The organism is Allobosea sp. P2_A10 (genome assembly GCF_056405115.1).
Window position 1 is genome coordinate 112,072 of record NZ_JBFUCS010000006.1, and the last position, 114,381, is coordinate 226,452.

101 protein-coding genes and 1 riboswitch (2 of these 102 cut by a window edge) are annotated in these 114,381 nt (G+C 66.7%); of the genes, 64 read left to right on the plus strand and 37 right to left on the minus strand.

The genetic code is table 11. The features are described 5' to 3' along the window. From AC1DZY_RS10920 to AC1DZY_RS10940, 5 genes are all read right to left on the minus strand, one after another. Positions 1-125, minus strand: partial view of an ABC transporter permease gene (locus tag AC1DZY_RS10920; RefSeq protein ID WP_476820137.1) — the beginning only. The gene continues 2,092 nt to the left of window position 1, outside the view; only the first 125 of its 2,217 coding nucleotides appear in the window; its start codon is at positions 123-125; its stop codon lies beyond the left edge, outside the window. A 49-nt stretch (positions 126-174) separates the two neighbouring features. Beyond that, positions 175-1,215, minus strand: coding sequence for an ABC transporter substrate-binding protein (locus AC1DZY_RS10925; RefSeq protein WP_476820138.1), 1,041 nt, complete (start codon positions 1,213-1,215; stop codon positions 175-177). A gap of 88 nt (positions 1,216-1,303) precedes the next feature. After that, on the minus strand, positions 1,304-2,086 hold the full coding sequence (locus tag AC1DZY_RS10930) for an inositol monophosphatase family protein (protein WP_476820139.1): 783 nt from the start codon (positions 2,084-2,086) through the stop codon (positions 1,304-1,306). A 2-nt stretch (positions 2,087-2,088) separates the two neighbouring features. Continuing rightward, on the minus strand, positions 2,089-3,096 hold the full coding sequence (iolG, locus tag AC1DZY_RS10935) for an inositol 2-dehydrogenase (RefSeq protein ID WP_476820140.1): 1,008 nt from the start codon (positions 3,094-3,096) through the stop codon (positions 2,089-2,091). A 22-nt stretch (positions 3,097-3,118) separates the two neighbouring features. After that, complete coding sequence (locus AC1DZY_RS10940; protein WP_476820141.1) at positions 3,119-3,919, minus strand: SDR family oxidoreductase; 801 nt, start codon at positions 3,917-3,919, stop codon at positions 3,119-3,121. A 118-nt stretch (positions 3,920-4,037) separates the two neighbouring features. On the opposite strand from AC1DZY_RS10940, the gene AC1DZY_RS10945 reads away from it, so the two are divergent. From AC1DZY_RS10945 to AC1DZY_RS10970, 6 genes are all read left to right on the plus strand, one after another. Continuing rightward, on the plus strand, positions 4,038-4,910 hold the full coding sequence (locus tag AC1DZY_RS10945) for a MurR/RpiR family transcriptional regulator (protein WP_476820142.1): 873 nt from the start codon (positions 4,038-4,040) through the stop codon (positions 4,908-4,910). A 15-nt stretch (positions 4,911-4,925) separates the two neighbouring features. Continuing rightward, positions 4,926-6,836, plus strand: coding sequence for a bifunctional 5-dehydro-2-deoxygluconokinase/5-dehydro-2-deoxyphosphogluconate aldolase (locus tag AC1DZY_RS10950; RefSeq protein ID WP_476820143.1), 1,911 nt, complete (start codon positions 4,926-4,928; stop codon positions 6,834-6,836). Between the two features lie 11 nt (positions 6,837-6,847). Beyond that, positions 6,848-8,701, plus strand: coding sequence for a 3D-(3,5/4)-trihydroxycyclohexane-1,2-dione acylhydrolase (decyclizing) (iolD, locus tag AC1DZY_RS10955; protein ID WP_476820144.1), 1,854 nt, complete (start codon positions 6,848-6,850; stop codon positions 8,699-8,701). Positions 8,702-8,875: 174 nt separating this feature from the next. Next, complete coding sequence (gene iolE, locus AC1DZY_RS10960; protein WP_476820145.1) at positions 8,876-9,775, plus strand: myo-inosose-2 dehydratase; 900 nt, start codon at positions 8,876-8,878, stop codon at positions 9,773-9,775. A 15-nt stretch (positions 9,776-9,790) separates the two neighbouring features. Continuing rightward, complete coding sequence (gene iolB, locus AC1DZY_RS10965) at positions 9,791-10,591, plus strand: 5-deoxy-glucuronate isomerase (protein ID WP_476820146.1); 801 nt, start codon at positions 9,791-9,793, stop codon at positions 10,589-10,591. Between the two features lie 104 nt (positions 10,592-10,695). Then, positions 10,696-12,045, plus strand: coding sequence for an amidase (locus AC1DZY_RS10970; RefSeq protein ID WP_476820147.1), 1,350 nt, complete (start codon positions 10,696-10,698; stop codon positions 12,043-12,045). 24 nt (positions 12,046-12,069) lie between these two features. Here the strand turns inward: AC1DZY_RS10970 and AC1DZY_RS10975 are convergent, their stop codons facing one another. Beyond that, positions 12,070-12,954, minus strand: a complete 885-nt coding sequence (locus AC1DZY_RS10975) for a GNAT family N-acetyltransferase (RefSeq protein WP_476820148.1) — start codon at positions 12,952-12,954, stop codon at positions 12,070-12,072. A 207-nt stretch (positions 12,955-13,161) separates the two neighbouring features. On the opposite strand from AC1DZY_RS10975, the gene AC1DZY_RS10980 reads away from it, so the two are divergent. Continuing rightward, positions 13,162-14,439 (plus strand): NAD(P)/FAD-dependent oxidoreductase, encoded by a 1,278-nt coding sequence (locus tag AC1DZY_RS10980; RefSeq protein ID WP_476820149.1) that lies wholly within the window; start codon positions 13,162-13,164, stop codon positions 14,437-14,439. 86 nt (positions 14,440-14,525) lie between these two features. On the opposite strand, the gene AC1DZY_RS10985 is transcribed toward AC1DZY_RS10980, so the two are convergent. The 3 genes from AC1DZY_RS10985 to AC1DZY_RS10995 all read right to left on the minus strand — a co-directional run bounded on the left by AC1DZY_RS10985 (position 14,526) and on the right by AC1DZY_RS10995 (position 18,187). After that, positions 14,526-16,004 (minus strand): aldehyde dehydrogenase family protein, encoded by a 1,479-nt coding sequence (locus AC1DZY_RS10985; RefSeq protein ID WP_476820150.1) that lies wholly within the window; start codon positions 16,002-16,004, stop codon positions 14,526-14,528. Between the two features lie 2 nt (positions 16,005-16,006). Further along, a complete protein-coding gene (locus AC1DZY_RS10990) occupies positions 16,007-16,675 on the minus strand; it encodes a haloacid dehalogenase type II (protein WP_476820151.1) in 669 nt (222 codons plus the stop codon). A gap of 186 nt (positions 16,676-16,861) precedes the next feature. After that, a complete protein-coding gene (locus tag AC1DZY_RS10995; protein WP_476820152.1) occupies positions 16,862-18,187 on the minus strand; it encodes an NAD(P)/FAD-dependent oxidoreductase in 1,326 nt (441 codons plus the stop codon). 275 nt (positions 18,188-18,462) lie between these two features. On the opposite strand from AC1DZY_RS10995, the gene AC1DZY_RS11000 reads away from it, so the two are divergent. The 9 genes from AC1DZY_RS11000 to AC1DZY_RS11040 all read left to right on the plus strand — a co-directional run bounded on the left by AC1DZY_RS11000 (position 18,463) and on the right by AC1DZY_RS11040 (position 28,069). Next, complete coding sequence (locus tag AC1DZY_RS11000) at positions 18,463-20,145, plus strand: peptide ABC transporter substrate-binding protein (protein WP_476820153.1); 1,683 nt, start codon at positions 18,463-18,465, stop codon at positions 20,143-20,145. Positions 20,146-20,178: 33 nt separating this feature from the next. Continuing rightward, positions 20,179-21,132: an ABC transporter permease gene (locus AC1DZY_RS11005; RefSeq protein WP_476820154.1), complete on the plus strand. Its 954-nt coding sequence runs from the start codon at positions 20,179-20,181 to the stop codon at positions 21,130-21,132. After that, positions 21,132-22,031 (plus strand): ABC transporter permease, encoded by a 900-nt coding sequence (locus tag AC1DZY_RS11010; protein WP_476820155.1) that lies wholly within the window; start codon positions 21,132-21,134, stop codon positions 22,029-22,031. Before AC1DZY_RS11005 ends, AC1DZY_RS11010 begins: the two co-directional genes overlap by 1 nt. Continuing rightward, a complete protein-coding gene (locus AC1DZY_RS11015) occupies positions 22,028-22,750 on the plus strand; it encodes an MOSC domain-containing protein (RefSeq protein WP_476820156.1) in 723 nt (240 codons plus the stop codon). Before AC1DZY_RS11010 ends, AC1DZY_RS11015 begins: the two co-directional genes overlap by 4 nt. Before the next feature lie 13 nt (positions 22,751-22,763). Then, positions 22,764-23,867: an NAD(P)/FAD-dependent oxidoreductase gene (locus AC1DZY_RS11020; RefSeq protein WP_476820157.1), complete on the plus strand. Its 1,104-nt coding sequence runs from the start codon at positions 22,764-22,766 to the stop codon at positions 23,865-23,867. 207 nt (positions 23,868-24,074) lie between these two features. Next, positions 24,075-25,610, plus strand: coding sequence for an ABC transporter substrate-binding protein (locus AC1DZY_RS11025; protein ID WP_476820158.1), 1,536 nt, complete (start codon positions 24,075-24,077; stop codon positions 25,608-25,610). A 214-nt stretch (positions 25,611-25,824) separates the two neighbouring features. Next, on the plus strand, positions 25,825-26,769 hold the full coding sequence (locus AC1DZY_RS11030; protein WP_476820159.1) for an ABC transporter permease: 945 nt from the start codon (positions 25,825-25,827) through the stop codon (positions 26,767-26,769). A 35-nt stretch (positions 26,770-26,804) separates the two neighbouring features. After that, positions 26,805-27,614, plus strand: coding sequence for an ABC transporter permease (locus AC1DZY_RS11035; protein ID WP_476820160.1), 810 nt, complete (start codon positions 26,805-26,807; stop codon positions 27,612-27,614). Further along, positions 27,611-28,069: an N-acetyltransferase family protein gene (locus tag AC1DZY_RS11040; RefSeq protein ID WP_476820161.1), complete on the plus strand. Its 459-nt coding sequence runs from the start codon at positions 27,611-27,613 to the stop codon at positions 28,067-28,069. The genes AC1DZY_RS11035 and AC1DZY_RS11040 overlap by 4 nt, the downstream gene beginning before the upstream one ends. On the opposite strand, the gene AC1DZY_RS11045 is transcribed toward AC1DZY_RS11040, so the two are convergent. Both AC1DZY_RS11045 and AC1DZY_RS11050 read right to left on the minus strand, forming a co-directional pair. Next, entirely contained in the window at positions 28,030-28,770 is a 741-nt protein-coding gene (locus tag AC1DZY_RS11045) for a GntR family transcriptional regulator (RefSeq protein WP_476820162.1), read from the minus strand. The genes AC1DZY_RS11040 and AC1DZY_RS11045 overlap by 40 nt on opposite strands. Next, positions 28,770-29,663, minus strand: coding sequence for an N-acetylmuramic acid 6-phosphate etherase (locus tag AC1DZY_RS11050; protein ID WP_476820163.1), 894 nt, complete (start codon positions 29,661-29,663; stop codon positions 28,770-28,772). The genes AC1DZY_RS11045 and AC1DZY_RS11050 overlap by 1 nt, the downstream gene beginning before the upstream one ends. Before the next feature lie 128 nt (positions 29,664-29,791). On the opposite strand from AC1DZY_RS11050, the gene AC1DZY_RS11055 reads away from it, so the two are divergent. Beyond that, entirely contained in the window at positions 29,792-30,697 is a 906-nt protein-coding gene (locus AC1DZY_RS11055) for a DMT family transporter (protein ID WP_476820164.1), read from the plus strand. Here AC1DZY_RS11055 and AC1DZY_RS11060 read toward each other — a convergent pair. Both AC1DZY_RS11060 and murA read right to left on the minus strand, forming a co-directional pair. After that, positions 30,669-31,544 (minus strand): glucosamine kinase nucleotide-binding domain-containing protein, encoded by an 876-nt coding sequence (locus AC1DZY_RS11060; protein WP_476820165.1) that lies wholly within the window; start codon positions 31,542-31,544, stop codon positions 30,669-30,671. The two genes, AC1DZY_RS11055 and AC1DZY_RS11060, sit on opposite strands and share 29 nt — an antisense overlap. A 4-nt stretch (positions 31,545-31,548) precedes the next feature. Continuing rightward, positions 31,549-32,808, minus strand: coding sequence for a UDP-N-acetylglucosamine 1-carboxyvinyltransferase (murA, locus tag AC1DZY_RS11065; RefSeq protein ID WP_476820166.1), 1,260 nt, complete (start codon positions 32,806-32,808; stop codon positions 31,549-31,551). A 135-nt stretch (positions 32,809-32,943) separates the two neighbouring features. Between murA and nagA the strand changes: the two genes are divergently transcribed. Further along, positions 32,944-34,125, plus strand: coding sequence for an N-acetylglucosamine-6-phosphate deacetylase (nagA, locus tag AC1DZY_RS11070; RefSeq protein ID WP_476820167.1), 1,182 nt, complete (start codon positions 32,944-32,946; stop codon positions 34,123-34,125). Between the two features lie 63 nt (positions 34,126-34,188). On the opposite strand, the gene AC1DZY_RS11075 is transcribed toward nagA, so the two are convergent. Then, positions 34,189-35,133, minus strand: a complete 945-nt coding sequence (locus tag AC1DZY_RS11075) for a LysR substrate-binding domain-containing protein (RefSeq protein WP_476820168.1) — start codon at positions 35,131-35,133, stop codon at positions 34,189-34,191. A gap of 188 nt (positions 35,134-35,321) precedes the next feature. Between AC1DZY_RS11075 and AC1DZY_RS11080 the strand changes: the two genes are divergently transcribed. The 3 genes from AC1DZY_RS11080 to AC1DZY_RS11090 are packed head-to-tail and all read left to right on the plus strand — an operon-like array spanning position 35,322 to position 37,343. Further along, positions 35,322-35,798: a phosphonopyruvate decarboxylase gene (locus AC1DZY_RS11080; protein WP_476820296.1), complete on the plus strand. Its 477-nt coding sequence runs from the start codon at positions 35,322-35,324 to the stop codon at positions 35,796-35,798. Beyond that, positions 35,798-36,409, plus strand: coding sequence for a thiamine pyrophosphate-dependent enzyme (locus tag AC1DZY_RS11085; protein WP_476820169.1), 612 nt, complete (start codon positions 35,798-35,800; stop codon positions 36,407-36,409). The genes AC1DZY_RS11080 and AC1DZY_RS11085 overlap by 1 nt, the downstream gene beginning before the upstream one ends. Further along, positions 36,354-37,343, plus strand: a complete 990-nt coding sequence (locus AC1DZY_RS11090) for an NAD(P)-dependent oxidoreductase (protein ID WP_476820170.1) — start codon at positions 36,354-36,356, stop codon at positions 37,341-37,343. The genes AC1DZY_RS11085 and AC1DZY_RS11090 overlap by 56 nt, the downstream gene beginning before the upstream one ends. Positions 37,344-37,360: 17 nt before the next feature. Here AC1DZY_RS11090 and AC1DZY_RS11095 read toward each other — a convergent pair whose 3' ends face one another. The 4 genes from AC1DZY_RS11095 to AC1DZY_RS11110 are packed head-to-tail and all read right to left on the minus strand — an operon-like array spanning position 37,361 to position 41,984. Beyond that, positions 37,361-38,236, minus strand: a complete 876-nt coding sequence (locus tag AC1DZY_RS11095) for an ABC transporter permease (protein WP_476820171.1) — start codon at positions 38,234-38,236, stop codon at positions 37,361-37,363. A gap of 31 nt (positions 38,237-38,267) precedes the next feature. Then, positions 38,268-39,185, minus strand: coding sequence for an ABC transporter permease (locus AC1DZY_RS11100; protein ID WP_476820172.1), 918 nt, complete (start codon positions 39,183-39,185; stop codon positions 38,268-38,270). 43 nt (positions 39,186-39,228) lie between these two features. Next, on the minus strand, positions 39,229-40,872 hold the full coding sequence (locus AC1DZY_RS11105; protein WP_476820173.1) for an ABC transporter substrate-binding protein: 1,644 nt from the start codon (positions 40,870-40,872) through the stop codon (positions 39,229-39,231). Positions 40,873-40,931: 59 nt separating this feature from the next. After that, positions 40,932-41,984 carry a D-2-hydroxyacid dehydrogenase gene (locus tag AC1DZY_RS11110; RefSeq protein ID WP_476820174.1) on the minus strand — a complete coding sequence of 351 codons (1,053 nt, stop codon included), beginning with the start codon at positions 41,982-41,984 and terminating at the stop codon, positions 40,932-40,934. Positions 41,985-42,163: 179 nt separating this feature from the next. Here AC1DZY_RS11110 and AC1DZY_RS11115 point away from each other — a divergent pair, with 179 nt between their 5' ends. After that, positions 42,164-42,922, plus strand: a complete 759-nt coding sequence (locus AC1DZY_RS11115) for an SDR family NAD(P)-dependent oxidoreductase (RefSeq protein WP_476820175.1) — start codon at positions 42,164-42,166, stop codon at positions 42,920-42,922. Between the two features lie 14 nt (positions 42,923-42,936). Further along, positions 42,937-43,725, plus strand: a complete 789-nt coding sequence (locus tag AC1DZY_RS11120) for an N-acyl homoserine lactonase family protein (protein ID WP_476820176.1) — start codon at positions 42,937-42,939, stop codon at positions 43,723-43,725. A gap of 203 nt (positions 43,726-43,928) precedes the next feature. On the opposite strand, the gene AC1DZY_RS11125 is transcribed toward AC1DZY_RS11120, so the two are convergent. Together AC1DZY_RS11125 and AC1DZY_RS11130 are read right to left on the minus strand one after the other, a co-directional pair. Then, on the minus strand, positions 43,929-45,533 hold the full coding sequence (locus AC1DZY_RS11125) for an ABC transporter substrate-binding protein (protein ID WP_476820177.1): 1,605 nt from the start codon (positions 45,531-45,533) through the stop codon (positions 43,929-43,931). A 175-nt stretch (positions 45,534-45,708) separates the two neighbouring features. Next, positions 45,709-46,935, minus strand: a complete 1,227-nt coding sequence (locus AC1DZY_RS11130) for an MFS transporter (protein ID WP_476820178.1) — start codon at positions 46,933-46,935, stop codon at positions 45,709-45,711. A 649-nt stretch (positions 46,936-47,584) separates the two neighbouring features. On the opposite strand from AC1DZY_RS11130, the gene AC1DZY_RS11135 reads away from it, so the two are divergent. Next, positions 47,585-48,358: a ferredoxin--NADP reductase gene (locus tag AC1DZY_RS11135; protein WP_476820179.1), complete on the plus strand. Its 774-nt coding sequence runs from the start codon at positions 47,585-47,587 to the stop codon at positions 48,356-48,358. A gap of 9 nt (positions 48,359-48,367) precedes the next feature. Here the strand turns inward: AC1DZY_RS11135 and AC1DZY_RS11140 are convergent, their stop codons facing one another. From AC1DZY_RS11140 to AC1DZY_RS11175, 8 genes are all read right to left on the minus strand, one after another. After that, complete coding sequence (locus AC1DZY_RS11140) at positions 48,368-48,634, minus strand: hypothetical protein (RefSeq protein ID WP_476820180.1); 267 nt, start codon at positions 48,632-48,634, stop codon at positions 48,368-48,370. Positions 48,635-48,758: 124 nt separating this feature from the next. Next, positions 48,759-48,992: a hypothetical protein gene (locus tag AC1DZY_RS11145; RefSeq protein ID WP_476820181.1), complete on the minus strand. Its 234-nt coding sequence runs from the start codon at positions 48,990-48,992 to the stop codon at positions 48,759-48,761. Between the two features lie 134 nt (positions 48,993-49,126). Then, entirely contained in the window at positions 49,127-49,336 is a 210-nt protein-coding gene (locus tag AC1DZY_RS11150) for a cold-shock protein (protein WP_476820182.1), read from the minus strand. Between the two features lie 337 nt (positions 49,337-49,673). After that, entirely contained in the window at positions 49,674-51,257 is a 1,584-nt protein-coding gene (locus AC1DZY_RS11155; RefSeq protein ID WP_476820183.1) for a gamma-glutamyltransferase family protein, read from the minus strand. A 94-nt stretch (positions 51,258-51,351) separates the two neighbouring features. Next, positions 51,352-52,965 (minus strand): hydantoinase B/oxoprolinase family protein, encoded by a 1,614-nt coding sequence (locus tag AC1DZY_RS11160; protein WP_476820184.1) that lies wholly within the window; start codon positions 52,963-52,965, stop codon positions 51,352-51,354. After that, positions 52,965-55,016 (minus strand): hydantoinase/oxoprolinase family protein, encoded by a 2,052-nt coding sequence (locus AC1DZY_RS11165; protein WP_476820185.1) that lies wholly within the window; start codon positions 55,014-55,016, stop codon positions 52,965-52,967. Before AC1DZY_RS11165 ends, AC1DZY_RS11160 begins: the two co-directional genes overlap by 1 nt. A gap of 28 nt (positions 55,017-55,044) precedes the next feature. Continuing rightward, complete coding sequence (locus tag AC1DZY_RS11170) at positions 55,045-55,872, minus strand: PfkB family carbohydrate kinase (protein ID WP_476820186.1); 828 nt, start codon at positions 55,870-55,872, stop codon at positions 55,045-55,047. A 25-nt stretch (positions 55,873-55,897) separates the two neighbouring features. After that, positions 55,898-56,911, minus strand: a complete 1,014-nt coding sequence (locus tag AC1DZY_RS11175; protein ID WP_476820187.1) for an SIS domain-containing protein — start codon at positions 56,909-56,911, stop codon at positions 55,898-55,900. A gap of 244 nt (positions 56,912-57,155) precedes the next feature. On the opposite strand from AC1DZY_RS11175, the gene AC1DZY_RS11180 reads away from it, so the two are divergent. Beyond that, entirely contained in the window at positions 57,156-57,902 is a 747-nt protein-coding gene (locus tag AC1DZY_RS11180; RefSeq protein ID WP_476820188.1) for a GntR family transcriptional regulator, read from the plus strand. 169 nt (positions 57,903-58,071) lie between these two features. Next, positions 58,072-59,394, plus strand: a complete 1,323-nt coding sequence (locus AC1DZY_RS11185) for an NAD(P)/FAD-dependent oxidoreductase (RefSeq protein ID WP_476820189.1) — start codon at positions 58,072-58,074, stop codon at positions 59,392-59,394. A 101-nt stretch (positions 59,395-59,495) separates the two neighbouring features. Here the strand turns inward: AC1DZY_RS11185 and AC1DZY_RS11190 are convergent, their stop codons facing one another. After that, positions 59,496-61,019, minus strand: a complete 1,524-nt coding sequence (locus AC1DZY_RS11190; protein ID WP_476820190.1) for an ABC transporter substrate-binding protein — start codon at positions 61,017-61,019, stop codon at positions 59,496-59,498. A 319-nt stretch (positions 61,020-61,338) separates the two neighbouring features. On the opposite strand from AC1DZY_RS11190, the gene AC1DZY_RS11195 reads away from it, so the two are divergent. From AC1DZY_RS11195 to AC1DZY_RS11230, 8 genes are all read left to right on the plus strand, one after another. Beyond that, on the plus strand, positions 61,339-61,767 hold the full coding sequence (locus AC1DZY_RS11195; RefSeq protein ID WP_476820191.1) for a RidA family protein: 429 nt from the start codon (positions 61,339-61,341) through the stop codon (positions 61,765-61,767). 10 nt (positions 61,768-61,777) lie between these two features. Further along, positions 61,778-62,935: an NAD(P)/FAD-dependent oxidoreductase gene (locus AC1DZY_RS11200; protein ID WP_476820192.1), complete on the plus strand. Its 1,158-nt coding sequence runs from the start codon at positions 61,778-61,780 to the stop codon at positions 62,933-62,935. 11 nt (positions 62,936-62,946) lie between these two features. Next, complete coding sequence (locus tag AC1DZY_RS11205; protein WP_476820193.1) at positions 62,947-63,660, plus strand: SDR family NAD(P)-dependent oxidoreductase; 714 nt, start codon at positions 62,947-62,949, stop codon at positions 63,658-63,660. An 81-nt stretch (positions 63,661-63,741) separates the two neighbouring features. Beyond that, positions 63,742-65,295, plus strand: a complete 1,554-nt coding sequence (locus AC1DZY_RS11210) for an ABC transporter substrate-binding protein (RefSeq protein ID WP_476820194.1) — start codon at positions 63,742-63,744, stop codon at positions 65,293-65,295. Between the two features lie 167 nt (positions 65,296-65,462). Then, positions 65,463-66,401: an ABC transporter permease gene (locus AC1DZY_RS11215; protein WP_476820297.1), complete on the plus strand. Its 939-nt coding sequence runs from the start codon at positions 65,463-65,465 to the stop codon at positions 66,399-66,401. Continuing rightward, positions 66,398-67,288, plus strand: coding sequence for an ABC transporter permease (locus AC1DZY_RS11220; protein ID WP_476820195.1), 891 nt, complete (start codon positions 66,398-66,400; stop codon positions 67,286-67,288). The genes AC1DZY_RS11215 and AC1DZY_RS11220 overlap by 4 nt, the downstream gene beginning before the upstream one ends. Beyond that, positions 67,285-69,099, plus strand: a complete 1,815-nt coding sequence (locus AC1DZY_RS11225) for an ABC transporter ATP-binding protein (RefSeq protein WP_476820196.1) — start codon at positions 67,285-67,287, stop codon at positions 69,097-69,099. The genes AC1DZY_RS11220 and AC1DZY_RS11225 overlap by 4 nt, the downstream gene beginning before the upstream one ends. Positions 69,100-69,196: 97 nt before the next feature. Further along, on the plus strand, positions 69,197-69,946 hold the full coding sequence (locus AC1DZY_RS11230) for a transporter substrate-binding domain-containing protein (RefSeq protein WP_476820197.1): 750 nt from the start codon (positions 69,197-69,199) through the stop codon (positions 69,944-69,946). 19 nt (positions 69,947-69,965) lie between these two features. Here AC1DZY_RS11230 and AC1DZY_RS11235 read toward each other — a convergent pair whose 3' ends face one another. Continuing rightward, positions 69,966-70,841 carry a ShlB/FhaC/HecB family hemolysin secretion/activation protein gene (locus tag AC1DZY_RS11235; protein ID WP_476820198.1) on the minus strand — a complete coding sequence of 292 codons (876 nt, stop codon included), beginning with the start codon at positions 70,839-70,841 and terminating at the stop codon, positions 69,966-69,968. Beyond that, on the minus strand, positions 70,780-71,793 hold the full coding sequence (locus AC1DZY_RS11240; protein WP_476820199.1) for a POTRA domain-containing protein: 1,014 nt from the start codon (positions 71,791-71,793) through the stop codon (positions 70,780-70,782). Before AC1DZY_RS11240 ends, AC1DZY_RS11235 begins: the two co-directional genes overlap by 62 nt. 135 nt (positions 71,794-71,928) lie before the next feature. Here AC1DZY_RS11240 and AC1DZY_RS11245 point away from each other — a divergent pair, with 135 nt between their 5' ends. Together AC1DZY_RS11245 and AC1DZY_RS11250 are read left to right on the plus strand one after the other, a co-directional pair. Then, positions 71,929-73,413 (plus strand): FecR domain-containing protein, encoded by a 1,485-nt coding sequence (locus AC1DZY_RS11245; protein ID WP_476820200.1) that lies wholly within the window; start codon positions 71,929-71,931, stop codon positions 73,411-73,413. 36 nt (positions 73,414-73,449) lie between these two features. Next, positions 73,450-76,200, plus strand: coding sequence for an EAL domain-containing protein (locus tag AC1DZY_RS11250; protein WP_476820201.1), 2,751 nt, complete (start codon positions 73,450-73,452; stop codon positions 76,198-76,200). Between the two features lie 69 nt (positions 76,201-76,269). Here the strand turns inward: AC1DZY_RS11250 and AC1DZY_RS11255 are convergent, their stop codons facing one another. After that, positions 76,270-76,782 (minus strand): MarR family winged helix-turn-helix transcriptional regulator, encoded by a 513-nt coding sequence (locus AC1DZY_RS11255; RefSeq protein WP_476820202.1) that lies wholly within the window; start codon positions 76,780-76,782, stop codon positions 76,270-76,272. Positions 76,783-76,888: 106 nt separating this feature from the next. Between AC1DZY_RS11255 and AC1DZY_RS11260 the strand changes: the two genes are divergently transcribed. The 14 genes from AC1DZY_RS11260 to AC1DZY_RS11325 all read left to right on the plus strand — a co-directional run bounded on the left by AC1DZY_RS11260 (position 76,889) and on the right by AC1DZY_RS11325 (position 92,220). Beyond that, positions 76,889-77,824, plus strand: coding sequence for an alpha/beta fold hydrolase (locus AC1DZY_RS11260; RefSeq protein ID WP_476820203.1), 936 nt, complete (start codon positions 76,889-76,891; stop codon positions 77,822-77,824). A 67-nt stretch (positions 77,825-77,891) separates the two neighbouring features. Then, entirely contained in the window at positions 77,892-79,094 is a 1,203-nt protein-coding gene (locus tag AC1DZY_RS11265) for an ABC transporter substrate-binding protein (RefSeq protein ID WP_476820204.1), read from the plus strand. Between the two features lie 113 nt (positions 79,095-79,207). Continuing rightward, on the plus strand, positions 79,208-80,086 hold the full coding sequence (locus tag AC1DZY_RS11270; RefSeq protein ID WP_476820205.1) for a LysR substrate-binding domain-containing protein: 879 nt from the start codon (positions 79,208-79,210) through the stop codon (positions 80,084-80,086). A gap of 151 nt (positions 80,087-80,237) precedes the next feature. Continuing rightward, positions 80,238-81,101: an ectoine/hydroxyectoine ABC transporter substrate-binding protein EhuB gene (ehuB, locus tag AC1DZY_RS11275; protein ID WP_476820206.1), complete on the plus strand. Its 864-nt coding sequence runs from the start codon at positions 80,238-80,240 to the stop codon at positions 81,099-81,101. A 28-nt stretch (positions 81,102-81,129) separates the two neighbouring features. Continuing rightward, a complete protein-coding gene (locus tag AC1DZY_RS11280) occupies positions 81,130-81,789 on the plus strand; it encodes an amino acid ABC transporter permease (protein ID WP_476820207.1) in 660 nt (219 codons plus the stop codon). Beyond that, positions 81,779-82,438 carry an amino acid ABC transporter permease gene (locus tag AC1DZY_RS11285; protein WP_476820208.1) on the plus strand — a complete coding sequence of 220 codons (660 nt, stop codon included), beginning with the start codon at positions 81,779-81,781 and terminating at the stop codon, positions 82,436-82,438. Before AC1DZY_RS11280 ends, AC1DZY_RS11285 begins: the two co-directional genes overlap by 11 nt. Positions 82,439-82,477: 39 nt before the next feature. Next, positions 82,478-83,629 carry an amidohydrolase gene (locus AC1DZY_RS11290; RefSeq protein WP_476820209.1) on the plus strand — a complete coding sequence of 384 codons (1,152 nt, stop codon included), beginning with the start codon at positions 82,478-82,480 and terminating at the stop codon, positions 83,627-83,629. 109 nt (positions 83,630-83,738) lie between these two features. Then, entirely contained in the window at positions 83,739-84,923 is a 1,185-nt protein-coding gene (metC, locus tag AC1DZY_RS11295; protein WP_476820210.1) for a cystathionine beta-lyase, read from the plus strand. Between the two features lie 95 nt (positions 84,924-85,018). Beyond that, complete coding sequence (locus tag AC1DZY_RS11300; protein WP_476820211.1) at positions 85,019-86,035, plus strand: amino acid ABC transporter substrate-binding protein; 1,017 nt, start codon at positions 85,019-85,021, stop codon at positions 86,033-86,035. A gap of 283 nt (positions 86,036-86,318) precedes the next feature. Beyond that, positions 86,319-86,514: riboswitch (cobalamin riboswitch) on the plus strand. Between the two features lie 127 nt (positions 86,515-86,641). Further along, positions 86,642-87,454, plus strand: coding sequence for a class I SAM-dependent methyltransferase (locus AC1DZY_RS11305; protein WP_476820212.1), 813 nt, complete (start codon positions 86,642-86,644; stop codon positions 87,452-87,454). Between the two features lie 23 nt (positions 87,455-87,477). After that, positions 87,478-89,016, plus strand: coding sequence for an ABC transporter substrate-binding protein (locus AC1DZY_RS11310; RefSeq protein ID WP_476820213.1), 1,539 nt, complete (start codon positions 87,478-87,480; stop codon positions 89,014-89,016). Further along, the gene (locus AC1DZY_RS11315) at positions 89,013-89,957 is read left to right on the plus strand and encodes an ABC transporter permease (protein WP_476820214.1); all 945 of its coding nucleotides are present in this window, start codon (positions 89,013-89,015) and stop codon (positions 89,955-89,957) included. The genes AC1DZY_RS11310 and AC1DZY_RS11315 overlap by 4 nt, the downstream gene beginning before the upstream one ends. Continuing rightward, on the plus strand, positions 89,954-90,790 hold the full coding sequence (locus tag AC1DZY_RS11320; protein WP_476820215.1) for an ABC transporter permease: 837 nt from the start codon (positions 89,954-89,956) through the stop codon (positions 90,788-90,790). Before AC1DZY_RS11315 ends, AC1DZY_RS11320 begins: the two co-directional genes overlap by 4 nt. After that, complete coding sequence (locus AC1DZY_RS11325) at positions 90,787-92,220, plus strand: ABC transporter ATP-binding protein (protein ID WP_476820216.1); 1,434 nt, start codon at positions 90,787-90,789, stop codon at positions 92,218-92,220. The genes AC1DZY_RS11320 and AC1DZY_RS11325 overlap by 4 nt, the downstream gene beginning before the upstream one ends. Before the next feature lie 89 nt (positions 92,221-92,309). Here the strand turns inward: AC1DZY_RS11325 and AC1DZY_RS11330 are convergent, their stop codons facing one another. Continuing rightward, the gene (locus tag AC1DZY_RS11330; RefSeq protein WP_476820217.1) at positions 92,310-93,206 is read right to left on the minus strand and encodes a LysR family transcriptional regulator; all 897 of its coding nucleotides are present in this window, start codon (positions 93,204-93,206) and stop codon (positions 92,310-92,312) included. A gap of 214 nt (positions 93,207-93,420) precedes the next feature. Between AC1DZY_RS11330 and AC1DZY_RS11335 the strand changes: the two genes are divergently transcribed. The 4 genes from AC1DZY_RS11335 (at position 93,421) to AC1DZY_RS11350 (ending at position 99,494) form a co-directional block, all read left to right on the plus strand. Further along, positions 93,421-95,532 (plus strand): hydantoinase/oxoprolinase family protein, encoded by a 2,112-nt coding sequence (locus tag AC1DZY_RS11335; protein WP_476820298.1) that lies wholly within the window; start codon positions 93,421-93,423, stop codon positions 95,530-95,532. A gap of 3 nt (positions 95,533-95,535) precedes the next feature. Continuing rightward, entirely contained in the window at positions 95,536-97,251 is a 1,716-nt protein-coding gene (locus tag AC1DZY_RS11340) for a hydantoinase B/oxoprolinase family protein (RefSeq protein WP_476820218.1), read from the plus strand. Positions 97,252-97,344: 93 nt separating this feature from the next. Further along, the gene (locus tag AC1DZY_RS11345; protein ID WP_476820219.1) at positions 97,345-98,148 is read left to right on the plus strand and encodes an NAD-dependent epimerase/dehydratase family protein; all 804 of its coding nucleotides are present in this window, start codon (positions 97,345-97,347) and stop codon (positions 98,146-98,148) included. Positions 98,149-98,210: 62 nt separating this feature from the next. After that, positions 98,211-99,494, plus strand: a complete 1,284-nt coding sequence (locus tag AC1DZY_RS11350) for an NAD(P)/FAD-dependent oxidoreductase (RefSeq protein ID WP_476820220.1) — start codon at positions 98,211-98,213, stop codon at positions 99,492-99,494. A gap of 26 nt (positions 99,495-99,520) precedes the next feature. Here the strand turns inward: AC1DZY_RS11350 and AC1DZY_RS11355 are convergent, their stop codons facing one another. Both AC1DZY_RS11355 and AC1DZY_RS11360 read right to left on the minus strand, forming a co-directional pair. Then, entirely contained in the window at positions 99,521-100,996 is a 1,476-nt protein-coding gene (locus tag AC1DZY_RS11355; RefSeq protein ID WP_476820221.1) for an NAD(P)-binding domain-containing protein, read from the minus strand. A gap of 4 nt (positions 100,997-101,000) precedes the next feature. Next, positions 101,001-101,975, minus strand: a complete 975-nt coding sequence (locus tag AC1DZY_RS11360) for a LysR family transcriptional regulator (RefSeq protein ID WP_476820222.1) — start codon at positions 101,973-101,975, stop codon at positions 101,001-101,003. A gap of 108 nt (positions 101,976-102,083) precedes the next feature. On the opposite strand from AC1DZY_RS11360, the gene AC1DZY_RS11365 reads away from it, so the two are divergent. Both AC1DZY_RS11365 and AC1DZY_RS11370 read left to right on the plus strand, forming a co-directional pair. Next, entirely contained in the window at positions 102,084-102,578 is a 495-nt protein-coding gene (locus tag AC1DZY_RS11365; protein WP_476820223.1) for a CMD domain-containing protein, read from the plus strand. Continuing rightward, positions 102,575-103,150, plus strand: a complete 576-nt coding sequence (locus AC1DZY_RS11370; protein WP_476820224.1) for a peroxidase-related enzyme — start codon at positions 102,575-102,577, stop codon at positions 103,148-103,150. The genes AC1DZY_RS11365 and AC1DZY_RS11370 overlap by 4 nt, the downstream gene beginning before the upstream one ends. Positions 103,151-103,156: 6 nt before the next feature. On the opposite strand, the gene AC1DZY_RS11375 is transcribed toward AC1DZY_RS11370, so the two are convergent. Together AC1DZY_RS11375 and AC1DZY_RS11380 are read right to left on the minus strand one after the other, a co-directional pair. After that, positions 103,157-104,224, minus strand: a complete 1,068-nt coding sequence (locus AC1DZY_RS11375; protein WP_476820225.1) for an NAD/NADP octopine/nopaline dehydrogenase family protein — start codon at positions 104,222-104,224, stop codon at positions 103,157-103,159. 19 nt (positions 104,225-104,243) lie between these two features. Further along, positions 104,244-104,921, minus strand: a complete 678-nt coding sequence (locus AC1DZY_RS11380; RefSeq protein WP_476820226.1) for a GntR family transcriptional regulator — start codon at positions 104,919-104,921, stop codon at positions 104,244-104,246. A 198-nt stretch (positions 104,922-105,119) separates the two neighbouring features. Between AC1DZY_RS11380 and AC1DZY_RS11385 the strand changes: the two genes are divergently transcribed. The 8 genes from AC1DZY_RS11385 to AC1DZY_RS11420 form a co-directional block, all read left to right on the plus strand. Next, positions 105,120-106,628: an ABC transporter substrate-binding protein gene (locus AC1DZY_RS11385; RefSeq protein WP_476820227.1), complete on the plus strand. Its 1,509-nt coding sequence runs from the start codon at positions 105,120-105,122 to the stop codon at positions 106,626-106,628. Positions 106,629-106,721: 93 nt separating this feature from the next. Continuing rightward, a complete protein-coding gene (locus tag AC1DZY_RS11390; protein ID WP_476820228.1) occupies positions 106,722-108,803 on the plus strand; it encodes a hydantoinase/oxoprolinase family protein in 2,082 nt (693 codons plus the stop codon). A gap of 2 nt (positions 108,804-108,805) precedes the next feature. Continuing rightward, entirely contained in the window at positions 108,806-110,452 is a 1,647-nt protein-coding gene (locus AC1DZY_RS11395) for a hydantoinase B/oxoprolinase family protein (protein WP_476820229.1), read from the plus strand. Between the two features lie 28 nt (positions 110,453-110,480). Next, positions 110,481-111,401, plus strand: coding sequence for an ABC transporter permease (locus AC1DZY_RS11400; RefSeq protein WP_476820230.1), 921 nt, complete (start codon positions 110,481-110,483; stop codon positions 111,399-111,401). Beyond that, a complete protein-coding gene (locus tag AC1DZY_RS11405) occupies positions 111,398-112,255 on the plus strand; it encodes an ABC transporter permease (protein ID WP_476820231.1) in 858 nt (285 codons plus the stop codon). Before AC1DZY_RS11400 ends, AC1DZY_RS11405 begins: the two co-directional genes overlap by 4 nt. A 130-nt stretch (positions 112,256-112,385) precedes the next feature. After that, positions 112,386-113,054 (plus strand): helix-turn-helix domain-containing protein, encoded by a 669-nt coding sequence (locus AC1DZY_RS11410; RefSeq protein ID WP_476820232.1) that lies wholly within the window; start codon positions 112,386-112,388, stop codon positions 113,052-113,054. 102 nt (positions 113,055-113,156) lie between these two features. Continuing rightward, entirely contained in the window at positions 113,157-114,053 is an 897-nt protein-coding gene (locus AC1DZY_RS11415) for a class II glutamine amidotransferase (RefSeq protein ID WP_476820233.1), read from the plus strand. Next, positions 114,050-114,381, plus strand: the 5' end (the start) of a protein-coding gene (locus tag AC1DZY_RS11420) for a protein glxC (protein ID WP_476820234.1). The gene runs 388 nt beyond the window's last position; the window shows 332 of its 720 coding nt (coding positions 1-332); it begins with the start codon at positions 114,050-114,052; the stop codon falls past the right edge of the window. The genes AC1DZY_RS11415 and AC1DZY_RS11420 overlap by 4 nt, the downstream gene beginning before the upstream one ends.

The following is a 114,381-nucleotide window of genomic DNA, read 5'->3' on the forward strand; positions in this document are numbered from 1 at the left end:
TTGCCGAGCGGATAGCCTGCCAGCCAACCAAAGCTGGTCAGGCTCATGCCCTCGGGCAGATACCAGGGCAGTAGGGCATAGCCGAGCCAGCCGAGCAGCAGCGCAAGCTTGGTGGAGGATCGCATCGGCGGGGTGTCCTGGCCTGTCGGGGCCGGCTGTTCCGTCAGGTTCCGGCTATTTCGGCAGGTTCTTGACTTCGCGATCCCATTTGGTCAGCAGTCGGACCCGTTCGGCCGAGGAGCCGTATTTGACGAAGTCGTAGTTGATCAGCTTCATCTCCGACATCTTCGGGGCCTGCGCGGGCACCGGCGTCGCCTTGTTGGACGGCACCTGGTAGGACTTGGCTGGGCCGGCAAGCGCCTGGGCTGCCGGCGTCAGCGCCCAGTCGTAGAACTTCCTGGCGTTCTCCAGATTGCGAGCCCCCTTGATGATCGACATCGAGCCGATCTCGTAGCCTGTGCCCTCGCAGGGTACGACCGGCTTGATCGGGTCGCCCTGCACGGCGAAGACGACGGCGTCATGGACGAAGACGATGCCGATCGTGGTCTCGCCGAGGCTGGCAGCCTTGGCCGGAGCCGCGCCCGATTTGGTGTACTGGTTGACGTTCCTGTGCAGGGCCTTGAGGTAGTCGAAGCCCTTGTCCTCGCCCATCAGCTGCACGATCGTCGCGAGCAGGTTGTAGGCGGTGCCAGACGAATTGGGATCGGCGACCTGGATCTCGTCCTTGTATTTGGCGTCGAGCAGGTCGGCCCAGCATTTGGGCTCCGGAATCTTCTTCTGTTTGATCTGTTCGGTGTTGTAGCCGAAGCCGAGTGCGCCGGCATAGATGCCGATCGAGCGCTTTTTGGCCGCATTCCATTGCGAAATGGACCAGTCCTGCATGTCCTTGTTGAGGGGCGACTCGTATTCGAGCGTCAGTCCCTCTTCGGCCGCCTGGAGATGGGGGTCGCCAGTGCCGCCCCACCAGACGTCGCCGCGCGGATTGGCCGATTCGGCCTTGAGCTGCGCGTAGATCTCGCCAGCCGATTTGCGCGTCATCGCGACCTTGATGCCAGTCTCGCGCTCGAAGGTGGTGGACATGGCGCGGCACCATTCCTCCTGGACGCCGCAATACATCACGAGGGCGCCTTGAGCACGCACAGGAGCCGGAGCCAGGGCGGTCGCGGCGGCGACAGCGGCGAAAAGGCCCGTGGCGAGCCATGATCTGGTCTGCATCATATCCTCCCTGATTGCATTCTTGTTGTTTTGCCTTTGCCTGAAACTTCCGACGAGTTGCGGCAAAGATCAATGATTATCGTGCTGGCTAAGCAATTCCCGTGATGGCGCGCAGCGCGCCGACCAGCCCCGGCGTGCAGCAAAGGATCGGATTGCCCGACGAGATGCCGTCGCCGGCGAAGAAATCGCTGACTGTCGCGCCGGCCTCGCTGGCGATGACGACGCCGGCCGCCACGTCCCAGGCGTTGATGTGCAGCTCGGCATAGCCGTCGGTGCGGCCATTGGCGACATGGCAGAGGCCGAGCGCGCCGGAGCCGGAGCGCTTCATCGAGGCGCCCGAGCCATAGCCGCGCCCGATCACGGCAAGATAGCGCTCGACCGGCACGCGGGTCGACCAGCCGAGCTCGATATAGGCGCGGCCGATGTCGCTGCCGCCGGAAACCGCGATGGGCCGGCCGTTCATGGTCGCACCTTGGCCGCGTCGGCCAAGATAGAGCTCGTCCAGCGCAGGCGCTGAGATGATGCCGATCTTGGGCACGCCGTTCAGCAGGAAGCCGATCGAGATGCACCAGTTGCGGTCGCCGCGCGCGAAATTCGCGGTGCCGTCGATCGGGTCGATGATCCAGACGGCGTCGCCGGCCTTGCCGCCGCCTTCCTCTCCGATGATGGCGTCGGCCGGGAACAGGATGGCGAGGCGCTGGCGCAGGAAATCCTCGACCGCGCCGTCGGCCACGGTCAGCCAGTCCTGCGCGCCCTTCATGGTGATGCCGAGGCTGTCGCGCCTGTTGAAATAGTCGAGCGCCATCACGCTCGCCTCGGCGACGAGGCCGAGCACGGCATATTGGCGCAGGTCGAGCTCCGCCGGCGACATGGTCAGATCGCCTCCAGCGCGACGGCGACCGGCTTGCCGGTCCGCGACGATTCCGTCGCCGCATCCGCCAGGATCTGCGCCTTCAGCCCGTCGAGGCCCGACGGCATCGGGGCTTTACCGCCCTTGCAGGCGGTGACGAAGGCGTCGAGTTCGGCACGATAGGCGCCAGCATAGCGTTCGAGGAAGAAGTTCTGCACGGGGTCGGCGCGGAAGCCCGCGCTCGTCGCGCTCTCGACAGTGGTCTCGTGAATGTTGCCGGCGCGCAGCATGCCCTTGGAACCGTGCACCTCGATGCGCTGGTCGTAGCCATAGGTCGCACGCCGCGAATTCGAGATCTGCGCGATCCTGCCGGACGCAGTCTTCATCAGCACGGCGGCGGTATCGACATCGCCGGCCCGGCCGATGGCGGGGTCGACCAGCGCCGAGCCGAGCGCGAAGACCTCGGCCGGTTCCTCGGCAAGGAGAAAGCGCGCCATGTCGAAATCATGGATCATCATGTCGCGGAACAGGCCGCCCGAGCGCGCCACGTATTCGACCGGCGGCGGCGATGGATCGCGCGAGATCACGCTGACGATTTCGATCGCGCCGGCCTCGCCCGCGCGCAGACGCGCTTCAAGCGCCGCGAAATTCGGGTCGAAGCGGCGGTTGAAGCCGATCATCAGCGGCTTGCCGGACGCGGCCACGACCTTGAGGCAGCGCCGGATGCGGCCTGCGTCGAGATCGACCGGCTTCTCGCAGAACACGGCCTTGCCGGCGGAAACTGCCGCCTCGATCAGATCGGCATGGGTATCGGTCGGCGTGCAGATCAGGACGGCGTCGATGCTCTTGTCCGCCAGAATGGTCTCGGCGCTGGCGACGCTGGCGCCGGTCGTCGCGGCCAGCGACGCGGCGGCCTCGGCCGAGGCGTCTGTGATTGCAGCCAGCGTCGCATCAGTGCGCGCGGCCACGTTCAGCCCGTGAATCCGCCCGATCCGGCCGGCGCCCAGCAATCCAAATCGCATCGTCGTCATCAGTCCCATGGTCATGGCGTGGCTAGTCGTGCGCGCCGAGAATCGTCTGGTCGAAATCGATATTGGCCCCGGTCATCAACCCGGATTCGGGCGAGGCCAGGTAAGCAACGGCCTTGGCCACCTCGCGCGGATCGATCAGCCGCCCGAAGGGCTGGTTCTTCACGGCTTCGTCGAGCCAGCCGTCCTGCGCGTCGTGGCGCAGCCGCATGATCGCATCCTCGCCGGGCGTCGCCATCCAGCCGATATTGAGGCCGTTGACGCGGATGCGGTGCGGCATCAGCCCGTAGGCGGCATTCTTCGTCAGAGCCGCCAGCGCGCCCTTCGAGACGCTGTAGGCGGACAGGAAAGGCTGGCCGCCATGGGCCGACATCGACTGGATGTTGACGATGGCGCCCTGGATCGACAGCCGGCGCATCGCTTCCGCCGCGTCCTGGATCAGGAAGAAGGGCGCGCGCAGATTGACCGCCATGATGCGCTCATAGAGCTCCGGCGTCGTGTCGAAGATCGAGCCGCGATCGGTGTCGCCTGCGGCATTGACGAGGATATCGAGCCGCCCGAACGCCGCCTCGGCCGCAGGGACGATGGTCTTCACGGCGGCAAGGTCGGAGAGATCGGCGGCGTGGAAGCGGACATCGCAGGTGTCGCTGCGCAAGGATGCGGAGACGGACTCGCCCCGTTCGCGGTGGCGTCCGGTCAGCAGCAGCCCGGCTGCGCCGCGCGCGGCGAATTCGCGCGCGATCGCTTCGCCCAGTCCCTGGCTGCCGCCGGTGACGACGGCGACCTTGCCGGTCAGGTCCCTGCTGAAGGCCTCGCGGCTTTCCACCTTGCGTCCTGCTCCCGGTGTAAATTTTGGTATGAACGGATTGTTTTTATTTCTGATTGGAATAATCATTCCATTCATCGGCGGATGAAGTCAAGGCCGCCTTCGATGGACAAACCGCATGTCGGCACCGCCAAACAGCCCCGCGCCAGCACCACGGACGCCGCCGGATTATGACGGCTTCGTCGCTCTGCTGCGCGCGCGGCGGGCGCGGCTGCCAAAGCGTCTGGCGCAGGTCGCCGACCACGCGCTCGCCCATCTCGACGACATGGCGTTCGGCTCGACCGCGCAGATCGCCGAGAAGGCCGGCGTGCAGGCCTCGACGCTGGTGCGCTTCGCGCAGGCGCTCGACTATTCCGGCTTCAGCGAATTGCAGGAGGTGTTCCGCTCGCGGCTGCGCCGGCAGGTCGTCGATCATCGCGAGCGGCTGGCTGCGCTCAGGAGCACGGCCGCCACGAGCAGCGCCAGCGCGCTGCTGGAAGGTTTCGTCCAGGCGAGCGAGGCCTCGCTCGCCCAGATTCGCGCGGCGATCGCGCCGGCCGATCTCGACGCCGCCGTGGCGCTGCTGGCGAGCGCGCGGACGATCGTGCTGGTCGGCGCGCGCCGGATGTTCCCGGTCGTGTCCTATCTCGCCTATGCCTTCGGCAAGCTCGGCATCCGCGCCGTGCTGGTCGACCATGTCGCGGGGCTCGGCCCCGAGCAGGCCGCGCTGGCGGGCCCGCGCGATGTCGTGCTGGCGGTGAGCTGCGCGCCATATGCGCCCGTCACCGTCGAGATCGCAGCCGCCGCGCACCGGCGCGGTGTTCCCGTGCTGGCGCTGACCGACAGCGCGCTTAGCCCGCTCGCTGGAAACTGCCGGCTTTGGCTCGAGGTCGCCGAGGCCGATTATGGCGAATTCCGTTCGATGGCCGCGACCTTTGCGCTGGCGATGACGCTGGCCGTCGCCACGGCCGAGAAATCCGGCATGCCCGCCGACCCTGATCTCGCCGGATAAGAAGTGCTGAGCCGCATGCCGACAGCATCCGCCCCGACGCTCGACGTCATCGCCATCGGCCGCTCCTCGGTCGATCTCTACGGCCAGCAGATCGGCGGCCGGCTCGAGGATATGGGCTCCTTCGTCAAGGCGGTCGGCGGCTGCCCGACCAACATCGCCATCGGCACGGCGCGGCTCGGCCTGAAATCGGCGGTGATCACCCGCGTCGGCGACGAGCAGATGGGCCGCTTCATCCTCGAACAACTCCGGCGCGAGGGTGTCGAGACCGCGGGCGTCGTCACTGACCCCAAACGCCTGACCGCGCTCGTCATCCTCGGCGTGCGCGACGAAAAGACCTTCCCGCTGATCTTCTACCGCAGCGACTGCGCCGACGCCGCGCTGCACGAGAGCGAGATCGACGAAGCGTTCATCGCCTCGGCGAAGGCGATAGTGGTCACCGGCACGCATTTCGCGATGCCCGATGCGGCTGCGGCCCAAAAGAAGGCGATCGCGATCGCCCGCAGATACGGCCGCAAGGTCGCCTTCGATGTCGATTACCGGCCCAATCTCTGGGGTCTTGCCGGCCACGCCGCCGGCGAGGAGCGCTACATCCGCTCGGATACCGTGACGCAGCATCTCCAGGAGATCATGGCCGATTGCGACCTGATCGTCGGCACGGAGGAGGAGCTGCACGCGGCCGGCGGGTCCGAGGACACGCTGGCGGCGATCCGCACGATCCGGGGTTTGAGCAGCGCCACCATCGTCTGCAAGCGCGGGCCGATGGGCTGCGTGGTTTTCCCCGGTGCGATTCCGTCCTCGATCGAGGACGGCATCAAAGGGCCGGGCTTCCCCGTCGAGGTCTACAACGTGCTGGGCGCGGGCGACGCCTTCATGTCCGGCTTCCTGCGCGGCTGGTTGCGGGACGAGCCGATCGAGACCTGCTGCGCCTGGGCAAATGCGTGCGGCGCCTTCGCGGTTTCGCGCCTGCTCTGCTCGCCGGAGAGCCCGACCTTTCCTGAACTCCAGCATTTCCTGAAGCACGGCTCGCAGCATCGCGCCCTGCGCAACGATACCGAGATCAACCACATCCATTGGGCGACGACGCGGCGGCCGCAACCCTCCGGCATCATGGCGCTCGCCATCGACCACCGCGCGCAGCTGGAGGAGATGGCCGATGCGGCCGGTGCGCCGCGCGAGGCTATCGCCGCCTTCAAGACGCTGGCCGTGGCGGCCGCTGCGCGGATTGCCGCCGGGCGTCCCGGCTTCGGCATGCTGATCGACGGCACGCATGGCCGCGAAGCGCTGTTTCGCAGCCGCGATCACGGCTTCTGGATCGCGCGGCCGCTGGAGCTGCCGGGTTCTCGCCCGCTCGCTCTGGAAACCGACGCGACCGGATCGCTCGGCACGACAATCGCGGAATGGCCGGTCGATCATGTCGCGAAGTGCCTGTGCTTCTACCATCCCGACGACACCGAGCGGATGAAGGCGCAGCAGGAGGCGGTGCTGAAACGCGTTGCGCTCGCCTGCCGGCAGGTCGGCCGCGAATTGCTGGTCGAGATCATCGCATCGAAACATGGTCCGGTCGGTGACGACACCATCGCATCGGTCATGGCGCGGCTTTATGCCATCGGCATCAGGCCGGACTGGTGGAAGCTGGAAGGCCAGTCCTCGGCTACCGCCTGGCAAGCGATCGACGCGGTGATTGCCGAGCAGGATCCGTATTGCCGTGGCGTGCTGCTGCTCGGCCTCGATGCGCCGGAGGAGGCGGTCGCCGCATCCTTCCGCGATGCCGGCAGGGCAGCCTCGGTGAAGGGCTTCGCGGTCGGCCGCACCATCTTCGGCGAGGTGGCGCGCGACTGGCTCTCCGGCGCGATCGACGACGAAGCCGCAACCGCGGTGATGGCGCAGCGTTTCGGCCGGCTGGTCGATGCCTGGCAGCGGCGTTGAGGAGACGGGACATGGCCACGATCAGGCTCACCATGGCGCAGGCGCTGGTGCGTGCGCTCGTCGCGCAGAAGACCGTCGTTGCGGGTGAGAAGCTGCCGCTCTTCGCCGGTATCTGGGCGATCTTCGGCCATGGCAACGTCGCGGGGCTGGGCGAAGCACTGCATGGCGCGCGCGACAGCTTTCCGACCTTTCGCGCCCATAACGAGCAGGCGATGGCGCATGCAGCCATCGCTTTCGCCAAGGCTTCGCGCCGTCGCCGGATGATGGCGGTGACGAGCTCGATCGGGCCAGGCGCGACCAACATGGTCACGGCCGCGGCGACCGCCCATGTCAACCGGCTGCCGCTGCTATTGTTGCCTGGGGACATCTTCGCCAGCCGCAGGCCCGACCCGGTTCTGCAGCAGATCGAGGATTTCGGCGACGGCACCGTCTCGGCCAATGACTGCTTCCGCCCCGTCTCGCGCTATTTCGACCGGCTGACGCGGCCCGAGCAGCTGATCCCGGCCTTCGAGCGCGCCATGGCCGTGCTGACCGACCCGGCCGAATGCGGGCCGGTGACGCTGGCCCTGTGCCAGGACGTCCAGACGGAAGCGTTCGACTATCCCCTTCGCTTTTTCGACGAGCGCATATGGACCCCGCGCCGGCAGCGGCCCGACGAGCTCGAGTTGGTGGCGGCCGCAGCGCTGCTGAAGGGGGCGAAGAAGCCCTTCGTCGTGGTCGGCGGCGGCGTGCTCTACAGTGAAGCCGAGGCCGAACTCGCCACGTTCTGCGAAGCCCACGGCATTCCGGCAGGCGAGACACAGGCCGGCAAGAGCGCGCTGCCTCACGCGCATCCGCTTAACCTCGGTGCGCTCGGTGTGACCGGCACCGGCGCGGCCAATGCTCTCGCAGCCGAAGCCGACGTCGTGCTGGCCATCGGCACGCGCCTGCAGGATTTCACCACCGGCTCGCGCTCGCTCTTCGCCAATCCCGACTGCCGGATCGTCGGGTTGAACGTGCAGCCCTTCGACGCCGGCAAGCACCGCGCGCAAGCCCTGGTTTGCGACGCGCTGGTTGGCATCGCCGAACTGACGCGGGTCCTTGCCGGACACCGCGTGCCCGCTGGCTGGACGGCGCAGGCGAAAGCCGCGCGGACGAACTGGCTGGAAACCGCCGCGCGCTACACCGCTCCCGGCAACGAGGCCTTGCCGAGCGACGCGCAGGTCGTCGGTGCGGTCCAGCGCTGGAGCCAGCCTTCCGATGTCGTGCTCTGCGCGGCCGGCGGGCTGCCCGGCGAGCTGCACAAACTCTGGCAAGCAGGCGGGCCGGGCGGCTATCACATGGAATACGGCTACTCCTGCATGGGCTACGAGATCGCCGGCGGGCTTGGCGTGAAAATGGCCGATCCGTCCCGCGAGGTCGTCGTCATGGTCGGAGACGGCTCCTATCTGATGATGAACTCGGAAATCGCGACCTCCGTGATGCTCGGCCTGAAGCTCACTATCGTCGTGCTCGACAACCGCGGTTTCGGCTGCATCAACCGGCTTCAAGCCGCGACCGGCGGCGCAGGCTTCAACAATCTTCTGGCCGACAGCCGCCACGAGGCGTTGCCGGCGATCGACTTCGCCGCGCATGCCGCGTCGCTCGGCGCGCTGTCCGTGAAGGTTGCGAGCCTCGCCGAACTCGACGCGGCGCTGGCGCAAAGCCGCTCGCATCCCCGTACCAGCGTCATCGTCATCGACACCGACCCGTTGATCTCGACCGATGCCGGAGGGCACTGGTGGGAGGTCGCGGTGCCCGAGGTGTCGGAACGGCCACAGGTGGTCGACGCGCGCGGCCGCTACGAAGACGCGCTCACAGCGCGCGACAAGCTCTCACCACCCTGATGTCTCTCTCGGAACCTCCACGTCATTCCGCACAAGCCGCACAGCGGCGCCGATCCGCAATCCATCGTAAGGCACCTCGACGCTCTACGATGGATTCCGGGTCTCCGCTCCGCTACGCCCGGAATGACGGCGCATTTCGATAGCAAAACGTCCAGCCTCAAGAGGACATACGACATGCCCATCCGCATCGGCGCCAACCCCATCGGCTGGTCGAACGACGACCTTCAGGAGATCGGCGGCGCGACCTCGCTCGAAACCTGCCTGGCCGAGGCCAGGGAAGCCGGCTTCGAGGGCATGGAACTCGGCCACAAGTTCCCGCGCGAGGCAGGCGCGCTGAAGGCCGCGCTTGCGCCCTTCGGCATGGCCTGCATCTCCGGCTGGTATTCGGCGCAACTGCTGCTGCGCGACGCTGATGCCGAGATGATCCATCTGCGGGCGCATCTCGATCTGCTCAAGGCAATGGGTTCGACCGTACTCGTCTTCGCCGAGACCTCGAACGCGATCCATGGCGACCGGAGCAAGCCGCTGTCGCAGCGCCCCGTGCTCAAGGCCGAAGAATGGGGGCGGTTCGGCGAGCGCATGACTGAGGTCGCCGAGCGGACGCTCGCTGAAGGCGTCCGGCTAGTCTACCACCACCATATGGGCACGGTCGTCGAGAACGGGGCCGATATCGACGCGCTGATGGCCGCGACGGGACCTGCGGTGCATCTCCTGCTCGACACCGGCCACGCGACCTGGGGCGGCGCCGATCCCGCTGCGCTGGCCGCGCGCTATCGCGATCGCATCAGCCATGTCCACGCCAAGGATGTGCGCGAGGCGGTGATGGCGCAGGCGGGGGCGGAAGGCTGGAGTTTTCTCGATGCGGTGCTGGGCAAGGGTTCCGACCTTGGCGTCTACACCGTTCCCGGCGACGGCATGGTCGACTATCCCGCCGTGTTCAGGGCGCTGCCCGGCTATTCCGGCTGGGTCGTGGTCGAGGCCGAGCAAGATCCGGAAAAGGCCCATCCGCTGACCTATGCCAAGAAGGGCGTCGCCCATCTGAGGCTGAGCCTGAAGGAGGCCGGGCTCGCCTGAGCCTGGAGAACGCCGATGTCGAAGCTGCTGGTCAAGCCGTCCGCGCCCGATTCCGAGGGCCGCATCCACGAGGTCACGCCGGAATCGGCTGGCTGGGGCCATGTCGGCTTCGCCGTGCATCGGCTTCAGGACGGGCAGGTTCTGGCGCGCGAGACGGGCGAACGTGAGAACTGCCTCGTCTTGCTGTCCGGCAAGGTCGCCGCCAGCGCCGGCAGCGTCGATTTCGGCGTCATCGGCGGCCGCGCCTCGCCCTTCGAGCCCGATCCCTGGTCGCTTTATGTGCCCGCCGGCTCCTCCTGGCGCATCGTGGCGCAAGGCTCCTGCGAGGTCGCGATCTGCTCGGCTCCGGGCAAGTCCGGCCGGGCGGCGCGCGTGATAGGGCCCGACGCCGTCGCGTGCCTGACGCGCGGCCAAGGCACCAACATCCGCCATGTGCGCAACATCCTGCCGGAGACCGAAGCCGCCGACGGGCTGCTCGTGGTCGAGGTCATCACGCCCGCCGGCAACTGGTCGAGCTATCCGCCGCACAAGCACGATCGGGACGATCTGCCGCGCGAGTCGCTGCTGGAGGAAACCTATTATCACCGGCTCTCGCCGCCACAGGGCTTTGCCCTCCAGCGCGTCTACACCGACGACCGCTCGCTTGACGAGACGCTGGCCGCCGAGGATGGCGATGTCGTGCTGGTGCCGAGGGGTTATCATCCGGTCGCCGCTCCGCATGGCTACGATCTCTATTATCTCAACGTCATGGCCGGGCCGAAGCGGGTCTGGAAATTCGCCAACGAGCCGGCGCATGAATGGCTTGTCGTGAGCTGACCTTGCGAAAGAAGCGGGCAGGGACGGCGCGATCCCCCTTTCCCTCCGCGGTCCCGATGTGAGAGACCTGTCCGGTCTGCTCAACACCATGGATCGCCGCACCGATGTCAGCTCCCACGCTCGCCAGCCTCGCCGATGACCTTGCCGCCGGCCGCACCACCAGCCGGAAACTGGTCGAGGCCTGCCTTGCGCGCATCGACGATCCCGCAGGCGAGGGCAGTCGCGCCTTCGTCAGCGTCTCGCGCGAGGCGGCGCTGAAGGCCGCCGCTGCGATGGATCTGCTGCGGACGGCCGGGGCCGCGCCCTCGCGCTTCGCCGGTATTCCGCTCGCGATCAAGGATCTGTTCGACGTCACGGGCGAGGTCACGACCGCAGGCTCGAAGGCGCTGGCCGATCGGCCGCCGGCGACCATGGACGCGATTGCGGTTGCGCGCCTGCGTCGGGCCGGGTTCATTTCGATCGGCCGCGCCAATATGACCGAATTCGCCTATTCCGGGCTGGGCATGAACCCGCATTACGGCGATCCGCGCGCGCCTTTCGAGCGAGCGATCGGCCGCGTCTCGGGTGGTTCGACCTCGGGCGGCGCGGTCGCGGTCGCCGACGGCATGGCCCATGGCGCTCTTGGCACCGACACCGGCGGCTCTTGCCGCATTCCGGCGGCCTTCTGCGGCATCGTCGGCTACAAGCCGACCGCGCGGCGCGTGCCGCAGCAGGGCTGCGTGCCGCTGTCGCAGAGCCTGGATTCGATCGGCCCGCTGGCACGTTCGGTTTCTTGTTGCGCCACGCTCGACGCGATCCTCGCCGGCGAAACGCCGTCGGCGCTGGTTCCCGCATCGGTCGCCGGGCTCAGATTGGCCGTGCCGACGACGATCGTGCTGGACGATCTCGCGCAGGAAGTCGCCGCAGCCTTTGACCGGGCACTGAAGGCGCTTGCCGCTGCTGGCGCCTCGATCGAACGCATCCCCGTGCCGGAGTTCGAGCAGGTCCTCGCGATCAACGCCAAGGGCGGCTTCACCGCGCCGGAAAGCTATGCCTGGCACCGCACACTGCTGGCGGAGAAGGCCGCGCTCTACGATCCGCGCGTCGGCGCCCGGATCGAGCGCGGCGAAAGCATCAGCGCCGCCGACTATGTCGACAACATCGCGGCCCGTAATGCGATGATCGCCCGCTTCGAACACAGGCTTTCGCCCTATGACGCGCTGGTGATGCCGACGGTCGCGACCCTGCCGCCGCGCATCGCCGATCTGGCGACCGATGACGCGGCCTATGGCCGCGCCAACATCATGTCGCTGCGCAACGCCGCCATGATCAACATGGTCGATGGTTGCGCGATCTCGCTGCCCCTGACGGCGGCCGGTGGACCTCCGGTCGGGCTGACGATCGCGGGCGTCGGCGGCGCGGATCAGCGGGTCTTCGCGATCGCGGCCGGCGTCGAGGCCCTGCTGGCGGCTTGAGCGCCAGAATCGGTCCGGCCGACCTCAGCCCAGTGCCTGGTTGACCAGCCCGAAGGTGCGTGCGGCTCCGTGCGGGCCATGGACGGCCCCTCGCGTCATCGGCGTCACCGTATCGAAGATGGTCAGGCCGCGCGCCTCGAGGAAGCCGCCGAACAGGCTCTGCTCCTGGGCGGTGTCGACACGCAGGAAATCGCCGTCATGGGCCGTGATATGCGGCAGCGTCAGCGCGATCGCCATCGCGTCGTCCTCGGCTACGATCGGCCCGACGACATGGCCGCGCCCGAACGGACGACACAGCGCGAAACCGACCGGCACTCCGTCGCGCTCGGCGACGGTGCCGAGCGAGACCGCGAGCAGGGCTGCGATCGCACGCGCCCTGTCCGCGCCATAGGCCTGATGGTCGAGCCGGGCGAGCGCAGGGAGGTCCGAGGCTTGTGCATCGCGCAGCAGAAGCCCGGCGGGTATCGGCGGCTCGGCCTCGCCGGCCCCCTTGGCGCGCCCCTGGTGCTGGAACACGCGCCCGACCGGCTCGAAGCCGAGCGCGCGGTACAGACGATAGCCGGCCTTGGTCGAATTCAACCGCAGGTCCCGCGCGCCCGTGTCCTCGAAAATCCGCTCCATCAGCCGCCGGCCGGAGCCTTGCGCCTGCAATCGCGGTGCGGTGATCACCATGCCGACCGTGGCGAGGTTCTCGCCGAAGGGCCACCACATCGCGGAGCCGAGCGCCCGCCCGATCGTGTCGCAGGCGATGTAGCCGTGCCCGAGGCCGAAGACGAGCCGCCAGTCCTCCGGACGATGCGGCCAGGCCACGCCGATCGAAAGCTGGTGCGCCTGCGACAGGTCGGCCCTGGTCATCTCGCGGATGTCGATCTCGTAGTCGAGTCGGCGCTTGACCGTTCCAGTCGCCACAGCTGCATGCCTCGCCGGGAATGAGTCTCGCAGTATAGGTGCGTCGGTCACTTTCGAGAATAGTAAAATTCATACAATACAGAAGCTTAAGCCGGTGCAAGATAGCGTTTCGAACCCGGCTCGTCACCGGCGGCGGAGCTTGATCTGGACCGGAATGCCAGGCTGTCTTCCCGATCAAACCCTCCTGTCGCCGCGCGGATATCGCTCATGAAACTCGAACCCTACTGGCTGGCGAGCGCCCCGCAATTCGGCTCGGGCGCTGCGGGGCCGGTGGCCGGAAAGGTCGATGTCGCCATCGTCGGCGGCGGCTTCACCGGGCTGTCCGCGGCGCTCGCCCTGGCGAAATCGGGCGCGAGCGTCGCGGTGCTGGAGGCCGGCCGGATCGTCGGCGAGGCGTCGGGCCGCAATGGCGGGCATTGCAACAACGGCCTCGCCCATGACCTCGGCGGCCTCGCGGCGAGCCTCGGCCTGGAGCGGGCGTGTGCGCTTTATCGCGCCTTCGATTCCGGCGTCGACCAGGTCGAGGCGCTTGTCGCCAGCGAGACGATCGACTGCGACTTCACCCGCACCGGCAAGATCAAGCTCGCAGCGAAGCCCGAGCACTTTGCCAAGCTCGAGAAATCCGCCGAGCTTCTGCTGCGCACGGTCGAGCCCGATCTCGTCGTCGTGCCGCCGGACGAGACGCGCGGCGAGATCGGCTCGGATGGATTTTACGGCGGGCTCGTCTATCCGCGCAGCGCCCACATGCATATGGGTCGTTTCGGTGTCGGCCTCGCGGAAGCCGCGGTGCGGCGCGGCGCGGCGATCTTCGAGAATGCGGCCGTCACGGGCCTGCATCGGCTGAACGGTCCGGCGCATCGCGTCGTTACCGCACGTGGCGACGTGGAGGCAAAGCAGGTCCTGCTCGCGACCGGCGCGTCGCGGCAGGGGCCGTTCGGATGGCTGCGCCGGCGCATCGTCCCGGTCGGCAGCTTCATCATCGCCACCGAGCCGCTCTCGCCCAATCTCGCGGCCTCGATCATGCCGACGCGCCGCACCGCCACCACGACGAAGAACATCGGCAATTATTTCAGGCTGACGCCGGACAACCGGCTGATCTTCGGCGGCCGGGCGCGCTTTGCCCTGTCGAGCCCGAAATCCGACGCCAAAAGCGGCGCGATCCTGCAGACGCGCATGCTGGAGCTGTTCCCGCAGCTCGCCGGCACGCGCATCGACTATTGCTGGGGCGGGCTGGTCGACATGACCGCCGACCGCCTGCCGCGCGCCGGAGAGCGCGACGGCCTGTTCTACGCGACCGGCTATAGCGGCCACGGCACGCAGATGTCGGTGCAGATGGGCGGGGTCATGGCCCGCGTGATGGGCGGCGATGCGGCGGCCAATCCCTTGGCTGGCCTCGACTGGCCCGCCGTGCCCGGCCATTTCGGCCCGCCCTGGTTCCTGCCCTTCGTGGGCGCGTATTACCGCTACCAGGACTGGCGGCACTGAGAGGCGTCATTCTCGGGCGGAGCGAAGCGCGGACCCGGGAAACTCCATCAGAAGATGCCCGGGTCGAGCCCGCGCATGACGTGGGCTTACGCCGCGATGTCGATCAGCACCGTCTTGTGCCGCAGGTTCTGCTCAACCGCCTGCCGGCCGAGATCCTTGCCGATGCCGGAGCTCTTGTAGCCGCCGGTGGGCAGGATGAAGTCAAGCGTGCGGTTGTAGCGGTTGATCCAGACCGTGCCGGCCTTGATCTGGCGCACCGCCCGCAAGGCCCGGCCGAGATCGGCGGTGTAGACGCCCGCCGCCAGCCCGTAATCGGGATGGTCGGCTAGCGCGAAGCCCTCTTCCTCGGTCTCGAAGCTCTGGATCGTCAGCACCGGCCCGAAGATTTCCTCGCGCACGGCGGCGTTTTCGGACGTCACGCCAGCAAGCAGTGTCGGTTGGTAGAAGGCGCCGCCAAACCCCTCGATCCGTCCGCCGCCGAGCAACACTTGCGCGCCGTCTTTGCGGCTGCGGGCGAGGATCGTATCGATCCGCTGCGCCTGCAGCTCAGAGATGATCGGCGCGAAGCCTGTGCTGGCCTTCCAGGTCGGGCCGGGCGCGACCTGCTTCAGCCTGATCATCAGCGCCTCGATCAACCGATCCATCACCGATCGCTGCACGACCAGGCGCGAGCCGGCGACACAGGCCTGCCCCGCATTGGCGAGCAGCGAGCCGGCGATGCAGTCGGCCGCCCTGTCGATGTCGGCGTCGGCGAAGACGAGCTGCGGGCTCTTGCCGCCAAGCTCCAGCGTGACCGGCTTGATGCCTGAATCGGCCGCCGCCTTCATGATTGCCGCGCCAGTCCGTGTGGAGCCAGTGAAGGAGAGCTTTGCGATGCCGGGATGGCGCGAGAGCGCATCGCCGGTCACGGCCCCGGTTCCCTGCACCACGTTGAAGATGCCGGCGGGAACGCCGGCCTCGACGGCCAGTTCGGCGAGCCGGACGGTCGAGAACGGCGTCAACTCCGATGGCTTCAGCACGATCGCGTTGCCGGCCGCCAGCGCCGGGCCGACCTTCCACGACGCCATGCTGAGTGGAAAATTCCACGGCGTGATCGCACCGACGACACCATAGGGTTCGGAGACGATCATACCGAAATGGTCGCAGCGTGTGGCCGCGACCTCGCCACCGAGCTTGTCGGCATATTCGGAGAAAAAGCGGATGCCGTCCGCCGTCGCCATGACATCGCCGCTGACCGCCTGCGCGATCGGGCGGGTCGAGCCCAGCGCCTCAAGCCGGCCGAGTTCCTCGGCGCGCTCCTCGATCAGCCCGGCCCACGCCCGCATCGCCCGCGCTCGCTCGCGCGGCGGCCGCGTGGCCCAGCCGCTGCGTGCAACCGCATCGGCCGCGTCGGTGACGGCGCGGTCGACCATCTCAGGGCCTGCGACAGGCAATTCAGCGTAGTCGACGAGGTCGGAGGGGCGTGCGACCGTCAGCCTGTCGCCTCCATCGTCCACGCCCCTGCCGGCGATGAAATGGCCTCGGGCGAAGGCAATGGCGCCGGGGTCGAAATCGCCCGCCGCCATCGTCACAGCCCGAGCAGGCCGGGCAGGCCGCCGATGTCCCTGATCTCCTGATAGCCGTAGTCGGGCATGCCCGGCTCGTGGCCGCGATTGACGAAGACACGCTGGCCGATCTTCATGTCATGGGCCGTCATCAGGTCGTAGCGCAGGCTCGACGAGCAGTGCATCACGTCCTGCGGCCCGCAGCCCAGCATGTCGAACATGTATTCGAACGCCCGCATCCGGGGCTTGTAGGCCTGCGCGTCCTGCGCCGTGTAGGCCGCGTGGAAGGGTGCGCCGAGTTTGGCGATGGAGTGCGGGATCAGCGCCGTCATCGAGTTCGACAGCACGACGAGCGGGATTTCCTTCGCCACTTTGGCGAGGCCCGCGGGCACGTCGGGATGCGGCCCCCAGCTCGGGATTTCATCGACGATGGCTTGCGCGTCGGCCGGATCGAACGGGATTTTCCAGAGCTTGCAGGTGCGTTCGACGGCGTTCTGGACCACTTCGGGATAGGGCTTCCAGGCGCCGAGGACCTCGTCGAGCCGAAAGGACGAGAAGTCGTTGCAGAAGCCGTCCATCACCTCCGGCGTCAGCCGCTTGCCGTAGACGCGGCGCGCGGCCGGGGCCATCTCGAAATAGATCAGCGTGCCATAGCAGTCGAAGGTCACGAATTTCGGGCGGAAGGTGCTCATCGGGTGCTCATCTCGGCTTGCGGGCGTCAGCGCCCGTTGTGGCTGCGATCACGCTTGAGACTAGAGCGGACGCAGCGGGCACGGGCTTGGAAATGCGCTGGCGGCAGCGAAGAATCTGCCGATCCTTCCCCCCGCAGCGGCATGGATTGCCGCCGTCCTGCGCCGTCGCGATGCTGCGACTATGCTTCAGAACTCGCCGATCTCGCCTGCCTTCGAGCCGTCGACCAGCCGCGCATGGCGGAAGGGGCGGGGGTCGACGATCGGCGTCGCGCCGCAGGCGAGATCGGCCGCGAGGTGGCCTGCCGCCGGCCCCAGCCCAAAACCATGCCCGCTGAAGCCGGCCGCCAACACGAAACCGCCGAGCCCGGCGACCGGCGAGATCACCGGCACAGCGTCCGGCGTCGAATCGATATAGCCGCCCCAGCTGTCGGCGACGCCGACATCGTTCAGTACTGGATAGAGCGCCCGCGCCCGCCGCAATGTCTCGGCCACGACGCGACGGCTCGGCGCGGGGTCGAGCACGCGGATGGCCTCAAAGGGTGTCTCTTCGTCGAGACGCCAGCTTCCCAGCGCTTCGGGCCCCTTGAAGAAGGACGACCCGATGCCGAGTTCGATCGCTTTCAGGCGCTTGACGAACATCGGCAGGAAGTTGCGGGCATAGCGCAGTCCCTGCGGCGTGATCTCCAGCGTGCCCGTGCCGCTGATCGCGAGCGTGTAGCTGCCGTCGAGCCGACGGGTCATCGCGCATTCGGGCGTATAGAACGCGTCGAGCAGTTGCGGGGCCGGAGTCGTGCGCAGGATCGTGGAGCGGATGCTCGCCTGCGGGAAGGAAATGCCGTGATGCCGGCAGAAGCCGGAGGCCCAGGCTCCGCCGGCGAGGATCACGGCGTTTGCGCGGATCAGCCCCTTCTCGGTGACGACCCCGGTCACGGTGCCGTTGGTGATGTCGAGGCCGCGCGCCGCGCAGTTCTGGTGGATCGTGGCGCCGTTCTGCCGCGCCCCCTCGGCAAAGGCGGGCGCGGCCAGTTCGGGCTCGGCCTTGCCGTCGCTGACGGAATGCACGCCGCCCAGCCATCGCCGGCCGGCGCCTTCGGTTTTAGCCGTCACCTCCGCGCCCGACAGCATATGCGTGTCGACGCCGAACGGCCTGGCGCTCTCGCGCCAGCGTTCCCATTTCGCGATCTGCTCGGCGTCGTTGCTGGCATAGACCAGCCCGCAGCGCCGGAAGCCGGCATCGCGGCCGGTCTCGCCGGCCAGCCTGTCCCACAATTCCATGGCCCGCATCGCCAGCGGCAATTCGCGCGCATCGCGGTTCTGCTGCCGGCACCAGCCCCAGTTGCGGCTGGATTGCTCGCCGCCGACGACGCCCTTTTCCACCAGCGCGACCGACAGGCCGCGCCGCGCGAGATAATAGGCAGCGGCGCTACCGACGATGCCGGCGCCGATCACGACGATATCGACGCGCTCGGGTAGCGCCTCGTCGCTGGCGACCTGCTCGATTCTTGGCGACATAATCTTCCATACCCTTCGCGAATAGGCGGTCGATCTCTCGGCGGCAGCCCTGAAACGCACCGCTAGACGGTGGCGGTGAGCGAAGATTGGACCTTCTTTCTATGAGTGACAGCCTGAAAATGCCCTCTTCACAGGCAGATCGGCCCCAACGGCACGCTGTGCCGCCGTGAGCCTCGCAATCGGCAGATTCTGGTGCCGTGCCGGCCGCGATCGATGCCCGATGGCCCGCGCCGCCCGCTTAGGATGGCTCAACCAGACAGAAAGAGGGGTTCATCATGGCCGATCATTCCGACAAGAACGCGATCCTCGGTTTCCCCGCCATCCATCGGCGCGCGGCTCTCGGTCTTGGCGCAGGCGCGATGGTCGCGGCGTCGGGCTTCGGTGCGCGGGCGCAGACGGCCAGGGCCGTGCCGCCTCCCCCAGCCAAGCCGACCGGGCAGGTCGTCGTCGGGCTGTCGCAGGAGCCGACCGCCTTCAACCCGCTGATGCCGGGCATCGAGGTCGACGAGACCGTCTGGATGCAGGTCTTCAACACGATGTGGCTGGCCCAGCCCGACGGATCGCTGCTGCCCGATCTCGCCGTCGAGGTTCCCACCGAAGCCAATGGCGGCATCTCCGAAGGCGGCCTCGCCTGGAAGGTCAAGCTGCGCGAGGGCATCACCTGGCATGACGGCACGGCCTTCACCGCGCAGGACGTGAAATACACCCTCGAACTGATCAACGCGCCGGGCTTCAAGGCGCGCACCCGCGTTGGCCACGCGCTGGTCAAGGACATCGTCGTCAAGGGCAACGAGATTTCATGGCGCATGGAGAAGGCTTATGCACCTTATCTCGCGCTGCTCTCCAACACCTTCATCGTGCCCAAGCACTTGTTGGAGAAGGCGGCCGATCCCAACACCGCGCCCTTCAACGGCGCGCCGGTCGGCACCGGGCCGTTCAAATGGGGCACGCGCACGCCCGGCGACAACATCCAGCTCGTCGCCAACGAGAAATACCACGGCAAGGGGCCCTATCTGGAGAGGGCGATCCTTAAATATGTGCCCGACCAGACCGCGCTCTACGCCCAGTTCCGCACCGGGCAGGTCGATCTGATCATCGGCACCGGCATCCAGGCCAATTTCTATGCCGAGGCGGTGAAGCTGCCGGGCCGCAAGGTCGTGATCATCCCCAACGCCTCGCTCGAAGTGGTGATGCCCAATCTCGACAACCCCGTTCTGGCCGAGAAGGCGGTGCGGCAGGCGCTCTACGCCTCGATCAACAAGCAGGCGATCATCGACGTGATCTACTACGGCCTGCACAAGCCGACCGAATCCTTCTCGCCGCAGGAATCCTGGGCCTACAATCCCAATCTTCCCAAGCAGAGCTACGATCTCGCCAAGGCCGGCAAGTTGCTGGACGACGCCGGCTGGAAACGTTCCGGCTCGGGCGTACGCATGAAGAATGGCGTTCCGCTCGAATTCGCGGTCTCCACCACCAATGGAAACGCGCTCCGCGAGCAATGCCAGCAGCTGATGCAGCAGGACTGGCAGCAGATCGGCGTCTCCATGAAGATCAACAACATGCCGGCCGCGGTGCTCTTCGGGGAATTTTACACCCGGTCCAAATTCCAGTCGATCCTGGTCGGCACCGCCTTCCGCACCGTGATCGATCCCGATCCGGCCTCGCGCTTCGCCTCGGACGCGATCCCCGCCAAGAACGGCAGCGGCGCCAACCAGATGCAGTGGCAGAACGCCGAGGTCGACCAGCTGCTCAAGGCCGGCCAGGAAACCTTCGACCAGGCCAAGCGCAAGGCGATCTACTGGAAGCTGCAGGAGATCGCCCGCGAGGAGCTGCCCATCCTGCCGCTCTTCCAGTACGCCCCGGTCGAGGGCTACAAGGAAGGCCTCGTCGGCTACGAGCCCAACATCAACGCCCGCCAGAACACCTGGAACATGGGCGTCTGGTACTGGGCGCGCTGAGGTGAGGCGGGGGCGGGTTCGGACGGTCGCGCCATGAGCACGTTTCTCGTGCGCCGGCTGGCGCAGGCGCTGCTGCTGCTGCTCATCGTTTCGATGATCGGCTTTGCGATCTTGCATCTCGCGCCCGGCGGGCCGCTGTCGCAATTCGCCGCCGGCGGCGACATGACCCAGGCCGATCTCGACCGCATCGCCGAGCAGATGGGCCTGAACCGCCCGCTGCCGGTGCAGTATGTCGAATGGCTCTGGCTGATGCTCTCAGGCGATTGGGGCCGCTCCTATCGCGACCAGCAGCCGGTGCTGCACATCATAGGCTCCCATATCGGGCCGACGCTGGAGCTGATGCTGACCTCGACGCTGGTTGCGATGCTGATCGGCGCCTGGGTCGGCATCCTCGGCGCGATCCGGCGCTATTCGCTGTTCGACTCGCTTGCAACCGTCGGGGCCATGATCGCGCTCTCGATCCCGACCTTCTGGTTCGGCCTCGTCGTGATCTACGTCTTCTCGGTCGGGCTCGGCTGGCTGCCTTCGGGCAACCGCTACACCATCGGCGATGGCTCCTTCCTCAACCGCCTGCACCATCTGATCGGCCCCTGCATCGTTTTGGCGCTGGTCTCGATGGCGGTCTGGAGCCGCTATATGCGCTCTTCGATGCTGGAGGTGGTCAATCAGGACTATATCCGCACCGCCCGCGCCAAGGGCGTGCCCGAGCGGCAGATCGTGCTGACGCATGCGCTGCGCAATGCGCTGCTGCCGATGATCACGATCACCGGTCTACATGTGCCGACGCTGCTCTCGGGCGCGCTCGTCACCGAGACGGTCTTCACCTGGCCAGGCATGGGCCGGCTCTTCCTCGATTCGATCGGCTATCGCGACTATCCCGTCGTGATGGGCATCCTGATGTTCACCGCCGTGATGGTGCTCCTCGGCAGCCTGATCGCCGATATGCTCTACAGCGTCGCCGATCCTCGCATCGCGGGGAGCAGCTGATGAGCGGCGCTCCCTTCGCCAGCACGGCCGAGCCCGCGCTCGCCCCCCGCGCCACGCTCTGGAACCGGCCGGGCTTTCGCCGCTTTCGCCGGCACCGGCTTGCGGTCTTCGGCGCGGCCGCGATCGTGTTCATGACGCTGGCCTGCATCGTCGGGCCGATGCTGATCCCCTACAGCGACACCTTCATCGACATCAGGCAGCGTTTCGCGCCGCCCTTCTCCGGCCCTCATGTGCTCGGCACCGATCCGCTTGGCCGCGATATCCTCGCGCGCCTTTTGATGGCGGGGCGGATCTCGCTGGCGGTCGGCTTCTCCGCCATGCTGATCTCGATGGCGATCGGCGTCTGCGTCGGCATGGTCGCCGGCTATTATCAGGGCGCGGTCGGCGCGCTGCTGATGCGCTTCGTCGACGCGATGCTGTGCTTTCCGTCGATCTTCCTGCTGCTCGCCATCTCCGCGCTGATCTCGCCCTCGGTGCCCTCGATCGTGATGCTGATCGCGATGACCTCGTGGATGGAGGTCGCACGCGTCGTCGAGGCGCAGATGCGTTCGCTGCGGACGCGCGACTTCGCCCAGGCCGCGGTCGCGATGGGCGCCAGCAACACCCGCATCATGTTCCGCGAATTGCTGCCCAACGCGATCGCGCCGATCGTCGTCGCGGCCACGCTCAACGTCGCCCATGCGATCCTGGCCGAGAGCTACATCTCCTTTCTCGGTTACGGCATCCAGCCGCCGACGCCGAGTTGGGGCAATATGCTGGAGGGTGCGCAGAGCTACCTCACCAGCGCGCCCTGGCTCGCCATCCTGCCGGGTGCTGCGATCACGCTGGCGGTGACGAGCTTCAACTTCGTCGGCGATGGCTTGCGCGATGCGCTCGATCCCAGGATGGACCTGCCGTGAGCGGACAGGTTTCGGCGCTCTGGCGCTATCCGGTCAGTTCCATGGCGGGCGAACGGCTGGAGATTGCGCCGCTCGATGCCTCCGGCGTCCTCGGCGACCGCATCTGGGGCGTCGTCGATGGCGCGACCGACCGGATCGCCTCGCCCGGCCGCGAGAAGCATTTCATCACGGTGCCGCGTGGTCATGCCCGGTTCACGCAGGCGGAGAGCGTGGAAATCTCTGCTGACGGCCGCGTCTGGGGTGAGCCGGACAATGCCGCGATCCTCGAAGATATGTCGGCGCTCTTCGGCTTTCCGGCGCGGCTGAAACCGTTCGCGCCGGCCGGAGAAGGCTTCAATCCGCGTTACAACCGCGCGCCCATCCATTTGCTGACGACTGCCGCGATGCGCGCTTTGGAGCGTGATCTGCCCGGCAGCGTCATCGACGAACGCCGCTTCCGCCCCAACATCCTTGTGGATTGGCCAGACGAGGCCGAACCCATCCCCGAGAACGGCTGGCTCGGCCGCGAAATCCGCATCGGCGATGTCGCCCTGCGCGGCAGCATTCCCTGCGGCCGCTGCGGCTTCGTCACCATAGCGCAGGACGGTCTGCCGGTTGATGTCGAGGTGCTGCGCGCGGTCGTGAAGCGCTACGGGCGCAATTTCGGAATCTATTGCGACGTCGTCGTGCCTGGCGAGATCAGGCCGGGCGACGCCGTGACGATCGCTCCCCAGCGTTGAGGATATCCCCGTCATGAGCCGCATCGTCATCGTCGGAGCCGGCATCGTCGGTTTGTCAGTGGCCCGCGCCGCCCTCCAGCGCGGCCATAAGGTCGTGGTTCTCGAACAGGGATCGGCTCCCAATCCGCAGGCCGCCTCGTTCGATAATCACCGCATGATCCGGTACCCCTATGGCGCGGCGGCCGGCTACACCCGCATGGTCACCCAAGCCTTCGCCGCCTGGGACCGGCTCTGGTCCGATCTCGGAACCGTGCATTTCGAGAACACCGGCGCTATCGCGATCTCGCTGGAGCCCGGCGACTACACTCACAAGACGCTCGAAACCTTCAGGTCGGTCGGCCTGCCCCATGAGGTGCTGGATCGCAGCGGCATCGAGGCGCTCTGCCCGCATCTGACCCTGCCCGGGCAGGCCTGGGGCCTCGTCTCCTTCCCGGGTGGGCCGCTCTTCGCCAGCCGTATCGTCACGGAGTTGGCGAAATGGGTTAGCGCCCATGGCGGTGTCATCGAGCATGACTGTTGCGTCGCCAGCGTTAATCTGGAGGCTGGCGTCGCGACGCGGGTCGACGGCTCGCAAATCGCGGGCGATCTCCTTCTGGTCGCGGCCGGAGCATGGCTGCCGACCTTGCTGCCGGATCGTCATGGCGATGCGGCCGTCTATCGGCAGGGGCTCTGCTATGTCGAGCCGCCCGCGCAGTACGCGCAGTCATGGTGTGATGCGCCGGCCATCGCGGCGCTGGGCGACCATACCGGCTATACGTTGCCAGACCGACGCGGCGCGGGCCTCAAGATCGGCTATTCCGCCCATCGCCGCCCGGCGCGCCCGGAGACGGAAGGCTTCGGCTCCGATCTGGAGAGCGAGAGCCGCGCCATCCTGGGGGCCTTCAAGCCCTATTTGCGTGATTTCGACGCCTATCGCCCGACGCGCATCCAGGTTGGCTACTACGTCCTCGACGCCTCGCATCGCTTCAGGGTCGAACAGACCGGTCGCGGTCTCGTCGTGACCAATTGCGACGGCCAGATGTTCAAGTTCGGCCCTTTGCTCGGCGAGCGCATTCTCGGCATGTTCGCGGGCGAGGAGAGTGCGGCCGATCTCGCGCATTGGGCGGCGGGGTACTGAACGCCGCCGATCCGCCTGATTTGCATTTCCGCGGCGATTGCGGTTGTGAGCCGGCGCGTCCTGTCGCAAAATCCCCGTCGGCGCTTGCCTTGCAATTGGTATTCTAGAGGGCTAGCGTCGGATAAGACCACTCGGTATGCCGCCGGGGCGGTCATCCGCGTTCGAGGCGCTCTCAACCCGCCCGACGCCGCGACGGGAGATTGAGAGATGACACGTTCCCTCAAGGCCGGCGTGGCGGTGGTCGCACTGATGCTGGGTCTTGGCGCGGGCTTGGGCGCAACCTTAGGCCTGCCCGGGACGGCGCAAGCCCAGGTTCTGCAGGCGGCGGTCGATGGATCGCCCGCCGGGCTCGACCCGCACATCATCACGGCCTTCAACTCGTTCCAGATCGTCAACGGCACGATCTATGAGGGGTTGACCAATATCGACAAGGATCTGCGCGTCGTGCCGGCGCTGGCGCAGTCCTGGACGATGTCATCGGACGGCAAGAGCTATGTCTTCAAGCTCGTCGCGGGCGCTACCTTTCATGACGGCAAGCCGGTCGAGGCGGCCGATGTCGTCGCCAGTCTCAACCGCGTGCTGTCGAAGGACATCGCCTCGCCGCTGGCGAGCCGCCTCGCCGCAATGGAGAAGGCCAGCGCCGTCGATGCCGCAACCATTGAGGTGACACTGAAGGAGCCCTCCGCCCCCTTCCTGACGGCGCTTGCCGGGATCGCGATCGTGCCGCGCGCCTTTGAGGCCAGCAAGGACGGCCTCCAGCGCCAGCCGGTCGGCACCGGCCCGTTCAAGTTCAAGGAATGGCAGCCCAATGGCTTCATCGAGCTGGAGAAGCATGCCGGCTACTGGAACAAGGGCCTGCCGAAACTCGACGGCGTGAAGTTCAACATCATTCCAGAATCGGCGACGCGTCAGGTCGGCATTTCCAGCGGGCAATACGCCATGCTGCCCAATATAGACGCCGCCACCGCGCTCCAGCTCAAGGGCAAGCCCAACGTCAGGATCGCCGAGACGCTGGAGCTCGCCTACACGCTGGTCGGCATGAACGTCTCGAAGCCGCCCTTCGACAACCCCAAGGTGCGCGAAGCGCTGAACTATGCGCTGAACCGGCAGGAAATCGTCCAGGCCGCTCTGTTCGGCGCGGGCGTGCCCGGCGGGCCGCTGTCGCCGGCGCTCAAGGACTGGGCCGTCGACGTCAAGTCGTTCCCCTGTTTCACGCCATCCGCCGCCAAGGCGCAGGAATTGCTCAAGGCGGCCGGCGTCGCAGCTCCCGTCGCGGTGACGCTGCTGGTGCTGCCCCGGCAGGACATCCGCGACATCGCGCAGGCGGTGCAGGCCCAGCTCAACAAGGCCGGCTTCAAGGCGGAGCTCAAGATTCCCGAGCTCGGCCAGTTCGTGCAGGACTGGCGCAACTCGAATTTCGACGCCTTCGTTTCGACCAATGCCGGCTCGGTCGATCCCGACGATTATTTCTACCGCACCTTCCGCACGGCGGGTTCGACCAATGTCTTCAAATACTCCAACCCCGAGATCGACAAGCTGCTCGACAGCGCCCGCATCGAGGCTGATCAGGCCAAGCGCAAGGCGTCCTATGCCGGCGTCCAGTCGCTGCTGAGCTGCGACGGGCCTGCCGCCTTCATGACCTATGGCCAGCTCTTCACCGCGACGCGCGGCAATGTCAGCGGCTTCGACATCGTCGCCAACCGCTCGCTCTTCACGCTCGCCACGACGGCACAGGCGAAGTGAGGCACTGGTTGCGCAATTTCGTGCGCAACGACTGTCTGGCTTTGCGCCATAGCCTCGTGAGTTCTCTCGGAACCACGTCGTCGTCCCGGACAAGCCGCGTAGCGGCGCCGAGCCGGGATCCATTCCGGAACGGCTCAGGAATGGATCCCGGGTCTGCGCTGCGCTTGCCCGGGATGACGATGAGCGTTTCCTGAGCCATGTGCGAGCCTCGCCCATGAGCTTCGTGCGCACCCGCCTCGTCGACCTCGCCATCGTGCTGTTTGGCGTCTCCGTCCTGACCTTCCTGATGATCAGGCTGATCCCCGGCGATGCGGTGGCGATCATGCTCGGGGCCAACACCGAGGTGACGCCGGAGCGCGTGACGGAACTGCGCGCCCGCATCGGCCTCGACCAGCCGATCCTGAGCCAGTATCTCGCCTGGCTCGGCGGCGTGCTGAAGGGCGATCTCGGCGTCTCGCTCTGGACGCGGCGGCCGGTCGCCGCCGAAATCGCCGGCCATGTCTGGCCAACGCTCCAACTCACTGTGATGTCGCTGCTAATCGGTGCCGGGCTCTCGCTGCCGCTGGGCGTGCTGATGGCGCATCTGCGCGGCAAGGGCTGGGATATCGGCCTCCAGATCGGCTCGATCGCCGGCCTGACCATCCCGTCCTTCTGGCTCGGCATCATGATGGTGCTGGCTCTGACGACGCTTGCGCCGGACCTGCAGATGCTCGGCTATGTCCCTTTCGACGAGGATCCGCTCGGCAATCTTGCCCGGCTGATCCTGCCGGCGATCGCGCTCGCCCTGCCGATCCTGGCCAATCTCGCAAGGCTCGTCCGCTCGGCCATGCTCGATGCGCTCCAGCAGGACTATGTCCGCACCGCTCGCGCCAAGGGCGTTTCCGAGGGGCGCATCCTGTTCAGCCACGCCTTGCGCAACGCACTTATTCCCTTCGTCACCAGCGCGGGTATCATGACCGGCTATCTGCTCGGCGGGGCGATCGTCGTCGAGCAGGTCTTCGCCATTCCCGGCCTCGGCCGGCTGATTCTCGGCGCCATCGCCGAGCGCAATTATCCGCTGGTGCAGGCGACCATCCTGGTGATTACCTTCGCCTTCGTGCTGGTGAACTTTGCCGTCGACCTGCTCTATGCGGTGATCGACCCTCGGGTGCGCCTGTGAGCGCGGGGACGGTCGAATGCCGCGGGCCCGGCCGCATGCCAAAACTGCTCGTCGTTGCGACCGGCGCCGTAGTCGCGCTCGTACTGCTGGCTGTGTTCGCGCCGTTGGTTGCGCCCTATGACCCGCTCGAGCAGAGCATCCTCGCTCGGCTGAAGGGGCCGAGCGCCGAGCACTGGCTCGGCACCGACCAGTTCGGCCGCGACCTGCTCTCGCGCGTCATCCACGGCCTGCGCGCCTCGCTTGGCATCTCCGCCTCGGCGGTCGCCGTCGCGCTCGTGCTGGGCGGCTCGCTCGGGCTGGCGGCGGCGTATTATCGCGGCTGGATCGAGCGCATCATCATGCGCTGCATGGACGTATTCTTCGCCTTTCCGGTGATCCTGCTCGCGATCGGCGTCATCGCCATGCTCGGGCCGGGTGCGGGCCCGACCGCGATCGCCATCGCTGTGGTCTACACGCCGATCTTCGCCCGGCTGCTGCGCGGGCCGGCGCTGGTCGTGGCCGAGAGCGATTATGTCGTACATGCCCGCTCGGTCGGTGCGTCCGACGTTCGCATCATCTTCAGGTACATGCTGCCCAATCTGGCGAGCGTCGTGCTGGTCCAGACCAGCCTGCTGCTTTCGGCGGCGATCCTTGTCGAGGCGTCGCTGTCCTTCCTCGGGCTGGGCACGCAGCCGCCCGCGCCCTCGCTCGGCACCATGCTGTCGGAAGGTCGCAACTTTCTCCTGCTTTCGCCCTGGAGCGCGATCTTCTCGGGCGTCGCGATCCTGATCCTGGCGTTCGCGCTGAACCTGCTCGGGGATGTTCTGCGCGATACGCTCGATCCGCGTCTGCGGGGCGAGCGGTGATCTGCCGGGACGCCGCGCCCGATGATATCCCATGGCTGGCGGCTGTCGCGCTCGACAATTACCGCGCCGTCTTCATGCCGCTGCTGCCGGCCTGCGACTGGTCGGGTTTCGACGAAACGCATTTCCGCAAGCGCTTCGCCGACACATGGTCGCGCGTCCGTATCGTCGCAGACGTCGCGCCGCAGGGTTTCGCGCTGGTCAGCGACGGCCATATCGACATGTTCTTCGTGGATCGCGCCGCGCAGGGCAGGGGCGTCGGCCAGGACTTGCTCGAAGATGCGCAGGCGCGGGGCGCGCGCTCGCTGGAGACCTTCGCGCTCAACCTGGCGGCGCGGCGCTTCTACGAGCGGGCCGGCTGGCGCGTCGCGGCGGAATATGCCCGCCTTTTCGCTGGTGTCAGCTGCGATTTCTTGCGCTACGAGCGCGGCTCGCGCACCTCGACGACGAAATCATAGCGGTCGCCGCGATAGGCCGAGCGGGTGAACTCGACCGGCGTGCCGTTGGGCAGGAAGCCGCGCCGCTCGATCCGCAGGATCGCCGCGCCGACGGGAACCGAGAGCAGCTTCGCCTCGGGCGCGGTCGCCAGCGAAGCCTGCAGCCGTTGCAGCCCCCGCACGGGCTTCGCTCCGCGCGCATCGAGCGCGGCATAAAGCGAGACGCCGACCTCGTCGAGCGAGGGCAAATGATGCGCCGGGATGACTGCGCGCTCGATCGCCAGCGGCTCGTCGTCGGCGGTGCGCACGCGGGTCAGGCGATGCACCGGCTGGTCGAGCGAGAGCGCCAGCGCCATGGCCTCGTCGGGGGTCGGCAGGCCGGTCGCCTTCTCGACCCAGATCGAGCCGGCGGCGTGCCCTCGGATGGCCATATCGGCCGAGAACCCGGCCAGCAGCGCGGCCGGCTGCTCGATGCGTGGCGCGATATAGGTGCCCGAGCCGTGCCTGCGCGAGAGCAGCCCCTCGCGCAGCAGGACATCCAGCGATTTGCGCACGGTGACGCGCGAAATCCCGATCGCCTCCGACAGCTCCCGTTCCGAGGGCAGGGCGTCGCCGGTCCTGATCTCGCCATCGCCGACCTGCGTGCGGATGATGTCGGCGAGTTGCAGATAGAGCGGCGTCGGGCTCGTCTCGCTCAGCTGGCCGCGGGTGATGCGCAGCATCAAAAGGCCCCGTCCGCCAGTTCCGACAGCGCCACCCTGAGATTGCCGCCGCTGCGCGACAGGATCGCCGCCGCCATCTCCGGGCTGTAGCCCAGCACGACCAGCGTTGCGAGCTTGATGTCGCCATGCGTCGTCTGGAGCGCGGCCGCCGCCTCGTCGAGATCGCAGCCGGCGATCCGCGCCACCATCCGCTCGGCGCGCAGCTTCAGCTTCACATTGGCGGTGCGCATATTGACCATCATGCCGCGATAGACCCGGCCGAGCTTCAGCATGATCCCGGTCGAGATCAGGTTGAGCACGACCTTCTGTGCGGTGCCGGCCTTCATCCGGGTCGAGCCGGCGATGAGTTCGCTCCCGGTCTCGATCAGCACCGGGAAGCGCGCCGCCGCCAGCAGCGGCGCGCCGGCATTGTTGGCGATGCCGATCGTGACCGCGCCGAGCTCGGTCGCGCGCGCGACGGCCGCGACCGTGAAGGGTGTCGTGCCGCTCGCCGCGACGCCGATGACCACGTCGGCCGCCCCCGTTCCCGCGCCCTCGATCTGGCTGATGCCATCGGCGGCGTCGTCCTCCGCGCCCTCGACGCTGGAGATCAGCGCGCCGCGCCCGCCTGCCATCGCGAAGACGATGCGTTCCAGAGGCCAATCGAATGTCGGCGGCAGTTCCGCCCCGTCCTGCACCGCGACGCGGCCCGAGGTTCCAGCCCCGACATAGATCAGCCTGCCGGTCTCGCCGAGCACCTCGGCTGCGGCTGCGGCCGCCGCCGTCAGAGCCGGCAGCGCGGCGCGCACGGCGGCCACCGCCGACATCTGCCCGTCCCACATCGCCTCCATGGCGCTGGCGAAAGGCCAGGCGTCGAGGTCTGTAAAGCGGGGATCGACGTCTTCGGTCGCCATGGGCGGGGCACTCGCAGGGATACCAGTTACAAGAATACCAGTTAAATGCCTTTGACGCATCAGGAGATACCAATTAGCTCTGGAAACCGCAATCGCCAATCCATTCCGACACCCCCGGTCGCGCCGCCATGCCAGCTCTGATCGCCCGGTTTCCCTTCCTCTCCGCCTGCCTGGGCATGGCGCTGCTGACCGGCATGGACGCGCTGGTGAAGCAACTGTCGGGCGGCTATCCGACCTTCCAGATCGTCTTCATGCGCTTTGCCGTGACGGCCGTGATCATCGGCGCGGGTGTGCTGGCGCTGCGTCAGGACTGGCCCCGTCGCGACCGCCTGAAGGCCCATGCCGGTCGCGCCCTGCTGATGGTGGTGACGACGTCGAGTTTCTTCTATGCGCTTGGCCATCTGCCGCTGGCGGATGTCTTCGCGCTGTCCTTCACCTCGCCGATCTTCACGGCGCTGTTTGCCGCGCTGTTCCTGAAGGAGCCGGTCGGCGCCGCCACGGCCGGGGCCATCGCGACGGGCTTCCTCGGCATGCTGGTGATCGTCTTCGGCGCGGGCGGCGCCGCGTCCAATGCGTCCTATCCGCCGCTGGCGCTGACGTGTGCGCTGCTTTCGCCGGTCACCTATGCGCTCAGCATCGTGCTGCTCAGAGCGCAGACGGCGAGCGAGCCGGTGACGGTCATCGTCACCGTCCAGGCGGCGCTGGTCGCGCTGATGCTGACGCCGGTCATGGCCGTGCAGTTCGTCTGGCCCTCGCCCCACGACGGGCTGGTCTTCCTGCTGCTGGGCGCGCTCGGCTCGGCCGGCTATCTCGCTTTCGCCGGCGGCCTGAAGCATATCAGCGCGGCCCGTTTCAGCGTCGTCGAATATACCGGGCTGCTCTGGGCGGCGGCGCTCGGCTTGGTCTTCTTCCGCGAGACGCCGCCGGTCTCGATCTGGCTCGGCGCCGGTCTGATCATCGCGGGCTGCCTGATCGTCAGCCGCAGTCGCGCGCCGAAGCCGGAAGCTAAGGCAGCGTCGTCCTCGCCAGAATGATCGCGCCCGAGACCGCGTCGCCATCGGCCGGCTTGAGCCGGTGGCGGACATCGGGCGAAAGCCACGGCGTGATCGCGCTCGAAAGCCCACCCAGCAGCGTCACACGCGACGCGCCCTGCCCGAACAGCGCCCGCACCAGCCCGTCGACCTGCTCGGCCGCGCTCTGGACGATGCGGCGGCCTGCGGCATCGCCCTGGTTGGCATGGCGCATCACCAGCGGCGCGAAGGTGGCGTAATCGGTCGCGCTCGCGCCATCCATCCAGGCGACGGCCTCGGCCGGGTCGTTCTGGAAGCGCTGCATCACCTCAGCCAGCAGCGCCGTCGTCTCGACGCGCCCGTCATGCGCCCGCAGCGCCAGCCTGACCGCCTGCAGGCCGAGATCCGCGCCGCTGCCCTCGTCCGAGATCGGAAAGCCATAGCCGCCGACGCGAAGATCGCGTCCCTCGATACGCCCGATCCCGATCGAGCCGGTCCCGGCGATGACGATCGCGCCGTCCTGCCCGGAATGCGAGCCGAGGCAGGCCGCGAGCCCGTCGCTGATAAAGGCAATGCCGGAAAACGGGTGCGGCAGGGCTTGCAGGGCCTCCAGCGCGCCCTTGCGGCCGATGCCGGCGAGCCCGATGCCGGCCCGGATCGCGCCTTGCGCGTCTGGTCCGAGACCCGCCTCCAGCAAGGCGGCCTCGATCGCGGTCATCACCGAGGCCCAGGCCTTGTCGATGCCGAGCCGCGTCGTCGCAGGCCCCGACAAACCCTGGCCGAGCACCTCGCCGGTTTCCGTCTCGATGCGGGCGCGGCAGCCCGTGCCGCCGCCATCGACGCCCAGCAGATAGCGCTCGCGTCCCGGCACGGCGCTAGTCCTTCAGCCGGGTGATGTCGGCCCCGCAGCGCCGGAGCTTCAGGTCGAGTTGCTCATAGCCCCGGTCGAGATGGTAGACGCGGTTGATGATCGTCTCGCCATCGGCGACCAGCGCCGCCAGCACGAGGCAGACCGAGGCCCGCAGATCCGTCGCCATCACCTGCGCGCCCCGGAGTGGGCCGCCGCCGCGAACCAGCGCTGAGGTCGCCTGCAGCGTGATGTTGCCGCCGAGCCGCTGCAATTCCGGCACATGCATGAAGCGGTTCTCGAACACCGTCTCGCGGATCAGCGCCGCGCCCTCGATCTGCGTCATCAGCGCCATGAACTGCGCCTGCAGATCGGTCGGAAAGCCGGGATAGGGCTCGGTCGTGATGTCGACGCCCTTCAACGGGCCGCCGCCCGCGACGATCAGGCCGCGGTCGCCCGGCCAGATCCTGACGCCGACGCTTTCCAGGACCTGCGCGACCGAGGCCATCTGCTCCAGTCGCGCATGGGTGAGCTCGAGCTGTCCGCCGGTGATGGCGGCCGCGATCGCATAGGTGCCGGCCTCGATCCGGTCCGGGATGATGTGGTGCCGGGCCGCTCGGAAGACCGTGTCGCCCTGCACGAGAATCCGGTGAGTGCCCGCGCCCTCGATCCGCGCGCCCATGGCGACCAGCGCTTCGGCGAGATCGGCCACTTCCGGCTCGCGTGCGGCGTTGATGATCTCGGTCTCGCCCTTCGCCCGGGTCGCGGCCATCATCGCGGTCTCCGTCGCGCCGACCGATGGCGAGCCGAGCACGATGCGCGCGCCGCGCAGGCCCGTGCCGGCGTCGGCGATGATCATCCCGCCTTCGATCTCGATCTGCGCGCCCAGAGCCGCCAGCGCCTTGACGTGGAGATCGACCGGGCGCGCGCCGATGGCGCAGCCGCCCGGCAGCGAGACCCGCGCCCGCCCGAAGCGCGCCAGCAGCGGCCCTAGCACCAGCACGGTCGCGCGCATTCGCCGGACGGTGTCGTAGGGCGTCTCACCGGCATTGGCTTGGCCGGCATCGATCGTTGCGGAGTGTGGGTCGTGCCGCGTCACCACGGCGCCATGAGCCGCCACGACAGCCAGCATATTGTCGATGTCGCTGACCGCGGGGAGGTTGTCGAGCCGCAGCGGCTGTTCGCTCAGAAGGGCGGCCGCAATCTGGGGCAGGCTCGCATTCTTGGCGCCGCTGATGGTGACCGCGCCTTCGAGGCGCCTGCCGCCGATGATCCGAAGCCGATCCATCCATACCCTCTTGTGACGACCTAAATGGTGTCATACTGGTATTGTCAAGGTGCGACCACAGGCATGCGTGTGGGCACTGTCTTCGCCGACGGGCAGCGCCCGCGTCAACGCACAAGGCCGCCCTTGGATCGCGCTTTGCTCCCCTCCGCGCAAGACCATTTCCTGATCGGGGCACCGCAGCTCTTTGACGGAGAGGGCCTGCGCGGCCCCTGCATGGTCGAGGTCGCGCAGGGCCGCATCGTCGCGCTTCACGAGGCCGGCAGCGCTTCGGCCGGCCTGCCCGTGACGAAGCTGCCGCCCGGCAGCGTGCTCGCGCCCGGCTTCATCGATCTTCAGGTCAATGGTGGCGGCGGCGTGCTGTTGAACGATGCGCCCTCGGTCGCGGCGATCGGCGCGATCGCCGCTGCGCATCGTCGCTTCGGCACGACCGGGCTGCTGCCGACGCTGATCACCGATGCGCCCGAAAAACTCGCCGCGCTCGCCGCCATCGCCGACGAAGCGCTCGCCATCCCCGGCGTGCTCGGCTTCCATATCGAGGGGCCGTTCCTCAGTCCCGCCCGCAAGGGCATCCATCCCGCCGCGCATATCCGCCTGCCGACGTCGTCGGATCTCGATGCGCTGATGAAACTGGCCCGCTGTGGCCGTTCGCTGATCACGCTCGCGCCCGAGCAACTCGGAGCGGAGGTGCTGCAGGCTTTGTCCGATGCCGGATTTCGTCTCGCGCTCGGCCATAGCGATGCGACCGCCGCAGAGGTCGAAGCCGCCATCGGCCATGGCGCGACCGGCGTGACGCACCTCTTCAACGCGATGTCGCAAATGACGCCGCGCGCGCCGGGGCTCGTCGGCGCGACGCTGGCCGATGACAGGCTGTACGCCGGCATCATCTGCGACGGACTTCACGTCGATCCGGTCAACCTGCGCGCGGCCTTCCGCGCCAAGAGGCGCGACCGGCTGATGCTCGTCACCGATGCGATGTCGCTTGTCGGCGCGCAGGCGTCACAGTTCCTGCTGCATGGCCGCCGCATTGCTTTGAAGGACGGCCGCCTCACCGACGAAGCGGGCACGCTCGCCGGCGCACACCTGACCATGATCGAGGCCGTCCACAATGCGGTCGCCGTCCTCGGAGTGACGCTGGAGGACGCACTCGTCATGGCGTCGCGGACGCCGGCTGCGTTCCTTGGCCTGGGCGACGAACTCGGCCGGGTGGCCGCCGGCTACCGCGCCGACCTCGTCGCCTTCGACGACAGCGTCGTCGTCGCGACCTGGATCGGTGGGCGGGTCAGCACTGAGAGTGCGACACCGCCAGCCAATGGGTGACAACCCCGCTTCGGCCTGCTCAATTATGGGTGGAATACAAAGCTGCTCAGATATCGAATTTCGTTATCGTTTTGAGCGTTCGGCTGCGAGCAATTGCCCAACCCAGATGCCACGCTCGACATGGTCTGTGATGATTTCGGAGATTGCCTCGCCGGCAAAAAGCGTCAGGCGAGAGGCCGGGCGGTCGGCGGGATAGGACAGGATCAGCCGGCGCGTCGGCGCGGGGTCGATCAGAGGCGCGCCGGTCAGGCTGCCGGTAGCGATATCGGCGTGGATCGGCGCCAGCGGCAGGATCGTCCAGCCGTGGCCATGCCGGACGAGGTCCTTCAGCGTCGCGTAGGAATCGGCTTCGAGCGCGACATCGAGCGCGATGCCGGCCTCGGCCGCGCAACGCTCGACGATGGTGCGAAGGCCGTGCCGGACGCTCGGCAACAGCAGGCGCTTGCCCTGGAGTTCGCGGAACGGCAGCGCCCTGACCGTGGAGAAACCGGCCTCGGGCGGGCCGATCAGGAACAGGTTCTCAAGCAACAGCGGCAGGGATCGCATCGAGCGCGCCGGGCGCGGATCGTAGAGGATAGCGACATCGATCTCGCCGCGATGCAGCCAGTCGAGCAGATAGCCGGTATAGGCGCTGACCAGCCGCAACACAGCTTTTGGGTGGGCTTTGCCGAAGGCGGCGACGAGCGGCACCGAGATGATGTCGGCGACCGTCGGCGGCAGGCCGATCGCGATCTGGCCCGATAGCTGGGCGCCGGTGTCGGAAGCGCTGGCGCGGATCTCGTCCAGTTCCGCCATGACGCGCGTCGCGCGCTTCAGCACCTCGCGGCCGTGCTCGGTCAACACCATGCCGCGGCCATGGCGGGTGAACAGGGCGATGCCGAGTTCGTCTTCCAGCAGCCGCACCTGCCGGCTCAGCGCGGGCTGGGCGATGTTCATCCGATCGGCCGCCTTGCTGAGGCTGCCGAGCTCGGCGACGTGAATCAGGGTGCGCAGCTGCGAGAGTTCCATCGCCGATAACCTAGCAGCATAGCTGATCACAAAAAAGGATCGCTGATCTATAGCTGCAAAAAGACTAGCATCAGCCCATAGTCGAATTCGATCGGAGGATCGTCGTGGGCCAGACCGCAGTCTCCAATGCCGCCGATGCGGAGGCAGCCGCCGCCGCGGTCAGCGGCTGGCCAGCCCGGCTCTATGCCATTCTGAAGGCGGCCGATGTCCGCCAGATGGCCTTCGTGCCCGATGCCGGCCATAGCGCCCTGATCAGACTGTTCCAGGCCGATGCGGAGGTGAACACCAACGTCCTCACCACCGAGGAGGAGGGCGTCGCCATCGCGGCGGGGGCCTGGCTCGGTGGCCAGCGCACCGTCCTGCTGATGCAGTCGAGCGGCGTCGGCAACTGCATCAATATGCTGTCGCTGCCGGTGATCGCGCGCCTGCCGCTGCTGATGCTGGTGACGATGCGCGGCGAATGGGCCGAGTTCAATCCCTGGCAGATGCCGATGGGGCGCGGCACGCAGGCCGCGCTCGAGGCGGTCGGCATCCGCGTGATGCGCGCCGATACCGCGCAGGATCTGGTCGAGACGGTCGAGGCGGCGGCAGCGCTGGCCTATGACGCCGACCAGCAGATCGCGGTGCTGATCGGCCAGCGCCTGCTCGGCAAGAAGAAGTGGTGATGGCGATGACCCGTTCCGACAGCAGCAGGCCCGGCACGATGGCGCGGCGCGACGTGGTCGCTGCACTCCTGAAGCAGCGTGACGACGTCCTCGTCGTCACCGGGCTTGGCTCGGCGACCTATGACGTCCACGCCGCCGGCGACCATGACGCCAATTACTATCTCTGGGGCGCGATGGGCGGGGCGGCGCTCGTCGGGCTGGGTCTGGCGCAGGCGCAAGGGTCGAAGCGCGTGCTGGTCATCACCGGCGACGGCGAGCAGCTCATGGCCTTCGGCAGCCTCGCCACCATCGCGGTCGCCAAACCGCGCAACCTCGACATCGTGGTGATCGACAACCAGCATTTCGGCGAGACCGGGATGCAGGCGAGCCATACCGGGCGCGGCATCGATCTGGCGAAGGTCGCCGAGGTCTGCGGCTTCGCCGAGGCCCGGACGCTGAGCGACATGGCGCAGGTAGAGGCGCTGTGTGCAACGCTGACCGGCGCGGCGCAGGGGCCACGTCTTTTCGTCATCAAGGTCGCGGCGGAAAACCCGCCCCGTTCGTTGCCCTCGCGCGATGCGGTCTACATCAAGAACCGTTTCCGTGCTCATCTGGGGCTGCCGCAGGGCTAGGCCGGCGCACACAACAAAAACGCGAGGAACGACCATGGATACGATCGGTTTTGTCGGGCTCGGCCGCATGGGCCGGCCGATGGCCTCGAATTTGTGCCGGAAGGGCTTCCGCCTCGTTGTCCACGACATCGATCGCGAGGCCGTCGCGGAACTGGAACTGCTGCAGTCGCACGGCGCCGAATCGGTCGCGGAGGTCGCGGCCACGGCCGGCTTGATCGTCACCATGCTGCCCAATTCCGCGATCGTTCAGCAGGTCGTGGCAGGTCCCGGCGGCGTCCTCGACAATGCGAAGCCCGGCAGCCTGATCATGGACATGAGCACTGTCGATCCGCTGACCACCGACGCACTGGCGGCAAAAGCCGCGGCGAAGGGCATCGCCTTCGTCGATGCGCCGGTCGGCCGGCTCGCCTCCCATGCCGATCGCGGCGAATCCCTGTTCATGGTCGGCGGCTCGCCCGCCGATTTCGAGCGCGTCCGGCCGTTGCTGGAGGCGATGGGCAGCACGGTGCATCATTGCGGCCCGGTCGGCGCGGGCACGCGCACCAAGCTCGTCAACAACTACTTGGCCGTCTCGTCCTGCCAGATGAACGCCGAGGCCCTGGCCCTGTCGCAGCGTTTCGGGCTCGATCTGGAGACGACGCTGGAGGTGATCTACGGCACCACCGCGATCAACGGCCAGCTCAAGATTGCCTGGCCGGCCAAGGTGCTCAAGGGCGATGTCGCGCCGGGATTCACCATCGATCTCGCCCACAAGGATCTGAGCCTGATCATGGAGGCGGCCAATGCCGCCAGGGTGCCGATGCCGATGGCGGCCGCCGCGCGCGAAGCCTTCAGCGCCGCGCGCGCCAGCGGCTTCGGCGGTCAGGATTTCTCGGCGATGGTCGACGCGCTCTGCCAGTCGGCCGGCATCGAAAAGCCGCGCCTGAAGGGCTGACCCAGGCGCCGGTCGCGTCAACCGCCTGTTCTGGCCGCGTCGGCGCTCCCCGTCATGCTCCGGCGGCGCCCCTTGAGCTTGGGGTTCAGCGTCTCCTGCAGCGCGTCGCCGACGAGGTTGGCCGAGAGCACGAACAGGAACAGCGCCAGCGACGGCCCGATGATGAGATAGGGCGCGCTGGTGATGACCTCCTTCGCCTCGTTCAGCATCTGGCCCCATTCCGGCGTCGGCGGCTGGACGCCGAGCCCGAGATAGCTCAGCGCCGCCGTGTTCAGCACGAAGACCGGCAGGGTCAGCGTCGCCTGCACGATGATCGGGGCGGAGATGTTGGGCCAGATATGCGCGCGCAGGATGCGCGGCCAGCGCGCGCCGGCAGCGATCGCAGCCTCGACATAAAGCTCTTCCTTGGCGGCCAGCGTGACGCCGCGGGCGATGCGGATGAATTGCGGCACCTGCGACAGGCCCAGCGCGATGATCACGCCGTTTTCGGAGGGGCCGGCGATGACGACGATGACGATCGCCAGCAGGATGATCGGGAAGACCAGCATGATGTCGGTCATGCGCAGCACCAGCGCTTCCAGCCGGCCGCCATGATAGCCGACGAACATGCCCAGCGGCACGCCGGCCACGACTGCGAACAGGATCGACGACAAGGCGATCCGCGTCGTCACCTGCGTCGCCAGGATCACGCGCGAGAGCACGTCCCGGCCGAACTGGTCGGTGCCGAGCCAGTTCGACCATGACGGCGGCTTCATGCCCTGCCGCAGGCTGATCGCGTAGGGGTCGCTCGGCGTGATCCACTGCGCGCTCAGCGCCACCAGCATCAGCGCCGCCAGGATGACGGCGAAGGCGAGGCCGACGCGGTCGCGCGCGAAGCTCCTGAGGAAGTCCATCGGCGTCTGCTGCTCCGGCGATTCTGGCGGTTCAGAGGGAAATGCGCGGGTCGAACCAGGTGTAGAGAAGGTCCACGACCAGATTCAGCGTGATGAAGATGATCGCGAACATGAAGATCGAGGCCTGGATGATCGGCAGGTCGCGGGTCAGCACGGATTCGACCATCAGTCGCCCGAGACCGGGCCAGTTAAAGATCGATTCGATCACCACCGAGCCACCCAGCGTGTGCCCGAAGCCGAGCCCGAACAGCGTGATGATCGGCAGGAAGGCGTTGGGCATGGCGTGGGTCAGGATGATCCGCCATTCCGGCACGCCCTTGGCGCGGGCGGTGACGATGAACTCGCGCCCCAGCGCCTCGATCATGCAGGAGCGCACCATGCGGGTGAAGATCGCCGCCTGATAGGCGCCCAGCGTCACCACCGGCAGGATGTAGTTCCACCATGACGCCATGCCGCCGATCGGCAGCCATTCGAGATGGACGCCGAAGAGATAGATCGCGGCGATGCCGGTAACGAAGACCGGCAGGCAGATGCCGACAAGCGAGCCCAGCGTCACGGCCTTGTCGAGCGGATGGCCCCAGAACGCCGCCGAAAGCGAGCCGAGCGTCAGGCTGACGACGACGGCAAACAGCATCGCCAGGCAGGCGAGCTGAGCGGTGTTCAGAACCCGTACCAGTACGATGCCGAGCACCGGCTGGCGGTTGTAGTTCGACACCCCGAAATCGCCGAGCAGCACATTGCCGATATAGGTGGCGTATTGCACCGGCAGCGGCCGGTCGAAGCCATAGGCCTTGCGGATGCCGTCGACGACCTCCTTGGGCGCGTTGTCGCCGGCCAGCAGCACGGCGGGGTCGCCGGGTATGATGTGGAACAGCGCGAACAGGAAACTCAGCAGAAGCATGCCCGCCAGGACGATGAAGCCCACCCGCCCGATGATCAGTTTCAGCAAGGTCGGTGGACCTTGCGCCTGACCGCTGCGGAGGGCGCCGCACTCACCGCTTCACGCCCTGCCGTTCCATCTCCGCCTTGTCGAACCAGGCGAAATGGGCGGGATAGTTGTCGACGGCCAGGATGCGGTCGCCCTTGAGATAGGTCCGCCCGGCGAGGCCGAGATTGAGCGTCGGCAGATAGATCACCGGGGCGGTTTCGAGCAGCCGCGCCATCCACTGTTTGACATAATCCTTGCGTTTGGCCTCGTCGGTCTCGGCATGGGCGAGGTCGGCGAGGCGGTCGATCTCTTTGTCCGAGAAGAACATGCGGTTGGCGCCGGCCGGCTTCCACGCCTTGGTATGGGTGAAATACATCATCGGCTCGTCGGGATCGGCGGTGGGCACGCCCCATGACAGCAGCGCCATGTCGTATTTGGCATTGTCGGGGGCCTGGTTCATCGCCGCGCTGAAGGCCGCGCTCTCCATCACGGTCATGTCGACGCCGATGCCGAGCTGGGTCAGGAAGGTCTGGATCAATTGGGCGGTCTGGTAGTCGCCCTTGGTCGAGCCGCGCGGTGTCCACAGCTTCAGCCGCAGGGCTTTGCCGCTGGCGTCCCTGAGCGCGCCGCCGCTCATCTCGTAGCCGGCTTCCTTCAGCAACGCCTTGGCCTTGGCGACGTCGTAAGGAAAGATCGTGTCCTCGCCGGGCGCGCGCATGTCGGCGAAGCCGACCACGCCTTCGGTCATGGTCGGCGCCTTCATCAGCGCCGCGCCGCGTCCGGCGAAGACGCTTTCGACGATGCCGGCCTTGTCGATGGCGTGGTTCAGCGCCTTGCGGAACTTCACGTCGTTCATCGGTGCGACCAGGTGGTTGAGCACCACGTAGAACTGCCGCGTGCTCGGCACCGTCCTGACCTGGATCGCCTTGTTGCGCTCGAGCCGCGTCAGTTCGAGGTCGCCGAGCTGGACCGTGCGGTCGACCTCGCCGCGCTCCAGCATGGCCGTGCGCGTCCCCGCATCCGGCACGATGACGATCTTGACGCTGTCGAAATAGGGCTTGCCCTTCTGCCAGTAGTCCTTGTTCTTCTCAAACAGCGTGTATTCGCCCTTGACGTATTTGGTGTGCACGAACGGCCCGGTGCCGACGATCTGCGTCGCAAGGCCCGCTTCGCCCATCGCCTTGTAGGCGGTCGGGCTGAAGATGCAGAGCGGCCGGTAGCCGAGATTGGGTAAAAGCGCGGCGAACGGCGCCGAGAGATGGAAACTCATCTCGTATTCGGAATCGGCGGTCGCGTTCTCGAAGCCCTGAAGCAGCGAGATATAGATGAATTTCTTGGCCTTGGCCTCGTTGAACACGAAGGCCGCAGCCTCCGCGTTGAACGGCGTGCCGTCATGGAACTTCACGCCCTCCTGCAGCTTGAAGGTCACCTTCAGCTTGTCGGGTGAGACGTTCCAGCTCTTGGCCAGCAGCGGCATGATCTCGTTTTTCTCGTTCATGTCGACGAGCGTCTCGCAGGCGTGCAGCCAGACATCCTGCGCGCCCTGGTCGGTGTTGCGCCCCATGAACAGGGTGAATTTCTCGCCCGACTGGGCATAGACCAGTTGCCCGCCATATTGCGGCGCGGGCTCCTGCGCGGAGGCGATGCCGCAGGACAGGCTCGCGGCCAGCGCGATGGGTCCAAGCAGGGCTCTCAATCTCGACAGCATCTCGTCTCTCCTGCGGGCTTTGTGTCTCGGTCCTGAAAAATTTGCCGTATCGAAGGCGCTCAGTACATCTGCGCCTTGTCGAGGATGTTCGTCATGGCGGCCCGGTTTCCCGCGAGGTACAGCGGGATGTTGTGGCAGAAGATCTCGGTGATCGCGCCGTTCTCTGCCGCGATCGTGCTGGCCGAGTGCGGCGAGATCAGCACGTTCGGCAGATCCCAGAGCGGCGAGGCATCGGGCAGCGGCTCGATCCGGGCGACGTCGAGCGCAGCGAATCCGATATGCCCTGACCGCAGCGAAGCGATCAGCGCCTCCTCGTCGACGAGTTGCCCGCGCGCGATGTTGACGAAGGCGACGCCGGGCTTCATCCGCCCGATCACGGCGGCGCTGACGATGCCCTCCGTGGCCGGGGTGTGGGGAGCCGCCAGCACGATCGCATCTGCGCGGCCGACCACCTCGGCCAGGGCGTCGAGTCCGAAGACGGCGTCGGCATGGAGTTCGGCGCGGCGTTCGTCGGAGGGGCGGCGCACCACGGCCAGAACCTTCATGCCGAAGGCGCGCGCCAACCGGCCGGTTTCGGCCCCGACCCTGCCGGCACCGACCACCAGCAGGGTTTTATCGGCGAGACCTTCGCCGCAATAGCGGGTCCAGCGATGCGCCCGCTGCTCGGCTTGAAGCCAGCCATGCTGCTTGACGTGCAGCAGCAGCGCCATCATCGCGAATTCCGCCAGCGGGGCTGCATGAACGCCTCGCGCGGTCGTCACCAGCACATCGCTGCCGACGAGCCCGTAATCACGGACCATCTGGCCGACGCCGGAACTCGTGGTCTGCACCCAGCCGACCCGCGGCGCGAGCGCCAGGCCGCCGCCATCCGCAACGGGGCCGGCGGGAAAATCGAACAGGATCGTGGCCCGGGCCAGATGCTCGCGCCAGCGCGCGTCCTGTGCCGCGTCGCGCCTGAAATCCGGCACGCCCTTGTGGTCGGCGACATAGCGCGTCGCGGGCATCAGATCGCGATCATAGACGACCTCGGCCTGCGCGCCCGCCACAGCGCGGATGCGCTCGACATGCTCAGGCTCGAGCGGGGAGGTGATGACGATGACATGGCGCTGCACGCGGCATCAAATCACGGACCACGATCCCGGAAAAGTGGAGATCGTGCCAAATGGGACAATTCTTGTATAAGCTGCGTATACAGAGTGCCGGACTCTCGGGGCGGGGAGCGGCCATGCGTTGACCTTGCCGGCGGCGCTTGCCAAACCGTCTCACGACGCAAAATCAGACAGGACAGGCCGTGGCTCTTGCATCGAAAACAGCCCTCGTCACCGGCGCCGACAGTGACGGCATCGGGCGCGGCGTCGCGCTCGCACTGGCCGCCGCCGGCGCCGATGTCGCCCTGCACTGGTATCGCAGCCGTGAGAAAGCCGAGGAACTGGCGGCGACGATCTCGGGCATGGGCCGCAAGACCGTGCTGGTGCATGCCGATATGGGCGACGCCGCCGCMGCCCGCGCCGCGCTGCGGCAGGCCCGCGACGGGCTGGGCGGCCTCGGCATCCTCGTCTGCAATGCCGCGAAAATCCAGCGCAAGGCCTTCCTCGAGATCACCGACGAGGACTGGGCTTCGATCCACGCCGTCAACCTGCACGGCTATTTCGCCTGCGCGCAGGAGGCGGCGAAGATCATGATCGAGCAGGGGCAGGGCGGCCGCATCGTCATGGTCTCCTCGGTCAACCAGGCCCACGCCAATCCCGACATCGCCCATTACGTCGCGACCAAGGGCGGCGTCATGATGCTGGCGCGCGCCATGGCGCTCGAACTCGCCGCGCACGCGATCACGGTCAACCTCGTCGCGCCGGGCACGATCGAGACCGATATCAACCGCCACATGCTGGCCGATCCCGAGTTCCGCGCCCGCAAGCTCGCGCCGGTGCCGATGCGTCGCGCCGGCACGCCCGACGATGTCGCCGGCGCCGTCGCCTATCTCGCCAGCGCCGAGGCGGCCTACGTCACAGGAGCCACCATCGTCGTCGATGGCGGCCTGACGATCCCTTGACGGATACGAGACCCATGACCGACCTGCCGCATCACGAAGTCTACGCCGTCCGCTTCGCCCATCACGCGGCGCGCCAGCGAACCGAGAATTTCCTCGGCGGCGACGCCCATGAAGGGCCGATGCCGTTCGACTATTTCGTCTTCGTCATCAAGGGGCCGTCCGGTGCGATCGTGGTCGACACCGGCTTCGACGCCGTCGTCGCGAAAAAACGCGGCCGCGAATTCCTGCGCTGCCCGAGCGAGGGGCTGAAGCTGCTCGACATCGACCCGCAGAATGTCCGCGACGTCGTGCTGACGCATCTGCACTACGATCATTGCGGCAACCAGCAGCTTTTCCCGCAGGCCCGCTTCCATCTGCAGGCAGCCGAGATGGCCTACGCCACCGGGCCCAGCATGTGCCACGGCATGCTGCGCGGCGGCTATGATCCAGAGGATATCGCCGCGACCGTGCGAAAGCTGTTCGATGGTCGCGTCGCCTATCACCAGGGCGATGGCGAGGTCGCGCCCGGCGTCACATTGCATCGCGTCGGCGGGCACACCGAAGGCCAGCAGGTCGTGCGTGTGATGACGCGCAAGGGCTGGCTCGTGCTGGCCTCGGACGCGACGCATTTCTTCGAGAACTTCGAGCGGAACATCCCGTTTCCGTGGGTCTACAATGTCGGCGCGACGCTCGACGGCTTCATGCGCCTGCGCGCGTTGGCGAGCGACGACAGCCTCGTCGTGCCCGGGCACGATCCGCAGGTGATGACACGCTTTCCGGCCGCCTCCGAAGCGGCTACGGGAATCGTCGCCCGGCTCGATTGATTTGAAGCAAGGCTCGGAAACGCTGCGTCATCCCGAACAAGCGGCGAAGCCGCGCAGATCCGGGATCCATCGTAAGGCGATGACGGTGCCCTACGATGGATCCCGGCGCTCCGCTTCGCTATGGTCAGGATGACGGCGTGTTTTCCGCAACCGCGCAAGAGCGTCTGCCGTCATGAAGCGGCCGGTCTTCAGCCCTCCGCGCCTCACTTCTTCGCCGGCACGATATCCATCGCCAGCGTTTCCTCGTCGCTGCGCAGGCGCACCGTCTCGGCGCGGTCTTTCCACACTGCCCAGGCGTATTTGATCACGGTCAACGGCAGCGTCACGCGTTCTTTCATGAACAGGGCCGCGGCCTTGCTGAGCTGGTCGCTGCGCTTGGCGTTGTCGAGCTCGCTGCCGGCATCGTCGATCAGCTTGTCGACCTCCGGATTGACATAGCCGCGCCAGTTAAACTGGCCGAGCTTCTTGGCTGCGTCGTTGGCATGGGCGATCGCCGAATAGGTGTAGAAGCCCTCGCCGGTGATCGTGCCCCAGCCGGCCATCGTCGCCGAGAGCTCGCCGCGCGGGCGCGCCGAGAACAGGATCGAAACGGGCACGCCGTTGGGCACGACATCGATGCCGACCTTGGCCAGCATCTGGACGAGCGTGGTGCCGATCTCGCGGTCGCCCGGCAGCCGGTCGACGGTGAAGCTCAGTGTGAACTTGAAGCCATCGGGATAGCCGGCTTCCTTCAGGAGCTGACGCGAGCGCTCCAGATTGAGCTTCACCTCCGGCAGTTCGGCGTTGTAGCCGAAGATGCCCTGCGACACGAGCTGCGTCGCGGGCGAGCCCATCCCGTCCATCGAGATCTCGCTGAGCTGGCGGCGGTCGATGGCGAGATCGATCGCCTCGCGGACGCGCGGATCGCGGAAGGGGTTCGCGGCCAGGGCCGAACCGTCCTTGGCGCTGACCTGCGGGGTCTTCTCTCGGAGGTCGAAATCGAGCAGGAAGACATAGATGGTGTCCTGCGTCGGCACCGACAGCTTGGCGTCCTTCTGGAGCGCTGCGACATCGGTCGCCGAGACGCGCGAGATCATGTCGACCTGCCGGGCGCGCAATTGCGCCACGCGGGCGGCGTCGTTGGCGATCTCCTTGCGCACGACGCGCTGCCAGGGCTGCGGACCGCCCCAATAGCCGTCGAAGCGATCGAGCGTCAGGTCGCCTTTCGGCGTCCACGAGACCAGCTTGTAGGGGCCGGTGCCGATCGCGGCCTTGCCGGAGTTGAACGTCTCGTTCGAATTCTCGCGATTGAGGCCGGCCGCGGCCTTCGACGAGACCACGAAAAAGCGCACGAGGTCGTTGGGCAGCGTCGGCGCGGCGCTGTCCGTGATCAGGTGGACGGTGTGGGGATCGACGATCTTCACCTCCTTGATGCGGCGCGTGTAGAGCGTCGCCGGGTTGGGACCGGTGACATTGGGAACGCGCTCGACCGAAAACTTCACGTCCTCGGCGGTGAAGTCCGAGCCGTCATGAAATTTCACGCCCTTACGGAGCTTGAACTCCCAGGTGGTGCTGTCGATGGCTTTCCAGGATTCGGCCAGGCTGGGCTGGACCTGCAGCTTCTCATCCGAGCGCACCAGCGTGTCGAAGATGTGCTTGAGCGCCTCGACATGGACGCCGAGCGCGGTGAAATGGGGATCCATCGATTCCGGTCCCGCCCGGACCCCGATGGTCAGCGTCTGCGCGCAGGCCGCGCCCGCGCCCAGAGCCGTGGCGCCGAGCAGCGTCAGCGCCAGTGAAATTCCCCTGATCGTCCCGGTGATCGACATCGGCGCGCACTCCCCCTGGCGGCAGCCGTCATCGGCTGCGAATAGCTTTCGGGCCAACGGGCGCGCTTGCTCGCCCCGGGAGCCTCAAGAACCAAGGTGGCTCATCGCCGGCGGCAGTGGAAGTGGCGAATCCGACACAACGGGTATGCCGAATGTATGCAACGTCAGGCTGGAGCTACGCTGCGGACTGCTTCTTTCGGCCTTCGCTGATCTTGGGCAGGAACCAGGCCAGCAGGCCGATCGCCGGCAGGAAGGCGCAGATCCGGTAAACGTTCTCGATGCCGATCCGGTCTGCGACCTCGCCGAGGATGGCTGCCGCCAATCCGCCGAGACCGAAGGACAGCCCGTAGAACAGGCCGCCGATCAGCCCGATGCGGCCGGGTACGAGCTCCATTGCGTAGATCAGGATGGCGGCGAACGCGCTCGACATGATCAGGTTGATCACGATGGTCAGCACGCCCGTCCAGAACAGATCGGCGAAGGGCAGCATCAGCGTGAAGGGCAGCGCGCCCAGAATCGAGAACCAGATGATCTTGTTGCGGCCGACCCTGTCCCCCATGATGCCACCGGCGAGCGCGCCCGCGGCCGACGAGCCGAGGAACAGGAACAGCATCACCTGCGACTGCTGCACCGTCACGCCGAACTTGCCGATCAGATAGAAGGTGTAGAACGAGCTGAAGCTCTGCGAATAGGCGTTCTTCGAGAACAGCAGGATGACGAGGATCGTGATGGCGAGCGCGACGTTGGCCTTGGGGAGCGAGGCATGCGCGGCGGCGACGGTCTTGGCGGCGACAGGCATGGCGGCCTGCTCGCGCCGAAGCTGGGCATAGCGTCCGGCGGTCCAGGTCATCAGCATCATCGCGACCAGCGCGGCCGCCGAGAACCAGGCGAGGCTGGTCTGCCCGCGCGGCACGATGATGAACGCTGCGAGCAGCGGTCCGAGCGCGCCGCCGCTCTGGCCGCCGACCTGGAAGATGCCCTGCGCGAGACCGTGCTGCCCGCCAGACGCGTTGCGGGCCATGCGCGTCGCTTCGGGGTGGAAGATCGAGGAGCCGAGCCCGACGCAGGCCGCCGACATCAGCAGCGTCGGATAGCTGCCGGCATAGGCGAGCCCGATCAGGCCCGCCAGCGTAAAGCCCATGCCGACGACCATGGAATACGGCATCGGGTGCTTGTCGGTGTAGGAACCGACCAGCGGCTGGAACAGCGAGGCCGTGATCTGGAAGGTCAGCGTGATCAGGCCGATCTGGCCGAAATCCAGTCCATAGGCGCTCTTGATGATCGGGTAGATCGCGGGGATCAGCGACTGGATCATGTCGTTGAGCAGGTGCGTCGCACTGAGCGCGATCAGCACGGGCATGGCGGCGCGATGGCTGACGCTGACGGGAGTGCTGATGTTCATGGACGCGCGCTTCGTTCGGGTGCCGGGCAGGCCCTCACGAACCATTCGGCGGTTCGCTTCGGCGGACATGCGGCACGACAGACCAGGACAGTCATGCAAAATCACCTAGAACGGTCGTTCCGGCCCGCCAAGGTCTAATTTCAGCCGGCGAAGCACTGTGCGGCTGCCCTTGGCTCTCACGGGATCATCGAAACCGGACCTGCTTTTACAATCCAGCCCGAAAACGCAGGCATTTCCAGCAAGCGGGCCCGGCCGATACGACACCCAGCCTTAGCTCGGCGCGCATGAAGAGCGGGTCTGCCATGCAGCGGCCGACGCCCTGAAGTCGGTTGGACCTCTCGATGTGCATGTCGGATTGCGATGACGGGAATATCGCTAAACATGCCACGCGTTCGGCTGGCCCAGTCTCGAATACGTCAAAACAGGCGATTTCCTGCGTGACGTCGCTCGTGGCATGGGCTAGCTCGGCTGCGACACGCTTCAGGCAGCCGGCTGCCATGCGCCGTCAGGACGCGCCGCCGAGCCGGCCTGACCGGACGACATCAAACCGGCTTTCATCCCCTCCGAATGGCTCGCCTGGTTTGCCGCCGGCGTCGAGTCGCCTGTGGGCTGAAGCGGGCCGGACGGCAAGGGTTTGCAGGGACTATCGATGAGCAATCTTCATGTCGAGACGGTCGTCTCGGTGCATCACTGGAACGAGACGCTGTTCAGCTTCAGGACGACGCGCAACCCGGCCTTCCGCTTCGAGAGCGGTCATTTCACCATGATCGGCCTGATGCTCGACGGCCGGCCGCTGCTGCGGGCCTACAGCATGGCTTGCCCCAACTATGAGGAGGAACTCGAATTCCTCAGCATCAAGGTCGCCGACGGGCCGCTGACCTCGCGGCTCCAGAACATCGGGCCGGGTGACGAAATCCTGATCGGCCGCAAGGCCACGGGCACGCTGGTGCAGGATAATCTCCTGCCGGGCCGCAATCTCTATCTGCTCGCGACCGGCACCGGCCTTGCGCCCTTCATGAGCATCATCCGCGATCCCGCGAGCTATGAGCGCTTCGAGAAGGTCGTGCTCGTGCATGGCTGCCGCACGGTCTCGGAGCTCGCCTATGGCGACTTCATCCGCGACGAGCTTCCGTGTGACGAACTGCTCGGCGAGCTGATCGCCGACAAGCTGATCTACCATCCGACGGTGACGCGCGAGCCCTATCGCAATCAGGGCCGCATCACGGAGCTCTGGTCGTCGCCGGACTGGTTCGCCTCGCTCGGCTTGGCCCCGCTCGATCCGCTGCAGGACCGGGCCATGCTCTGCGGCAGCCCCGCCATGCTGGCGCAGATGAAGCAGCAGCTCGAAGCCGGCGGCTTCAGCGAGGGCAGCCACGCCCGCGCCGCGAGCTATGTCGTCGAGCGCGCTTTCGTCGATCGCTGAGGCACAGCCTCAGGTCTCGGCATCGCCCGTCGATTGATCGCGCCGCTCGACGCGCCGGCAGGTGCCGCGCGTGAAACGCTCGATTTCGGCGAGTGCGTCGTCAAGCGTCTTGAACGGGCCGCGTTTCATCGCTTCCATGGTTTTCAACGCTTGGCCTGCCGGCTCGATCCGGAACTCGCCTGCGGGTCCTTCGGTCACTTGCCCCATCATTCGCCCGAGCAGGTCGGTGAGGAGCCAGCCGCTCTCGTCGGCTTTTGGTGTGACGTCGATGTCCACGAAAATTCCCCCAAGGACCAAGGCGGCGCGATGCAGCCGTTTCGATTCGGACGCGTATCCTGCGGCGTTGGCATTGACCGAGGGCCGGCCTCCGGCTTTCGCCCCCGCACAGCCACGGCAGAATTCAGGCCGGCTTTGCGCGCTTTTTCGGATTGGACTTGGGCGGCGCGGCGGCGGCGATCTCGCGCTCGAGCGCCTCCTTCTGCAGGCGCTGCTCCCTCAGCTTCGCGGTGTTGGCGTCGCGCGCCTGCACGATGGTGTCGGTCTCCGACATGATCCGGTTGCGGATCTGGGATTGCGTCTGCGTCCGTAGGAATGCGTTGTCGGCATCGATCCGCTTTTTCGAATTCTCACCCATGGACCATTCCCGTATCAGTTTCGCCGTCGGCCTGAGATACAAAAAAGGCCAGGCGTGAGCCTGGCCTTCCGTAGCAATGCGTCCTCGTCGTCGATGCCGGTACATCCATGGTCATCGGAAAGGACGCTTGCGGATTACGCGGCCTGGAGCTGTTCGGCCGCCATCTTGCCCGACTTGTTGTCGCGGACCATTTCGAAGCTGAGCTTCTGGCCCTCGACGAGTTCGCGCATGCCCGCGCGCTCGACAGCCGAGATGTGGACGAACGCGTCCTGGCTGCCGTCGTCAGGCTGGATGAAGCCGAAGCCCTTGGTGGAATTGAACCATTTCACTGTGCCGGTGGCCATGAAGAACCCTCCTTTTGGCAAGACCTGTCTGCCGCCATGCGGATGCGCAGCGGGTACAGAACGATTTCGAAAGGGGGGAGTTCGTCAGAGACGCGCCAAGGCGCGGAAATAACAACGGCCGTCCAAGCAAATATCGATAACGTATTACATAGCGCTGCGTTCAGGAAAAAGCAAGCGACAACTTATCCGATTGTTTTGGCGGCCGAGAGAAGATCGTAGCGTTCACGCGGCTCGACCGGGTAAGTCCGGATCGATCGTCACCGGAGACCATTACAAATTCTCCGCTATGTGCGGTCCCGGCGCGAACCTCATTCGGCCCTCGCCGGGGGCGTTTCGCTCACAGCGTCGCGACGTAGCCGTCGCGACGGCTCTCGCTGGCGGCGACATAGCCGTCATTGAGCCGCATGATCATCTGGCCCGCGCCGGAATCATTGCTCCAGCGCGCGATCGGCTTGATGCGGTGGCCCTTGGCCGCGAGCGCCTCGGTCCAGGCGGCGGGCATCTCCTCCTCGCAGAGCAGCGCGCCATCATCGGCCAGCCGCCAGCGCGGCGCATCGAGCACCGCCTGCGGCTGCAGGGCGTGGTCGACCAGCCGGGTCACGACCTGGACATGCGCCTGCGCCTGCACCGCGCCGCCCATCACGCCAAACGACGCCAAAGGCGAGCCGTCCGCGTTCGAGATGAATCCGGGGATGATCGTGTTCATCGGCCGCTTGCCGGGCGCGACGACATTGGGATGGGCCGGGTCGGTCGAGAAGCAGGCGCCGCGATTATGCAGGGCGATGCCGGTACCTGGCACCACCAGCCCCGAGCCGAAGCCGCGATAGTTCGACTGGATCAGCGAGACCATCATGCCGTTGCGGTCGGCGGCGGTGAGATAGACCGTGCCGTCCGCCCGGCTGGGCTTCGGCGCGAGGCCTGACGTCTTGGCCATATCGATGCCGCGCGCCAGTTTCGCCAGTCGCTCCGGTGCGAGCAGCGCCTCGGCGCTGGTCTTCATGAAGGCGGGATCGGTGACATGGGCGTGCAGGTCGCTAAGGCCGAGACGCGTCGCCTCGATGGCGAGATGGATCGCGTCGGGATGGTCGAGCGGCAGCCCATGGGCCGGCAGGCTGTCGAGGATGCCGAGCGCGATCAGCGCCGCGATGCCCTGTCCGTTAGGCGGGATCTCGTGAAGGATGCTGTTGCGGTAGCGCTGCTGCAGCGGCGTCACCCAGGCTGGTTCGTGGGCGGCGAGATCGGAGGCGCGCAAGGGTGCGTCATTGGCGCGGGCATAGCGCTCGATCGAGTCGGCCAGCTTGCCGCGATAGAAGCTTTCGCCGCCGCTCTGGGCGATCTCGGCCAACGTCGCTGCGAGGTCAGGGTTGCGGAAGCGCTCGCCTGCGGCCGGTGCGCGGCCACCCGGCAGGAAGTGCTCGGCAAAGCCCGGCACGGCGCGGAACCACTCGGCCTGCGCCGCCCAGGAGCGCGAGATCACATAGGGCACGAGGAAGCCGTCGCGGGCGTAGCGGATCGCCGGTTCGAACAGATCGGCGAAGGGCAGCGCGCCGAAGCGCTTCGACAGCGCCATCCAGCCGGACACCGCGCCTGACACCGTGACGGGCGCCCAGCCGGTCAGCGGCATGGCGGGCAGAGCGTGGAGCGGCGCGGGGTCGAGCCCCTTGGGCGCGGCGCCAGACGCATTGAGGCCGTGCAGGCCAGAACCGTCCCAGACGATGGCGAATGAGTCGCCGCCGACGCCGTTCATCGTCGGCTCGACCACGGTCAACGCGATCGCGGTCGCCACCGCCGCGTCGACCGCGTTGCCGCCCCGCGCCAGCATCGAAAGCCCGGCTTGCGCCGCGATCGGCTGGGTCGTGGCGACGCAGGCCTCGCCGAACACCGGAACCCGGAGGGAGGGGTAGGGGAAGTCGAACTGCATGGCCGGCACTCTTGTTGGCGATGCGCGTCTCTAGCAAGAAGACGCAGGCAACGCGAAGGCCCGGCCATCACGTCCCGGTCATGTCGTCAGCGCATCAGCGCGCCGAGCGTCGCCCCTCCGCGATGTCGCGGGCCAGCGCCTCGGGCGCACGCTCGCTTGCGGGGCCGTAGCCGCCGGCGCCCGGCGTGATGATCGCGACGATCTGGCCGGCTTCGAGCGAGCCGTCGCCATTGACGAAGGGCCCGACGGCGTCGCTGAAGGTGAAGGAACCGCCCTGTCCCGAACCGCCGCCGGCAATGCCCCAGGGCTGCGAGTTCAGCCGGGAGTTGTCGAGGTTGAGCCGGCACGGCGCTTCGGCGCGATAGACCCGGCGCAGACCCATGCCGCCGCGCTGGCGACCATGCCCGCCGGAATCGTCGACGAGTTCATAGCGCAGCAGCGTCAGCGGATATTCCAGCTCCAGCGCCTCGACCGGCAGGTTCGAGGTGTTGGTCATGTGGACATGGACGCCGTCGAGCCCGTCCTTGCCGACGCGCGCGCCCGAGCCGCCGCCGATCGTCTCGAGATAGACCCAGAGTTCGCCAGTGCCGGGCATCGCACCCATGAAGGTCGCCGAAGCCGCGGTGCCGCAGCAGGCGGCGATCACCCGTTCGGGCACGGCCTGCGCGAGCGCGCCATGAATCAGGTCGACGACGCGCTGGCACGAGGCGATGCGCCCGTTCACCGCCGCCGGATGGACGCAGTTCAGCACCGTTCCCGGCTCGGCGATCACGGTGAGCGGCCGGGCGAGACCGGAATTGGGCGGGATCGTCGGGTCGGAGACCGTCTTGACCGCATAGTACACCGTCGAGAGCAGCGCGGTGTAGACCATGTTGAAGCCGGCGCGCGCCTGCGGCGGGCTTTTGAAGTCGAGCGTCATCTCCTCGCCCGCGACGGTGATCTCGACCGAGAATTCGAGCGGCTGCTCGATCTCGGGATTGTCGAAAAAATCGACGAAGCGATAGATGCCGTCTGGAATCGAGGCGATGCCGGCGCGCATCTTGCGCTCGGCATAGTCCTGCAGCGCCCGGCCGGCCGAAAGCATGGTGTCGCGGCCATATTTGTCGCAAAGCGCGCGCACGCGCTCGACGCCGAGCCGGTTCGCCGCCATCTGCGCGCGCAGGTCCGACAGACGCTCGCGCGGCACCTGGCAGTTCAGCAGGATCAGTTCCTGCACGTCCTTCATCAGCACGCCGCCGTCATAGAGCCGGATCGGCGGGATGCGCAGGCCCTCCTGATAGATATGGGCATGGCCGCGATCGGCGAAATCGGAGTGGTGGGCGGTGTTGACGGCCCAGGCGACCATGGTCTCGCCATGGAAGATCGGCTCGGCCAGGACGATGTCGGGCAGATGCGTGCCGCCGCCCTCATAGGCGTCGTTGCCGATGAAGACGTCGCCGGGTTTCATCTCGGCGATCGGATGCCGCTTCAGGATATGCGGGATGATGCCGATGAACGAGCCGAGATGCATCGGGATATGCTCGGCCTGGCAGAGCGTCGAGCCCTCGATGTCGAACAGCGCGGTCGAGCAGTCGCGGCGCTCCTTGATGTTGGTCGAATAGCTCGCCTTGACGAGCGCTTCGCCCATTTCCTCGGTGATCGAGGCAAAGGAGGAGCCGATGACCTCGACCGTGATCGGATCGACAGTGATGGTGGCGGGTGCGGTCATCACGGCGTCTCCAGGATCAGGTTGAGATAGGGCTCGACGCGCGCGGTCATTCCCGGCAGCAGCACGGTGGTGGCGTCCATCTGTTCGACGATCGCCGGCCCTGCGAAGACGTTTCCGGATTTCAGCTTCTCGCGATCGTAGATCGGGCAATCGACGAAACCGCCGGTCTCGGGAAACCAGACCTCGCGCCGGCCGACGATGGCGCCGCTGGCATCGGGGCCGGCATCGGGCTCCGGCCGGAACTGCGCCTTGGGCACGAAGCCGACGGCCTCGGCGCGATAGGTCACGACCTGCACCGTTTCACCCTCTGCGACGAAGCCGTAGAGCCGCAGATGCGCCTGCGCGAAACCCTGCGCAAGCGCAGCGATCGTCGCCGTCGTGATCGGGCCTTCCGGCACCTCGATCGACAACTCGTAGTTCTGGCCCTGATAGCGCAGATCGGCGGTGCGCCTCAGCTTGCGGTCGGCGGCCAGGACCTTCTCCTCGCCGAACCAGTGCAGGCTCTGCGCCTCCAGTCCCGCGAAGATACTGGCCATGTCTTCGATCAGGGCATCTCCCAAGGGCGCCAGCCGCGTCGTCGCGAAATTGGCGCGCAGGTCGGTCAGCAGCAGGCCGAGCGCGCAGCCGATTCCTGGATTGCGCGGGACGACGATGCGCTTCATGTCGAGTTCGCGCGCCAGCCGCGCCGCATGCAGCGGCCCCGCCCCGCCGAAGGCGACGAGCGCATAGTCGCGCGGATCATGCCCGCGCTGCACGCTGACGACCCGGATCGCCTTGGCCATGTTGGCGGTCACCACGGAGATGATGCCCTGCGCGGTCGCCATCACGTCGAGCCCCAGCGTGTCGGCAAGCCGCCCGATCGCCTGTTTCGAGAGATCCTGCCGGATCGGCATGCGCCCGCCGAGCAGATGCGTCGGGTTCAGCGTCTGCAGCACGACATTGGCGTCGGTGACGGCGGGTTCGGTCGAGCCGCGGCCGTAGCAGACCGGGCCGGGATCGGCGCCGGCCGAGCGCGGGCCGACCTTGAGCAGCCCGCCGGAATCGATCGCGGCGAGCGAGCCGCCGCCTGCCCCGACGGTGTGAATGTCGAGCATCGGCGCCTTGATCGGGTAGCCATGGACATTGGCTTCGCTGGCGAGCTTGGCCTCGCCATTGCGCAGCAGCGCGACATCCGACGACGTGCCGCCCATGTCGAAGGTGATGAGATTGGCGATGCCGGTCATCTGGCCGATCGCCTGCGCCGCGACGACGCCGGTCGAGGGCCCCGACAGCACGGTGCGTACCGGCAGTCGCGCGGCCATGTCGAAGCCGATGACGCCGCCATTGGACTGGGTCAGATGCGGCGTCGTCGCGAGGCCGAGTTCCTTCAGCCGGTCGGCGAGTCGCCGGATGTAGTTGTGCATGACGGGGCCGAGATAGGCGTTCACCACCGCCGTCGAGATGCGCTCATATTCGCGGAATTCGGGCGCGACCTCGTGGGAGGCGCAGACGAAGGCCTCGGGAAACTCCTCCAGTACGATGCGCTTGGCGAGGATCTCGTGATCGGGCCGCACGAAGCCGTAGAGGAAGCCGATCGCGATCGCCTTTACACCGGCGGCCTTCAGCGCGCGCGCGGCCTGCCGCACGGCGTCCTCATCGAGCGGGATCTCGACCGAACCATCATGACGCACGCGCTCGGCCACGCCGAAGCGCAAGTCGCGCGTCACCAGCGGCGGCGCCTTGTCGACCTGGAGATCGTAGAGATCGGGCCGCTTCTGCCGGCCGATCTCGATCAGGTCGCGAAAGCCGTCGGTGGTGATCAGGCCGGTGCGGACGCCGCGATGCTGGATCAGCGCGTTGGTGCCGACCGTCGTGCCATGGCCGAAATAGGCGACGTCGCCTGTGTTCGCGCCGACGCGCTGCGTGCCCTCCTGCGTGCCCTGCGCGATGGCGCGAGAGGGGTCGTCGGGGGTTGAGGGCACCTTCCAGACCGAGACCTCTCCTGTCGCGTCGTCGAAGAGGCAGACATCGGTGAAGGTTCCGCCGGAGTCGATGCCGATACGCCAAGCCATGAAACCCGTTCCCCAATTCGATCAGATGCTAGCCGGCGTCGCCCGACCATGGCGCGCCATGGCCGAACCCGCCCTGATATTCGCACACCGCCGCAGCGTTATCGGCGCCCGCTGCAAGCGCCGCGCCGATATCCGCGCCGGCAAGAGTGCGCAGCAGGAAAGCCGCGATGAAGCCGTCGCCCGCGCCCAGCGTATCGACGATGCGGGCCGCCGCGATACCGTGCTCGTGGAACACGCCGCCCGACAAGGCCATCGACCCGCGCGCACCGCGCGTCACCACTGCGGTTCGCGCACCATGCGCGACGCAGCGGCTAAGCAGCGCCCGGCAATCCTCGTCGGATGCGTCGGGGAAGGACAGGAAGGCGGTGTCGAGGGCAGGCAGCGTCGCAGCCAGATTGGCGTCGGTCCAGCGCTCCGAGAAATCATAGGAGAGGCTGCACGCCGCATCGCGGATCGCGGCGAGATGCTGCTCCAGTTCGCCGTAGACACTGGCATGGACGAGGTCGAAACCGGCGATGTAGGCGAGGTCTTCCGTGCCGAACGTGCCCCATTGCCCGCGAACGCCGCGCTCTGAGCGCAGGAAGCGCCGGTCATGGCCGTCATGGCCAATGAAGGCGCGGGCGTTTGCGCCGGGCAGGATGCGGCAACGGGCGGTCTCGACGCCCTCCTGCCGCAGCGCCTCGACCAGCAGAGTCCCGGCTTCGTCCGTGCCGATGCAGCCGAGATAACCCGCCTCCGCGCCAAGCCGGCGCGCCAGCACCGCGACGTTGACGGCGTTGCCGCCGGGAAACTGCAGGCCGCGATCGACATAGGTGTCGACCGTATTGTCGCCGAGCCCGAGCAGCGTGGCCGACATCAGCGCGCTCTTTCCGCCGGCCGTTTCAGTACGGCACCTTCCACATATAGCGGCGCGTCGAGAGCGGCTGCCCGTGCAACTCGGAGAGATGCACCGACAGGCGCTTCAGCGCCGCCTGCAGGACATAGGGCGCGACGATCGGGCGGATTTCCGGCGCGATGCCCGGCATGGCGAAGTCTCGGGAATCATAGGACATCACGCGTCCGGCATGGGTGTCGCAGAATCTGGAGACGCGCTCCATCAGCGGCCGGCTCGGATCCTCGCCGGTGATCAGGATCAGTGGCGTCTGCCGGTCGACGATCTCGAAGGGGCCGTGGAAGAACTCGGCCGCCTCGATCGGGTAGCTGTGCAGCCAGAGCATCTCCATCAGGATGCAGACGCCAAAAACATAGGCCGTGGTGAAGCCCGGACCGGAGGCGACATGGTAGAAGTTGCGGTCGGCGGCGTAGGTCTTCGCGTCGGCCGCGGCGCGGGCCTCGTTCTGCTCGGCGGCGTCGCAGATCGCGGCGGGCAGGGCGTCGAGCGAGGCGAGCAGCTTGTCGCCGAGCGGCCAGCCATCCTTCTCCGCCATCACGCCGCCGACCAGCGCCTGCATCAGCATGAACATCGCCATGAAGGATTCGCTGGTGTCGCCGACGACGAAATGCTGCGGCACGGCCTGCGCCAGCGGCTTTTCCGCATATTGGCTGAAGGCGACGACCTTGCAGGGCTTGCCCTTCAGGAAATGCGCCGCCGCCACGGTCTCTGGTGTTGTGCCGGATTTCGACGCGATCAGCACCAGCGTGCGGCTGTCCAGCCGGGGCGGATCGATCGCCATGAACTCGGCCGGGAAATAGCGCCTGATCTCTATGTCGGGCGAATAATGCTCGAGCCAGTAGGCGATGCCGAGCATGGCGCGGTTGGCCGAGCCCGCTGCGACGAAATAAATCCGGTCGATCTCCGGGGCGAGCTTGCGGCCGAGCGCAAACGCCTCGGGAACAGCGGCGCGCGTCCGGGCGAGTCCACCCTGTATTCGGGCGCGGTCGAAAGCGATGGACATGGACGGAGAGCCGTTTTGACGGGAAGTGAATTGGTGTATACCAATCAGCTACACCAAACTCTGTCAAGCATAGACCAATGGACCGTCGGAACGCCCGTCCTTCATCGGCCAGAGCATTTTCGAGCGAAGTGGGTACCGGTTCGCGTGAAGAAGCTGCTCTAGTCTGGCTTTTCCGCATCACGACGGTGGAGCGGGCGGTCATCTCGGCTATATCCCGGAGAAGGCGGTCGAGGTGAGGTCGAGGATGCGTGAACCCGTGAAGCGGGCCAAGCCGATCTATGTCGCGGTGCAGGACTATCTGCTCGACCTGATCAACGGGCCCGATTACGGCCCCGGCGACCGCATTCCCTCCGAGCGCGTGCTGGCCGAGACGCTCGGCTTCAACCGGATGACCGTGCGCAAGGCGATCGACCGGCTGGTCGACCGCGCCGCGCTCGAACGCAACGGCACCAGCGGCACGCGCATCCCGCTGGTCCAGGTCTCCCGGCCGATCGAGCTGCAGTCCTCGCTCGGCATCACCCGCATCATCCGCAATGCTGGCGGCGTGCCCGGCACCAAGCTGCTGCATTTCGGCGAGGAGCCGGCGAGCGAAAGCATCGCGCGCCGCTTCGAGATTGCGGCCGGCGCCGATCTCATCATGTTCCGCCGCCTGCGCTCGGTGAATGACCAGCCGTTCTGCATCGAGACCAGCTATCTGCCGGCGGCGCGCTTCGCCGGGCTGGTGGCGGAGGATCTCGTCGCCGGGCAGTCGCTCTATGAACTGCTCAAGAGCCGCTACGGCGTCGAGGCGAGCGCGCGCGACCGCGAGATCGGCGTCGGCACGGCGACCGACCTTGAGGCGCGCCTGCTCCAGCTCAAGCCGGGCTCGCCGACGCTGGTGCTGCGGCTGGTGGCCCGCGACGGCGAGGGCAGGCCGATCGAATACATGAAATCCGTCAATCACCCCCACCATGTCGTCTTCCGCAACTCGACGCCGACGCAACAGGACTGACCATGCCGAGCGGCAATGCCCTGAGAGCCTCGCTCCACCCCAAAGCCCTCATCCTGAGGAGCAGCCTTCAGGCTGCGTCTCGAAGGATGCGCGAGGAAGCTCCGGAGGCATCTGGAGCATCCTTCGAGACGCCGCTGACGCGGCTCCTCAGGATGAGGGCTGAGGTGTAATGGGCATCACCATCGAGACGATCGACCCCGACGCCGAACTGCCCGCCAGCAGTGACGTCGTCGTCATCGGCGGCGGCATCATCGGCATCATGACAGCGCTTTTCCTGGCGAGGGAGGGCGTCTCCGTCACCGTCTGCGAGAAGGGCGAGGTCGGCCACGAGCAGTCGGGCCGCAACTGGGGTTGGGTCCGGATCATGGGCCGCGACGCGAGCGAAATCCCGCTCGGGCTGGAGAGCATGCGGCTCTGGTCGGAGATGGACAAGATGGTCGGCGGCGATACGGGCTTCATCCGGTCGGGTATTGTCTATGTCGCCGACACCCCGGCCAAGCTCGCCGAGCACGAAGCCTGGCTCGAGCATGCGAAGCAATACCAACTCGATTCACGCTTGCTGGCGTCTGCCGAAATCGAGAGCGTCCTGCCCGGCGTCAAGCGCGCCTTTGCCGGCGCCCTGTTCACCCCGAGCGACGCCCGCGCCGAACCGCAAAAGGCGGTGCCGGCGATGGCGCGCGCGCTGCGTCGTCATGGCGGCACGGTGCTGACGCATTGCGCCGTGCGCGGCATCGAGACCTCGGCCGGCCGGGTCAGCGCCGTCGTCACCGAGCGGGGCACGATCGCCTGCTCGCAGATCGTGCTCGCCGGCGGGGCCTGGTCACGGCTCTTTCTCGGCAATCTCGGGATCGACTTTCCGCAGCTCAAGGTGCTGGGCTCAGTGCTGCGAACGGAGCCTCTCGATGGCCCTCCGACCCATGCGGTCGGTGGCTCCGATTTCGCCTTCCGCAAGCGCCAGGACGGCGGCTACACCATTGCCCATCGCGGCGCGAGCGTGGCCGAGATCGTGCCCGACAGCTTTCGCCTGATGGCCGATTTCATGCCCTCGCTGGTGAAGCAGCGGCACGAGCTCAGGCTCCATCTCGGGCAACGCTTCCTGACCGAGGCAAGGACACCGAAAAGCTGGTCGCTCGATCAGGAGAGCCCGTTCGAGCGCGAGCGCGTGCTCGATCCGGCGCCCTCCGACGCGATCCTGAAGGAGGCGCGGACCAATCTCGTCGCTGCCTTCCCGGCCTTCGCCGGCATGAAGGTGGCGCAGGCCTGGGGCGGTTTCGTCGATGCCACGCCCGACGCCGTGCCGGTGATCGGCGAGGTGCCGCGTCTGCCCGGCTTCTTCATCGCCAGCGGCTTTTCCGGGCACGGTTTCGGCATCGGCCCGGGCGCAGGCCGGCTCGTCGCCGATCTGGTCAGCGGCAGGACGCCGATGACCGACCCGAAGCCGTTCCGGCTGGAGCGTTTCGCCCGGCTGGAACGCACAACGCGGGTCGCGTGATCCACGCCCGTCATGCTCGGGCTTGACCCGAGCATCTCCGACACCAGCGCATTCTGGTCATGAGATTCTCGGGACAAGCCCGAGAATGACGGCTCAGCCGCTCACGCCAGTGAGGTCTCTTCCATCGAATAGGCCGAGAAGAAGTTGGTTCCGCCCGGCAGGCTCTTGAAGCCGGTCACGCCCTTGACCATGCCATAGCCTTGCGAGCGCCAGGCGAGGCCGACGAGCGGGGCCTGTTCCAGCGCGAATTTCTCAAGCTCGGCATAGATCGCCTTGCGCTTGGCGGGGTCGAACTCGGCCCGGCCCTTGGCGAACAGCGTGTGCATTTCCGGGGTCGAAATCTGCCAGCTGCGCGCCATGTTGGCCGGCAGGTCGCCGTCGATCAGTGGCGCGAGGCCGTCGGGGTCGTTGTTGTCCGCGGTGGTGCCCTGCACCATGAACTCGTAGCGGCCCTTGCCGGCGGCGTCGACACGGCCCGCCCAGTCCGGCAGGTTCAGCTTCACCTCGATACCGATCTCGCCGAGATGGGCCTGCACGATCTCGGCCGTCGATTTGTGCATGCCGTATTGCGCCGTCGAAAGCAGGGTACAGGAGAAGCCCTTGGCGACGCCGGCCTCCGCCATCAGCTTCTTCGACTTGTCGGGATCGTATTTCCAGAACTGCGAACGGCCCTTGTCGAAATAGGGGCTGTTGCTCAGGATCGGGATGCCTTCGAGATTGCTGCCGCGTCCGAAGAATGCCGCCTGCACGATCTCCTCGCGGCGCACCGCATGGGCCACCGCCTGGCGCAGCCGCACATCCTTGAACGGGCCGCTGCCGCCGTTGAAGTTCAGGCCCATGAAGGGACCGTCGGCCGCGACCAGCGTCAGGCGCGGATCCTTCTCGATCATGCCCATATGCTGCCAGGGCACATATTCGATCAGGTCGATATCGCCGGCCTGGAGCGCCGCGACGCGCAGGTTCTCGTCGGCATAGGCGGTGAGCTTGACGCCGGCGAGCTTGGGCAGGCCCGGCTTGTAGTACTTGTCGAACTTGGCGACCTCGATCGAAACGCCGCGCTCCTGGTCCTTCAGCGTGAAGGGGCCGGCACCGATGCCGAGTCCGCGGCCCTCGATCGAGCCCTTAGCGATGATCGGCATATGCGGGCTCGCCAGCCAGATCGGCAGCGTCGCGGTTGGCTCCTTCATGACGATGCGGACGGTCTTCGCATCGGGCGTCTCGATCTTGTCGATGCCGCCGAACTCGGCCTTCATGAACGCTGTGGAATTGGGTGCGGCGATCTGCTCCAGCGTCCATTTCACGTCTTCCGCCGTCACCGGCTGGCCGTTGTGGAACGTCGCCTGGCGCAGCTTGAAGATCCAGCCGGTCGGCCCGTCCTGCGTCCAGGATTCCGCCAGTTCGGGCCTGACCTCGCCATTCTCGTCGAAGCCGGTGAGGCCACGGAAGATCAGCAGCTTGACGGTCAGCGCCGCCGTGCCGGTGTGGACCCAGGGCTGCATGCTCGGCGGAAAGCTCGACAGGCCGAAGCGCAGGACCTTGCCGGACGCCTGCGCGAAGGCGTTGGCTCGGATCAGCGGCAGGCTGGCGCCTGCGGCGAGAAGGGCGCGGCGCGAAATCATCGTCATCGGAAATCCCCTTTTATTGGCCTGAGCGCAACATGGATTGGTGTATACCAGGCTGTCAATTCAAGTTCGCGTCCGATGGACCCTGCCTTGCATCGGGCGTGCCATGGTCGTCTCGCAAATATCAGGCAGCGTCGAGGAGCGCTCAGCCACGCGACGCAGCCTATCCTTCCGTGCGCATGACGCCAGAGAGAATATCGATCTCCGCGCCGGCGTCCTTGACAGCGCTCACAGGCTTGAGTGGTATACACCAGATAGCGCAGGGCCGAACGGCGATCCGGCCGCGGCCAGCGTTTATCGACATGCCTTGAGGAGCCGGCCCGTGAGCGAGATCGTCAAAGTCAAATCCGGCAGCAAATATGAAGAGCTCAACAGCTATTCGCGCGTCGTCGTCGCCGGCGACATGATCTTCGTCTCCAACACGGCTGGCCGCAACTACAAGACCCGCGCCATCGCAGCCGACGCCAAAGGCCAGGCCGAACAGGCCTTCAGCAATATCGAAGGCGCGCTCGCCGCCGTCGACGCCTCGCTGAAGGATGTCGTCGCGATCAAGGTCTTCGTGCCCGACATTGCCGATATGGAGCAGGTCAACGCCGTCGTCGGCGCTAAATTCAGGGGCATCGACCCTGCCAACACCACGACCTGCACGCCACTCGGCCAACCGGAACTCAAGGTCGAGTTCGAGGTCACGGCCTATAAGCGCCGCAAGCCCGGCGAAGCCGAGAAGCGCATCAGCGTCGATCTCTCCTGAGCGATCAGTCATGCCGGACGTCGTCATCGTCGGAGGCGGAATCAGCGGCGTCGCGGCAGCCTACGAAATCGCCCGCGCCGGCCATTCCGTGATGCTGTTCGAGGCGCGTGAACTTGCCGCGATGGCCTCGGGCTGGACATTGGGCGGGGTCCGGCAATCGGGCCGCGACCCGGCCGAACTGCCGCTGGCGAAAGCCGCGATCGAACGCTGGGGCGGTCTCGACGAGGAGCTTGGCGCGCCGACCGGCTACCGCCGACGCGGCAATCTGCGCCTCGCCAGGACGGAGGCCGAGGTCGGGGTCATCCGCGATCTCGTGGTCGCGCAACGCGCGCTTGGGCTCGACATCGACTATCTGCCCGACAATGAGGCGATCCGGGCGGTCGCGCCCGCGATCGCCCCATCGATCCTGGCCGCGTCCTTCTGTCCGGGCGACGGTCATGCCGACCCGATCCCCGCGGTTCGCGCCTATGCCGCAGCAGCCATGCGCCATGGCGCCGTGATCCGCGACGGCATCGGCGTGCGCGCGCTGGTGCGCTCCGGCGACACGGTGACAGGCGTCGAGACCAGTGCGGGCGAGGTCGTGTCCGCCGGGCGCGTGATCCTCGCCACCGGCATCCATGCACCCGAGTTGCTCGGGCCGCTCGGGCTCAACCTGCCGCTGCGGATCAGGCTCGTCTGCGTGCTCCAGAGCGTACCGCTGCCGCCCTTCTTCGAGCAGGTCTTCGGCGTCGCCAATGCCGATGCCGCCGGCCGTCAGGAGGTCGACGGCCGTCTGCGCGTCACCACCGGCATCGGCGACTGGCCCCATGAGCCGGCTTCCTGGACGCCTGACCGGCTCGCGCCGCGCGCCGCCGATATCGCGACCCTTATCGACCGCGTCACACAGGTGCTGCCCGCCATGGCCGATGCAGGCGTCGCCCGGATCTGGGGCGGCCTGATCGACCTGACGCCCGACGCGTTGCCTGCGATCGACGCCCATACCGGCGTGGAAGGGCTCGTCGTTGCCGCCGGCTTCTCCGGCCATGGTTTCGGCATCGGCCCCGTCACCGGGGAAATCCTCGCCGACCTTGCGCTCGCGCGGCAGCCGCGCTTCGATCTCGCGCCGTTCAGGCTTGATCGTTTCGCCGGCAGGCCTGCCACCGACGCCGCGCTCAGCTTGCACGGCTAGAGGGGAAACCGATGCTCAGCCCCAGGGGACGCGTGATCCTGATCTCCGGCGCCAATCGCGGCATTGGCCGCGCCGTGGCGCAGGCCCTCCACGAGGCCGGCTATGCCTTGAGCCTGGGCGGCCGCGACCTCGCCTCTCTTAAGGCGATGAGCGGCGGCTGGGATCAGGCCCGCACTCACATCGGGCGCTACGATGCGCAGGACTGGGCGAGCCACGCCGCCTGGGTCGCTCAGGCGATCACGCGCTTCGGCCGCATCGACGGGCTCGTCAACAATGCCGGCATGCACTCGGCCATGACCCTGCGAACGCCCGACGAGGCCGAACTCGACGCGATCTGGGCGGTGAACTGCAAGGGGCCGCTCAACCTGATCCATTGCGCGCTGCCGCATCTGGAAGCGTCTGGAGCCGGCCGCATCGTCAACATCGCCTCGATGTCGGGCAAGCGCGTGCGCAACGACCATGTCGCCTACAACATGACCAAGCATGCGATGCTGGCGCTGACGCATGCGTCGCGGCGCATTGCCTGGGACAAGGGCGTGCGCGCCACGGCGCTCTGCCCGTCCTTCGTGCCGACGGACATGACGGCGGCGAGCAATGCGATGCCGCGTCAGGACATGACTCAACCCGCCGACCTCGCGGAACTGGTTGCCACGATCCTCGCCCTGCCCAACAATGCATCAGTCGCGGAGCTGCTGGTGAATTGCAGGCTGGAGGACACGCTTTGACGGATCTGGCCTGAGACTTGCGGAAACGCCCGGCATTGCGGTCGGGCCCATCGATACCACGACAAAAGCAGGGGAACAGCGATGAAAACCACCGGATCCATGATCGCAGCCATTCTGGCGGGAGCGTTGCTGGCATCGCCGGCGCTGGCGCAGAAGACGGTGCTGACCGTCGGCATGCAGAGTTCCGACGCCGGCGTGCTGGACCCGCACATCAACTCCGGCACGCCCGGCAAGGCGCTGCTGAACTGGATGTTCAACGGTCTGGTGCGGATCAAGCCGGGCGAGCTCTCGCCCGAGTTCATGGAGCCCGACCTCGCCGAGAGCTGGACAGCTTCCGCCGACGGCAAGGAATGGAGCTTCAAGCTGCGCCAGGGCGTGCAGTGCCATCACGGCTATGGCGAGTTCACCTCGGAAGACGCGGTCTATTCGCTCGGCCGCGCGGCCAACAAGGATTCGTCGGCGTTTTCCTCTGATTACACCGCCTTCGACAAGGTCGAGGCACCCGACAAATACACCGTCAAGATCACGCTGAAGCAGGCGATCCCGAGCCTGCTCGGCATCGTCATGAACTACCATGGCGGCAACATGGTCTGCAAAAAGGCCGCCGAGGAGCTGGGCAAGGACGGCTTCGCCAAGAAGCCGGTCGGCACCGGCCCGTTCATGTTCTCCGAATATGTGCCGCAGCAATACGCCAAGCTCGTCGCCAACCCCAACTACTTCCGTGGCAAGCCGAAGCTGACCGAAATCCTCTACCGCTTCATCCCGTCGGATTCCTCGCGCGACCTCGCCTTCCAGGCGGGTGAGCTCGACATGATGCTCGGCCGGCAGGAGCAGGTCTGGGTTGACCGCATGACCGCGCTGCCCGGCGTCAAGGTCGTGGCGATGGGCCCCGCCGAGATGTCGGTGCTGCACCTCAACATGAGCCAGCCGCCGCTCGACAATCTGAAAGTCCGTCAGGCGATCGCCCATGCGGTCGACCGCAACGCGATCTGGCAGTTCCGTGGCAAGAACATCTCGCGGCCGGCCGTCTCGGTCGTTCCCTCCGGCTATCTCGGCACCGACGAGAAGGCGCCGCTCTATCCCTTCGACCTCGCCAAATCCAAGGCGCTGTTGACGGAGGCCGGCTTCCCCAACGGCATCACGATCAAGACGATCAACACGACCCTGCCGTCGATGCTGAGCTTCACGGAGGCGACGCAGGCGCTGTTGAAGCGGGCCGGTATCACGCTGGAGATCCAGCCAGTCGAGCATGCGACCTTCCACCAGCAGATCAGGCAGGACCTGTCGCAGGTGGTGCATTTCCAGGCCGCGCGCTTCCCTGTCGCCGATGTCTATCTGACGCAGTTCTTCCATTCGCGCTCGATCGTGAAGACGCCGACGGCGGTGACCAACTTCTCCCACTGCAAGGTCGCCGACGCCGAGATCGACGCGGCCCGCTCGGAAACCGACAAGGCCAAGCAACTGGCTTTGTGGAAGACCGCGCAGGACAAGATCATCAAGGAAGTCTGCGCCATTCCGGTCAACGAGATGATGCAGCTCTGGGCCTACAAGGACAGCCTCGACCTCGGCTACGAGCTCAAGGCCTCGCTGAACCTCGGCCCGCCGGTGCTGGAGACGACGCACTTCACGAAGTGAGATGACTTCTCCTCAGCCCTCATCCTGAGGAGCAAGGCGAAACCTTGCGTCTCGAAGGATGCTCCAGCGCGCATCGGAGCCTCCTGGAACATCGTTCGAGACGCCGCTTCGCGGCTCCTCAGGATGAGGGCTGGGGAGTGAAATTCCTCCTCCAACCGCACGGCACCATGGGCGCCTTCCTCGTCAAACGGCTCGGCTTTTCCATCGTCACCCTGCTGGCCGTGCTGACGCTCGTCTTCGTCGTCGTCCGCATCGTGCCGGGCGATCCGGCGCAGGTCATTCTCGGCGACCAGGCCGACGCCACCGCGATCGCCGCGATGCGCACGCGGCTGGGGCTCGATGCGCCGCTGATCGAGCAGTACTGGAGCTTCCTGTCGGGCGCGCTGCGCGGCGACTGGGGCGTCTCGCTGGTCACCGGCCGGCCGGTGATTCAGGAGATTCTCGCCGTCCTGCCCTGGACGCTGGAATTGACCTTGGTCTCCATGCTGATCGGAATCGCCATCGGCGTGCCGCTCGGCGTCTGGGCCGCGATCAACCGCAACGCCATGCCCGATTACGTCACCCGCATCGGCTCGCTGCTCGGCCTGTCCTTCCCGCCCTTCGTCTCCGCGATCATCCTGCTGATCCTGTTTGCGATCATGCTGCGCTGGTTCCCGGTCATCAGCGCGAGCAAGGGTTCGGCCTCGGCCTGGTTCCAGGCGATGGCGCTGCCGGCGCTCAATCTCGGCCTGATCATGGCCGCCTACATCACCCGCGTCGCCCGCTCGGCCATGCTGGAGGTGATGCAGGAGGATTACGTCCGCTCGGCCCGCGCCAAGGGCGTGCCCTGGCGCGTCGTGGTGTGGAAGCATGCGCTGCGCAACGCGCTGATCCCGGTCATCACCGTGGTCGGACTCTATCTCGGCATCCTGATCGGCAATTCGGTCCTGACCGAGATCGTCTTCAACCGGCCAGGCCTTGGCAAGCTCATCGTCGGCGCGCTGAACCAGCGCGACTATACCATGCTGCAGGGCATGATGGTGATCTACACGCTGATCGTCGTGCTGGTGAACATAGCGACCGATCTGACCTATGCGCTGGTGGACCCAAGGGTGAAGCTGTCATGAGCGCCTCGGTCCATGACGCCGGTCCCGTCGCTGCGCCGCGCCTGCGCTGGCTCAAGGCGGCGATCGGGGCCTTCAACGCCAACAAGACCTCCTGGGTCGGCCTCGTCATCGTCGTTCTGGTGATCCTGGCGGCGGTGTTCGCCCCGGTCATCGCGCCGCATGATCCGCTCGAACAGAACATCCTGTCGCGGCTCCAGCCACCGCATGAGGATTTCTATCTCGGCACCGATTATTTCGGCCGCGACATCCTTTCAAGGCTGCTCTACGGCGCGCGCATCTCGCTCGTCATCGGTGTCGCTTCGACCGTGATCGCGCTGGTGCTGGGCTCGCTGATCGGCATCCTGGCGGGCTGGTATGGCGGCAAGTTCGACGTCGTCGTGATGCAGGCGATGGACATCCTGCTCGCCTTCCCCTCGCTCATCCTCGGGCTGATCCTGGTCGCGATGCTCGGCCCCTCGATGGAGAACATCACCATCGCGATCGCCCTGACCTCGATCCCGTCCTTCGCCCGTATCGCGCGGGCTCCGACGATCTCGGTCAAGGAGCGCGACTATATCGAGGCCGGCCGGGCGCTCGCCTTCTCCGACATCCGGATCATGGGCCGCCACATCCTGCCCAATATCTTCCCCGAGATCCTGGTGATGGGCTCGCTCTGGCTGGCGAATGCGATCCGGACCGAGGCGTCGCTCGCCTTCATCGGGCTCGGCGTCAAGCCGCCGACCGCGACCTGGGGCGGCATGATCCGCGAGGGCTTCGAGAACATCCTCGACAGCTACTGGCTGGTGCTGGCGCCGAGCATCGCGATCCTGATCATCGTGTTCGCGCTGAACATCCTCGGTGATGGCCTGCGCGACGCCATCGACCCCAAGCTGAAGGGCGAGCGATGAGCGGCCCCGTCCTGTCGGTCGAAAATCTCCAGACCGCCTTTCGCCTCAGTGGCCAGTGGCGCTGGGCGATCGAGGATCTGAGCTTCGATGTCGCGCCCGGCGAAACCGTGGCGATCGTCGGCGAATCCGGCTCGGGCAAATCAGTCACCGCGCTCTCGATCATGCGGCTGGTCTCGGCCGCCAATGGCCGTATCCAGGGCAGGATCGCGCTGGAGGGCCGCGATTTGCTGGCGCTGTCCGAGGAGGAGATGCGCAAGGTTCGCGGCAACGAGATCGCGATGATCTTCCAGGAGCCGATGACCAGCCTGAACCCGGTTCTGACGGTCGGCGACCAGATCTCCGAAGCGCTGCGCTACCATCGCGGCCTCGACCGGACGGCGGCGGCGGCCGAAGCGCTGCGCATGCTGGAAAAGGTCCGCATTCCCTCGGCCAAGACGCGCCTCGCCAATTATCCGCACCAGCTTTCGGGCGGCATGCGCCAGCGCGTGATGATTGCGACCGCGCTTGCCTGCCGGCCGAAACTCCTGATCGCCGACGAGCCGACCACCGCTCTCGACGTCACCATCCAGGCGCAGATCCTCGAACTGATCAAGACATTGCAGGACGAGGAGGGCATGTCCGTCCTCTTCATCACCCACGACATGGGCGTCGTCGCCGAGATCGCCGACCGCGTCGTGGTGATGTGGAAGGGTCGCAAGCTCGAGGACGCCGCCTCCGAGCAGGTCTTCAATCGGCCGGTGCATGGCTACACCAAGGCCCTGCTCGCTGCCGTGCCGAAACTCGGCGACATGGAGGGCCATGGCCGGCCGCTGCGCTTCCCGCCGATCGACGCCGCCAACGGGCAGGTTCAGGGCGCGCCGGTCGAGGCCGCCGACACGGTCAGGGCCGAAGAGGCGCCGCTGCTCGAGGTGTCGGGCCTGACGACGCGCTTCAATATTCGTGGCGGTCTGCTCGGGCGCACGCGTGCCCGCGTCCATGCCGTCGAGAACGTCTCGTTCACGGTCCAGCGCGGCGAGACCCTGGCGCTGGTCGGGGAATCCGGCTGCGGCAAGTCGACCACCGGCCGCTCGATCCTGCGGCTGATCGAACCCTCCTCGGGCAAGGTCCACTTTCAGGGCCGTGACGTCACGGATATGAGCAAGGCCGAACTGCTCGCGTCCCGGCGCGACATGCAGATGATTTTTCAGGATCCGTTCGCGTCCCTGAATCCACGCAAGAGCGTCGGCGCTGCAATCGCCGAGCCGATTCTGGTCCATGGCCTCGCCAAGGGCGAGGAGGCGCGCGAGCGTGTCGCCGAACTGATGCGCCGCGTCGGCCTCTCGCCCGACATGGGTGTGCGCTTTCCCCATGAGTTCTCCGGCGGCCAGCGCCAGCGGCTGGCCATCGCCCGCGCGTTGGCCTTGTCGCCAAAACTCGTCGTCGCCGACGAGGCGGTCTCGGCCCTCGACGTCTCGGTCAAGGCGCAGGTCCTGAACCTGATGCTCGATCTGCAGGCCGAATTCGGGCTCGCCTATCTCTTCATCTCGCACGATATGGCCGTGGTCGAGCGCGTCAGCCACCGCGTCGCGGTGATGTATCTCGGCGAGATCGTCGAACTCGGCCCGCGCGAGGCGGTCTTCGCCAATCCCTCGCACCCCTATACGCGAAAGCTGCTCTCGGCCGTGCCGGTGCCCGATCCGGCACGGCGTCGCTTGCGCCGTGAGCTCGCGATCGACGAAATCCCGAGTCCGCTGCGCGCGCTCGACTGGACGGCTCCGAGACAGGCGCTGGTCGAGGTCGCGCCCGGGCATTTCGTCCGGCAGGCCGTGTAGTTTCGTCCGGTGCAGTCATGGTCTTTCCCATGCGCCTGCAATCTGCTTGATGTCGCCTGGCGTCATGGGACGCACTTTTGGCCCGAGGATGCCCGCTATGGATTTTCGTCCGGACATCGGTGAGATCGACGCGGGCCTGCGCGAGCGCCTTGCTCCGGGCGGCGTGCTGCGCGCCGGCATCAACCTGTCGAATTTCCTGCTGGTGTCGAGCCGCACGGCCGATGGCGGGCCGGCAGGCGTCTCGCCCGACATGGCGCGCGCCCTTGCCGATACGCTGGGCGTCGACCTGCGCTATGTCACCTATGCCTCGCCCGGGCTGCTGGCCGATGCCGCCGGCAGCGACGAATGGGATGTCGGCCTGATCGGCGCCGAGCCGCAGCGCGCCGCCGTGATCGGCTTCACGCCGGCCTATGCCGAGATCGAGGCGACCTATCTCGTCCCGCCGGGTTCGCCCCTGGCGACGATCGCGGATGTCGATGCGAAAGGCGTCCGCATCGCGGTGACCGCGCGGACGGCTTATGGACTTTGGCTCGACCGCAACATCGCCAACGCCGAGCTTGTCCACACCGCGACGATGGACGCCACGCTTGAGGATTTTCTCACACGCAAGCTCGATGCGCTGGCGGGCCTGCGCCCGAGGCTGAAGGACGATCTCGCGAAATGCCCGGGGTCGAAAATGCTCGACGGCCGTTTCATGGCGGTCCAGCAGGCGATCGGCACGCCAAAGGCCAACAGCGGTAGCGGTGCAGTCGATTATCTGACCCGCTTCGTCGCGGCGGCCCGTCGTTCCGGATTCGTCGCCGAACTGATCCGCAAGCACGGCGTCGAGGGTTTGAGCGTGGCGTGACGGCGTCGATGCGGTTCGCTCAGGACGGGCAGCGCAGATTCTGGCTGCCCGGGCAGAAGCGCAGGGCGTTGGAGAGAGAAAATAGCACGGTCGCGCCGTTATCCCAGCGTAGAGGCGAGCGATAGGTCAATGGTTTGGCGACCGCGACGCCAAGCTGCAGATCGTCGGTGACGAACAGACGGACGCCGACGCCGGCCGAGGCCACCCCCTGCACCAGATCCTTCGGCTGGGCGTAGCTTCGTGTCGCGCCGCCTTCGACGAAGCCGTAGAGCTGGTAAGCTTTGGCGAAGTCGAGGTTCAGCGACTGGTCGAAACGCAATTCTGCCGAGCCCGCCGCTGCATTGTCGCCGGAAATCCAGCCGCCCTCAAATCCGCGCCCGAAGGACAGGCCGCCAAAATAATATTGCTGCGAGGTCAGAAGCGGTCCCGATGCGATCTGTCCGGCTGCCGACAGTTTCAACGACCAGTTTTCGGCGAGGGTCTGATAGTGCGTGAACGAAGCGTTGAGCAGCGAAAAATGGCTGGATGCACCGCGACGCGACAACCAGTCCTGGCTGTCGGTAGCCGGATCGATGAAGCCAAGACCGTGCCGGTAACTTGCCGACAGATAGCTCCAACTGCCCTCGACGGCGTGCAATTTGTAGTCGGCCGAAAGGCTGGCGAGGCCGACGCGGTCGCTATAGATGCGGCCATAGCCGTTCCATTCGGCAACATCGCTCAAGCCGAGTGCTGCGGTCAGCCAGAGCGTCTGGCTCTGGTTCATCACGGGAGCGAAGGCGGCTCGCGCCTCATAGGTTTCCGCCTTTGAGGAGGTCCTGAGCCAGCGCCGGCCGTCACCGGGCCAGACCTCGCTGTGAGAAGCCGTGCCGCCGATCCGCAGACCTTCGGTCCCCAAGCGGCAGATCGTAGCTCGCACGGCCATAACGCAGTTCGCGCGAAGAGCCGGGGACGAACGAACCCGATACTGCAAGGCTGTCACCGGGCACGACGAGAGAGTTCAGCGCGGCGCTGGCGGAGGCTTGCCAGGGACCGACGGCGGCCGAGCCCATATTGTCGACGCCGACCGCGGTATAGACGCGCCAGGCCTGCACGGAGACGGTCAGGCGAAATCGACCGCTCGCGGGTGTGATTTCATCGAGTGCGGTATCGGTGACGCGCAGTCCGGGCCGGTCGTTGGCCAGGAGGAGCTGGCGTTCCAGCGTTGCGAGGCGCGCCGGGCGTTCCGTCGAGATCGGCGCAAGCAATGCCGCGAGACCGAAGGCTTCGGCCGCCTCGCCCTTGATGACGATCTCGTCGATAGCGCCTTCGACGATCTGGATGCGCAGCCGGCCACGCTTGAGGTCCTGGGCCGGCACGATCGCGCGGCTGAGATGGAAGCCCGCCTTGCGGTAGATGTCGCTGATTGCGGTGGCGATATCCACCATGTCGGTTTGCGACACCTGCCGTCCGATAAAGTTTGCATAGGCCGGCGCAAACGCATCTGGCGCGATTGTCGAAGCGCCGTCGATCGTGACGGCTTCAAGTCGAAACATGGGTCTGGTGTCGGACCCTGACGGCTGCGCCGCGGCAAGCGAAGGAAGCGCCGGAGCGGGCTTCACGCGCTGGTCGGCATCGCGACGTTGGGTCTGAGTTGCCGCTGTCGCCTCGATTGGCTGGAGCGATCTTGCGGAAGACTGCGCCTGGACAGGCAAGGGCAAAGCAATCCCGGATAGGCTCATCCCGCCAAAGAGAAGGAGATATGGAAATGAGCGGCTACCCGCTTCTCGTTGTTCGGCACATCGCCGCATTTCGTATCGCCTGTCGTGATTCGAGCCAGCCCCCGGCCTTTCTGAAAGATGAAGAAGCATGGTTAACGAACCGCTTTGGATTTGAACAATTCCAGCTTGACGCGCTAAGCCTCTCTTCACGGCTCTCAATTAAGCTCTCGACATGGCGTGCTGCGGCGACGCAACGGCCTTTTGTCGACTCAAGGATTGAGAGCCATGCTCCGCGCCGCGATCCGGTTTGCCACAGCGCTCGCCTGGGCCAGCCTTCTTGTGGTTGGGATCGCCCTGCCGGCTCACGCCCAGGACAATGTCTGGCGCATCGCCAAGGTCTCCGGCGAGGCCTGGATCGCTGGCGGCGGCGTCGAGCGCGCATCGGCGCGCCAGCAGGCGGAACTCCGTCCCGGCGATTCCATCCAGACCGGGCGCAACGGCCGTGTCCTGCTCGTGCGCGGGGCCGAAAGCATTCTGGTTTCGCCGAACTCCGCGATTGGCGTGCCCGAAGCGGGCCGAGCGGGCATGTCGACAATCATTCAGCAGGCGGGTTCGATTCTTCTCGATGTCGAGAAGCGTAACGTCCAGCATTTCGAGGTCGAGACGCCATATCTGGCGGCGATCGTGAAGGGCACGCGCTTCCGCGTCACCCTTGCGGGCGGCCAGGCGAAGGTCGATGTCACACGCGGTCAGGTCCAGGTCTCGGATTTTCGTTCGGGCCAGTTTGCGCTGGTGCTGCCGGGCCAGAGCGCCCGCGCCTCGTTTGGCCGGGAGTCAGGCTTGCGTCTCTCTGGGCAGGGCGCGCTCGGACGCATCGAGCAGGGCCCGCCGCAGTCCGCGCGCGTTGCCCCGCTTGCTGTACCCGGTGGGGGGCTCCGTCCTCCTGCGGGCGCGGTCCCACTGCTTCAGGGCTCGAATCCTGCCGTCGGCGACCCGTCGCGTGGCGTCAAACCGGCTCCGGTTCTCAACGAGGCCGCGACGCAACGTCGACCGGCCGCGACCGGCGTGACGCGCAGCGCCAATGGCGATCTGCGCATCTCCGCGCCGCTGGGCGAGGTCAAGCTCGACATTCACAAGGTGACGCGCGGCATGGCGCGCGGTGATGCACAGACCGGCAGCCAATCGGGGCGACGCACGACGGTCTGGGGCACTGGCGAAATGAATCCCGGCAACGGCAGCAAGACGAGTGGCGGCAACAGCGGGAGCACACCTGGCGTTGACGGACCGGCTGGCGCCACGGCAACCGGCGGCGCCACGGCAACTGCGGTCGGCAGCCAGGGGGCCGTCCAATCGATTGCCACGCGCAGCAACGGCAACGGTGGCGGCAACGGCAATGCCGGTGGCAACGGTAACGGCAACGCTGGCGGGAATGGAAACGGCAATGCCGGCGGGAACGGCAACGGCAATGCCGGTGGGAACGGAAATGGCAACGCTGGCGGGAATGGCAGCGGCAATGCCGGCGGGAACGGTCACGGAAACGCCGGCGGGAATGGTAACGGCAATGCCGGTGGGAACGGAAACGGCAACGCTGGCGGGAATGGCAACGGCAATGCCGGTGGGAACGGAAACGGCAACGCCGGCGGGAATGGCAACGGCAATGCCGGTGGCAACGGAAATGGCAACGCCGGCGGGAACGGCAACAGCAACGCTGGCGGGAACGGAAACGGCAACGCTGGCGGGAACGGCAATGGCAATGGCAAAAAGAGCTGACGCCCCCGCAGGTCATAGAATGACGTTGGTTATCCCGTGAAGCACTGCCGTCCCCATCTGCTGGTTGCGCTGCTGCTGTCGGTGCTCGTCCTGTCGGGCCTGCACGCTTCGTTGCGCGAGTCCTTGCTGGACGCGCGGTTCAAATGGCTGACGCGGCCGGCCTCCGGCAATATCGTGCTGGTCGAGATCGATCCGCGTTCGATCGATGCGGTTGGGCACTGGCCATGGCCGCGCAGCATGCATGGTCAGTTGCTGCAAAGGCTGGAGAAGGCCGGCGCAACCGACGTGGTGTTCGACGTCGATTTCAGCACGCCCTCGACCTCCGACGAGGACGCTGCCTTTGCGGATGCGCTGCAGGCTGCCGGTGGATCGGTGGTTCTGCCCGCATTTCGCCAGCGCGTTGCCGATCGCGGCGACGGCAAGACACTGCACGTCAATCGGCCTGTCCCACTGCTTGCGCAACACGCATGGCTTGCCCTCGTCAATGTCTTGCCCGATCGGGACGGCGTCATCCGCGGTTTCAATCACGGCGCCAGGATCGACGGCGAATTCATCGCCTCGGTCGGGGGTATGCTCGCCGGCAGGCACGATCAGAGCGCGCCTCCGTTCCGTATCGATTTCGGTATCGAAGCAGCCTCCGTACCAACCGTTTCCTATGTCGACGTCTTGAGCGAGGCTCCGGCAGCTCTCGCCGCGCTGCGAGGCCGAAAGGTCGTCATCTCCGGTACGGCTGCCGAATTGGGCGACCGCTTTACCGTGCCAAATGGCGCGATCATCCCAGGCTCGCTGGTGCAGGTTCTGGCGGCAGAGTCGATCGCGCAAGGGCGCGCATTGACGGTGACATCAGGCGTCTTTTCGCTTGCCGGCGTTGTAGCGTTGATGCTGGCGATGGCGTTTGCCTGGCGACGTGCCCGCTCCGGCCGGCGCGTGCTGGCCCTTGGAGTTCTTGCGCTCGGCGCGGAGGGCGTAGCCTTCGTCGTTCAGGCCCATTACCCGATCGCAATCGACACCTCTCTGATCCTCGCCGGTGCGCTGGCCTATGCGGTCGTGGCCGCGATCGACGAGATCGACCTGCGCGGCCTCCTTCGGCTGAATGCCGAGCGGCGCTTCGAGCGCATCGCCATGTCCCTGAGCGATGGGCTGATCTGCGTCGACCAGCGCGGCCGGATCACGCTGTGGAACCCCGGCGCGAGCTCGATTTTCGGCCATACCGAGCAGGCGGCGCTCGGGCAGCCCTTCGAGTTCCTGCTGGCGCAAGGCCTTGGCAGTCCAGGCGAGGCAAGTTCAGGAGAGCCGGCATTCGTCCTGACCTCGGTGCCGCTCGCCCGCCTGCAGCAGCGCGGCGGGACTGTGATCGAACTCGTCGGCTTGCGGCGTTCGGGCGATCGTTTCGATCTCGAATGCAGCCTGTCCTGCTGGGAAACCGTGACCGGCGTCCAGTATGGCGTGGTGCTGCGCGACATTTCGCAACGCCGGCGCCAGCAGCAGCATATTCGCTACCTCGCCGAATGCGACGTCGTGACCGGCCTGCCCAACCGCAACAGCCTGATCACCCATCTGGAGGCGGCGATGACGCGGCAGCCGGCCGAGGCGATCACGCTGATGCTGGTCGGCGTGAACCGGTTCCAGCAGGTCAACAACCTCCACGGCCATTCCTTCGGCGATGCGCTGGTCGTCGCCGTCGCCGACCGGCTCAGGACGTTCGTCGCACAGCCGAGCCTGATCGCGCGTCTCGGCAGCGATGAATTCGCCATCGTGCTGACTGGCGAAGATGCAACCGGTCCCGAACTGGGCGCGCGCATCACTGCGGATTTCCTGGCCCGCTCCGTGCTCGTCGGCGAGCGCCATCTGCGTGTCGCCGTGGCGGTCGGTCTCGCATCGGCGCGCGATGCGGGCCATGCCGAGATGCTGGTCGGCAACGCCCGCTTTGCGCTCGCCGCCGCCCGGTCGCGGGAGAGCGCCGGCCTCGTCTCCTACGATCCTGCGATGCGCGGCGCGATCGAGCAGCGCGAGGCTCTGGAGACGGAACTCCGTACTGCTTTGGCCTGCAACGAGTTCGAGCTGTTCTACCAGCCACAGATCGACCTGCGCACCGGCGCGGTGGTCGGTGCGGAGGCGCTGATCCGCTGGCGCCATCGCGAGCGCGGCTATGTCTCGCCCGGCGAGTTCATGCCGGTCGTCAACACGACCTCACTGTCGGAAGAGGTCAGCGCCTGGGTTCTCGAGACGGCCTGCCGGCGGGCGGGAGCCTGGCAACGGCGCGGCTACAATGTCCGCGTCGGCGTGAACATGTCGCAGTCGCAATTCGCCAGCGGAGACCTTGTCGCCGATGTCGCGAGGCTGTTGGCCGAGACCGAACTGCGGCCGGAGCTGCTCGAACTCGAGGTCACCGAGGACATCATCCTCGACAACAGCGACAAGACGTTGAGCGTGCTGTCGGAGTTGCGCGCGCTCGGAGTGAAAATCGCCTTCGACGATTTCGGCACCGGCTATGGCAGCCTGACCTACCTCAAGACCTTTCCGCTCGACAAGATCAAGATCGACCAGTCTTTCGTGAAGCGGCTGGAGGCCGGCTCGCAGGACGCAGCCATCGTCGCCGCGACGATCAATCTCGGTCAGGCGCTCGGCCTCTCGGTCATCGCCGAGGGCATAGAGACCGACGCGACCGCCGGCCTGCTGCGTGAAATGGGCTGCGGCGAAGGGCAGGGCTACCTGATCAGCCGGCCGATCCCGGCCAAGCAGTTCGAAGCGAAGTTTCTGCGCAACGAGGTGCGGCTGGTCGCCTAACGGCGCCCGGCTGCAGTCGGGGGCAGGTTTCCACTCTCGCCGTCGCCGTTCTGCCGAACGTGCCTGCGATCAAAGCTCCGATAGATGGCCCCATTGCGGGACGTGGGCGGCGAGCTTGTCGAGCAGCCGGTCGAACTGCCTGCGTTCGGTTGCCGACAGGCAGGCGAGCATGGCCTGTTCGCGAGCCTTCAGCGCTGGAACATAGCGTCCATAGAGCTCGCGCCCGGCCTCCGTCAGGAACAGCAATTGCCGGCGGTTGTCGCTCGCATCGGTCTGGCGGCGGATCAGACCCTTGCGTTCCAGCGCGATGACGGCCCGGCTGACGCCAGCCTTGAGATGGCCGGAGAATTCGCAGAACTCGCTCGCCGTGATGCCGTCGCGAAAATGCAGCGCGAGCAGGATCACGATTTCGGGCCGGGTCAGCCCGAACTCGGTCTCGATCGCACGAAACGAAGGCTCCCGGTAGAAATTCAGGATGTAGCCGATCTTGTAGGCGGTCGGGATTTCCGTGCCGCTCAGGATCGCGCGCAGACCCGTTTCGCCGTCCGGTTCCCGGGGGAGTTCCGCATTCCCGGGTTTCAAAATTGGTCTCATATAAGACTTTTCTCTTGCGGCTTGGATCGGACACTCCTAGCATCACCGGCAATGACAGGACATGGCCATGAAGCCATGCTGCGGGAGGATGTCGATGCAGGATGTCGCGCAGACAGCGCGCCGACCGGACGCGGCCGGTCGCGGCTTCTTTTCCGGCACCGCCAAACGGCCGATCCATGTCGAGCGGATCGCCGCCGCCGGTCAGGCGGCCGCACGGATTCCCGTCGTGATGGTCCATGGCGGCTGCCATACCGGGACCTGTTATCTCGCGACGCCCGACGGACGCCAGGGCTGGGCCGGCCGCTTCGCGCAAGCAGGGCATGACGTCTTCGTCGTCGACTGGCCCGGCCATGGCCGCTCGCCGGCCTGCGATGATCTTCCCGTGCTGCCGACGCTGGAGATCGCGCAGGCGCTGCGCGTGCTGGTGGAGAGCGTCGGTCCTGCGATCCTGCTGGTGCACTCGGCCAGCGGTCCAATGGCTTGGTGGATCGCCGAACAGGCCCCGGCTGCGATCGCCGCCATCATCGGCATTGCTCCCGGCGCGCCGGCAAACATTCTCCCGGTGCTGCCGGAAGACCCCGCCGAGGTCGCGAAACTCAGCCACGATGTCAGTCTCGGCTGCCCGGTCTGCCTGCCCGAGGATCGCCCGGTCACCGTCGGCCGCGATTTCATCCGCGACTTCTGGGCGAATGCGCCGCGCTTTCCGAAGGACAGCCTCGACGCCTATGCGCTCGGCATCGTGCCGGAGAGCGCGAGGCTCTTCAACGAGCGTTTCAACATCGGTGGCCGTGGTCTGCGGATCGGGAACCCCGCCGCGCTGGCGCATCTCCCCATCGTGGTCGTCACCGGCGACCACGACCCGCGTCATCCGCGCGAGATCGACGAGGCGACTGCCCGCTATCTCGGCGCGGAATTCGTCTGGCTGCCTGATCGCGGCATCGCCGGCAACGGGCACATGCCGATGATCGAGAACAACAGCGATGAGATCGCCGCGCTGCTGCTGGCGTGGCTGCGGAGCAAGGGACTTTAGGCAGAGCCGAAACCGGTCGAAGCCGCGGGCAAGCGGCGCGACATATTCCCAAGGGAGGGACCTTATCATGAAAGCCATCGCCTTTTGCAGCGCGTTGCTCGCGCTCGCCTCGACGCCCCTGCGGGCCCAGATCAGCGACGATGTCGTCAGGATCGGCGTGCTGACGGATATGGCCGGCGTCACCGCCGACATCACCGGCAAAGGCTCGGTCATCGCCGCCGAACTCGCGGTCAAGGAGTTCGGCGGCACGGTGCTGGGCAAGCCGGTGCAGGTCATCTTCGCCGACCACCAGCACAAGGCCGATCTCGGCACCACGATCGCGCGACAGTGGATGGACGTCGACAAGGTCGATGCGCTGGTCGACATCCCCAACTCGGCGGTGGCGCTGGCCGTGCAGGCGCTGGCGCGCGACAAGAAGAAGATCGTGATGTATTCCGGCGCCGGCACGACGGCGCTGACCAACGAGCAGTGCTCGCCCTACGGCTTCCACTGGACCTATGACACTTACGCTGTCTCGCACGGCACGGCCTCGGCCGTAGTCAAGGCCGGCGGCACGTCGTGGTTCATACTCGCCTCCGACTATGCCTTCGGCCATCAGTTGCAGAAGGACGCCACGGACGTGGTCGAGGCCAATGGCGGCAAGGTCGTCGGCGCGGTCCGGCACCCGCTCAACAATCCCGACTTCTCGTCCTTCCTGCTGCGCGCGCAGGCCTCCGGCGCCAAGGTCATCGGCATCGCCAACGCCGGAAACGACACCGTCAACGCGATCAAGCAGGCCGGCGAGTTCGGCCTCGTCGAGCAGGGCCAGAGCCTGGCGGCGCTGATCTTCTTTCTCCAGGACGTCCACAGCCTCGGTCTCAAGGCGACGCAGGGCACCTATCTGACGACGGCGTCCTACTGGGATCTCGACGAGCCCTCCCGCGCCTGGTCGAAGCAGTTCATGGAGCGGGCCGGCATGATGCCCTCGATGCTGCATGCCGGCGTCTACGGCGCGGTGCTGCACTATCTCAAGGCTGTGCAGCAGGCCGGCACCGACGATTCCGACAAGGTCGCCGCGGCGATGAAGTCGATGCCGATCAACGACGCCTTCACGAAGGATGCGAAAATCCGGGCCGATGGTCGCGTGCTGCGCGAGATGTATCTCGCCCGCGTCAAGAAGCCGGCGGAGTCCAAAGGCCCCTGGGACTATTTCGAGATCGTCCGCAAGATCGCGCCGGAGGAGACCGTCTGGCCGCTATCCGAAACGAAATGCGCGGCCGCCAAACCCTGAAACAGGTCGCGCGCAGCCGAAAGCCGGTTTCGCAGCCGATCCGGGCGGGCTAGCGTCGGCGTTCCGGCAGTACGATTCCGCCGGAATGCCGATCAGGGCCGGAGCGGGGCGCATTGAACAACCGGCAGATCGAAATCTTCGCGGCGGTGATGAAGTCCGGCACCGTCTCGCGGGCCGCCGAACTGCTCGGCGTCACCCAGCCCGGCGTCAGCCGCATGATTGCCGATCTCGAGCGTTCGCTCGGCTTCTCGCTGTTCGACCGGGTCCGCAACCGCATCATCCCGACGCCCGAGGGCCGGATCTTCTATGCTCAGGTCGAGGCGAGCTTTCGCGGCATGGACACGCTGCGCGCCACGGCCGCGCGCATCCGTGACCATGGCACCGGCCAGATCAGGGTCGGCTCGCTCTCCGCCCTGGGCTCGTCGCTGGTGCCGAAGGCGGTCCGGCGGTTTCGCGACAAACGGCCCGACACGGCGGTAACGCTGATGGTGCTGCCCTCCCGCGATGTGCGCGACGGTGTGGCGGCCGGCGAGTTCGACCTTGGGCTGGCCGCCGACGAGGTCGATCTCAGTGGGCTCGTCCACCAGCCCTTCGTGTCGCCCCGCGCCTCCTGTGCCATTCCGATCGGACATCCTCTGGCGGAGCGGGAGATCATCACGCCGCATGATCTTTCCGGTGTGGACTTCGTCGCCTACGTGCCCGAGGACCGCGCGAAAAAGCGCCTCGACCTCATCATCTCCGAGGCGGGCGCTGTGCCGCCGCAGGTCGTCGTCGAGACGATCTATGCCGCCACGGTGTTCGCGCTCGTTGCGGAGGGCGTGGGGGTAGGTTTGATTAGCCCTTATGCGATTTCCGGGTTCGACCTCTCCAGGATCGTTCTTCGGCCGTTCGAGCCGGCAGTTCACAGCAAAAGCGTCCTGCTATTGCCCTCTGACCGGCCGAAATCGCAGCTCGTGCGCGATTTCATCGACTGTCTGATGGCGGAGCGTTGAGCTTCCTGCGCCAGACCATAACCTCTGGGCATGGAACGATCACCAAAGCCTGATTGTGCGTTGCGCTATCGACAATAGCCTTTGGTCGTGCGTGACGAGCGATCACTGGTGTCAAGCCATGGTCGCTCGCCCGAGCCAAAGGGGATCGACCATGACCGTCACACGCCGCCTTGCCGTCCTCGCCATCTCCATGGTCGCGGCCCTCGCCGCTACTCCGTCACTCGCGCAGCCGAAGCTCGACCTCTCCGGCAAGACCATCACCATTGGAATTCACAACCGCGCGCCCTGGGGCTGGCGCGACAAAGCCGGAGAGGTCGTCGGCTATCATCCCGATCTCGTGCGGGCGGCATTGGCGCCGCTCGGCGTCAAGAAGATCGAGTTCACGGTGGCCGATTTCGGCGCGCTGATCCCCGGCCTGCTCGCCGATCGTTTCGACATCATTGCGTCTGGCGTCGCGATCACACCGGCGCGCTGCCAGCAGGTCCTGTTCGGCGAGCCCGACCTGTCGGCCGGCGACGGGTTGCTCGTGGTCAAGGGCAACCCGCACAAGCTGCACAGCTATGAGGACATCGTCAGGAACCCGGCCGTGAAGCTCGGCGGCGGGCGCGGCACGGAGAACGCCAAGAGCGCGCTCGCCGCCGGCGTGCCGGAGGACCGGCTCCTGCTCTTCCCCAACAACGAGGCAGTGGTGAGCGCCATGCTGGCGGGACGCGTCGACGCCGCGACCCTCTCGGCGCCGAGCGTGGCGGGCCTGATGGAGGGGCCCGGCATGAACGGGATCGAGCGCGCGCTGCCCTTCAAGGGCTACGTCAAGCCCGGCGGACAGGAATACATGATGGCGACCGCCGTCGTCTTCGCGCCCAAGGACCAGGCACTGCGCGACGCCTATAATAGCCAACTCGCCAAACTGAAGGCTGACGGCACGATGAGGACGATCATGACGAAATACGGCTTCACCGAAGCCGAGATGCCGCCGCAGGCCTCGACGGCGCAACTCTGCGCGCCAAAGAGCTGAGCAGCGGCCCCGCCCGGAGAACCCGACGATGAGTTTCGCCGAGGTGCTGTCGGGCATCTTCGAGGGCTTCCGCATCACCGCCGCGGTGACGGTGCTGGGCATGCTCTATGCCGTGCCTTTCGCCTTCCTCGCCGGCGTCACCCAGTACAGCGCCCGCGGATGGGTCCATGCCGCGATCACCGCGATCATCGAATTCTGGCGCTCCTCGCCGGTCATCATCCTGCTCTACGCTTTCTACTACACGCTGCCGGGCTTCGGCCTGCGGCTGTCGGGGCTGACGGTCGGCGCGATGGTGCTCGGGCTCAACATCGGCGCCTATGGCAGCCAGGCGGTGCGCGCGGCCCTGCAGGCGCTCGATCGCGGACAGGCCGAGGCCGGGCGCTCGCTTGGTCTGCGACGCGCGCAGATCCTCGTCCTGATCGAGCTGCCGCAGGCGCTGCTTGCGATGATGCCGACCTTCATCAACCAGTTCATCCAGCTGGTGAAGGGCACCGCGCTGGTTTCGCTCATCACGCTCAGCGACATGACCTTCCGCGCCAAGGAGATCGCCCAGCTCAACTACGACCCCGTGAAGGTCTACACCGGCCTGCTCGTGGCCTATTTCGTCATCTGCTACCCGGCGACGGTGGTCGGGCGCTGGCTGGAACGCAAGGTCGGCGCCGGACGGAAGCTGGTCCATGACGTTTGACGCGGGCTTTGCGCTATCGCTGCTTCAGCCGATCGGGAAATCGCTTGGCACGACGCTGTCCGTGACGCTGCTGTCCTGCCTGTTTGCGGCGCTGCTCGGCTTCGCGCTGGAGATCACCCGGCGCTCCAGCGTGCCGATGCGCTACGCGATGCGCTTCGTCATCGACTTCATCCGCTCGACGCCTGTACTCGTGCAGCTCTATTTTCTGTACTATGTGCTGCCGGTCTACGGCATCAAACTGCCCGCTCTCGTCGTCGGAGTTGCGGCGCTCAGCATCTACTATTGCGGCTACCTCGCCGAGGTCTTCAAGGCCGGCATCGACGGTATCGCGCGCGGGCAGTTCGAGGCCGCCAAGGCGCTAGGGCTGGGACGGCTCCAGACGGTAGCGCTTGTCGTCGCGCCGCAGATGCTGCGCAACATCGCGGCGCCGATGGGCAGCTATTTCATCTCGATCTTCAAGTCGACGCCCTATCTGGCTGTGATCGCGGTGCCTGAATCCTTCGGCTCGGCGCTCGACATCGCCTCCGACACATTCCGCTACGCCGAGCCCATGGCTGTCGTCGGCGCGATCTTCCTGTCGATCGCGGTCGCCTTCTCCTGGCTCATCCGCCGGCTCGAAGTCCGTCTCGCGCTTTCGGCGCAACGCTAGCCTCGACACTCCTGCCATTCGCCCAAAACGAGACCTACCATGGACGCCGATCTGATCGCGAAACTGACGCAGTGGCGTCGCCACCTTCATGCGCATCCGGAATTGTCCGGGCACGAGACCGGCACGGCGGCCTTCGTGCAGGAGAAGCTCGCCGCGCTGGGCATTCCGTTCGTGGCGGGCGTCGGTGGCGCCGGCATCGTGGCGACGCTGTCGCGGCCGGGCTCCAGCCGGACGGTCGGCCTGCGGGCGGACATGGATGCGCTCCCGATCAACGAAGCCAATGATGTCGGTTATGCCTCGATCCGGCCCGGCGTCATGCATGCCTGCGGGCATGACGGGCACACGGTCGCGCTGCTGGGGGCGGCCGAGCTGCTGACGCGCGACGAGAGCTGGAAGGGGCAGATCCAGTTCGTCTTCCAGCCGGCGGAGGAAAACGGCGCCGGCGCGAAGGCGATGATCGCCGACGGGCTCTTCGAGCGCTTCCCGATGGAGCGGATTTTCGCCTTCCATAACTGGCCGGGCATCGAAGCCGGCACGGTTGCGGTCCATGACGGGCCGGTGATGGCGGCGGGCGGCCGCTGGACCGTGACCTTGCACGGCCTCGCCGGCCATGCCGCGATCCCGCATCTGACGCGCGATCCGATCGTGGCCGCCGCCAATCTGATCATGGGGTTGCAGACGATCGTCGCGCGCAATGTCGATCCGGTCGATGCCGTCGTGCTCTCGATCGGCCAGATCCAGGGCGGCGTCGTCAGCAACCAGATTCCCGAAAGCGTCACGCTCGTCGGCACGCTGCGGACCTATCGCCCGGAGGTTCGCGAGGCCGTGATCAGGCGCATGGAAAGCCTGATCGCCGGAACCTGCGAAGCCTACGGCATGCGCGCGGATGTCGAGATCCTCTCGACCGGCCGCCCGATCATCAATTCGGCTGCGGAGGCGGCCCTTTCCGTGAAAGCCGGGCAGGCCGTCGGCGCGCCTGTCCGGCGCGATGTCCGGCCAAGCACCACGGGCGACGATTTCTCCTTCCTGATCAGGGAGCGCCCCGGCGCCTATGTCTGGATCGGCAATGGCCCCGCCGCTCCCGAGGGCGAACTTCACAACGCGCGCTACGACTTCAACGACGCGATCCTGCCGGTCGCCGTCGGCTGGATGAGCGAGGTCGCCCGGCTCGCCCTCTCCGATGCCGCCTGAGCCATAACCGGAAGGCATCGCCCGATGCCATCAGCCTGATTGCCGTCTTTCGTCAAACGCTTACGCCATGTTTCGCCAATGCGCCTGGTCCCACGAAAGGGATGTCTCCATGCACGACCTCACCCGCTGCGTTCATCACCCGGCCGTCAACGAGGATGGCTATGCCAGCCTGGCCGTCCCGACCCATCGCGCCTCGACCATCGTCTACAAGGACGCTGCAAGCTTCGCGGCGCGAAAATACCGCGGCTTCGACGGCTACACTTATGGCCTGCACGGCACGCCGACGACGCGGACGCTGGAGGCGCAGCTTACCGCGCTGCATGGCGGCGTCCGCACCGTGCTCGTGCCCTCGGGCCAGGCCGCCGTGACGATCGTGATGCTTTCGGTGCTGATGCCGGGCGATAAGGTCTTGATCCCCGACCATGTCTACCCGCCGGTCCGCAGCTTCTGCGCCGACTATCTCGAACCGCGCGGCATCGCCTACGGCGTCTATGATCCGCTGATAGGGGCCGGCATCGCCGACCTCATCGACGACGCGACGAAGCTGGTCTGGGTCGAGTCGCCCGGTTCCGGCACCATGGAGGTGCAGGACGTGCCGGCGATCGTGAAGGCCGCCAAGGCCAAGGGCGTGCTCGTCGGCTGCGACAACACCTGGGCGACGCCGCTGATCTTCAAGCCGCTGGCCCATGGCGCCGATTTCGCCTGCGAGGCCCTGACCAAATATGTCGGCGGCCATTCCGACCTGCTGCTCGGCTCGATTACGGTCGCTGACATGGGTCTGCGCCAGAAGCTCAAGGAGATCCTGCGCGGCTTCGGCGTCGGCGTCTCGCCCGACGAGTGCCAGCTTGCCTTGCGCGGCATCGAGACGATGGGCCTGCGCATCGCCCATATGGGCAAGATCTCCGAGGACTTCGCCAAACGCCTGACGCACTCGCCGGCGGTCGAGACCGTGCTGCATCCGGCGCTGCCGTCCTGCCCCGGCCATGAATTCTGGAAGCGCGACATGGGCCGCTCGTCGGCCGTGTTCAGCGTCGTGCTGAAGCCGGTCGCCGAGGAGACGCTCGAAGCCGCGCTGACGGCGCTCAGGATCTTCGCGATCGGAGCCTCCTGGGGCGGTACGCGCAGCCTGATCGCGCCGATGGCTGTCGAGGGCGACCGCACGGTCAATCCCTGGGCGCACAAGGGCACGGTGCTGCGCATCAGCATCGGGCTGGAGGACGTCGATGACCTCTGGAACGATCTCGATGGATTGCTGATCGCGCTTGAACAGAGGCCGGTCGCCAAGATCGCCTGAGACAACGGGACCGAAACGAGACCGACGCGACGGGGCAGCCCGCCGCGATGGGAGAGCTTTGCCTGACGACACCCAAAACAGAAAAGGGGACCACGATGAAACGATGGATTCTTGCACTCGCCGCGCTGACAACGATAGCCGCCCCGGCAGCGGCTCAGACCAGCGGCACGCTCGCCAAGATCAGGGAACGCGGCCACGTCATCTGCGGCACCAGCCCGGGCGTGGCAGGCTTCTCGATCCAGGATGCGGTCGGCCGCTGGAACGGCTTCGACATCGACATCTGCCGGGCCTTGGCGGTCGCCATCTTCGACGATCAGGACAAGGCCAAATTCGTGCCGTTGACCTCGAAGGACCGGCTGATCGCCTTGCAGGGTGGTGAGATCGATGTGCTGCCGCGCACCACCACCTGGACGCTGTCGCGCAATCTCGGACAGGGCGTCACCTTCACCGCCGTCAACTACTATGACGGCCAGGGCTTCATGGTGGCGAGGAAGCTCGGCGTCGCCAGCGCGACCAGGCTCGACGGCGCCTCGGTCTGCGTCGCGCAGGGCACGACCAGCGAACTCAACCTCGCCGATTTCTACCGCCGCCAGAAGATGAAATACGAGGTCGCCGCGTTTGGAACCTCCGAGGAGGCGCTCAAGGCCTATGAGTCCGGGCGCTGCGACGCCTACACCACCGACATCTCGGCCCTGTCGGCGGTGAAGTTGAAGCTCCAGGACCCCGAGGCCCACATCATCCTGCCGGAGGTGATCTCCAAGGAGCCGCTCGGCCCCTGGGTCCGCACCGGCGACGAGGGCTGGTTCAATCTGGTTCGCTGGACGGTGCTGGCGCTTATCAATGCCGAGGAACTGGGCGTCACGCAGGCCAATGTCCGCGAGATGGTCAAATCGACCAATCCCGAAATCCGCCGCTTCCTCGGGCAGGACGGCAAGTTCGGCGAGGCGATGGGCGTCAGCAACGACTGGGTCGTGCGGGTCGTCGCCACGGTCGGCAATTACGGCGAGTCCTTCGAGCGCTATCTGGGCGCGCAGTCGCGTCTCAAGTTGTCGCGCGGCCCCAATGCGCTCTGGACCAATGGCGGCCTGCAATACAGCCCGCCGTTTAGATGAGATGCCGCGGATGAGATGTCGCCGATGCGGGAGCTGTAAGCCGGCTTCCGTATCGGCGTGCGTGGCATCCTGCATTTATGGGGAGCCTTCCAGCAGAGCGAGCCGAATCGTCGGTTGACAATAGTGTTACGTTATACTGTAACAAATTATCTGCCGCCCACGATCCGGATGTCCAATGTCTCCCTGCCTGCGCCATACCGACCGCCACGCTCCGGCTGAGTGCCGCCGCATCGCCGGCCATCCGCATCTCGCAAGATTCCATATTGCGCTGCCGTTGCGGACATGCTCCCTTTGAGGGGTCGGTTCCCGAGAGGGATCAAAAGGGAATCCGGTGAACGCTTGCAGAAGCGTGAATCCGGAGCTGCCCCCGCAACTGTTAGCGGCGAGCGACGTTCGATCAAGCCACTGGGTTCGCCCGGGAAGGCCGAACGAAGCCTCGACCCGCGAGCCAGGAGACCTGCCGACGTCGTGAAGCATATCAACCGGGCGGGGTGCCCCGGAAGGAGCTCTGATGACGGTCGCTCTCCTGCGCGGGTCTCACGCGCACCAAGAACCGAACGGCGCCAAGGCACCGGCCGCCACCCGTCCGCGGGAGGCCGGTGACGGATGTCGAATGCTGCATCGTTAGCGTCGGAGGCGTCGCCGCGCCCGGGTGCGAATTTCGATCTCAAGGACGAAATCCGCGCCTATTGGTCCAAACGCGCCGAAACCTTCGATCTTTCATATGGCCACAGGATCAGGACGCTGGCCGAGCTCGACGCCTGGTCGCGGCTGATTGCCGGGCATGCCGTGATCTCGGCTAGCGACCGCGTGCTGGAGCTCGCCTCGGGCACCGGCGAGATCACGCGCGTGCTGCTGGGCTTCGGTTCCAGCGTCGATGCGATCGATCTCTGCGAGCCGATGATCGCCCGCGCCAGGGCCAAGCATGCAGGCGCCCGCGTGCGCTTCCATCTCGGCGACGCCGAAAACACCATGATGCCCGACGGCCGATACGACGTGGTCGTCTGCCGCCATCTCGTCTGGACGCTGGTCGATCCTGAGCGCGCTCTGGCGGACTGGCTGCGCGTGCTGAAACCCGGCGGCGCGCTCGTCATCGTCGACGGCGACTGGGTCAATCGCTCGCGCAGGGCGGTGCTGCTGCAGCGACTGTCGAAATGGCTCGACCGGCTGACGGGCGCCGCCGTGCCTTGGGACGAGGATACGCACCGGCGCATCATGCGCGGCGTCTTCTTTCGTGACGGGCTGAGCGTGCCTGCGCTGGCGGCGATGGTCCACAGCATCGGCTTCGAGCGCTTGCAGACCGGCCCACTGACCGGGATCAAGCGCCGCCAGTTCGCATCGGCCTCGTGGAGCGAGCGGCTGCGGCTGTTCGCGGCCCACGACCACACCTTCATCCTTTCGGCTCGCAAGCCGCTCTGATCGCTTCAACCGGAGATAATGTCATGATGCCCTGGGCTCTTTCGCGCCGTCTCTTCCTTGCCGGCGCCTGCCTTCTGCCGCTCGCCGCCATGCCGGCCAGCGCCCAGCAGGGCGAGCCGGTCCTGCGCGTCGTCGCGCCCTGGGAATACACCTCGAACGATCCCGCCGACACTGGCTTCGTTCTGGCCCGCATGGGCGTGGCCGAGACGCTGGTTCAGGTCGAGCCGGAGGGTCAGCTCGTCGGCGGCGTCGCCGAGGGCTGGAGCCTGTCGGACGACAAGCTGACCTGGCGCTTCAGGCTGCGCGGCGGGGCGACCTTCCATGACGGGACGCCGGTGACGGCCCACGCCGTGGCCGCCAGCCTGAAGCAGGCTTTCATCGGCGAGAGCATGGCATCCGTGCCGCTCGACTCCGTCGCGGTCGACGGGGCCGACGTGCTGATCAGGACCAAGACCCCGTTCGGCGCGCTGCCGGCCTTTCTCTGCGACTACGCCTCGATCGTGCTTGCCCCATCGGCTTACGCCCCGGACGGCAAGGTCGTGAAGATCGTCGCGACCGGCCCCTATCGGCTGGTTTCGGTCGACGGCAAGACGACGCTCGATCTGGAGCGCTTCGAGGGCTACGCCCGCGCCAGGCCCGCCATCGCCAAGGTGCGCTATACAGCGGTGGTCAACGGCGACACCCGCGCCAACATCGCGATCGCGGGGGACGCCGACCTCGTCTACACGCTGGCGCCGACCGCGACGCCGCGCATCAATGCGGCCGGCCAGATGAAGGTCGAGAGCGTCACCATCCCCCGCATCCGCGCGCTGTTCTTCGATACGGGCCTGCCGCAATTCGCCGATGTCCGGGTCCGCCGCGCTATCGCTTTTGCCGTCGACCGCGACGGCATCGCCAGGGCGATCCTGCGCCATCCCGAATCGAGCGCCTCGCAGCTCCTGCCGCCGATCCTCTCGGGCTGGCACCGCCGCGACCTGCCGGCGCTCAGTCATGATGTGCCCGCCGCCCGCAAGCTTCTCGACGAGGCCGGCTGGCAACCCGGGGCGGACGGAATCCGCACAAAGGACGGCGTCCGGCTCGCCGCCAAGCTTCTGACGCTGGCCAACCGGCCGGAGTTGCCGGTCATGGCCGCGGCAATCCAGGCGCAGCTGCGCCTGATCGGGATCGACGTCACGATCGAGGTCGGCCCCGGCAACAGCGTGCCGGCCGCGATCAAGGACGGCACCATGCAGATGACGCTGGTCTCGCGCACCTATGTCAACGTGCCCGAGCCGATCGCGACGATCATCCCCGACTTCACCCGTGAGCGTTCGACCTGGGCCGTCGTGCGCTGGGACGGCCGCGACCGGATGAAGACGCTGACGGATGCCTATATCGCGAGCTTCGACGACGCCCGGAAGGACCAGTTGCGCGGTGAGATCGTACACCTGCTGCATGACCAGATGCCGGTCGTGCCGGTGTCCTGGACCGAGCACACCGTCGCCGTCTCCGGCCGGCTGCGCGGCGTCACGATCGATCCCTACGAGATGCGCTATCTGGTCGAGCGGATGGCCTTCAAGTGATCGCGCTCCTCGGCCCGCGTCTGGCGCAGGCGGCTCTGACCGCCTGGCTGCTGGCGAGCCTGTGCTTCGCCTTCGTCCATGCGCTGCCGGGCGACACGGCGCTGCGCATCGCCTCGGCGCGCGTCGGCGAGGAGCGGATCACGGCCGAGACGATCGATCGCATCCGGCGCGAGGAGGGGCTGGACCGGCCGCTGCTCACGCAATACGGCGCCTGGATGGCGCGCCTCGCGACCGGCGATCTCGGCCATTCGCTGGTCTCGCGCAAGCCGGTCTGGCAGGAGATCGCCTATCACGGCCGCTTCACGCTGGGTTTGGGCGCGCTCGGCTGGCTTTTGTCCTATCTGATCGCCCTGCCGCTCGGCATTGCCTGCGGCGTCAGCCCCGGCGGCCGGCTCGACCGCGCGACCAATGCGGCCGCCGTCGCGCTCGCATCGATGCCGAGCTTCCTCGTCGGCATCGGTCTGATCTCGATCTTCGCGCTCAGCCTGCGCTGGCTGCCGCCGGCCGGCTTCCGCACGGCCTCGCACATGGTCCTGCCGGCGCTGACATTGGCGTTGGGCCTGGCCGCCTTCTCAGTCAGGATCATCCGCAACGCGGTCGTCGAGGTCCAAAGCGCCTTCTACATGACATTTGCCCGGATCAGGGGACGGTCCGCCGCGCAGGCCTTCCTGCATCACGGCGTGCGCAACGCCGCGATCCCGGTCGCGACTTTCGCCGCGCTGCAATTCGCCTATGTCGTCGACGGCTTCGTCGTGGTCGAGACCCTGTTCAATTACCCAGGCCTCGGCGAAATCCTGGTCAAGGCGCTGATCGCGCGCGACGTGCCCATGATCATGGGCACGGGGCTCGTGGTCGGACTGATGTATGCGGCGGTCAATCTGCTGGCCGATCTCGCCTGCCTCGGGCTCGACCCGACCCATCTTGCACGGCGCGCCGCATGAGCCTTGCTCTCGGCCGCCCGCGCCATCTGCCGTCGCCGCATCTGGTTGTGCCGCTCTCGCTGCTCGGCAGCGTCGCCGCGCTTGTGCTGCTTGGCCCGCTCCTGCTCGGGCAGGATCCGACGGCGCAGGATCTGCTGCGAACGCTGGACGGGCCTGGCCGCGAGCATCTCCTGGGCACCGACCATCTCGGCCGCGACGTTGCGGCGAGGCTCGTCCATGGCGGCGCGCGCTCGCTTGGTATCGCCATCGCCTGTGTCGTGGTCGCCACCGGGACCGGCCTTACGCTTGGCCTCGTTGCCGCCTATGCCGGGCGCTGGGCCGACAGCGCGATCATGCGGCTGGCCGATCTGATGCTGGCCTTTCCCGGCATCCTGCTGGCGCTGCTGATCTCCGGCTTTCTCGGTGGCGGCATCCTGCCCATGTTGATCGGCATCAAGCTGGCGCTCTGGCCGCAATTTGCCCGGATGGCGCGGGCCATCGCGATCGGCGAACTGGCCCAGCCCCATGTCGAGGCGGCCCATCTCGCAGGCTTTCCCGCCAGCACCATCCTGATGCGGCATGTCATGCCGGCGGTGATGCGCCAGATCACGACATTGGCGACGCTCGGGCTCGGCGCGGCGATCATGTCGATCTCGGCACTCGGGTTTCTTGGGCTCGGCCTGCAGCCGCCGACGCCGGAATGGGGCGCGATGATCAGCGAGACGCTGCCTTATATCGCGGAGGCGCCGGTGCAGATGGCGGCGCCCTGTCTGGCGATCTTCATATCCGTACTGGGTGCGACGCTACTCGGCCAGGCGCTGTCGGAAGGTGCGGCTGTGGCGGAGGGGACATGACGGCCGCAGCGGCGCTGGCGATCTCCGGCCTGACCATCCGCGACCGGACCGGCGTCGCGCTGGTCGCCGACCTCGACCTGGAGGTGGCGGTCGGCAACGCGCTCGTGCTGATCGGCGAGACCGGCAGCGGCAAAAGCCTGATCGCACAGGCGGTGATGGGGTTGCTGCCGCCCGGCTTCACGGCGCAGGGCACGATCGCGATCAACGGCCATGATCCGGTCGACGCCAGCCAGCCTGGGCTGCTGCGCCTGTTCTGGTCGCGCGAGACCATGCTGCTGCCGCAGGAGCCGCGCGCGGCGCTCGACCCGACGATGCGGATCGGCCGCCAGCTCGGCGGAGACGGCCGCGCGGCGGGCATGCCGGTTGCGTCCGCGCTGTCGGCGGTCGATCTTCCCGCCGATGTCGCGCTGATCTATCCGGCGATGCTCTCGGGCGGGATGGCGCAGCGCGTGCTCGTGGCGTCGGCGCTGGTCGGCCGCGCGCCGCTCCTGATTGCCGACGAGCCGACCAAGGGGCTGGATGCCGCCAGGCTCGGCCAGACGACCGCGCTGCTCGTCTCGCTGCTTTCGGCAGGGCGCAGCCTGCTGGTCATCACCCACGACATCGCGCTGGCGCGCGCGCTTGGCGGCACGGTCGCGGTCCTGCGCGACGGCGGCGTCGTCGAGCGCGGACCAGGCGCGGAGGTCTTCGCCGCGCCGCGCCATCCCTATACCCGCGCCTGGCTCGACGCCGACCCGGCTGGTTGGCGCTCGTCCCTGCGCTGTTGCGACGTGGACCCGCCGGTGCTGGAGGCCAAGGGCCTGCGCTTCGGGTTTCGCAACCGGCCGGCGCTGTTTTCCGATATCGACATCCACCTCCCGCCCGGCAGCGTTCTCGGCGTGACCGGCCCCAGCGGCTGCGGCAAGACCACGCTCGGCAACGTGCTGCTCGGCCTGCTGCCGCCCACAGTCGGCAGCGTCTCCTGGCAGGGAGTGAATCCTTATCGCGACCGGGCCGGCGCGGGACGGCTCAGGCGTCGCTACCAGAAGCTCCACCAGGATCCCGCCAGCATGTTCCTGCCGGGCCGCCCGCTCGCGCGCCAATTCGCCGATCTGGCGGAGGTCGTGCCCGCGCTCGTGCTCGGCCGGGACCTGCCGCCGCTGCTCGCGCGCCTGAGGCTGGACGAGAAACTTTTGTCGCGGCTGCCCGCGGAAATCTCCGGCGGCGAAGCGCAGCGCCTCGCGCTGGCGCGAATCCTCCTGATGAAGCCGGCGCTGATCGTCGCCGACGAGCCGACCTCGCGGCTCGATCCGCTGGTCCAGCGCGAGACGATTCACTTGCTGCGCGAAATCGTCGCCAGCGAGCGGCTCGGTCTGGTGCTGGTCAGCCATGACCGCGCTTTGCTGGCCGCCACCGCCGACGAAGTGATCGGGTTCGACCCGCCCCTGTGAGCACCGCAGACGATCGCGGCTGGCGACGACCTTCATGTGAAAATCATTCAAAACGCCGCTATTGCAGGGTATTTTTTCGCTCTCGGCGCTCAGGCAGCGTTCGGTTCCCAGTCCGCGACCTCGACGGCCAGCAGGGCGGCCGCCTCGACGATCGGGCGGACCGGCATCGTCACATAGGACGCCGTGAAATTCATCGGGTTTGGGATCCAGTCGCAATTGAGGGCGACGAGCTCGCCGGAATCGAGGAAGCGCTGGACCAGCGGGGACGGGAGGGTTGCGATCCCCAGCCCGTCCAGCGCCATGTTGAGGCACGCTGCGAGATTGCTCGACGAAACCGGACGGCTGAGGCGGCTGTTACGCTTGAAGTAATCGACGACCTCGGCATAGGGCCGCGTATTCTTCGCATGGGTCAGGATCGGGAAGCGTGCCAGATCGTCGGCGCTGGCGGGGTCGGGCAGGGCAGCCGCGAAGCGGGGCGCGGCGACCCAGAGCAGCGACACCGTTCCAAGCGGAAGATTGGCGACCGAGAGATCCGAGACCGGGCCGTTGAGAAAGGCCACGTCGAGCGTGCGGTCGAGCAGATTGCGCTGGAGGTTGAAGGTCAGATCGACGCTGAGTTCGACCACGACCTGCGGAAAGCGCCGCGCCATCTCGCGCAGGAAGCGATGCAGCCAGGTCTGCGCCACGGTCTCGGCGACGCCGAGCCTGAGGATAGACTGGCGCGCCGTGGCGTCGCCGGCCTGAAGCAGGGCCTCGACCGCCTCGAGCGCTCGTGCGGCGAGCGGGAGCACCGTCTTGCCCTGTTCGGTGAGCACGACGGACCCGGCATCGCGCTCGAACAGGCGCAGGTTCAGGACGGCCTCAAGCGCCGCTATGCGCGCTGAAATATTCGGCTGCGTCGTGCTCATCTGTTCCGCGACGCGGCGAAAGTTCCTCAGCGAAGCCAGCCAGACAAAGGTTTCGATCTGCTTCAGCGTGATCTGCAAGGCGATCTCCCGCAGGCCTGTCGGTCGCTCCGCAATCGCCGGTCCGGCGAGGACGCAAGCTTCAATGGTAGGATAGATATTTTCTATCTTATGAAGACAATCAAATAATTAGACGTGATCCTCGATTGCGGCCATCCTTTTGCATGGTCGGAAGGGCGCAAAGCGTCGGCCGCGTCGTTGCGGGATATCGAAAAGGCAGAGTTTCGTGAGCGGCATTGCGTCATCCAAAGGCAATCTCGGCGCCGATATCGGCGGCACCTTCACGGATGTCGTGCTGGAGATCGGCGGCGGGAGTTTCTCCGCCAAGGTGCTGACCACCTATGATGCGCCAGAGCGCGCCATCATCGAGGGCATGCACCGCGTCTGCGCCAAGGCGGGCRTCTCGCCGGCCGCGATCGGGCGGATCATCCACGGCACGACGCTCGCGACCAACGCACTGATCGAACGCCGTGGCGCCAGGACCGCGCTGATCACGACGGAAGGTTTTCGTGACGTGATCGAGATGCGCACCGAAAGCCGGTTCGAGCAGTACGACCTCAACCTGACGCTGCCTTTGCCGCTTCTGCCGCGCAACCGGCGCTACACGCTGCGCGAGCGCATCGGAGCCAGCGGCAAGACGCTGATCCCGCTGGTCCGCGAGGATGTCGTGGTGCTGGCGGAGAAGGTCGCGGAAGCAGGCTATGAGAGCGTCGCGGTCGGGCTGATCCATTCCTATCTCGACCCGAGGCATGAACGGCTCGTCCGCGAGGTGCTGCTGGAGAAGATACCCGGTCTCGCGGTCTCGATCTCGTCGGAGGTCTCGCCGCAGATGCGCGAATATGAGCGCTTCAACACGGTGGTGGCGAACGCCTACGTCAAGCCGATGATGAAGCGCTATCTCGCCAGCCTCGCCGCGAAACTGAGCGACGAAGGCGCCGATTGCCCGATCTTCCTGATGCATTCGGGCGGCGGCATCATGTCGCTCGAGGGCGCGGCGGAGTTTCCGGTTCGTTTGGTGGAATCGGGACCGGCGGGCGGTGCGATCTACGCCGCCGACGTCGCGGCGCGCTTCGGCCTCGACAAGGTGCTCTCCTTCGACATGGGCGGGACGACAGCCAAGATCTGCCTGATCAAGAACCAGACGCCAAAGACGAGTCGGGTTTTCGAGGTGGCGCGCAGCTACCGCTTCAAGAAGGGCTCGGGCATGCCGATCTCGATCCCGGTCATCGACATGGTCGAGATCGGTGCGGGCGGCGGCTCGCTAGCCCAGGTCGATTCGATGCGCCAGATCAGGGTCGGACCCGAGAGCGCCGGTTCCGAGCCCGGCCCGGCCTGTTACGGACGCGGCGGCGCGCGGCCAGCCGTAACTGACGCCGACCTGCTGCTCGGCAAGCTCGACCCTGCCAGTTTCGCCGGGGGCAGCATGGTATTGGACGTCGTCGCCTCGCGCGGGGCCGTGAAGGCGTCGATCGGCGACAAGCTCGGGATGAGCGACGAGACCGCGGCCTTCGGCATCGTCGAGGTCGTCGACGAGAACATGGCCAATGCAGCCCGCGTCCACGCGGTGGAGAACGGCGAGGATTTATCCGGCTACACCATGATCGCGTTTGGCGGCGCGGCTCCGCTCCATGCCGGGCGGCTCTGCGAAAAACTCGGCATCGAACGCATGCTGGTGCCGCCCGGCGCCGGCGTCGGCTCTGCTATCGGTTTTCTGCGCGCGCCGTTCTCATTCGAGGCGACCCGCAGCGTCTATATGCGGCTGAAGGATTTCGACGCCGCGACGGTGCGTGGCCTGCTGGCCGAGCTCGAAAGCGAGGCCACGAGCTTCGTGCGCTCCTGCGACGCGCAGGCCTCGCTTGGCGTCGAGACCAGGGTCTATATGCGCTATGTCGGCCAGGGCTGGGAAATCCCGATCGACGTGAGCCATGCCGAGCCGACGATCGAAGCTTATCGCGCGCTGTTCGAGGCTGAATACGCCAAGCTGTTCTCCCGCACCGTGCAGGGGCTGGATATCGAGATCACTGTCTGGGCGGTGAATGCGAGCACGGCGAAGGCGGCACCCACAAGGGCCGCGCCGCTGGGCGCGCTGACCCCGCGGACGACCGATGCGCATCGCGACATCTTCGATCCCGCGCTCGGGATGCGGGTCACCGCCGGCCTGTTCCAGCGCGCGGATATCGGCGTCGGCCGGGTCGTGGCGGGTCCCTGCGTCATCGTCGAGGACGAAACCACGATCATCGTGCCGGCCGGCTCGTCGGCGACCTGCCGCAGCGATGGCTGCATCGAGATCTTCAAGCATGGCGCCAAGCCAGCACAGGCGCGCCTGGCCGAGATGGCGGAGGCCTGAGCCATGACACAGCTGTCCACCGTTTCGCTGCAGGTGATGTGGAACCGCCTGATCTCGATCGTCGAGGAGCAGGCGCAGGCCCTGATCCGCACGGCGTTCTCGACCTCGGTGCGCGAGGCCGGCGATCTTTCGGCAGGCGTCTACAACCAGTCAGGGCTGATGCTGGCGCAGGCCGTCACCGGCACGCCCGGCCACGTCAACGCCATGGCCGACGCGGTCGCGCATTTCATCCGCGAAATCGGGCCAGACAACATCCTCGAAGGCGACATCTACATCACCAACGACCCCTGGATGGGCACGGGCCATCTGCACGACATCACGGTGGTGACGCCGTCCTTCCACAACGGCCGGCATGTCGGCTTCTTCGCCTGCACGGCCCATGTCGTCGATATCGGCGGACGTGGCTTCGGGGCGGACGCCAACTCGGTCTACGAGGAAGGCCTCTATATCCCGATCATGAAGTTCGCGGACCGGGGCAAGGTCGATCAGCCTTTCGTCAGGCTGGTGCGCGGCAATATCCGCGAGCCCGACCAGGTTGTCGGCGACATCTTCGCGCTCGCGACCTGCAACGATGTCGGGCATCGCCGGCTGATCGGCATGCTCGACGAATTCTCGCTCGACGGGCTGGAAGAGGTCGGTGATTTCATCCTCGAGAATTCGCGCCGGGCAACGCTGGAGAAGATAGCGGCTCTGACGCCGGGCGAGGCCGAGGGCGCGATGCTCAGCGACGGCTTCGCCACGCCGATCGGACTCAGGGTCAAGGTCACGATTCGCGCTGAGGAGGTCTGCGTCGATTTCACGGGCTCCTCGGGCGTCGATCCCAAGGGCATCAACTGCCCGATGGTCTATTCCAAGGCCTATGCCTGCTATGCTCTGAAATGTGCGATCGCGCCCGAGATTCCCAACAACGCGGCGTCGCTGGCGCCCTTCGTCATCACCGCCCCGGACAACACCATCGTCAACGCACTGCACCCGGCCCCGGTCGCGCTACGTCATGTCGTCGGTCATCTCATCCCCGATACGGTCTACAACGCGCTCGACAAACTTTTGCCCACAACCGTGCCGGCCGAGGGCGCGGGCCCGCTCTGCAACTTCCAGGCGTCGCTGCGCCCGGCCTCTGAAGCCGCGCGGCTCGCTGGGGCACGGCGTGCCGAGGTGCTGATGTTCAACTGTGGTGGCTCGGGCGCGCGCCCCAGCCTCGACGGCATGAACACGACCGCTTTCCCTTCCGGCGTCATGACCATGCCGATCGAGGCGACTGAGCATGCCGGGCCGATCATCATCTGGCGCAAGGAACTGCGGCCCGATTCCGGCGGGGCAGGGCGGTTTCGCGGCGGTCTCGGCCAGTTCATGGAGGTCGGCGCGGTCGAGGGCCATGTCTTCGACATCTCCGCGATGTTCGACCGCGTGAAGCATGCGCCGCGCGGACGGCTCGGGGGCAGTGACGGCGGTGCAACCGAAATTAGCCTCGACGACGGCACGGCGATGGCCGGCAAGGGCCGACAGGCGGTGCCCGAGGGCCGCAAGGTCATGCTGTCGCTGCCGGGCGGCGCGGGATACGGTCCGGCTGGCGAGCGCGACCGCGCGCAGGTGCTGCGTGATCTCGCACTGGGCTATGTCTCGGCCAGCGCGGCAAAGGCGGCTTATGGCGTCAGCGATGCCGAGATCGCGGCGGTCGAAGCCGGCCTGAAGCGCGGCGAATTGCCTGCTGCCGGATGACGACGTGCCGCTGAGAGCAACCGAAACGACGATCCCTTTCGTCGCCGCGCCGATACGGTGCGGCGGCCAGCCTTATGACGCGACGAGGACTTTATGCCGCTCTACGACCGTATCCTGATCACCGGCGCGGCCGGCCGTCTCGGCTCGCAGCTTCGCACCGGCCTCGCGCCGCTGGCGAAGATCATCCGCGTCGCCGATCGCGCGCCGCTGGGCGAACGCGCCGCTCATGAGGAGCATGCGATCTTCGATCTTTCGGACATGGAGGCGACGATTGCGGCCACCGAGGGCTGCGACGCCATCGTCCATTTCGGCGGCGCACCGACCGAGACGCATTGGCAGACCATCCTCGACGCCAGCATCCGAGGCTCCTACCACATCTATGAAGGCGCCCGGAAACACGGCGTCAAACGCGTCGTCTACGCCTCATCGGTCCATGCAATCGGCTTCCACGAGATCGGGTCGCAGATTTCGGTCGACGCGCCGGTCCGGCCCGACTGTCTCTACGGCGTTGGCAAGACCTTCGTCGAAAGCCTGAGCCGACTCTACTGGGACAAGCATGGCATCGAGACGGCGTGCCTGCGCATCTTCTCGTCCTTTCCCGAGCCGGTCGACCGGCGGATGCTCTGGTCCTATCTCTCCTTCGCCGATTGCGTGCGCCTCGTCGAAGCCGCGCTGACGGCTCCTTTCGTCGGCTACACCATCAGCTTCGGCACCTCGGACAACACGGTGAAGGCGGTCGACAACAGTGGCGCGAACCATCTCGGCTACCACCCGCAGGACTCATCCGAGCCGTTCCGCGCCAGGGTCGAGGCGGCTGTGCCGGCGCTTGATCCCAAATCTCCGGCAGGGCGCTATCTGGGTGGCAAGTTCTGCGAGATGGCCCATCCGGATGATTGAAGCGAAGGTCTGAGCTTCGCCGGCCGCGCATGCCATAAGATCAATTGAAACGGAGCCTGTTCATGCTGGACGACAAGCGGTCGCACGGGCTGTGGGAGCTTTCCGCGCCGCCGGCTCCGCCGACCACCGCCCTGGCCGAAGACCGCGCCGCCGACGTCGTCATCGTCGGCGCGGGCTATACCGGGATGTCCGCCGCACTTCACCTTGCGAAAGCCGGCAAGACCGTCGTCGTGCTCGAAGCCGTCGAGATCGGCTTCGGAGCGTCCGGCCGCAATTCCGGCTTCGTCAATGCCGGTCTCTGGGTCATGCCTGACGACCTGATCGCGACGCTCGGCCCGGTCTATGGCAATCGCTTGATCGGGCTGCTCGGCGAAGCGCCGCGCGAGGTCTTCGCATTGACCGAGCATTATGGGATGAACTGCCAGGCCGACCATCGCGGCACCTATCACTGCGCCGTCGGCGCCAGCGGCCTGAAGCAGCTCCGGGCCCGGCAGGTGCAATGGAGCAGGCTCGGCGCCAAAGTCGAACTGCTGAGCGCCGCCGAGACGCAGGCCCGAACCGGCGCAACTGGCTATACCGGCTCGCTGTTCGATCCCCGCGCCGGCACGATCCAGCCGCTGGCCTATGCGCGCGGACTGGCGGGCGCTGCCATCAGCGAAGGCGCGACCATCCACACCGGCAGCGCGGTCACGTCGTTCGAGCGCACCGGCGAGCAATGGCAGGTCACGACCGCAGGCGGCAGCATCTGCGCCGACTGGCTCATCCTGGCGACGGACGCCTATTCGACCGGCGTCGCTTCGACGATCCGCGAGGAGCAGGTGCATCTGCCCTATTTCCATGTCTCGACGAAGCCGCTCAGCCATAATCTGCGCAAGACGATCATGCCGAGTGGCGGCGCGGGCTGGGACACCAAGACGATCCTGAGCGGCTTCCGGCTCGATGCCGAGGGTCGGCTGATCGTCGGCAGTTGCGGGGCGCTGCGCGGGACTGGCACCGCAGTCCACCGCGCCTGGGTCAGGCGTCACATCCGCAAGCTGTTTCCGCAGCTCGGCGAGGTCGAGCTCGAGACGGAATGGTACGGCAAGATCGGCATGACGCCCGATCATTTGCCGAGGCTGCACAGCTTCGGGCCCAACGCATTCGGCTTCAACGGCTACAACGGACGCGGCATCGCGCCAGGTACTGTCTTCGGTCGGGAACTCGCGCGACTGGTGCTGGGCGAAGTCGACATCGAGGGCATGCCCCTGCCGGTCTCGCAGGTCGCCATCCCGGCGTTTCGCGCGATGCGGGAAGCCTATTACGAGGTCGGCGCTCAGATTGCGCATCTCCCGGTCGCGCCGGCCTGAAACGCGTGGTCGCGCCAGTCCGGAAGTCAGGGGACAAAGTGGCCAAGCGGTTCTGACGGCGCGGCGTCGGCGTCGGCCCATTCATCGCCGAGGAGTTCGGGCGTTTCGAAGGCGACGAGCGCCTCGTAGTGCGTCTCGCGATCGGCGACGAAGAGGGCGCGCGCGATGCCCCGCGCCAGCCGCTGCGCGCCGTCGCTGACGGCCGGGATGTCTCCGGAGAGCTTCCCGTGCGAAAGCATCGCGGGATAGTTGAAGCAATGGATCGAGGCGAGCGCCGGGCAGGTGCCGGGCTCGCGCTCGAGGAACTCGAAGCTCGCTCCGAGATCGGGCGCATGCGCCAACTCGGGATTGTCAATCCCTTCAGGCGGCGCGTAGCGATCCTTCCAGAAGCGGATGAACGGCGCGACGGCGTTGAGTTCCGGCCGCAAGCCGGGGTCGACCGAGAAGCCGGTCGCCATGATCAGGAAATCGAGCGGGTAGGAGCCCTTGGCGGTGGTCAGCACGAGGTGGCCGTCGCGCTCGGCCAGGCTCTCGATCGGGCTGCCGAGATGGAAGCGCGATTGCGGATGCCGGGATACCCGCAGCGTCGAGTCGCGCGGCGGCGGGGTCTGCGCCTTCATGGCGTAATCGAGGAAGCGCCATTTCCAGTCGTCCGGCAGCCCGGCGAAGCCATGCACGACGCCCTGGCTGCCGATGCCGGTGAATTTGTTGATGCGCGGCAGGTCCTTGCGACGCACGAACAGGTCGAGGCTGGCGACGCCGTGCTCCAGCGCCTCCGCGGCGTTGTCCATCGCCGATGCGCCGGCGCCGACGACACCGACGCGCTTGCCCCTGAGCCTGTCGAAATCGATCGCGTCGGCGCTGTGAGCCCAGAGGCCTTTGTCGATGCCGGACACGATCGGCGGAACCCACGCGCCGCCGAGCCCGTCGCGGCCCGTCGCCAGCACCAGATGGCGGGCATGGAGCGTGCGCTCGCCCGTGGCTTCGCGGATTCGCAAGGTCAGCAGGTCTTCGGGACCGGGCGTGACGGAAATCAGCTCCACTCCGTTGCGCACCGGCAAGTCGAGCATCTCGCGGTACCAGACGAGATATTCCATCCATTGCCGGCGCGGGATCTTGCCGAGCGCCTCCCAGGCCTCGTGGCCGAACTGCGCCTCGTACCAGGCCCGGAAGGTCAGGGCCGGCAGGCCGAGGGCCGGACCGGTGAGTTGCTTGGGCGAACGCAGGGTCTCCATGCGCGCGAAGGTCACCCAGGGGCCTTCGCGCCCGGCCGTGGCCCTGTCCAGCACGATCAGGCTGGCGATGCCCAGCCCCTTGAGCGCGCCCGCCGTCGCCAGCCCGCACATGCCGGCGCCGACCACGACGACGTCGGTGACGGGCTCGCCCACGACGTCGCGCGGCGGCACCCAGCTCTTGGCCGGCCATTCGAGCCAGGAGAGATCCTGCCGAAGCCTGAGTTCGAGCTGACGCAGCCCCTGCGCCTGTTGGGAAGCCGTGTTCATCAGGTCATGTCGCATGCCGGGCGCCAGCGCTCGCGCCGAAGGCATCCGCCATCAGCCGGTCATGCGCCGTCGCAGGGTGCTTGACGAAACCGGGAATGGTTTCGAGTGAAATCTCCGCGAGCCGCTCGATCAGGCCGGAGACGAGCGCGGTCAACGGGCGTCCATAAGGCGTCAGAACGGCCCAGAAGAACGAGATCGGCACGTCGATCGGCCGGATCACCACCCCCTCCACCGGCATCCCATAAGCGATGATCGGCTCGACGATGGCGATGCCGAGGCCGGCGCGGGCCGACATGATCGCGGTGTTGGAGGTGTTGGTGTCGAGGATCGCGGCCGGCGTGATGCCCCGTTCGCGCAGCGCGAGATCGACCCGCCGCCGCCAGCGGAAGGGATTGGCCATCGTGATCAGGCGTCTGTCGGCCAGTGCCGAAAGCGGGATGAGGTCTTCGCGGGCGAGATCATCGTCGGCGGCGACCGCGGCGACGCACGGAGCCTCGCCGATCCAGTGGATCTCCAGCGCCGGATGATCGACGGGAAGACTGGTGATGCCGATCTCGGAGACCTGCGTCGCCACCGCCTGCACGACCTGTTCGGCGATGGCGGTGCGGATATGGATCTGCTCGGGCAGGCTGGCCGCGCCGAGGCGTTGAAGCGCGGACGGCAGCATTCCGACGGAGAAGGAGGCGATGGTGGCCACCGACAGCGAGCGCGGCCGATCGAGCGCGATCGCGTCGGCCCGTTCGCGCAACTGCCGCAGCCAGGCCATCACCGGCTCGACCTCCTGATAGAAGCGCAGGCCCTGCTCGGTCGTGGTGACGCGTGGGCCGCTGCGATGGAGCAGGCTGAAGCCGAGCGAGGCCTCGAGATCCTGGATCAGGCGCGTCAAGGCCGGCTGCGAGCGGCCAAGCAGCCGCGCCGCGCCGGTAATGCTGCCTGCGGACATCACCGCAGCGAAGGCTTCGAGTTGCTTCAGGTCCATTTGATCCATCATTCTTAATGCGAATGATATGGACATCATCATGCAGGTCAAGCATGATTATCACAGGCCTGTGTCGGGCGGCGACGGAGCCTGCAAAAGAGGGACGCGATGATGCTGATTGAAAACCTGGCCGGCGTCAGGGCCGGTACGTCGCTGGCCGAGGCGCTGGCGCAGCGGGCCGAGATCATGGGACTGAGCCAGGCGAGCCACGATGCGGTCCTGCTGCCGCGCGACCCCGGCGGGTTGAGTCATGCCGAGCGCGCGGCGCTCACGGCGCGGATGGCCGGCTGGAACGACGATCCTGCGTTGGTCGCCCACTATCGGGAGTTGCTGCTTCAGGCCGGCGAAACCCCGGTCCTGAGCGCGATTGCAGCCGGCAAGCCCGGCTCTGGCCCGTCGGTCGAGCCGCGTCTGGCCGCGATCATCCGCCACGCCGACCTGCTGACGCGCGAGACCCGCAACGCGACGAAGGGCGATATCGCCGCACTTGTCGCCGTGGGTGTGGCCGAGGCCGATATCGTGCGGCTCGCCGAGCTCGCCGCCTTCGTCAACTATCAGGTCCGTGTAATCGCGGGCCTGCGTCTTTTGGGAACCGCGGCATGAGCAGGACTGTCCACGAATTCACGGCCGTTGTTCCGCGCTGGGCGCCCTTTGTGACGCCGGTCGAACTTGACAAGGCGACGCCCGAGCAGCGCGACGCGATGCAGATCACACCGTCGAGCAAGGGCATCTCGACCTATGTGCTGACGCTGGCGCATGATCCGGAATCGCTCAAGGTGCGCTCGCCGCTGTTCAACGCGATCATGTACGGCAAGGGCGGCCTCTCCTCTGCCGAACGAGAACTCGGCGCGGTCGCGGCCTCGATCGTCAATTCCTGCGTCTATTGCGTCGCGGTGCATGCATCGCGCTTCAACCAGCTCACCAAGCGCACCGACGTGATGGAGACGATCTTCGCTGGCGGCGTCGATGCCGAGCTCGAGGACAACCACCAGGCCATCTTCGACTTCGCCGTGAAGCTCTCGCAGTCTCCCCCGGCGGCAGGCGCAGCCGAGATGGCGCAGCTGCGCGCGCTCGGCCTCTCCGAGGTCGAGATCCTCGACCTGATCCTGTCGGCCTCGATCTTCGGCTGGGCAAACCGGCTGATGCACACGCTCGGCGAACCGGTCACCGACTGACGGGGTTCAGCCGTCGCGAAGCTGGCGGTGCAGTTCGGCGGCGTCGAGTCCTGCAAGGTCGAGCGCCGGCAGCAGATCGTTCTCGGCGCGGAAGTCGCGTGCGCAGATCGCGTCGAACAGGGCGATGCCAGCCTGATGCAGCGGCAGGGCGACGCCGGCAACCGCACCCAGAGACTCCAGCGGGGCGAGCCCGAAGGGCACGTCCTCGGTGATGAAGCGGGTGTCGAGCGTCTTGGGTCCGAGCAGCTCGGGGCGCTTCCCGTAGACCGCGGCCGACATTTCGCCGACGGGCCCCGGCTCGACACCGAACGAGTGGACATAGTGCTCCTGAATGCTGCGGACGCGGAGGCCGAAAGCCTGAGCCAGCGCCAGCCGCTCGGTGTCCATCGCATCGATGATCCGGCCGACACCCGTCGTGATCGAGCCGTAGTTCGGCCAGTCCTCGCCCTTCTCGGCGCGCGTCAGATTGCCGAGCATGTTCGCCATATGGGCTGGCGGGTTGAGATTGCTGAGCATGATGGCCAGCACATCGTCGCGCGCCTCGAAACGATCGCCGAACAGGGCTTGGCATAGCGACAGCCCCTGCTGCGCATGCCGGACCGGCAACGTCGCGACATCGAGTCTCGCCCTGATGCCGGAGATATGGACGCTTTGCGGGCCGCTCTTGCGCGCGGTCAGCGCCGTCGTCGCCCAGGCCGCGATCGGGAGGTCCATGCCGCGCGCCGTCAAAAGCCGGTGGAGATAGAGCGCGGCGAAGGAGCAATGCGCGCTGATGATCACGTTCTGCCCAGCGCGCAGATGCGGCGCCAGCGCGTCGAGCACGGTCTTGAAGCCATTGGCCTGCACGGCGACGACGATCGCTTCAGCGCCATCCAGCGCCCGCTGGCAATCGCGCGCGATCTCGATCGGGAATGCCCCCTCGATCTTGCCGGTCACTGTGAGCGGAGCGTCGCCGGCGAAATCGGCGAGCGCTGCGCCGCTTGGCGACCACAGGATCGGCTCGTGGCCCTGCGTCGTCAGATAGGCGGCATAGCCGCGTCCGATTCCGCCCGAGCCGATGATGGCGACGCGCATTATTGATCCTTCGACGGTTTCAGACGATCTCGATACCGCCCATGACGTGCTTGTGCAGGATCGCGAGCAGGCCTGGCTTGTCGCGCTCGCGCAGGCGCTCGACGATCTCGTAATGCTCGCGCGCGGTGCGGGCGAGCAGGGTCGCCGTATTCTTCTCGCGCGTCAGCGTGACCGGGACGCGGCTGCGCAGATCGAAGATCATCGCCACAAGATCCCGGTTGGGGCAGTATTCGAGCATGACAGCGTGGAATGCGCTGTTGGTTTCCTCCTGCGCGACGACCGTGCCCGATGCGACAGCCTCGGCGAAGGCGCCGGCATTTTGCTCCAGCCGGGCGAGCCCGTCGGCGTCGATATGCTTCAGCACCTCCTCGGCGGCGGCGACTTCGAGGATAGCGCGGATCGTCACGACATTCCGGAAGCGCTCTCTATCGAAAGTTTCGACACGATAGCCGCGATTGGCCTCCAGCTTGACGAAGCCTTTCTCCTCGAGCCGATCGAGCGCCTGCCGGATATCGAGGCGAGAAGCCCCGTATTGCGCTTCCAGATCGACCTGCTTGAGCCATGACCCGGCGCTCAGCCGCCCGGTGCTGATATCCTTTTCGATCAGCTTCGCCAGCTCGCGGGCGCGTGCAGCGCTGCCGCCAGCACTGGGCTTGTCGTGGCCGTCAGCGCCGTTCTGCTGCGTTACCAGAACCATTTGTCGTGCATTCCCGAGCCGATGCAAGCCGTGTGTGTCCATCACTCTTCTGCTTCGGATGGCCCTTGCCTGGCAACCTGTGCGCGTGCCCGCGCCATCTGCCGAAAGATTGGGCCTGGGTGCAAATGAAACGGCTATTGACAGATGCCAATCATAAACTCAGGATTGGCGCCAATATCAAACACGAGGGGATCGTCAATGTCCAGCACTTCGCGTCCCGCATGTCGACCGGCCGTCCTGGCGCTGAGCCTTGGTCTCGCCGCGCTCGCCGGCCCGGCTGCGGCGCGCGACCTGACGATCGCGCTCTCTAGCAACGTCAACACGCTCGACCCGTTCAAGTCGACGACGGTGGGCACCGATCTCAGCGTCGCCGCGCATATCTACACCCCCCTGGTCGATCGCGGCCCCGACATGAAGCTGCGTCCGGGTCTCGCGACCAGATGGGAGGCGATCGGCGATACGGCCTGGCGTTTCACCCTGCGCGAGGGCGTGACCTTCTCGAACGGTGAGAAGCTCGATGCCGAGGCGGTGAAATGGAACGTCGAGCGCGTGCTCGATCCCAAGACCGGCGCGCGCAACAAGCCGTGGTTCGCGGCGATCAGCGAAGTGAAGGTGATCTCGCCCGGCATGGTCGAGTTCGTCACCAAAAGCGCCTATCCCGACATGCCCGAGCAGATGTCGATGTTTCTGCTGATGCCGCCGAAATGGACGTCGGAGAACAACGCCTCGGTCACCTCGCTTGGGAGCGGTCCCTATGAACTCGTCCGCTTCGCCAGCGGGGACCGGATCGAACTCAAGGCGCGCAAGGACTACTGGGGCGAGAAGCCTGCCTTCGACAAGGTGACCTTCCGCATCATCCCGGAGGACTCGTCCCGCATCGCTGCGCTGGTTGCGGGCGACGTCGACCTGATCACCGGCTTTCCGACCTCCGAGATCGCGCAGATCAAGGCGAGCGGCAAGGCGGACGCGGCATCGGTGCCCGGCACGCGCGGCATGTTCATCAAGCTCAATGCGGTCCGCGCACCGTTCAAGGACAATCCCAAGCTCTGGCGCGCGCTTAACCTAGCCATCGACCGCAAGGCGATCAATGACGGCCTGCTCGACGGCCTTGGCGAGGTCAGCGCCTGCCAGCCGCTGTCGCCGGCCTATTTCGGCTTCAATCCCGAGCTGAAGCCGGCGCCCTACGATCCGGCGCAGGCCAAGAAGCTTCTCGCTGAGGCCGGCTTTGCCGGTGGCCTGACCATGGAGCTCGAGGTTCCGACCGGGCGCTACATCCAGGCGTCGGACATTACGCAGGTCGTCGCCTCCCAACTCGCCGATGTCGGCGTCACGGTGAAGCTGCGCGAGATGGAGTTCGGCTCCTTCATGAACAAATACATCGTCGGCAAGAACCTCGGTGACTCAGCCTATTTCGGCCTCGGCTGGCCGACGCTCGACGCCGGCGGCCTGCTGAATTTCTGGGAGAGGGAGAACCCGCAATCCTATTGGGAGAGCGAGAGCTTCAATGTCGACGCCAAGGCGGCGCGCTCGACCAATGACGCGACCAGGCGCACCGCGCTCTATCGCAAGCTGACAAAGCAGCTCTGCGAGGACTCGCCCTCGATCTTCATGTTCTTCACGCCGATCACCTACGCCCAGTCGAAGGCGATCGCCTGGCAGGCGCGCGGCGACGACTGGGTGCGCGCGATCGACATCAAGACGCGCTGACAGCCTGCTGCCGAGCATCCGGGCGGCGGGCGTCTCCAGCCTCCGCCCGGACATCGCGGCCTTCATTCGACCAGTCCGGATCGCGACCATTCCATGACCGTTCACGACCAAACCGCCCTGAAGCTGCGCGTCGGCGTCGATTCCGGCGGCACCTTCACCGATGTCTGCATGTACGACGAGACGCATGGCGAGATCCATGTCTGGAAGGTGTCGAGCACGCCGCAAGACCCCTCGCTGGGCATCGCCGGAGGCGTCGAGCAGGGCGTGGCCGAAGTCGCGAGGTCGACAGGGCGGGAGGTCGAGGTCGTCTATTTCGGCCACGGCACGACGGTCGCGACCAATGCGCTGATCGTCGGGCGCGGCGCCGAGACCGGGTTGATCACGACCAGAGGTTTTCGCGATATCCTCGAACTGCGCCGCCAGAAGCGCGATTCCCTCTACGACATCCAGACGCAGAAGCCGCGCATCCTCGTCGCTCGCGACAAGCGGCTCGAGGTCAGCGAGCGCGTGCTCTTCGACGGCAGCGTGCTGACGCCTCTCGACGAGGACGAGGTCCGCGCGGCGGCGCGCAGGCTCAAGACCGAGGGCATCACCACCGTCGCCGTCTGCTTCCTGTTTTCCTTCGTCGAGCCCGCGCATGAAAAGCGCGTCAAGGAGATCCTCGCCGAGGAGATGCCGGGCGCCTTCGTCTCGATTTCTCATGAGGTAGCGCCCGAGTTCCGAGAATATGAGCGGCTCTCGACCACGGTCGTGAACGCCTATCTCGGCCCGATCATGAAATCCTATCTCTCGAAGCTTCAGCCGAGGCTGGCCGAGATCGGCATCCACGCCCATCCGCACCTGACCCAGTCGAATGGCGGCGTGATCTCGTCGGAGGTCGCGCAGAATTTTCCCGCCCGCACGGTGTTGTCGGGCCCGGCCGCAGGCGTCATCGGCGCGCTGGCCGTCGGCGGCTCGGCGGGCTTCGCCAACGTCATCACCTTCGACATGGGCGGCACCTCGACCGACGTCTCGCTGATCGATCGCGGCCGGCCGCAAATGTCGAACGACGCGGTCGTCCACGGCTATCCGCTGAAGCTGCCGATGCTCGACATTCACACCGTCGGCGCCGGCGGCGGCTCGATTGCGGCGATCGATCCCGGCGGGCTGCTCAAGGTTGGGCCGCGATCTGCCGCGGCCGACCCGGGTCCGGTCTGCTATGGGCGCGGCAACGAGGAGCCGACCGTCACCGACGCCAATGTGGTGCTGCAGGTGCTGAACCCGACGCATCTGCTCAATGGCCGCATGCCGATCGACCAGGCGGCCGCCAAGGCTGCGATCGGCAAGCTCGCCGACAGGCTCGGCCTCGGCGTGATGGAGACCGCGCAGGGCATCATCAGCGTGGTGATCGCCAATATGGCCAAGGCGATCCGCGTCATCTCGGTCGAGCGCGGCTACGATCCGCGCGATTACGTCATGCTGGGCTTCGGCGGGGCAGGACCGATCCATGCCGCGAGGCTTGCCCGCGAACTCGATATCCCCAGGCTCGTCGTGCCGAAATACCCCGGCATCATGTGCGCGCTCGGGCTGCTCCTGACCGATCTGCGCACGAACCTCTCCTTGACCCGCCTGCTGCCACTGAGCGCGGAGGGCATCGACAGCATCGAGAACGGTTTTGCGGGCCTCGAAGAACGCGGTCGCGACTGGTTCGCGCAGGAGGCGATCCCGCAGGAGCGCCGCTCGCTGATCCGCTCGATCGACATGCGCTATGGCGGGCAGGGCTATGAACTCACCGTGCCATGCCCGGCCGGCATCATCGACGCGACGGCGCTGGTCCGGCTGCGCGAGGAGTTCGAGCGCATCCACCAACAGGTCTACGGTTATATCGCCGCCGAGGAACCGGTGCAGGTGACGACGCTGCGGATCGAGGCCGTCGGGCTCGTCGCCAAGGCCGATCTCAAGTCCTATCCGCCTGCGACGGATCCCGTCGAAATCGCGATCACCGACCATCGCGAAGTCTGGCTGCCGGAGGCCAACGGCTTCGCCCTCTGCCCGATCTATGACCGCGCCAGACTAGGCCCGGGCCACACGCTCATCGGCCCCGCCATCATCGACCAGATGGATTCGACGACGCTCGTCCTGCCCGGCCAGACGGCGACGGTGGATGCCTATCTCAACCTGATCCTCGAGGGCTGACCATGCTGGACAAAGTCAGGACGGAGCTCGATCCGATCACCGTCGAGGTCATTGGCAGCGCGCTGACCACGATCGTCGAGGAGATGGGCAAGGCGATCATCCGCGCCGCCTATTCCACCAACATCAAGGAGCGGCAGGACTGCTCGACCGCCCTGTTCGACGCGGCGGGGCGCACGATCGCGCAGGCCGAACACATTCCCGTCCATCTCGGCTCGCTGCTCGGCATCGCCGAGCACGTCTTCAAGAACCATGATCTCTCGAGCGTACGGCCGGGCGACGTCTTCGTCGGCAATGACGCGTATACCGGCGGCGGCACCCATCTCAACGACATCGTTTTCCTCGAGCCTATCTTCCATGGCGGCGAACTCGTCGCCTGGGTGACGAACCTCGCGCATCATTCCGATTTCGTCGATCGCGGCCACGCCCATATCTTCCAGGAGGGACTTCGCATCCCGCCGGTCAGGCTCTATCGCGAGGGCGTGCTTCAGGACGATCTGATGGCGCTGATCCTGCTGAACTGTCAGGTGCCGCGCGAGCGCATCAACGATTTCCGCGCCCAGATGGCGGCCAACCGCCTCGGCGTGCAGCGCTATCAGGCGCTTTGCGACAAATATGGCCGCGATACGGTGCGCGCCGCCGGCAGTCAGGTGCTCGACTACACCGAGCGGCGCACACGGGCCGGCATCGCCACGATACCCGACGGCACCTACCGCTTCCGGCATGATTTCGACAGCAACCTGATCGATGGCGTACTCGATCTGCAGGTCGTCATCGAGGTCAGCGGTGACGAGATCACGATCGATTTTCCCGATGCGCCGCCGCAGGTCCGCGCGCCGATCAACATGGTCTATACGGCGCTGCTCGCGACCGTCTATTTCGCGGTCAAGGCGATCGTCGATCCCGATCTTCCGGCAAATTCCGGCTTCCACCGGCCGATCCATGTCACCGCCCCGCTGGGCTCGGTGCTGAACTCGGTCGCGCCGGCGGCCGTCTACAGCCGCACCGACATCGGCCAGCGGCTGGTCGACATGATCTTCGCGGCGCTGGCCGATGTCGTTCCCGGCCGCATCGCCGCCGCCTCGACCGGCGGAACGCTGCTGACCACCAGCGGGATGCATCCGCGCACCGGTCGCTTCTACGTCTATAACGAGATGCATGGCGGCGGCATGGGCGCTCGCGCCGACAAGGATGGGCTCGACGGCGTCCAGGTCAACACGACCAACACCGCCAACCTGCCGATCGAGGCGCTGGAAACGGAGCATCCGGTCATGGTCGAGTGCTACGAACTGGTTCAGGATTCCGGCGGCGCCGGGCAATATCGCGGCGGCATGACCCTGAGGCGGCGCGTGAAAATGCTCGACCACACCGCCCGCATCTCGGCCGGCGGCACCAATTCGATCGTACCGCCCTTCGGTCTTGCCGGCGGCGAACCCGGCTCCACGGCGCGCGTCGAACTGTCGCCGGGCGCAAAGCCGCTGGAGCGGCGCGCCGGCATCCTGCAGGCCGGCGAATGGGTCGGCATGGTCGCGGCTGGCGGCGGCGGCTTCGGCGATCCCAAGAAGCGCGACCGCGCCCTTGTCGAACGCGATCTGCGCGAGGAGCGGATTTCGCGGCAGGCGGCCGTCAACCTGTACGGGCTGAAGCTCTGACCGGCGCCTCGACCATGGAGGCCGCGCGATGCCGCATCATCTGACCACGAGGCTGGGCGAGGGCCTGGTCGCGATCTGGGGCGTGGTGACCATCGTTTTCGTGGTCTCCCGCCTTCTCGGCGACCCCGCGGTGCTGCTGCTGCCGATCGGCGCGACGGAGGAGCAGCTGCGCGAACTGCGCGTCCAGCTCGGCCTCGATCTCCCGCTCGCCCAGCAATATCTGAGCTTCCTGCTGAATGCGCTGAAGGGCGATTTCGGCCAGTCCTTTCAATTCGGGCGGCCGGCGCTGACGGTCGTGCTGGAGCGGCTGCCCGCGACGGCGTCGCTGGCGGGCGCGGCGCTTATCATCGGCATTCTGGTTGGCGGCATGGCTGGCGCGCTGGCTGCGATCTATCGCGGCTCGGCGATCGAGGCCGCGGTCTTGCTGGTTGCGCTGCTCGGCCAGGCGACGCCGTCCTTCTGGCTCGGGATCATGCTGATCCTGCTCGTTGCCGTCCATCTCGGCTGGCTGCCGACGGGAGGCTATGGCAGCTGGCAGAATCTGGTGCTGCCGGCCGTGACGCTGGCCTGTTTCACCACGGCCAGCATCGCGCGGCTGCTGCGCTCCTCGATGCTCGACGTGATGCGCGACGACTATGTCCGTACCGCCTATGCCAAGGGCCTACCGCCGCGCCGCGTCTTCCTCTGGCATGTCGGGCGCAATTCCCTGATCCCCGTGGTGACGATGACCGGCATTCTGAGCGGCGAGTTGCTCGGTGGCGCGGCGGTGACGGAGACCGTCTTCGCCTGGCCCGGCGTCGGGCGTCTCATCGTCCAGGCGATCGAGACCAAGGATTTTCCCGTGGTGCAGGCTGGCGTCGCCGTCGTCGCGGCGATCTTCGTCTGCGTCAATCTGCTGGTCGACCTGCTCTACACCGTGATCGATCCCCGGATCAGACAGTCGTCATGAGCTTTTTCGCTCTCCTTCGCCGTCATCGCGTAAGCTGGCTCGGTCTTCTCGGCGCGATGCTGATCGTCGTTCTGCTGGTCTTCGCGATCGCCGGGCCCTGGCTCGGCCTGCCCGATCCGACGCGGGGCGACTTGCGCGCCCGCATGATGGCTCCGACGCTGTCGCTGGCCGGGCTGGGCAGCCACCCCTTCGGAACTGACCAGCTCGGCCGCGACATCCTCAGCCGCATCGTTGCCGGCAGCCGCGTCACCCTGACGATCGCCGGCTCGGCGGTTGTGCTGGGGGGCATCGTCGGGGTGTCCCTCGGCCTTCTCGCGGGCTATTTCGGCGGCTGGACCGACCGCATCCTGATGCGTCTGGTCGACATCCAGCTCGCCTTCCCGCTGATGCTGCTCGCCTTGCTCGTCGTGGCGGCGCTGGGACCGAGCCTGCACAATCTCATCGCCGTGCTCGCACTGACCAGCTGGGTCCGCTACGCCCGCATCGTGCGCGGACAGGTGCTGACGGTGCGCGAACGCGAATTCGTTCAGGCGGTGCGCGCGATGGGCGCCGGCCATCTGCGCATTCTGGGCCGGCACATCCTGCCCAACGTGCTGACGCCGGCGCTCGTCGTCGCGACGCTTGAACTCGCCCGCACGATCGTGCTGGAGGCGGGCTTGAGTTTCCTGGGGCTCGGCATCCAGCCGCCGTCTCCGAGCTGGGGGCGGATGCTCGCCGATGGCCGCACCTATATCGCCAGCGCCTGGTGGATCATCACCCTGCCGGGACTCGCGCTGATGCTGACGGTCCTTGGCGTCAATCTCCTCGGCGACTGGCTGCGCGACTGGCTCGATCCCTATGGCGACCGCTACTGAGCATCGGTCGCGGCCACTTGGCCTCTGCGAATGCGCCGCGACGATATTATTTTCTTCATAGGCAACCTGAAAGGCGTTAACTGGCTCGTTCGACGGCTTCGCTGCCGTAACGCGGCAAGCGGAGGCAGCCTTGTCCAGAGCCCCGAAAGACGCATCCATTGGCGCCCCGGAGAGCCGGCCGGACGAACTTCGCACCGGCTCGGGCGCACCCAGCGCCGGGCATACGCTGGAGCAGGCGCTCGGCCAGCGCATCCGCGCAATCCGCCGCGATCTCGACCTGACCGTGTCGGATCTGGCCGGCTCGGCAGGCATCTCCGTCGGCATGCTCTCGAAGATCGAGAACGGGCTGATCTCGCCTTCGCTTAGCACGCTGCAGGCGATCACCGGCGCGCTGAATGTGCCGATCAGCTCGCTTTTCGCCAGTTTCGAGGAGAAGCGTGACTGTTCCTACGTCGCTTCCGGACAGGGCCTGCGCATCGACCGGCGCGGCACCAAGGTCGGCCATATCTACGAACTGCTCGGCCATGCGCTCGGCGGCGACATCGCGGTCGAGCCCTATCTGATCACCCTGAGCGAAGAGGCCGTGCCCTATACCGGCTTCCGCCATGCCGGCGTCGAGTTCATCCACATGCTCACAGGCGAGGTGATCTACCGCCATGGCGAGCGCAGCTATCATCTGCGTCCGGGTGACTCGCTGCTGTTCGATTCCGCCGCCACCCACGGCCCGGAAGAGCTCGTCGTCAGGCCGATGACCTATCTCTCGATCATCATGTACGGCCGGCAGCCGACGGCAACATGATTTTCTTGTGAAGAAATATTTATTCCAAATTATTGACGCCGCTATGACGCCAATCTAGGAATTGCTCACGCCGCAAGGCGGCTCCTCGTCAGGATCAGCGCCATGTGCGGCATCGTCGGCCTGTTCATCAAGGATCCCAAGCTCGAGCCCGAGCTTGGCGCGCTGCTCGCCGGCATGCTCGGCGTGATGTGCGCCCGCGGGCCAGACTCGGCCGGGTTCGCTGTCTATGGCGAAGGCGTGCCCGGCACGATCAAGCTCACTTTGCGCGGCCCCGCCGGCACGAACTTCGCCAGCCTCGGCGCGAAGCTCGATGCCGAGATCGTCGCTCGCGACACCCATGCCGTGCTGACGATCTCGGCCGGGCAGGAGGGCGCGATCCGCGCGAAGCTTGCCACGCTCGCAACCGAGATCACCGTTGTCGGCGCCGGCGTTCGCATGGAACTCTACAAGGAGGTCGGGCTGCCAAGCACTGTGGCCACCCGTTTCGGGCTGGAGCGCATGGCAGGCAGCCACGGCATCGGCCACACCCGCATGGCGACCGAGAGCGCAGTGACCACCGACGGCGCCCACCCCTTCTCGACCGGCCCCGACCAGTGCCTCGTCCATAACGGCTCGCTTTCGAATCATCGCGGCCTGCGGCGCGGGCTGGAGCGGCAGGGGCTGACCTTCTCGACCGACAACGACAGCGAGGTAGCGGCCGCCTATCTCACCGCCCGCATGCGCGGCGGCGATACGCTTGGCGAGGCGCTGGAGCATTCGCTGTCGGACCTCGACGGCTTCTACACCTTCGTCGTCGGCACGGAATCGGGCTTCGGCGTGCTGCGCGATCCGATCGCCTGCAAGCCGGCCGTCATGGCCGAGACCGAGGCCTATGTCGCCTTCGGCTCGGAATACCGCGCGCTCGCCGATTTGCCGGGCATCGGCACGGCCAGGCTCTGGGAGCCGGAGCCGGCCAAGGTCTATTTCTGGGCGCGGCCGGCTTCCGGACGGATGCAATGAGCGGCCACAACGCCATCGACCTTGCCGGCGGCACGGTCCGTGAGCTGAACAGGGCCCTGCACGAACTGCGCGGCAAATTTACCGATACAGGGCTGCCGACCAACGACACGCTCTGGTGCGTCGCCAATCCGCGCGGCCTGCATTCGATCGCGGCCGGCGTCGATGCGCCCGTCTCGATCGAGATCGACGGGCCGGTCGGCTATTATTGCGGCGGCATGAACAAGCAGGCCAGCATCACCGTCAACGGCAATGCCGGCGTCGGACTGGGCGAAAACATGATGTCGGGCTTCATCCATGTGAAGGGCGATGCCAGCCAGTCGGCCGGCGC

Coding starts and splice junctions, on each gene's coding strand:
- AC1DZY_RS11340 (WP_476820218.1), top strand. CDS start 95,536: ATGACACAGCTGTCCACCGTTTCGCTGCAGGTGATGTGGAACCGCCTG.
- iolB (WP_476820146.1), top strand. CDS start 9,791: ATGTCGAAGCTGCTGGTCAAGCCGTCCGCGCCCGATTCCGAGGGCCGC.
- AC1DZY_RS10950 (WP_476820143.1), top strand. CDS start 4,926: ATGCCGACAGCATCCGCCCCGACGCTCGACGTCATCGCCATCGGCCGC.
- ehuB (WP_476820206.1), top strand. CDS start 80,238: ATGACCGTCACACGCCGCCTTGCCGTCCTCGCCATCTCCATGGTCGCG.
- AC1DZY_RS10990 (WP_476820151.1), bottom strand. CDS start 16,675: ATGAGCACCTTCCGCCCGAAATTCGTGACCTTCGACTGCTATGGCACG.
- AC1DZY_RS10930 (WP_476820139.1), bottom strand. CDS start 2,086: ATGTCGCCGGCGGAGCTCGACCTGCGCCAATATGCCGTGCTCGGCCTC.
- AC1DZY_RS11210 (WP_476820194.1), top strand. CDS start 63,742: ATGAAAACCACCGGATCCATGATCGCAGCCATTCTGGCGGGAGCGTTG.
- AC1DZY_RS10945 (WP_476820142.1), top strand. CDS start 4,038: ATGTCGGCACCGCCAAACAGCCCCGCGCCAGCACCACGGACGCCGCCG.
- AC1DZY_RS11400 (WP_476820230.1), top strand. CDS start 110,481: ATGCCGCATCATCTGACCACGAGGCTGGGCGAGGGCCTGGTCGCGATC.
- AC1DZY_RS11280 (WP_476820207.1), top strand. CDS start 81,130: ATGAGTTTCGCCGAGGTGCTGTCGGGCATCTTCGAGGGCTTCCGCATC.
- AC1DZY_RS11145 (WP_476820181.1), bottom strand. CDS start 48,992: ATGGGTGAGAATTCGAAAAAGCGGATCGATGCCGACAACGCATTCCTA.
- AC1DZY_RS11185 (WP_476820189.1), top strand. CDS start 58,072: ATGGGCATCACCATCGAGACGATCGACCCCGACGCCGAACTGCCCGCC.
- iolG (WP_476820140.1), bottom strand. CDS start 3,096: ATGACGACGATGCGATTTGGATTGCTGGGCGCCGGCCGGATCGGGCGG.
- AC1DZY_RS11160 (WP_476820184.1), bottom strand. CDS start 52,965: ATGACCGCACCCGCCACCATCACTGTCGATCCGATCACGGTCGAGGTC.
- AC1DZY_RS11285 (WP_476820208.1), top strand. CDS start 81,779: ATGACGTTTGACGCGGGCTTTGCGCTATCGCTGCTTCAGCCGATCGGG.
- AC1DZY_RS11265 (WP_476820204.1), top strand. CDS start 77,892: ATGAAAGCCATCGCCTTTTGCAGCGCGTTGCTCGCGCTCGCCTCGACG.
- AC1DZY_RS11380 (WP_476820226.1), bottom strand. CDS start 104,921: ATGGTTCTGGTAACGCAGCAGAACGGCGCTGACGGCCACGACAAGCCC.
- metC (WP_476820210.1), top strand. CDS start 83,739: ATGCACGACCTCACCCGCTGCGTTCATCACCCGGCCGTCAACGAGGAT.
- AC1DZY_RS11180 (WP_476820188.1), top strand. CDS start 57,156: ATGCGTGAACCCGTGAAGCGGGCCAAGCCGATCTATGTCGCGGTGCAG.
- AC1DZY_RS11130 (WP_476820178.1), bottom strand. CDS start 46,935: ATGAACATCAGCACTCCCGTCAGCGTCAGCCATCGCGCCGCCATGCCC.
- AC1DZY_RS11310 (WP_476820213.1), top strand. CDS start 87,478: ATGATGCCCTGGGCTCTTTCGCGCCGTCTCTTCCTTGCCGGCGCCTGC.
- AC1DZY_RS11220 (WP_476820195.1), top strand. CDS start 66,398: ATGAGCGCCTCGGTCCATGACGCCGGTCCCGTCGCTGCGCCGCGCCTG.
- AC1DZY_RS11075 (WP_476820168.1), bottom strand. CDS start 35,133: ATGGAACTCTCGCAGCTGCGCACCCTGATTCACGTCGCCGAGCTCGGC.
- AC1DZY_RS11370 (WP_476820224.1), top strand. CDS start 102,575: ATGAGCAGGACTGTCCACGAATTCACGGCCGTTGTTCCGCGCTGGGCG.
- AC1DZY_RS11150 (WP_476820182.1), bottom strand. CDS start 49,336: ATGGCCACCGGCACAGTGAAATGGTTCAATTCCACCAAGGGCTTCGGC.
- AC1DZY_RS11245 (WP_476820200.1), top strand. CDS start 71,929: ATGCTCCGCGCCGCGATCCGGTTTGCCACAGCGCTCGCCTGGGCCAGC.
- AC1DZY_RS11035 (WP_476820160.1), top strand. CDS start 26,805: ATGCCAAAACTGCTCGTCGTTGCGACCGGCGCCGTAGTCGCGCTCGTA.
- AC1DZY_RS11240 (WP_476820199.1), bottom strand. CDS start 71,793: ATGCTTCTTCATCTTTCAGAAAGGCCGGGGGCTGGCTCGAATCACGAC.
- AC1DZY_RS11365 (WP_476820223.1), top strand. CDS start 102,084: ATGATGCTGATTGAAAACCTGGCCGGCGTCAGGGCCGGTACGTCGCTG.
- AC1DZY_RS11290 (WP_476820209.1), top strand. CDS start 82,478: ATGGACGCCGATCTGATCGCGAAACTGACGCAGTGGCGTCGCCACCTT.
- AC1DZY_RS11170 (WP_476820186.1), bottom strand. CDS start 55,872: ATGTCGGCCACGCTGCTCGGGCTCGGCGACAATACGGTCGACACCTAT.
- AC1DZY_RS11120 (WP_476820176.1), top strand. CDS start 42,937: ATGACCGACCTGCCGCATCACGAAGTCTACGCCGTCCGCTTCGCCCAT.
- AC1DZY_RS11390 (WP_476820228.1), top strand. CDS start 106,722: ATGACCGTTCACGACCAAACCGCCCTGAAGCTGCGCGTCGGCGTCGAT.
- AC1DZY_RS11155 (WP_476820183.1), bottom strand. CDS start 51,257: ATGCAGTTCGACTTCCCCTACCCCTCCCTCCGGGTTCCGGTGTTCGGC.
- AC1DZY_RS11165 (WP_476820185.1), bottom strand. CDS start 55,016: ATGGCTTGGCGTATCGGCATCGACTCCGGCGGAACCTTCACCGATGTC.
- AC1DZY_RS11355 (WP_476820221.1), bottom strand. CDS start 100,996: ATGAACACGGCTTCCCAACAGGCGCAGGGGCTGCGTCAGCTCGAACTC.
- AC1DZY_RS11020 (WP_476820157.1), top strand. CDS start 22,764: ATGAGCCGCATCGTCATCGTCGGAGCCGGCATCGTCGGTTTGTCAGTG.
- AC1DZY_RS11360 (WP_476820222.1), bottom strand. CDS start 101,975: ATGGACCTGAAGCAACTCGAAGCCTTCGCTGCGGTGATGTCCGCAGGC.
- iolE (WP_476820145.1), top strand. CDS start 8,876: ATGCCCATCCGCATCGGCGCCAACCCCATCGGCTGGTCGAACGACGAC.
- AC1DZY_RS11010 (WP_476820155.1), top strand. CDS start 21,132: ATGAGCGGCGCTCCCTTCGCCAGCACGGCCGAGCCCGCGCTCGCCCCC.
- AC1DZY_RS11190 (WP_476820190.1), bottom strand. CDS start 61,019: ATGACGATGATTTCGCGCCGCGCCCTTCTCGCCGCAGGCGCCAGCCTG.
- AC1DZY_RS11350 (WP_476820220.1), top strand. CDS start 98,211: ATGCTGGACGACAAGCGGTCGCACGGGCTGTGGGAGCTTTCCGCGCCG.
- AC1DZY_RS11030 (WP_476820159.1), top strand. CDS start 25,825: ATGAGCTTCGTGCGCACCCGCCTCGTCGACCTCGCCATCGTGCTGTTT.
- AC1DZY_RS11025 (WP_476820158.1), top strand. CDS start 24,075: ATGACACGTTCCCTCAAGGCCGGCGTGGCGGTGGTCGCACTGATGCTG.
- AC1DZY_RS11055 (WP_476820164.1), top strand. CDS start 29,792: ATGCCAGCTCTGATCGCCCGGTTTCCCTTCCTCTCCGCCTGCCTGGGC.
- AC1DZY_RS11175 (WP_476820187.1), bottom strand. CDS start 56,911: ATGTCCATCGCTTTCGACCGCGCCCGAATACAGGGTGGACTCGCCCGG.
- AC1DZY_RS11345 (WP_476820219.1), top strand. CDS start 97,345: ATGCCGCTCTACGACCGTATCCTGATCACCGGCGCGGCCGGCCGTCTC.
- AC1DZY_RS11215 (WP_476820297.1), top strand. CDS start 65,463: ATGGGCGCCTTCCTCGTCAAACGGCTCGGCTTTTCCATCGTCACCCTG.
- AC1DZY_RS11090 (WP_476820170.1), top strand. CDS start 36,354: ATGCGGTCTACATCAAGAACCGTTTCCGTGCTCATCTGGGGCTGCCGC.
- AC1DZY_RS11200 (WP_476820192.1), top strand. CDS start 61,778: ATGCCGGACGTCGTCATCGTCGGAGGCGGAATCAGCGGCGTCGCGGCA.
- AC1DZY_RS11205 (WP_476820193.1), top strand. CDS start 62,947: ATGCTCAGCCCCAGGGGACGCGTGATCCTGATCTCCGGCGCCAATCGC.
- AC1DZY_RS11260 (WP_476820203.1), top strand. CDS start 76,889: ATGCAGGATGTCGCGCAGACAGCGCGCCGACCGGACGCGGCCGGTCGC.
- AC1DZY_RS11325 (WP_476820216.1), top strand. CDS start 90,787: ATGACGGCCGCAGCGGCGCTGGCGATCTCCGGCCTGACCATCCGCGAC.
- AC1DZY_RS11135 (WP_476820179.1), top strand. CDS start 47,585: ATGAGCAATCTTCATGTCGAGACGGTCGTCTCGGTGCATCACTGGAAC.
- AC1DZY_RS10925 (WP_476820138.1), bottom strand. CDS start 1,215: ATGCAGACCAGATCATGGCTCGCCACGGGCCTTTTCGCCGCTGTCGCC.
- AC1DZY_RS10995 (WP_476820152.1), bottom strand. CDS start 18,187: ATGTCGCCAAGAATCGAGCAGGTCGCCAGCGACGAGGCGCTACCCGAG.
- AC1DZY_RS11320 (WP_476820215.1), top strand. CDS start 89,954: ATGAGCCTTGCTCTCGGCCGCCCGCGCCATCTGCCGTCGCCGCATCTG.
- AC1DZY_RS11000 (WP_476820153.1), top strand. CDS start 18,463: ATGGCCGATCATTCCGACAAGAACGCGATCCTCGGTTTCCCCGCCATC.
- AC1DZY_RS10980 (WP_476820149.1), top strand. CDS start 13,162: ATGAAACTCGAACCCTACTGGCTGGCGAGCGCCCCGCAATTCGGCTCG.
- AC1DZY_RS11375 (WP_476820225.1), bottom strand. CDS start 104,224: ATGCGCGTCGCCATCATCGGCTCGGGCGGAATCGGACGCGGCTATGCC.
- AC1DZY_RS11045 (WP_476820162.1), bottom strand. CDS start 28,770: ATGCTGCGCATCACCCGCGGCCAGCTGAGCGAGACGAGCCCGACGCCG.
- AC1DZY_RS11405 (WP_476820231.1), top strand. CDS start 111,398: ATGAGCTTTTTCGCTCTCCTTCGCCGTCATCGCGTAAGCTGGCTCGGT.
- AC1DZY_RS11125 (WP_476820177.1), bottom strand. CDS start 45,533: ATGTCGATCACCGGGACGATCAGGGGAATTTCACTGGCGCTGACGCTG.
- AC1DZY_RS11415 (WP_476820233.1), top strand. CDS start 113,157: ATGTGCGGCATCGTCGGCCTGTTCATCAAGGATCCCAAGCTCGAGCCC.
- AC1DZY_RS11005 (WP_476820154.1), top strand. CDS start 20,179: ATGAGCACGTTTCTCGTGCGCCGGCTGGCGCAGGCGCTGCTGCTGCTG.
- AC1DZY_RS11305 (WP_476820212.1), top strand. CDS start 86,642: ATGTCGAATGCTGCATCGTTAGCGTCGGAGGCGTCGCCGCGCCCGGGT.
- AC1DZY_RS11230 (WP_476820197.1), top strand. CDS start 69,197: ATGGATTTTCGTCCGGACATCGGTGAGATCGACGCGGGCCTGCGCGAG.
- AC1DZY_RS11225 (WP_476820196.1), top strand. CDS start 67,285: ATGAGCGGCCCCGTCCTGTCGGTCGAAAATCTCCAGACCGCCTTTCGC.
- AC1DZY_RS11300 (WP_476820211.1), top strand. CDS start 85,019: ATGAAACGATGGATTCTTGCACTCGCCGCGCTGACAACGATAGCCGCC.
- AC1DZY_RS11395 (WP_476820229.1), top strand. CDS start 108,806: ATGCTGGACAAAGTCAGGACGGAGCTCGATCCGATCACCGTCGAGGTC.
- murA (WP_476820166.1), bottom strand. CDS start 32,808: ATGGATCGGCTTCGGATCATCGGCGGCAGGCGCCTCGAAGGCGCGGTC.
- AC1DZY_RS11385 (WP_476820227.1), top strand. CDS start 105,120: ATGTCCAGCACTTCGCGTCCCGCATGTCGACCGGCCGTCCTGGCGCTG.
- AC1DZY_RS11050 (WP_476820163.1), bottom strand. CDS start 29,663: ATGGCGACCGAAGACGTCGATCCCCGCTTTACAGACCTCGACGCCTGG.
- iolD (WP_476820144.1), top strand. CDS start 6,848: ATGGCCACGATCAGGCTCACCATGGCGCAGGCGCTGGTGCGTGCGCTC.
- AC1DZY_RS10970 (WP_476820147.1), top strand. CDS start 10,696: ATGTCAGCTCCCACGCTCGCCAGCCTCGCCGATGACCTTGCCGCCGGC.
- AC1DZY_RS11095 (WP_476820171.1), bottom strand. CDS start 38,236: ATGGACTTCCTCAGGAGCTTCGCGCGCGACCGCGTCGGCCTCGCCTTC.
- AC1DZY_RS11105 (WP_476820173.1), bottom strand. CDS start 40,872: ATGCTGTCGAGATTGAGAGCCCTGCTTGGACCCATCGCGCTGGCCGCG.
- AC1DZY_RS11085 (WP_476820169.1), top strand. CDS start 35,798: ATGGCGATGACCCGTTCCGACAGCAGCAGGCCCGGCACGATGGCGCGG.
- AC1DZY_RS10985 (WP_476820150.1), bottom strand. CDS start 16,004: ATGGCGGCGGGCGATTTCGACCCCGGCGCCATTGCCTTCGCCCGAGGC.